General features: G+C 69.3%; 112 protein-coding genes, 1 tRNA gene and 2 pseudogenes (2 of these 115 only partly in view). 78 read left to right on the forward strand and 37 right to left on the reverse strand.

The window, feature by feature from the left end; all coding sequences use genetic code 11:
• The 7 genes from dapB to ACL03I_RS03865 form a co-directional block, all read left to right on the forward strand.
• Window positions 1–213, forward strand: partial view of a 4-hydroxy-tetrahydrodipicolinate reductase gene (dapB, locus tag ACL03I_RS03835; RefSeq protein ID WP_397275686.1) — the 3' end only. It extends 534 nt beyond the left edge of the window; only the last 213 of its 747 coding nucleotides appear in the window; its start codon lies off the left edge, out of view; its stop codon occupies window positions 211–213.
• 37 nt (window positions 214–250) lie between these two features.
• Entirely contained in the window at window positions 251–751 is a 501-nt protein-coding gene (locus tag ACL03I_RS03840; protein ID WP_364426890.1) for a hypothetical protein, read from the forward strand.
• Between the two features lie 28 nt (window positions 752–779).
• Window positions 780–1,232, forward strand: a complete 453-nt coding sequence (locus ACL03I_RS03845) for a flavodoxin family protein (RefSeq protein WP_355070171.1) — start codon at window positions 780–782, stop codon at window positions 1,230–1,232.
• Window positions 1,233–1,305: 73 nt separating this feature from the next.
• A complete protein-coding gene (locus ACL03I_RS03850; RefSeq protein WP_355071007.1) occupies window positions 1,306–2,025 on the forward strand; it encodes a response regulator transcription factor in 720 nt (239 codons plus the stop codon).
• Entirely contained in the window at window positions 1,989–3,311 is a 1,323-nt protein-coding gene (locus ACL03I_RS03855; RefSeq protein WP_355070173.1) for a sensor histidine kinase, read from the forward strand. Before ACL03I_RS03850 ends, ACL03I_RS03855 begins: the two co-directional genes overlap by 37 nt.
• Complete coding sequence (locus ACL03I_RS03860) at window positions 3,304–4,323, forward strand: hypothetical protein (RefSeq protein WP_355070174.1); 1,020 nt, start codon at window positions 3,304–3,306, stop codon at window positions 4,321–4,323. Before ACL03I_RS03855 ends, ACL03I_RS03860 begins: the two co-directional genes overlap by 8 nt.
• A gap of 32 nt (window positions 4,324–4,355) precedes the next feature.
• Window positions 4,356–5,555, forward strand: coding sequence for a winged helix-turn-helix domain-containing protein (locus ACL03I_RS03865; protein WP_379251309.1), 1,200 nt, complete (start codon window positions 4,356–4,358; stop codon window positions 5,553–5,555).
• 10 nt (window positions 5,556–5,565) lie between these two features.
• On the opposite strand, the gene ACL03I_RS03870 is transcribed toward ACL03I_RS03865, so the two are convergent.
• The gene (locus ACL03I_RS03870) at window positions 5,566–6,009 is read right to left on the reverse strand and encodes a hypothetical protein (protein WP_356961457.1); all 444 of its coding nucleotides are present in this window, start codon (window positions 6,007–6,009) and stop codon (window positions 5,566–5,568) included.
• A gap of 148 nt (window positions 6,010–6,157) precedes the next feature.
• On the opposite strand from ACL03I_RS03870, the gene dapA reads away from it, so the two are divergent.
• Entirely contained in the window at window positions 6,158–7,066 is a 909-nt protein-coding gene (gene dapA / locus ACL03I_RS03875; protein WP_364426881.1) for a 4-hydroxy-tetrahydrodipicolinate synthase, read from the forward strand.
• Entirely contained in the window at window positions 7,063–9,030 is a 1,968-nt protein-coding gene (locus ACL03I_RS03880) for a ribonuclease J (RefSeq protein WP_412805150.1), read from the forward strand. The genes dapA and ACL03I_RS03880 overlap by 4 nt, the downstream gene beginning before the upstream one ends.
• Window positions 9,031–9,093: 63 nt before the next feature.
• Here the strand turns inward: ACL03I_RS03880 and ACL03I_RS03885 are convergent, their stop codons facing one another.
• Both ACL03I_RS03885 and ACL03I_RS03890 read right to left on the reverse strand, forming a co-directional pair.
• Window positions 9,094–9,651: a WKL family lipoprotein gene (locus ACL03I_RS03885; RefSeq protein ID WP_355070182.1), complete on the reverse strand. Its 558-nt coding sequence runs from the start codon at window positions 9,649–9,651 to the stop codon at window positions 9,094–9,096.
• A gap of 26 nt (window positions 9,652–9,677) precedes the next feature.
• Window positions 9,678–10,058 carry a DUF4189 domain-containing protein gene (locus tag ACL03I_RS03890; RefSeq protein WP_356961462.1) on the reverse strand — a complete coding sequence of 127 codons (381 nt, stop codon included), beginning with the start codon at window positions 10,056–10,058 and terminating at the stop codon, window positions 9,678–9,680.
• Between the two features lie 411 nt (window positions 10,059–10,469).
• Here ACL03I_RS03890 and ACL03I_RS03895 point away from each other — a divergent pair, with 411 nt between their 5' ends.
• Both ACL03I_RS03895 and ACL03I_RS03900 read left to right on the forward strand, forming a co-directional pair.
• Window positions 10,470–11,093 (forward strand): TIGR03085 family metal-binding protein, encoded by a 624-nt coding sequence (locus tag ACL03I_RS03895; protein ID WP_412805151.1) that lies wholly within the window; start codon window positions 10,470–10,472, stop codon window positions 11,091–11,093.
• Window positions 11,094–11,210: 117 nt separating this feature from the next.
• Complete coding sequence (locus ACL03I_RS03900; protein ID WP_364426870.1) at window positions 11,211–13,817, forward strand: DNA translocase FtsK; 2,607 nt, start codon at window positions 11,211–11,213, stop codon at window positions 13,815–13,817.
• Window positions 13,818–13,823: 6 nt separating this feature from the next.
• Here ACL03I_RS03900 and ACL03I_RS03905 read toward each other — a convergent pair.
• Window positions 13,824–13,900, reverse strand: a tRNA-Leu gene (locus ACL03I_RS03905).
• A gap of 728 nt (window positions 13,901–14,628) precedes the next feature.
• Between ACL03I_RS03905 and ACL03I_RS03910 the strand changes: the two genes are divergently transcribed.
• The gene (locus tag ACL03I_RS03910) at window positions 14,629–15,609 is read left to right on the forward strand and encodes a TerC family protein (protein WP_355070191.1); all 981 of its coding nucleotides are present in this window, start codon (window positions 14,629–14,631) and stop codon (window positions 15,607–15,609) included.
• 4 nt (window positions 15,610–15,613) lie between these two features.
• On the opposite strand, the gene ACL03I_RS03915 is transcribed toward ACL03I_RS03910, so the two are convergent.
• Entirely contained in the window at window positions 15,614–15,898 is a 285-nt protein-coding gene (locus ACL03I_RS03915; RefSeq protein ID WP_355070193.1) for a YciI family protein, read from the reverse strand.
• Window positions 15,899–15,923: 25 nt separating this feature from the next.
• A complete protein-coding gene (locus tag ACL03I_RS03920; protein WP_355070195.1) occupies window positions 15,924–16,490 on the reverse strand; it encodes an amino-acid N-acetyltransferase in 567 nt (188 codons plus the stop codon).
• Window positions 16,491–16,632: 142 nt separating this feature from the next.
• Here ACL03I_RS03920 and pgsA point away from each other — a divergent pair, with 142 nt between their 5' ends.
• From pgsA to pspM, 5 genes are all read left to right on the forward strand, one after another.
• The gene (pgsA, locus tag ACL03I_RS03925) at window positions 16,633–17,292 is read left to right on the forward strand and encodes a CDP-diacylglycerol--glycerol-3-phosphate 3-phosphatidyltransferase (RefSeq protein WP_355070196.1); all 660 of its coding nucleotides are present in this window, start codon (window positions 16,633–16,635) and stop codon (window positions 17,290–17,292) included.
• Window positions 17,289–17,816, forward strand: coding sequence for a CinA family protein (locus ACL03I_RS03930; RefSeq protein WP_356961469.1), 528 nt, complete (start codon window positions 17,289–17,291; stop codon window positions 17,814–17,816). The genes pgsA and ACL03I_RS03930 overlap by 4 nt, the downstream gene beginning before the upstream one ends.
• Window positions 17,817–17,928: 112 nt before the next feature.
• Window positions 17,929–18,378 (forward strand): helix-turn-helix domain-containing protein, encoded by a 450-nt coding sequence (locus ACL03I_RS03935; protein WP_355070200.1) that lies wholly within the window; start codon window positions 17,929–17,931, stop codon window positions 18,376–18,378.
• 199 nt (window positions 18,379–18,577) lie between these two features.
• The gene (locus ACL03I_RS03940; protein ID WP_355070202.1) at window positions 18,578–19,399 is read left to right on the forward strand and encodes a PspA/IM30 family protein; all 822 of its coding nucleotides are present in this window, start codon (window positions 18,578–18,580) and stop codon (window positions 19,397–19,399) included.
• 138 nt (window positions 19,400–19,537) lie between these two features.
• The gene (gene pspM / locus ACL03I_RS03945; RefSeq protein ID WP_412805152.1) at window positions 19,538–20,428 is read left to right on the forward strand and encodes a phage shock envelope stress response protein PspM; all 891 of its coding nucleotides are present in this window, start codon (window positions 19,538–19,540) and stop codon (window positions 20,426–20,428) included.
• 10 nt (window positions 20,429–20,438) lie between these two features.
• Here the strand turns inward: pspM and ACL03I_RS03950 are convergent, their stop codons facing one another.
• The gene (locus ACL03I_RS03950) at window positions 20,439–20,639 is read right to left on the reverse strand and encodes a hypothetical protein (protein WP_067809022.1); all 201 of its coding nucleotides are present in this window, start codon (window positions 20,637–20,639) and stop codon (window positions 20,439–20,441) included.
• 244 nt (window positions 20,640–20,883) lie between these two features.
• On the opposite strand from ACL03I_RS03950, the gene ACL03I_RS03955 reads away from it, so the two are divergent.
• The 7 genes from ACL03I_RS03955 to ACL03I_RS03985 all read left to right on the forward strand — a co-directional run bounded on the left by ACL03I_RS03955 (window position 20,884) and on the right by ACL03I_RS03985 (window position 26,554).
• Complete coding sequence (locus ACL03I_RS03955) at window positions 20,884–22,401, forward strand: bifunctional phosphatase PAP2/diacylglycerol kinase family protein (protein WP_397275702.1); 1,518 nt, start codon at window positions 20,884–20,886, stop codon at window positions 22,399–22,401.
• Window positions 22,402–22,567: 166 nt separating this feature from the next.
• Window positions 22,568–22,735 (forward strand): hypothetical protein, encoded by a 168-nt coding sequence (locus ACL03I_RS03960; RefSeq protein ID WP_355070207.1) that lies wholly within the window; start codon window positions 22,568–22,570, stop codon window positions 22,733–22,735.
• Window positions 22,736–22,814: 79 nt separating this feature from the next.
• On the forward strand, window positions 22,815–23,438 hold the full coding sequence (locus ACL03I_RS03965) for a PRC-barrel domain-containing protein (RefSeq protein ID WP_355070209.1): 624 nt from the start codon (window positions 22,815–22,817) through the stop codon (window positions 23,436–23,438).
• Between the two features lie 231 nt (window positions 23,439–23,669).
• Window positions 23,670–23,843 carry a hypothetical protein gene (locus tag ACL03I_RS03970; RefSeq protein WP_355070211.1) on the forward strand — a complete coding sequence of 58 codons (174 nt, stop codon included), beginning with the start codon at window positions 23,670–23,672 and terminating at the stop codon, window positions 23,841–23,843.
• Between the two features lie 59 nt (window positions 23,844–23,902).
• Window positions 23,903–25,060 carry a glycosyltransferase gene (locus tag ACL03I_RS03975; RefSeq protein ID WP_355070213.1) on the forward strand — a complete coding sequence of 386 codons (1,158 nt, stop codon included), beginning with the start codon at window positions 23,903–23,905 and terminating at the stop codon, window positions 25,058–25,060.
• Window positions 25,061–25,124: 64 nt separating this feature from the next.
• Window positions 25,125–25,319: a DUF3046 domain-containing protein gene (locus ACL03I_RS03980; protein ID WP_355070215.1), complete on the forward strand. Its 195-nt coding sequence runs from the start codon at window positions 25,125–25,127 to the stop codon at window positions 25,317–25,319.
• The gene (locus tag ACL03I_RS03985; protein ID WP_355070216.1) at window positions 25,316–26,554 is read left to right on the forward strand and encodes an aminoglycoside 3'-phosphotransferase; all 1,239 of its coding nucleotides are present in this window, start codon (window positions 25,316–25,318) and stop codon (window positions 26,552–26,554) included. The genes ACL03I_RS03980 and ACL03I_RS03985 overlap by 4 nt, the downstream gene beginning before the upstream one ends.
• 3 nt (window positions 26,555–26,557) lie before the next feature.
• Here ACL03I_RS03985 and ACL03I_RS03990 read toward each other — a convergent pair whose 3' ends face one another.
• Complete coding sequence (locus ACL03I_RS03990) at window positions 26,558–27,073, reverse strand: CGNR zinc finger domain-containing protein (protein WP_412805204.1); 516 nt, start codon at window positions 27,071–27,073, stop codon at window positions 26,558–26,560.
• 154 nt (window positions 27,074–27,227) lie between these two features.
• Between ACL03I_RS03990 and ACL03I_RS03995 the strand changes: the two are divergent.
• The 3 genes and pseudogenes from ACL03I_RS03995 (at window position 27,228) to ACL03I_RS04005 (ending at window position 28,410) form a co-directional block, all read left to right on the forward strand.
• Window positions 27,228–27,688: pseudogene (locus ACL03I_RS03995) on the forward strand (VOC family protein).
• 92 nt (window positions 27,689–27,780) lie between these two features.
• A pseudogene (locus ACL03I_RS04000) lies at window positions 27,781–27,936 on the forward strand (pyridoxamine 5'-phosphate oxidase family protein); the annotation flags it as partial.
• 24 nt (window positions 27,937–27,960) lie between these two features.
• Window positions 27,961–28,410 carry a nuclear transport factor 2 family protein gene (locus ACL03I_RS04005; RefSeq protein WP_355070223.1) on the forward strand — a complete coding sequence of 150 codons (450 nt, stop codon included), beginning with the start codon at window positions 27,961–27,963 and terminating at the stop codon, window positions 28,408–28,410.
• 68 nt (window positions 28,411–28,478) lie between these two features.
• On the opposite strand, the gene ACL03I_RS04010 is transcribed toward ACL03I_RS04005, so the two are convergent.
• Entirely contained in the window at window positions 28,479–29,888 is a 1,410-nt protein-coding gene (locus ACL03I_RS04010; protein WP_364426840.1) for an MFS transporter, read from the reverse strand.
• Window positions 29,889–29,986: 98 nt separating this feature from the next.
• Here ACL03I_RS04010 and ACL03I_RS04015 point away from each other — a divergent pair, with 98 nt between their 5' ends.
• From ACL03I_RS04015 to recX, 3 genes are all read left to right on the forward strand, one after another.
• Window positions 29,987–31,009 (forward strand): Lrp/AsnC family transcriptional regulator, encoded by a 1,023-nt coding sequence (locus ACL03I_RS04015; protein WP_412805153.1) that lies wholly within the window; start codon window positions 29,987–29,989, stop codon window positions 31,007–31,009.
• 170 nt (window positions 31,010–31,179) lie between these two features.
• Window positions 31,180–32,223 carry a recombinase RecA gene (recA, locus tag ACL03I_RS04020; protein WP_039799269.1) on the forward strand — a complete coding sequence of 348 codons (1,044 nt, stop codon included), beginning with the start codon at window positions 31,180–31,182 and terminating at the stop codon, window positions 32,221–32,223.
• A gap of 196 nt (window positions 32,224–32,419) precedes the next feature.
• Entirely contained in the window at window positions 32,420–33,076 is a 657-nt protein-coding gene (gene recX, locus ACL03I_RS04025) for a recombination regulator RecX (protein WP_412805154.1), read from the forward strand.
• Between the two features lie 478 nt (window positions 33,077–33,554).
• Here recX and ACL03I_RS04030 read toward each other — a convergent pair whose 3' ends face one another.
• The 7 genes from ACL03I_RS04030 to ACL03I_RS04060 all read right to left on the reverse strand — a co-directional run bounded on the left by ACL03I_RS04030 (window position 33,555) and on the right by ACL03I_RS04060 (window position 39,916).
• Complete coding sequence (locus ACL03I_RS04030; protein WP_355070229.1) at window positions 33,555–34,007, reverse strand: GlcG/HbpS family heme-binding protein; 453 nt, start codon at window positions 34,005–34,007, stop codon at window positions 33,555–33,557.
• On the reverse strand, window positions 33,955–34,902 hold the full coding sequence (locus ACL03I_RS04035; protein ID WP_412805155.1) for a DMT family transporter: 948 nt from the start codon (window positions 34,900–34,902) through the stop codon (window positions 33,955–33,957). The genes ACL03I_RS04030 and ACL03I_RS04035 overlap by 53 nt, the downstream gene beginning before the upstream one ends.
• Window positions 34,892–36,412 carry a flavin monoamine oxidase family protein gene (locus ACL03I_RS04040; RefSeq protein WP_412805156.1) on the reverse strand — a complete coding sequence of 507 codons (1,521 nt, stop codon included), beginning with the start codon at window positions 36,410–36,412 and terminating at the stop codon, window positions 34,892–34,894. The genes ACL03I_RS04035 and ACL03I_RS04040 overlap by 11 nt, the downstream gene beginning before the upstream one ends.
• Window positions 36,413–36,612: 200 nt before the next feature.
• Entirely contained in the window at window positions 36,613–37,515 is a 903-nt protein-coding gene (locus tag ACL03I_RS04045) for an amino acid ABC transporter permease (protein ID WP_356961487.1), read from the reverse strand.
• The gene (locus ACL03I_RS04050) at window positions 37,512–38,192 is read right to left on the reverse strand and encodes an amino acid ABC transporter permease (protein WP_355070237.1); all 681 of its coding nucleotides are present in this window, start codon (window positions 38,190–38,192) and stop codon (window positions 37,512–37,514) included. Before ACL03I_RS04050 ends, ACL03I_RS04045 begins: the two co-directional genes overlap by 4 nt.
• 107 nt (window positions 38,193–38,299) lie before the next feature.
• Window positions 38,300–39,136, reverse strand: a complete 837-nt coding sequence (locus ACL03I_RS04055) for a glutamate ABC transporter substrate-binding protein (RefSeq protein ID WP_355070239.1) — start codon at window positions 39,134–39,136, stop codon at window positions 38,300–38,302.
• A gap of 51 nt (window positions 39,137–39,187) precedes the next feature.
• Window positions 39,188–39,916, reverse strand: coding sequence for an amino acid ABC transporter ATP-binding protein (locus ACL03I_RS04060; protein ID WP_355071010.1), 729 nt, complete (start codon window positions 39,914–39,916; stop codon window positions 39,188–39,190).
• Window positions 39,917–40,175: 259 nt separating this feature from the next.
• On the opposite strand from ACL03I_RS04060, the gene miaB reads away from it, so the two are divergent.
• Both miaB and ACL03I_RS04070 read left to right on the forward strand, forming a co-directional pair.
• Window positions 40,176–41,729 carry a tRNA (N6-isopentenyl adenosine(37)-C2)-methylthiotransferase MiaB gene (miaB, locus tag ACL03I_RS04065; RefSeq protein ID WP_356961491.1) on the forward strand — a complete coding sequence of 518 codons (1,554 nt, stop codon included), beginning with the start codon at window positions 40,176–40,178 and terminating at the stop codon, window positions 41,727–41,729.
• Window positions 41,726–42,457 (forward strand): Rv2732c family membrane protein, encoded by a 732-nt coding sequence (locus ACL03I_RS04070; protein ID WP_412805157.1) that lies wholly within the window; start codon window positions 41,726–41,728, stop codon window positions 42,455–42,457. Before miaB ends, ACL03I_RS04070 begins: the two co-directional genes overlap by 4 nt.
• A 73-nt stretch (window positions 42,458–42,530) precedes the next feature.
• Here ACL03I_RS04070 and ACL03I_RS04075 read toward each other — a convergent pair whose 3' ends face one another.
• The gene (locus ACL03I_RS04075; protein WP_356961492.1) at window positions 42,531–43,907 is read right to left on the reverse strand and encodes a DUF349 domain-containing protein; all 1,377 of its coding nucleotides are present in this window, start codon (window positions 43,905–43,907) and stop codon (window positions 42,531–42,533) included.
• 240 nt (window positions 43,908–44,147) lie between these two features.
• Between ACL03I_RS04075 and ACL03I_RS04080 the strand changes: the two genes are divergently transcribed.
• From ACL03I_RS04080 to ACL03I_RS04115, 8 genes are all read left to right on the forward strand, one after another.
• Window positions 44,148–44,912, forward strand: coding sequence for a class III extradiol ring-cleavage dioxygenase family protein (locus tag ACL03I_RS04080; protein ID WP_412805158.1), 765 nt, complete (start codon window positions 44,148–44,150; stop codon window positions 44,910–44,912).
• Window positions 44,909–45,841, forward strand: coding sequence for a tRNA (adenosine(37)-N6)-dimethylallyltransferase MiaA (miaA, locus tag ACL03I_RS04085; protein WP_412805159.1), 933 nt, complete (start codon window positions 44,909–44,911; stop codon window positions 45,839–45,841). The genes ACL03I_RS04080 and miaA overlap by 4 nt, the downstream gene beginning before the upstream one ends.
• Window positions 45,838–46,674, forward strand: a complete 837-nt coding sequence (locus ACL03I_RS04090; protein WP_364426073.1) for a TrmH family RNA methyltransferase — start codon at window positions 45,838–45,840, stop codon at window positions 46,672–46,674. Before miaA ends, ACL03I_RS04090 begins: the two co-directional genes overlap by 4 nt.
• Window positions 46,675–46,707: 33 nt before the next feature.
• Window positions 46,708–47,589: a diaminopimelate epimerase gene (dapF, locus tag ACL03I_RS04095; protein WP_355071014.1), complete on the forward strand. Its 882-nt coding sequence runs from the start codon at window positions 46,708–46,710 to the stop codon at window positions 47,587–47,589.
• Window positions 47,590–47,778: 189 nt separating this feature from the next.
• Window positions 47,779–49,206 carry a GTPase HflX gene (gene hflX / locus ACL03I_RS04100; RefSeq protein WP_412805205.1) on the forward strand — a complete coding sequence of 476 codons (1,428 nt, stop codon included), beginning with the start codon at window positions 47,779–47,781 and terminating at the stop codon, window positions 49,204–49,206.
• Between the two features lie 230 nt (window positions 49,207–49,436).
• Window positions 49,437–50,333: a lysophospholipid acyltransferase family protein gene (locus tag ACL03I_RS04105; RefSeq protein ID WP_379251259.1), complete on the forward strand. Its 897-nt coding sequence runs from the start codon at window positions 49,437–49,439 to the stop codon at window positions 50,331–50,333.
• A 795-nt stretch (window positions 50,334–51,128) separates the two neighbouring features.
• Window positions 51,129–52,274 (forward strand): acyl-CoA dehydrogenase family protein, encoded by a 1,146-nt coding sequence (locus ACL03I_RS04110; RefSeq protein WP_379251257.1) that lies wholly within the window; start codon window positions 51,129–51,131, stop codon window positions 52,272–52,274.
• Window positions 52,275–52,388: 114 nt separating this feature from the next.
• Window positions 52,389–53,291 carry an alpha/beta hydrolase gene (locus ACL03I_RS04115; protein WP_364426068.1) on the forward strand — a complete coding sequence of 301 codons (903 nt, stop codon included), beginning with the start codon at window positions 52,389–52,391 and terminating at the stop codon, window positions 53,289–53,291.
• Window positions 53,292–53,315: 24 nt separating this feature from the next.
• Here ACL03I_RS04115 and ACL03I_RS04120 read toward each other — a convergent pair whose 3' ends face one another.
• Genes ACL03I_RS04120 through ACL03I_RS04130 form a run of 3 tightly spaced genes read right to left on the reverse strand, consistent with a single transcriptional unit; the run spans window position 53,316 to window position 55,783 of the window.
• Entirely contained in the window at window positions 53,316–53,624 is a 309-nt protein-coding gene (locus tag ACL03I_RS04120) for a hypothetical protein (protein WP_355070253.1), read from the reverse strand.
• Window positions 53,625–53,646: 22 nt separating this feature from the next.
• Window positions 53,647–55,113 carry a sensor histidine kinase gene (locus tag ACL03I_RS04125; protein WP_412805160.1) on the reverse strand — a complete coding sequence of 489 codons (1,467 nt, stop codon included), beginning with the start codon at window positions 55,111–55,113 and terminating at the stop codon, window positions 53,647–53,649.
• A complete protein-coding gene (locus ACL03I_RS04130; protein WP_355070257.1) occupies window positions 55,106–55,783 on the reverse strand; it encodes a response regulator transcription factor in 678 nt (225 codons plus the stop codon). The genes ACL03I_RS04125 and ACL03I_RS04130 overlap by 8 nt, the downstream gene beginning before the upstream one ends.
• A 115-nt stretch (window positions 55,784–55,898) precedes the next feature.
• On the opposite strand from ACL03I_RS04130, the gene ACL03I_RS04135 reads away from it, so the two are divergent.
• From ACL03I_RS04135 to ACL03I_RS04225, 19 genes are all read left to right on the forward strand, one after another.
• Complete coding sequence (locus tag ACL03I_RS04135) at window positions 55,899–56,273, forward strand: PepSY domain-containing protein (protein ID WP_412805161.1); 375 nt, start codon at window positions 55,899–55,901, stop codon at window positions 56,271–56,273.
• 237 nt (window positions 56,274–56,510) lie between these two features.
• Window positions 56,511–56,885, forward strand: coding sequence for a hydrogenase maturation nickel metallochaperone HypA/HybF (locus tag ACL03I_RS04140; RefSeq protein WP_355071017.1), 375 nt, complete (start codon window positions 56,511–56,513; stop codon window positions 56,883–56,885).
• Window positions 56,843–57,700, forward strand: a complete 858-nt coding sequence (gene hypB / locus ACL03I_RS04145; RefSeq protein ID WP_412805162.1) for a hydrogenase nickel incorporation protein HypB — start codon at window positions 56,843–56,845, stop codon at window positions 57,698–57,700. The genes ACL03I_RS04140 and hypB overlap by 43 nt, the downstream gene beginning before the upstream one ends.
• A 92-nt stretch (window positions 57,701–57,792) precedes the next feature.
• Entirely contained in the window at window positions 57,793–58,848 is a 1,056-nt protein-coding gene (locus tag ACL03I_RS04150) for an NADH-quinone oxidoreductase subunit B family protein (RefSeq protein WP_355070263.1), read from the forward strand.
• Between the two features lie 11 nt (window positions 58,849–58,859).
• Window positions 58,860–60,656 carry a nickel-dependent hydrogenase large subunit gene (locus ACL03I_RS04155; protein WP_355070264.1) on the forward strand — a complete coding sequence of 599 codons (1,797 nt, stop codon included), beginning with the start codon at window positions 58,860–58,862 and terminating at the stop codon, window positions 60,654–60,656.
• Window positions 60,657–60,689: 33 nt separating this feature from the next.
• Window positions 60,690–61,604, forward strand: a complete 915-nt coding sequence (locus ACL03I_RS04160; RefSeq protein ID WP_355071019.1) for a NifU family protein — start codon at window positions 60,690–60,692, stop codon at window positions 61,602–61,604.
• Window positions 61,601–62,236, forward strand: a complete 636-nt coding sequence (locus tag ACL03I_RS04165; RefSeq protein WP_356961512.1) for a DUF5947 family protein — start codon at window positions 61,601–61,603, stop codon at window positions 62,234–62,236. The genes ACL03I_RS04160 and ACL03I_RS04165 overlap by 4 nt, the downstream gene beginning before the upstream one ends.
• Window positions 62,233–62,880 (forward strand): DUF6084 family protein, encoded by a 648-nt coding sequence (locus ACL03I_RS04170; protein ID WP_355070268.1) that lies wholly within the window; start codon window positions 62,233–62,235, stop codon window positions 62,878–62,880. The genes ACL03I_RS04165 and ACL03I_RS04170 overlap by 4 nt, the downstream gene beginning before the upstream one ends.
• On the forward strand, window positions 62,877–64,205 hold the full coding sequence (locus ACL03I_RS04175; protein WP_355070270.1) for a hypothetical protein: 1,329 nt from the start codon (window positions 62,877–62,879) through the stop codon (window positions 64,203–64,205). The genes ACL03I_RS04170 and ACL03I_RS04175 overlap by 4 nt, the downstream gene beginning before the upstream one ends.
• 13 nt (window positions 64,206–64,218) lie before the next feature.
• Window positions 64,219–64,338, forward strand: coding sequence for a DUF6893 family small protein (locus ACL03I_RS04180; protein ID WP_379251242.1), 120 nt, complete (start codon window positions 64,219–64,221; stop codon window positions 64,336–64,338).
• 22 nt (window positions 64,339–64,360) lie between these two features.
• Window positions 64,361–64,678, forward strand: coding sequence for a hypothetical protein (locus ACL03I_RS04185; RefSeq protein WP_355070272.1), 318 nt, complete (start codon window positions 64,361–64,363; stop codon window positions 64,676–64,678).
• 13 nt (window positions 64,679–64,691) lie between these two features.
• Window positions 64,692–65,192: a hydrogenase maturation protease gene (locus ACL03I_RS04190; protein WP_412805163.1), complete on the forward strand. Its 501-nt coding sequence runs from the start codon at window positions 64,692–64,694 to the stop codon at window positions 65,190–65,192.
• Between the two features lie 3 nt (window positions 65,193–65,195).
• Window positions 65,196–65,438: a HypC/HybG/HupF family hydrogenase formation chaperone gene (locus tag ACL03I_RS04195; RefSeq protein ID WP_355070275.1), complete on the forward strand. Its 243-nt coding sequence runs from the start codon at window positions 65,196–65,198 to the stop codon at window positions 65,436–65,438.
• The gene (gene hypF, locus ACL03I_RS04200) at window positions 65,435–67,735 is read left to right on the forward strand and encodes a carbamoyltransferase HypF (protein WP_412805164.1); all 2,301 of its coding nucleotides are present in this window, start codon (window positions 65,435–65,437) and stop codon (window positions 67,733–67,735) included. Before ACL03I_RS04195 ends, hypF begins: the two co-directional genes overlap by 4 nt.
• 16 nt (window positions 67,736–67,751) lie before the next feature.
• On the forward strand, window positions 67,752–68,078 hold the full coding sequence (locus ACL03I_RS04205; protein WP_355070277.1) for a HypC/HybG/HupF family hydrogenase formation chaperone: 327 nt from the start codon (window positions 67,752–67,754) through the stop codon (window positions 68,076–68,078).
• Window positions 68,075–69,187 carry a hydrogenase formation protein HypD gene (gene hypD / locus ACL03I_RS04210; protein ID WP_355070278.1) on the forward strand — a complete coding sequence of 371 codons (1,113 nt, stop codon included), beginning with the start codon at window positions 68,075–68,077 and terminating at the stop codon, window positions 69,185–69,187. The genes ACL03I_RS04205 and hypD overlap by 4 nt, the downstream gene beginning before the upstream one ends.
• A complete protein-coding gene (gene hypE / locus ACL03I_RS04215; RefSeq protein ID WP_355070280.1) occupies window positions 69,180–70,253 on the forward strand; it encodes a hydrogenase expression/formation protein HypE in 1,074 nt (357 codons plus the stop codon). The genes hypD and hypE overlap by 8 nt, the downstream gene beginning before the upstream one ends.
• 87 nt (window positions 70,254–70,340) lie before the next feature.
• Window positions 70,341–71,408 carry a Nickel transporter NicT gene (gene nicT / locus ACL03I_RS04220; RefSeq protein WP_355071020.1) on the forward strand — a complete coding sequence of 356 codons (1,068 nt, stop codon included), beginning with the start codon at window positions 70,341–70,343 and terminating at the stop codon, window positions 71,406–71,408.
• Window positions 71,408–72,154, forward strand: coding sequence for a DUF6390 family protein (locus tag ACL03I_RS04225; RefSeq protein WP_355070282.1), 747 nt, complete (start codon window positions 71,408–71,410; stop codon window positions 72,152–72,154). The genes nicT and ACL03I_RS04225 overlap by 1 nt, the downstream gene beginning before the upstream one ends.
• A gap of 370 nt (window positions 72,155–72,524) precedes the next feature.
• Here ACL03I_RS04225 and ACL03I_RS04230 read toward each other — a convergent pair whose 3' ends face one another.
• Window positions 72,525–72,698 carry a hypothetical protein gene (locus ACL03I_RS04230; RefSeq protein ID WP_355070284.1) on the reverse strand — a complete coding sequence of 58 codons (174 nt, stop codon included), beginning with the start codon at window positions 72,696–72,698 and terminating at the stop codon, window positions 72,525–72,527.
• Between the two features lie 111 nt (window positions 72,699–72,809).
• On the opposite strand from ACL03I_RS04230, the gene ACL03I_RS04235 reads away from it, so the two are divergent.
• Both ACL03I_RS04235 and ACL03I_RS04240 read left to right on the forward strand, forming a co-directional pair.
• Window positions 72,810–73,319, forward strand: a complete 510-nt coding sequence (locus tag ACL03I_RS04235; RefSeq protein WP_355070286.1) for a DUF2231 domain-containing protein — start codon at window positions 72,810–72,812, stop codon at window positions 73,317–73,319.
• 28 nt (window positions 73,320–73,347) lie between these two features.
• Window positions 73,348–73,788: a hypothetical protein gene (locus tag ACL03I_RS04240; protein WP_355070288.1), complete on the forward strand. Its 441-nt coding sequence runs from the start codon at window positions 73,348–73,350 to the stop codon at window positions 73,786–73,788.
• Between the two features lie 56 nt (window positions 73,789–73,844).
• On the opposite strand, the gene ACL03I_RS04245 is transcribed toward ACL03I_RS04240, so the two are convergent.
• Entirely contained in the window at window positions 73,845–75,896 is a 2,052-nt protein-coding gene (locus ACL03I_RS04245; protein WP_412805165.1) for a glycosyltransferase family 39 protein, read from the reverse strand.
• A 125-nt stretch (window positions 75,897–76,021) separates the two neighbouring features.
• Window positions 76,022–76,750: a transcriptional repressor LexA gene (gene lexA, locus ACL03I_RS04250; protein ID WP_379251220.1), complete on the reverse strand. Its 729-nt coding sequence runs from the start codon at window positions 76,748–76,750 to the stop codon at window positions 76,022–76,024.
• Window positions 76,751–77,018: 268 nt separating this feature from the next.
• On the opposite strand from lexA, the gene ACL03I_RS04255 reads away from it, so the two are divergent.
• The 3 genes from ACL03I_RS04255 (at window position 77,019) to nrdR (ending at window position 79,541) form a co-directional block, all read left to right on the forward strand.
• Entirely contained in the window at window positions 77,019–77,486 is a 468-nt protein-coding gene (locus ACL03I_RS04255; RefSeq protein ID WP_412805166.1) for a hypothetical protein, read from the forward strand.
• A gap of 124 nt (window positions 77,487–77,610) precedes the next feature.
• Window positions 77,611–78,864, forward strand: coding sequence for a hypothetical protein (locus ACL03I_RS04260; RefSeq protein ID WP_412805167.1), 1,254 nt, complete (start codon window positions 77,611–77,613; stop codon window positions 78,862–78,864).
• A 206-nt stretch (window positions 78,865–79,070) separates the two neighbouring features.
• Window positions 79,071–79,541, forward strand: coding sequence for a transcriptional regulator NrdR (gene nrdR, locus ACL03I_RS04265; RefSeq protein ID WP_355070293.1), 471 nt, complete (start codon window positions 79,071–79,073; stop codon window positions 79,539–79,541).
• Between the two features lies 1 nt (window position 79,542).
• Here the strand turns inward: nrdR and hrpA are convergent, their stop codons facing one another.
• Complete coding sequence (hrpA, locus tag ACL03I_RS04270) at window positions 79,543–83,643, reverse strand: ATP-dependent RNA helicase HrpA (protein ID WP_412805168.1); 4,101 nt, start codon at window positions 83,641–83,643, stop codon at window positions 79,543–79,545.
• 217 nt (window positions 83,644–83,860) lie between these two features.
• On the opposite strand from hrpA, the gene ACL03I_RS04275 reads away from it, so the two are divergent.
• On the forward strand, window positions 83,861–85,090 hold the full coding sequence (locus tag ACL03I_RS04275) for an aminotransferase family protein (RefSeq protein ID WP_412805169.1): 1,230 nt from the start codon (window positions 83,861–83,863) through the stop codon (window positions 85,088–85,090).
• A gap of 2 nt (window positions 85,091–85,092) precedes the next feature.
• Here the strand turns inward: ACL03I_RS04275 and ACL03I_RS04280 are convergent, their stop codons facing one another.
• Window positions 85,093–85,596 carry a GNAT family N-acetyltransferase gene (locus ACL03I_RS04280; protein WP_356961540.1) on the reverse strand — a complete coding sequence of 168 codons (504 nt, stop codon included), beginning with the start codon at window positions 85,594–85,596 and terminating at the stop codon, window positions 85,093–85,095.
• 453 nt (window positions 85,597–86,049) lie between these two features.
• Here ACL03I_RS04280 and ACL03I_RS04285 point away from each other — a divergent pair, with 453 nt between their 5' ends.
• The 3 genes from ACL03I_RS04285 to ACL03I_RS04295 all read left to right on the forward strand — a co-directional run bounded on the left by ACL03I_RS04285 (window position 86,050) and on the right by ACL03I_RS04295 (window position 88,186).
• On the forward strand, window positions 86,050–86,724 hold the full coding sequence (locus ACL03I_RS04285; protein WP_412805170.1) for a DUF5134 domain-containing protein: 675 nt from the start codon (window positions 86,050–86,052) through the stop codon (window positions 86,722–86,724).
• A gap of 63 nt (window positions 86,725–86,787) precedes the next feature.
• A complete protein-coding gene (gene sigK, locus ACL03I_RS04290; protein ID WP_355070303.1) occupies window positions 86,788–87,474 on the forward strand; it encodes an ECF RNA polymerase sigma factor SigK in 687 nt (228 codons plus the stop codon).
• Window positions 87,467–88,186, forward strand: a complete 720-nt coding sequence (locus tag ACL03I_RS04295; protein ID WP_412805171.1) for an anti-sigma factor — start codon at window positions 87,467–87,469, stop codon at window positions 88,184–88,186. The genes sigK and ACL03I_RS04295 overlap by 8 nt, the downstream gene beginning before the upstream one ends.
• Before the next feature lie 6 nt (window positions 88,187–88,192).
• Here ACL03I_RS04295 and ACL03I_RS04300 read toward each other — a convergent pair whose 3' ends face one another.
• The 3 genes from ACL03I_RS04300 to ACL03I_RS04310 form a co-directional block, all read right to left on the reverse strand.
• Window positions 88,193–88,867, reverse strand: coding sequence for a PhzF family phenazine biosynthesis protein (locus ACL03I_RS04300; RefSeq protein ID WP_355070307.1), 675 nt, complete (start codon window positions 88,865–88,867; stop codon window positions 88,193–88,195).
• Window positions 88,868–88,973: 106 nt separating this feature from the next.
• Window positions 88,974–89,513 (reverse strand): carboxymuconolactone decarboxylase family protein, encoded by a 540-nt coding sequence (locus tag ACL03I_RS04305; RefSeq protein ID WP_355070309.1) that lies wholly within the window; start codon window positions 89,511–89,513, stop codon window positions 88,974–88,976.
• 101 nt (window positions 89,514–89,614) lie between these two features.
• The gene (locus ACL03I_RS04310; protein ID WP_412805172.1) at window positions 89,615–90,202 is read right to left on the reverse strand and encodes a peroxiredoxin; all 588 of its coding nucleotides are present in this window, start codon (window positions 90,200–90,202) and stop codon (window positions 89,615–89,617) included.
• A 177-nt stretch (window positions 90,203–90,379) separates the two neighbouring features.
• Between ACL03I_RS04310 and ACL03I_RS04315 the strand changes: the two genes are divergently transcribed.
• The 5 genes from ACL03I_RS04315 to ACL03I_RS04335 all read left to right on the forward strand — a co-directional run bounded on the left by ACL03I_RS04315 (window position 90,380) and on the right by ACL03I_RS04335 (window position 93,500).
• The gene (locus tag ACL03I_RS04315) at window positions 90,380–91,288 is read left to right on the forward strand and encodes a hydrogen peroxide-inducible genes activator (protein WP_355070313.1); all 909 of its coding nucleotides are present in this window, start codon (window positions 90,380–90,382) and stop codon (window positions 91,286–91,288) included.
• Between the two features lie 54 nt (window positions 91,289–91,342).
• Complete coding sequence (locus tag ACL03I_RS04320) at window positions 91,343–91,837, forward strand: gamma-glutamylcyclotransferase family protein (RefSeq protein ID WP_355070315.1); 495 nt, start codon at window positions 91,343–91,345, stop codon at window positions 91,835–91,837.
• A gap of 53 nt (window positions 91,838–91,890) precedes the next feature.
• Window positions 91,891–92,481, forward strand: a complete 591-nt coding sequence (locus ACL03I_RS04325; protein WP_412805173.1) for a TetR/AcrR family transcriptional regulator — start codon at window positions 91,891–91,893, stop codon at window positions 92,479–92,481.
• A gap of 76 nt (window positions 92,482–92,557) precedes the next feature.
• Entirely contained in the window at window positions 92,558–93,292 is a 735-nt protein-coding gene (locus ACL03I_RS04330; RefSeq protein WP_355070319.1) for an SDR family NAD(P)-dependent oxidoreductase, read from the forward strand.
• A 1-nt stretch (window position 93,293) separates the two neighbouring features.
• Window positions 93,294–93,500, forward strand: a complete 207-nt coding sequence (locus ACL03I_RS04335; RefSeq protein ID WP_355070321.1) for a tautomerase family protein — start codon at window positions 93,294–93,296, stop codon at window positions 93,498–93,500.
• Between the two features lie 106 nt (window positions 93,501–93,606).
• On the opposite strand, the gene speD is transcribed toward ACL03I_RS04335, so the two are convergent.
• The 4 genes from speD to ACL03I_RS04355 form a co-directional block, all read right to left on the reverse strand.
• Window positions 93,607–94,809: an adenosylmethionine decarboxylase gene (speD, locus tag ACL03I_RS04340; RefSeq protein ID WP_412805174.1), complete on the reverse strand. Its 1,203-nt coding sequence runs from the start codon at window positions 94,807–94,809 to the stop codon at window positions 93,607–93,609.
• 8 nt (window positions 94,810–94,817) lie between these two features.
• The gene (locus ACL03I_RS04345; protein WP_355070324.1) at window positions 94,818–95,933 is read right to left on the reverse strand and encodes a type III PLP-dependent enzyme; all 1,116 of its coding nucleotides are present in this window, start codon (window positions 95,931–95,933) and stop codon (window positions 94,818–94,820) included.
• Window positions 95,934–96,096: 163 nt separating this feature from the next.
• Window positions 96,097–98,595 carry a DEAD/DEAH box helicase gene (locus ACL03I_RS04350; RefSeq protein WP_355070326.1) on the reverse strand — a complete coding sequence of 833 codons (2,499 nt, stop codon included), beginning with the start codon at window positions 98,593–98,595 and terminating at the stop codon, window positions 96,097–96,099.
• Between the two features lie 69 nt (window positions 98,596–98,664).
• On the reverse strand, window positions 98,665–99,609 hold the full coding sequence (locus tag ACL03I_RS04355) for a proteasome assembly chaperone family protein (protein ID WP_355070327.1): 945 nt from the start codon (window positions 99,607–99,609) through the stop codon (window positions 98,665–98,667).
• 281 nt (window positions 99,610–99,890) lie between these two features.
• Here ACL03I_RS04355 and ACL03I_RS04360 point away from each other — a divergent pair, with 281 nt between their 5' ends.
• Window positions 99,891–100,589: a sensor domain-containing protein gene (locus tag ACL03I_RS04360; protein ID WP_355070329.1), complete on the forward strand. Its 699-nt coding sequence runs from the start codon at window positions 99,891–99,893 to the stop codon at window positions 100,587–100,589.
• Window positions 100,590–101,025: 436 nt separating this feature from the next.
• Window positions 101,026–102,105, forward strand: a complete 1,080-nt coding sequence (locus ACL03I_RS04365) for a DUF4192 domain-containing protein (RefSeq protein WP_412805175.1) — start codon at window positions 101,026–101,028, stop codon at window positions 102,103–102,105.
• Window positions 102,106–102,290: 185 nt separating this feature from the next.
• Here the strand turns inward: ACL03I_RS04365 and galE are convergent, their stop codons facing one another.
• The gene (gene galE, locus ACL03I_RS04370) at window positions 102,291–103,271 is read right to left on the reverse strand and encodes a UDP-glucose 4-epimerase GalE (protein ID WP_355070332.1); all 981 of its coding nucleotides are present in this window, start codon (window positions 103,269–103,271) and stop codon (window positions 102,291–102,293) included.
• Between the two features lie 3 nt (window positions 103,272–103,274).
• On the reverse strand, window positions 103,275–103,961 hold the full coding sequence (locus tag ACL03I_RS04375; protein ID WP_355070334.1) for a metal-dependent transcriptional regulator: 687 nt from the start codon (window positions 103,959–103,961) through the stop codon (window positions 103,275–103,277).
• A 209-nt stretch (window positions 103,962–104,170) separates the two neighbouring features.
• On the opposite strand from ACL03I_RS04375, the gene ACL03I_RS04380 reads away from it, so the two are divergent.
• The 3 genes from ACL03I_RS04380 (at window position 104,171) to ACL03I_RS04390 (ending at window position 108,580) form a co-directional block, all read left to right on the forward strand.
• Entirely contained in the window at window positions 104,171–105,442 is a 1,272-nt protein-coding gene (locus ACL03I_RS04380) for an acetoin utilization protein AcuC (protein WP_412805176.1), read from the forward strand.
• The gene (locus tag ACL03I_RS04385) at window positions 105,435–108,107 is read left to right on the forward strand and encodes a bifunctional acetate--CoA ligase family protein/GNAT family N-acetyltransferase (protein ID WP_412805177.1); all 2,673 of its coding nucleotides are present in this window, start codon (window positions 105,435–105,437) and stop codon (window positions 108,105–108,107) included. The genes ACL03I_RS04380 and ACL03I_RS04385 overlap by 8 nt, the downstream gene beginning before the upstream one ends.
• 170 nt (window positions 108,108–108,277) lie before the next feature.
• Entirely contained in the window at window positions 108,278–108,580 is a 303-nt protein-coding gene (locus ACL03I_RS04390; protein WP_356961560.1) for a DUF4333 domain-containing protein, read from the forward strand.
• Between the two features lie 164 nt (window positions 108,581–108,744).
• On the opposite strand, the gene ACL03I_RS04395 is transcribed toward ACL03I_RS04390, so the two are convergent.
• The 3 genes from ACL03I_RS04395 to ACL03I_RS04405 form a co-directional block, all read right to left on the reverse strand.
• Window positions 108,745–109,713: a sigma-70 family RNA polymerase sigma factor gene (locus tag ACL03I_RS04395; protein ID WP_355070340.1), complete on the reverse strand. Its 969-nt coding sequence runs from the start codon at window positions 109,711–109,713 to the stop codon at window positions 108,745–108,747.
• A gap of 194 nt (window positions 109,714–109,907) precedes the next feature.
• Window positions 109,908–111,425 (reverse strand): DUF7782 domain-containing protein, encoded by a 1,518-nt coding sequence (locus tag ACL03I_RS04400; RefSeq protein ID WP_412805178.1) that lies wholly within the window; start codon window positions 111,423–111,425, stop codon window positions 109,908–109,910.
• Window positions 111,426–111,520: 95 nt separating this feature from the next.
• A protein-coding gene (locus ACL03I_RS04405) for a VOC family protein (RefSeq protein ID WP_355070344.1) crosses the window boundary here: on the reverse strand, window positions 111,521–111,578 show its 3' end. The gene runs 686 nt beyond the window's last position; 58 of the gene's 744 nt are visible here — the last part of the coding sequence; the start codon falls outside the window, past its right edge; the stop codon is at window positions 111,521–111,523.

The following is a 111,578-nucleotide window of genomic DNA, read 5'->3' on the forward strand; positions in this document are numbered from 1 at the left end:
GCCGAGGTGGACGGGGTGCGGGTGCACTCGGTGCGGCTCGCCGGTCTGGTCGCCCACCAAGAGGTGCTGTTCGGCACGCAGGGTGAGACGCTCACGATCCGGCACGACTCGATCGACCGCTCGTCGTTCGCCCCCGGTGTGCTGCTCGGCGTGCGTGAGATCGCGAACCGCCCCGGCCTCACCGTCGGGCTCGACCCGTTCCTGGACCTGTGAGCCGGCGGCGAGCGCCGCGGCGGGCTGGAGCGCGACCGTGAGCGGCTCGGAGCCTGCCGAGCGCAAGGGCAGCGGGGAAATCGTCAAGGTGGTCGCGCCGATCGCGGCGCTCATCTTGGTGCTCGTGTTCTATTTCCTGCTGCTCGGCCGGATCGCGTTCAGCCTGATCGGTTCGGGCGAGGTGGCGGCGATCGTGATCGGCGTCGGCGTGCTGATCCTGCCGCTGCTGGGCGTCTGGATCGTCGTGGCCACGGTGCGTGCGGCCCTGGCGCATCAGCAACTGGCGCGGCGCATCCACGACGAGGGCCTGGAACTCGACACCTCCGCGTTGCCGCGCCTGCCGTCCGGCCGCATCGAACGTGCGGCCGCCGACGAGCTCTTCGCGACGGTCAAGGCGGAGTGGGAGGCCGACCCGGACAACTGGCGCGTCTCCTACCGCCTCGCGCGCGCCTACGACTACGCCGGTGACCGCACCAGGGCCCGCGAGACCATGCGCCGCGCGGTCGCCCTGGAACGGCACGAGCGCGGCACCGACTGACGAGCGCGCGGGCCGATACCATCGCAGGGTGGCCCGGTTGCTGATCATCCATCACACGCCGTCCCCGCACATGCAGGCGATGTTCGAGGCCGTCGTCTCCGGGGCCACGGACCCCGAGATCGAAAACGTGGAGGTGGTGCGCCGAGCCGCGCTGGCCGTCACCGCGTCCGACGTGCTGGCCGCCGACGGATATCTGCTGGGCAGTCCGGCGAACCTGGGATACATGAGTGGTGCGCTCAAGCACGCGTTCGACACGTTCTACTATCCGTGCCTGGACTCCACGCGCGGGCGTCCGTACGGCATGTATCTGCACGGCAACGAAGGCACCGAGGGCGCCGAGCGCGGGGTGGCGAGCATCACCACCGGACTGGGCTGGGAGCAGGCCTCCGCCGCGGTCGTGGTCTCCGGTCCGCCCGCCAAGGAGGATTTGCAGCGGTGCTGGGAGCTGGGCGCCACGCTCGCGGCCGGGCTGATGCCCTGATCCCCCGAATTCTGGTGTCTGACCATGGCGCACCATTGCCCGGCATACTGTCTGCGATGTTGTCGCGGTGGGGATGTGGACGAGTACCTCGGGATGGGAGAGCCAGGTGACCTGGGCCGAAGGGAGCGAGAACGCCCCGCGCCGAATCGGATTGGTCGAGGACCACGAATCGGTCGCGATCGGTCTCGCCGCGATGCTCGCGCGGGAAACGGATCTCGATCTGGTGCTGACCGCGGGCACCGTGCCGGAACTGCTGTCCGCCGCCGACGGCGCGCCGAAGCTGGATCTGGTGGTGCTGGACCTGCGGCTGGCCGACGGGTCCTCGCCCGAGGACAACGTGCGCGCCCTGCGTGACCGCGGCATCGAGGTGCTGGTCTTCACCGGCGCGGACAACGCCTTCCTGGTGCGGTCCGCCGCGCGCGCCGGGGTGCTCGGTGTGGTGCGCAAGTCCGAGGACGTGCCGACGGTCGTCGCCGCCGTGCGCCGTGCCGCCAGCGGCGAACAGGTGGTCACCACCGACTGGGCGGCCGCCATCGACGGCGATCCGCAGTTGTCCGACGTGGGCCTGAGCCCGCGCCAGGAGGAAGTGCTCACGCTGTACGCGTCCGGAGAGAAGGCATCACGGGTCGCGCGGTTGACCGGCCTGTCCGAGCAGACGGTCAACGACTATCTCGGCCGGATCCGGCAGAAGTACGCCGACGCCGGTCGTCCGGCGCCCACCAAGACCGACCTCTACAAGCGGGCGGTGGAGGACGGGTGGCTGCCGGTTCCCGAGCGGCAGCCGCGCGGATGACCGCGTCCAGCATGCTGGACACTCCGTCGCACCCCCGTTCCCGCCCGCTCGACCGGCCGCGTGCGAGCCGTTGGCGTCGCGGAGTCGTCGCGCTGTCCAGGGAGAAGGTCTCCGAGGGCGCCGCCGATCGCATCCTGCGCCGGTTCGGTTTCGCCATCGGCATCGCCGGCGTGATCGCCGCGATCGTGGAACTGCCCGAGATCGCCGATCAAGGCCGTTTCGTGCCCGTTCAGTGGACGATCGTCGAGGTGGTGCTGGCGTTCGGACTGTTCCCGGTGCTCGCGGTCGTTTCGGTCGGTATGGGCCCGCGCGTGATCCAGCGGGTGGCCGGTGCGGCGGCGGTGAGTTTCCTCGGGGCGATGGCGGTGGTTCCGGTGGCGTACGCGGCGCCGAATGCCGAAGCGGCTTCGGTGTGGCTGTATCGGGTGTTGGCACTCGGCGTGCTCGCGGCCGTGCTCGCCTGGCGCCCACCGCTGGCCGTGGCCTACCTGGTGGTGGGTGCGGCGTTCAGCGCGCTGGCCAATCTGGTCGTGCTGCGGGAGACCACCGCACTCGCGCTGCTGGGCGATTTCGCCAGGGCGGCGGGACTGAGCGCGCTGTTCCTGTGGTGCGTGATCTATGCCAGGGCGGCGGCGGCCCGAGTGGATCGTGAGTCGGCGATCGAGAGCAGCCGCGCGGCGGCGGTCGCGGGCACGGCGGCCCGGGAACGGGAACGAGCGCGATTCGCCGCGCTGATCCACGACGCCGTGCTGTCCACTCTGCTGGATGCCTCTCGCACCGGGACCGAATCTCCGGTGCTGCGCCGCCAAGCTGAACGGACCCTGGAACAACTCGACGAGTGCCGGGGCGCCGAGATCGAACCCGACCGGCTGGACGCGCAATCCGCGATCGGGTTCCTGCGCTCGGCCGTGCACGAGGTGAACCCCGGTATCCGGTTCACCACGCGGCGCTGGGCCGGATTCGACGATCTGCACCTGCCGGTGGACGCCGCGAGCACGATCGCGGCCGCGCTGGCCGAGGCCGTGCGCAACAGCCTGCGGCACGCCACCGTCGTCGGGCGAGAGGTGCGCCGGACCGTCACTGTGACGATCAGCGCCGGCGGGATTCGCGTGGTGTTCCGCGACGACGGAGCGGGCTTCGACCTGAGCGCGGTGCCCGTCGATCGGCTCGGCATCTCGGTGAGCATCCTGGGCCGCATGCGTCAGCTGTCCGGCGGCGCCGGGTTCGTGGAATCCGAGCCGGGCGAGGGAACGACCGTGACGCTGGTGTGGGGCGGAAATGGCTGAGACGGAAACCGAATTCGGGTTGCGCGATCTGCTCGGGCTCCGCGACCGCGCGGCCTGGTTGTTCCTGGTCGTGCTCGAAGCGACCATCGTGCTGTACATGGTCCGGAACTTCTCGGAATCGCCGGTGGCCGCGGCGGTCGCGGCACTGGTCGTGCTGGCGCTGGCCGGTGTCGTGGTGATGGCGGCGCCGACCGACCCGCTGCCTTGGCCCGCGACCGTGTTCGTCGCCGCCTCCGGACCGCTGGCCACCACCCTGACCTCGTTCGATGTCGAGCACGGTTGGTCGAAGCAGGTGTGGACGGCGTTCGCCGCGTCCTACGTGCTGGCCGTGCTGGTGCTGCGCGGACGATCGGCCGCGGCCTGGCTCGGTGTCGCCGGCATCGGCGTGGTGATCGCCGTGGTCGGTGTGGTGGCGGGCCTGCGGGAGGGCGTCGTCGTCGGTTCGATCGTGCCGGTCGCCACGGTCGCCGGGGTTTCCCTGTTCGCGGCGATCATGCGGCCCACCCAGCGATCGCTGCGGCTGCTGCGCGACGAAGCAGCCATGCGCGCCGCCGCCGAAGCCGCCATGGCCGCGGAGAACTCCGAACGCACCCGTCAGCTGGCTCGGTTGGACGCGGTGGCGCGCCCGATCCTGGAACGCATCGCCGACGGCGACGAACTCACCGCCGCCGAGCGGGAACAGTGCAGGCTCCTGGAAGCCGAACTCCGCGACGGGCTTCGGGCACCGCAGCTGGCCACCGACCAACTCAACAGCGCCGCCCGCGGAGCGCGCTCCCGCGGTGTCGAGGTGATCCTGCTCGACGACGGCGGTTTCACCGGCGTCCCGCATCGGGTGCGCCAGCAGGTGATCGACGCCGCCACCAAAGAACTGGACGCCGCCAATGACGGTTCGGTCACCGTCCGCATCCTCCCGACCGGCCGCCGCATCCTGGCTACCGTCCTGGCTACCGCGTCGGACCGCGACCGCCGCACGGAGATCGACGCCACGGGCGCGGTCACGGTATCCACCTGACCTGTCGGTGCCCCATGGCATCGTTGTCGGTTATGCGGAAGATGGGTGCGGCGGCGGCGCGGCGAACGGCGTTGGCGGCGCAGGGCTTCGGGGCGCGCAAGCCCGGTCGGATCACGCGGCGGACGGTGCTCGGCGTGCTGGACCGGACGCAACTGCTGCAGCTGGATTCGGTGTCGGCGGTGGTGCGGGCGCATTACGCGCCGGTGTTCAGCCGGATCGGGCCCTACGACCGCACGCTCCTGGATCAGGCCGCGTGGAGCAACGGCTCGCGGCGGCCACGGTCGCTCGTCGAGTATTGGGCGCACGAGGCCGCGCTCATCCCGGTCGAGGACTGGCCGCTGCTGCGCTGGCGGATGCGGCGCTACGAGCACGGGCGCTGGTCCGGCATGCGCAAGGTGGTCGAGCGCAATCCGACCTTGGGCAAGGACATCCTGGACGTGATCACCGCGGTGGGCCCGGCCACCGCGGGTGAGGTGGAGCGTCACCTGGAGCTGGACAAGCCGCGGCCGAAGGGCTCCTGGTGGAATCTCAGCGATACGAAGATGATCTGCGAGCAGCTCTTCGCGGCGGGCGCGCTGTCTGTGGCCACGCGTGTGGGGTTCACCAGGCACTACGACCTGACCGAGCGGGTGCTGCCCGCCGAGGTGCTGGCACGCGACGTCACCGAGCAGGACGCCGTTCGTGAGCTCGTGCTGCGTGCCGCCACCGCGCACGGCATCGGCACCGAAGCGGACCTGCGGGACTACTACCGCCTCCAACGCACTCAGACCGAACCCGCCATCGCCGATCTGGTGGACGCGGGCGAGCTGATCCCGGTGGAGGTGGCGGGCTGGGGGAAACCGGCTTATCTGCGGGCGGGCACTCCCACGCCGCGTCGCATCGAAGGCGCGGCGCTGCTGTGCCCGTTCGACCCGCTCATCTTCTTCCGCGCCCGCACGGAGCGGATCTTCGACTTCCACTACCGCATCGAGATCTACACCCCGGAACACAAACGGGTGCACGGGTATTACGTCTTCCCGTTCCTGCTCGACGGCGAACTCGTGGGCCGCGTCGATCTGCGGGCGGAACGCGCGAACGGCCGGTTGTGGGTGCCGGCCGCGTTCGCCGAGCCCGGCTACGACACTCCGGCCACCGCGCAGGCCCTCGGCGGCGCGCTGCGCGAGCTGGCGGACTGGCTCGAACTGGACGAGGTCGCGACAGGCGATCGCGGCAATCTCGCCGCATTGCTGTAGCGCGTTCGGGTCAGATGTCTCGTTTGGGCCCGTACCCGCGCATCTGATCGCGCAATGCTCCGTGGACGGCGCTCGACAGCCACGAGTTCAGGGACTGACCACTCTGTGCGGCAGCCTCTTCCGCACGCGCCTTCATCTGTTCCACCAGCCGCAGCGTGACCCTGCTGATGTCCCCGGTCATCTCCTCGAAGGAGGGGCTCTGCTCGCCCACCGTGCTCTTGCGCACATCGATGGAGGCGTCGGTGCCGTCGACCGAGACGTGCACCGTGCGGTCGCCGAGCGCGGCGCTGACCTCGGCGGCGAGGTCCGACAGCGCGGCGAGCAGCACCAAGCGGGCCGGGCCTTCCGTCGCCGCGGCCAGTGCGGCCGCCGTGGCCTGCGTCTTCTCGTCACCGAGCGCCGCGGCGGCGATCAGGCTCTCGCGCAGTTGGCCGGTGTACTTGTTCAAATCCATGATGTCAGTGTGACGTCATGAATGACATCAGGCAAGCGGCGAAATGACATCATCTCACCGTCGTCGATATGGATTCGCGTCCTTGTTGCGGCCTGATCGCCGACGACGGTGTCGAGGGCGTGTCCCCGACCGGGTAGCCTTTCTGACCATGAAGAACGGTGAATCGACGCCAACGGAGCTGCGTGCGTCCGGCACGGTAGGTGTCGCTATGGTGACCCCCTTCAGCGCCGACGGCAAGCTCGACGTCGATGCCGGGGTCGCGCTCGCGGCCCGCCTGGTCGACCGCGGCGTCGACCTGCTCGCGATCTCGGGAACCACCGGTGAATCGCCGACCACCACCGAATCGGAGAAGGCCGATCTGCTGCGCGCCGTCGTCGACGCCGTCGGCAAGCGGGCGACCGTGATCGCGGGGGCGGGCACCTACGACACCGCCCATTCGATCGAGCTCGCGCGCAACGCGCAGCGGGCGGGTGCGCACGGTTTGCTCGTGGTGACGCCGTACTACTCCCGGCCCTCGCAGGAGGGACTGATCGCTCATTTCACCGCCGTCGCGGATGCCACCGATCTGCCGGTCACGCTGTACGACATCCCCGGACGGTCGGTGGTGCCGATCGCCAGCGACACCATCCGCAAGCTCGCCGAGCATCCGCGCATCGTCGCGGTCAAGGACGCCAAGGGCGACCTGAACATGGGCGCCGAACTCATCGCGAGCACCGGTCTGGCGTTCTACTCCGGTGACGACGCGCTCAACCTGCCCTGGCTGTCGGTCGGCGCGGCCGGATTCATCAGCGTCATCGGACATCTCGCGCCCGAACGGCTGCGCGCGCTGCTGGAGGCGTACACGGCGGGCGAGGTCGTGCGCGCCCGCGAGATCAACACCACGCTGCTGCCGCTGCACGCCGCGATGGCCAGGCTGGGCGGCGTCGCGATGAGCAAGGGTGGTTTGCGGCTGCTCGGCGTGGAGGTCGGCGAACCGCGCCTGCCGCAGCTGATGCCGACCGGTGAGCAGCTGGAAGCGCTCGCCGCGGACCTGCGAGCGGTCGGAGTGCTTTCGTGAGCGAGTCCCTACCCCGTCGCCGCCGTCGCGGCGCGTCCCGTCCCGCCGGATCGCCCGCCCCCGCCGCACCGGCCGAGCACACGCCGCCGGAAACCGTCGCGCTGCCCGAACCGGCACTCGACGAGACGACGGTGCCCGCCGTTTCAGCCGAGCGGCCCGCGCCCGTGCAGGCGCGTCGAGAGACCAGGACGCAGGATGCGGGATCCCGGCGAGCGGGCCGTGGACGGGGACAGTCCGGTGCGCGGCGGGTCGAAGAGCCTCCGGCGCAGGCGGATCCGATCGCCGCGCACGACCGGCTCGGCGCTCCGCCCGCCCTCCCCGAGAACGGCCTGCGCGTGGTCGCCCTCGGCGGCATCGGCGAAATCGGCCGCAATATGACGGTTTTCGAGTACGGCGGCCAACTGCTGATCGTCGACTGCGGCGTGCTGTTCCCGGAGGACCAGCAGCCCGGTGTCGACCTGATCCTGCCGGACTTCCGCCCCATCGAGGACCGGATCGCCGACGTCGTGGCCGTCGTGCTCACGCACGGGCACGAGGACCACATCGGGGCGGTGCCGTTCCTGCTGCGGCTGCGGCCCGACATCCCGGTCGTCGGCTCGAAGTTCACCCTGGCGCTGGTCGCCGCGAAGTGCCGGGAACATCGCCTGCACCCGAAGCTCATCGAAGTGACCGAGGGGCAGCACACCGCGCACGGCCCGTTCGGCTGCGAGTACTTCGCCGTCAACCACTCCATTCCCGACGCGCTCGCCGTCGCCATCCGCACGCCGGCCGGCGTCGCCCTGCACACCGGTGACATCAAGCTCGACCAGCTTCCGCTGGACGGGCGGCTCACCGACCTGGCCGGATTCTCCCGGCTCGGTGACGAGGGCGTCGATTTGTTCCTGGTGGACTCCACCAACGCCGAGGTCCCCGGCTTCGTCACGCCGGAGCGGGAGATCGGCGGCGTGCTGGACTCGGTGATCGGCAAGGCACGCGGCCGGGTCATCGTCGCGTCCTTCGCCAGTCACGTGCACCGCATCCAGCAGGTCGTCGATGTGGCCCAGAAGTACGGGCGGCGGGTGTGCTTCGTCGGCCGCTCGATGGTCCGCAATATGCAGATCGCCCAGGATCTGGGCTATCTCACCGTGCCGGAGGGCGTGGTCGTCGACCTCGACGTCGCCGCCACCTTGCCCGGCCATCGCTTGGTGCTGATCTCGACGGGTTCGCAGGGCGAGCCGCTGTCGGCGCTGTCCCGGATGGCGCGCGGCGACCACCGGCAGATCAACATCCGCCCCGACGACCTGGTGGTGCTGGCCTCCTCGCTCATCCCGGGGAACGAGAACTCGGTGTTCGCGGTGGTCAACGGCCTGGCTCGGCTCGGAGCCACGGTGATCACCCAGCAGAACGCCAAGGTGCACGTCTCCGGGCACGCCTCGGCGGGCGAGCTGCTGTACCTGTACAACGCGGTGCGTCCGACCAACGCGATGCCGGTGCACGGCGAGTGGCGCCACCTGCGTGCGAACGCGGCGCTGGCGGTGGCGACCGGGGTGCCGCAGGAGCGGGTGGTGCTCGCCGAGGACGGCGTGGTGGTCGACCTGGTCGACGGCATAGCCTCGGTCGTCGGACGGGTGCCGGTGGGACACGTCTACGTCGACGGGCTTTCGGTAGGCGACGTCGGGGAATCGACGCTGTCGGACCGGCTGGTGCTCGGCGAGGGCGGTTTCATCGCCATCACCGTCGCCATCGACGAGACCACCGGCAAGGCGGTGAGCACGCCGGAGCTGAGCGGACGCGGCTTCTCCGACGATCCCACCGCACTGGTCGATGCGGCCGAACTGGTGGAAGCCGAACTGCTGCGGCTGGCGGGCGAGGGCGTCACCGACACCCACCGCATCGCGCAGGGCGTGCGCCGCGTAGTGGGCCGTTGGGTGGCCGATACCTACCGTCGTCGTCCGATGATCGTGCCGACCGTGATCGGCGTCTGACCTTCCGCACAGCGAAAAGCGCCGGGCAGCTCAGCTGCCCGGCGCTTTTCACGCGGTAGCGGCTTACTCCTGGCAGGCCGCGGACTCGATCTTCGCGCTCTTGACGATGTTGCAGGCGAAGGTGTGGTCGACCTTCCACTGGCCGCCCTCGGACACGAATTGGATGAACGCGCTGTCCACCGGGGTGCCGTCGATGGTGACCTTGGCGTCGGCCTTGAGCTTGCCGTCCTTCGGGTCGCCCACGTTGGTGACCTCGACGGTGACCTTCTGCTTCTTCGCGGCGTCGACGAGGTTGGCGACCAGATAGGGATCCTGCTCGGCGGCCTGGATCCAGCTGATCTTCTCGGTGTTCGGCACGTTCGGGTCGAACGCCTTCTGCAGCCGCTCGTTGAGCTGCTGCGTGGTGGGCTTCGGCAATACGGGCGAGGACGGCGTGGTCGGCGCGGAGCCTGCCTCCTTGTCGCCCTTGCCCGAGCCGCCCTCCAATTCACCTGCGGGGTGCCCGGGAGCGGCGCTGGTGCTCGGAGACGAGGAGTCGTCGTTGGAGGCGCAGGCGGTCAGCGAGCAGGCCAGTGCGGTGAGGACGACGGCCACGGTGGTCCGGAAAGTGCGGTGCTTCACGTTGTTTCCTTCTCGAATTCCGGGCGTCAGCCGTGGTTGGACGTGCAGTTCCAGTGCACGATGTAGGCATCGGAATCGTTGTGCGCCAAGGCTTGCCCCTGCGCGCTGCGCCGCGACGACGCGTACCCCCAGCTCCAGGTGCCGGTGCCGCTGGAGTACGCCACGGCGCCGCAGCCGTTGCGGAACCAGACCACCGACTGGCAATCCCCTGCGCCACAGGAGCTGATCGCGCGTTGCTCCGCGGCAGCCGAGTTCGGGTAGTCGTAGGAGTACCCGATCAGACCGGTGGAGGTGGACAGCGCGATCGCGCCGTAGTTGTTGGTGTAGGCATTCGCGGCGGGCGCGCTGACAGCCAGCGCGGCACCTACCGCCGCGAGCGCGGCCACACCGGTAGCAAACTTCTTCACGAGGATTTGCCCCTTCTTGTCATTGGCCCACGACCCGATGGACCGAGTGACAAGGTACAGAGCCGATTCTCATTACGCTAGCCGGAGATTTCCCGGCAGGGAGAGCCGCGAATGCCATGCTATGGATGCACGTCGATCGGCGTGGCGCCAAGTGTGGCCCACGGTCAGCTGCCTCGCAACCCGGAGGCGGAACTCACGCTGCCTTTTTGTGCGGTGAAAACCGCTGAACCGCAAGGTCGTAACGATCCGGTTCCGGATGAGGCCGAGGTGCGGCAGTGCTTCGGTTTCCGCGGTCGGCCGCGCGCTGCGGTCAGATCCCGGTGGGGGATCGGCTGGTGGCGCGGCGGTTGCGGTGATCGCGGTGCGTCGCGCCGCGCGGCGGCATGGCCGAGCGGTCGGTATGTTCAGAGTGTGACTATGGCACAGCGGGAACGCCGGGGAGTCGTCGAGGCGATGGAGGCCGCGGGACCGGACGCGCGGACGCTCTGCGGTGCGTGGACGGTGCGGGACTTGGCCGCGCACTTGGTGGTTCGCGAACGGCGGCCCGACGCCGCGCCGGGCATCCTGCTGAAGCCGCTTGCGGGGTATCTCGAGCGCGTGCAAGCGAAGGCGGCGGGCAAGCCGTTCCCCGAACTGCTGGAGCTGGTGCGTACCGGCCCACCGTGGTGGTCGCCGCTGCGACCGGTCGACGCCGTGGTCAATCTGTCGGAGATGTTCGTCCATCACGAGGACGTGCGCCGCGCCGAGCCCGGTTGGCGGCCACGTGAACTGCCCGCGGCCGACGAGGAACAGCTGTGGTCGGTGCTGCGCAAGATGGCCAGGATGGCCTACCGCAAGGCGCCGGTCACGGTGGAGCTGGCGACGCCGGACGGCAGGCGCACGGTGGTGCGGTCCGCCGCCGAGGACGTCGTCACGCTGACCGGCAAGCCGTCGGAACTGGTATTGCATGCCTTCGGCCGGGACGAAGTGCGGCTGGAGACCGCCGGATCTCCCGAGGCCGTTCGGGCGGTACTCGAGTCCGACCGGTCGTTCTGATTTCCGCGCCGCCATCCCGTCGCGCGGGACCGGGGGATCGGCGAAAAGCCGCCAGAGGCGCAACGGAACCAGTGTTGCGGATGGTCCGGATGGGGCGATTGCGGCTAGCCTGGGGCCATGGCAGGTAAGTCCCGCAGCACCACGACCAGTCGGGCGCGGGCGGGATCGGCGCGGGGGAGGACCACTGCGGCGCGGTCTCGCGCGGCCACGCCCCGCACGGCCACGCCCCGCACAGCCACGCCCAGGGCGACCGCCACGCCCCGCCGACGCGCCACCGCCGCCCGGCGCCCGGCGCGCCGTCCGTCCGACACGGCTCCGCTGACGGTGATCACCCGGGGTATCGGCAGCGGCTGGACCATGCTGGCCCGCGGGCTCGGCGCCACCACACGCGCCCTGAGCCGTGCGGGCGAGATCGAACACGGACATCGGCGCGACGGCGTAGCGCTGGCGCTGATCGCGGTGAGCGCCGTAATAGCGGCGGCGGTCTGGTTGTCGGCAGGCGGTCCCATCGGCCACCTGGTCGAGGACGTGATCCGTGCGATCTCCGGATCGGCCTCCGCATGCCTGCCGTTCGTCGCCTCCGGAATCGCCGTCGTCCTGATGCGCACCGAACCGCGCCCCGAGATCCGGCCGCGGCTGGTGCTCGGCGGCCTGCTGATCGGCCTGCCGGTCCTCGGGCTGTGGCACATCGCCGCGGGCGCCCCCACCGACGCGCACGGGCGTTCCCGCGCAGCCGGTTTCGTCGGCTTCGTGACCGGCGGGCCGCTGACCGACGGCCTCACCGCCTGGCTCTCGGTCCCGATCCTTTTGCTGGCCATCGTCTTCGGCGCGTTGCTGGTGACCGGGACGACGGTGCGCGAGGTCCCCGCCAAGCTGCGGCGCTACCTCGGCACCGAGACAGGTGGCGACGAATACGGCGAATTCGACGGTGAGCGCAGGGACTACGACCCGGCCGACTACGACGCCGACGGATTCCCGGTGCATCGCGCCACCGCCAAGCGGCGCGGTCGCACGCCCGCGGAGAACTACCCGCCCGACGAGTTCGGCGATCCCGACGCGGTCACCGAGTCGTTGGGCGAGCCCCCGCTGCGCGACGCCAAGCAGATCGGGGCCGAGGAACCCGCGCCGAAACCGAAGCCGAAGAAGCAGCGTCCCGCCGCGGTGGTGGAGGATCAGACGCCACCGCCGCCGAAGCAGCTGGAGTTCGTCACCGACCGTGAGGTCGAAGGCGACTACACGTTGCCGCCGTTGTCGCTGCTGACCGACGGGGATCCACCGAAGAAACGCAGCGCCGCCAACGAATCGATGATCGAGGCGATCACCGAGGTGCTGGTGCAGTTCAAGATCGACGCCGCGGTGACCGGGTTCGTGCGCGGCCCGACGGTGACACGCTACGAGGTCGAACTCGGGCCCGGCGTGAAGGTGGAGAAGATCACCGCGCTCGCGCGCAACATCGCCTACGCCGTCGCGACCGAGAACGTCCGGCTGCTCGCGCCGATCCCCGGCAAGTCCGCCGTCGGCATCGAGGTGCCCAACGCCGACCGCGAGCTGGTCCGGCTGGCCGACGTGCTCAAGGCGCCCTCCACGCGTACCGACCACCATCCACTGGTGATCGGTCTGGGCAAGAACATCGAGGGTGAGTTCGTCTCGGCGAATCTGGCCAAGATGCCGCACCTGCTGGTCGCCGGTTCCACCGGTTCGGGAAAGTCCAGCTTCGTGAACTCGATGCTGGTGTCGCTGCTGCAGCGGGCGACGCCGGACGAGGTACGGATGATCCTGATCGATCCGAAGATGGTGGAACTGACGCCGTACGAGGGCATTCCGCACCTGATCACGCCGATCATCACCCAGCCGAAGAAGGCCGCGGCCGCCCTGGCCTGGCTGGTGGAGGAAATGGAGCAGCGCTACCAGGACATGCAGGCCAACAAGGTGCGCCACATCGACGACTTCAACAAGAAGGTGAAGTCGGGGGCGATCACCGCGCCGCTGGGCAGCGAACGGGTGTACCGGCCCTACCCGTACATCCTCGCCATCGTCGACGAGCTGGCCGATCTCATGATGACCGCTCCGCGCGACGTGGAGGACGCCATCGTCCGCATCACGCAGAAGGCTCGTGCGGCCGGCATCCACCTCGTGCTGGCCACGCAGCGGCCATCGGTGGACGTGGTAACCGGTCTGATCAAGACCAACGTGCCCTCCCGGCTCGCCTTCGCGACCTCCTCGCTGACCGACTCGCGCGTCATCCTCGACCAGCCCGGCGCGGAGAAGCTGATCGGCATGGGCGACGGCTTGTTCCTGCCGATGGGGGCGGGCAAGCCGACCCGGTTGCAGGGTGCGTTCATCAGCGACGAGGAGATCCACGGCGTCGTCGACTTCACCAAGAACCAGGCGGAGCCGGAATACCAAGAAGGCGTCACCGCCGCGAAGGCGGGCGAGAAGAAGGACGTCGACCCCGATATCGGCGACGATCTCGACGTCTTCTTGCAGGCGGTGGAACTCGTGGTCACCTCGCAATTCGGGTCCACCTCCATGCTCCAGCGCAAGCTGCGCGTCGGCTTCGCCAAGGCGGGACGGCTGATGGACCTCATGGAGACCCGGGGCGTGGTCGGCCCGAGCGAGGGGTCCAAGGCGCGCGACGTGCTGGTGAAACCCGATGAACTGGAAGGGTTGCTGTGGTCGATCCGCGGCGGCGGGGACGGCGGCGACTCCGACGAGTCGGAGTGATCCGGCTGGTTCCCTCGGCGAGATTCGAACTCGCATCTACCGGAATCTAGGTCCGGCGCCTCTACCGATTGGGCTACGAGGGATCGGTCGGGGTTCCGACCTGAAGGAGACCGCTGCTCTACCGGCTGAGCTACGTCCGTTCGCACGAAAAAGGGGTCGCTCCTGGCGATTCGCCGCGGAGTGACCCCTTTCGATACGGTCTGCGAAAGACACGTTCAGGGGCGGCTCCGCGCGGCTCGCCAGGAGACGGACCAGGCTGATAGCGCGGCGCCGGTGCGCGAGACATCGCTCGGCGACACCTGTCGCTCCGCCGTCCCGGTCATCGTCTCGCCTTCCTGTGGTCTGATCTTCGCCGGCTCAGAAGGTAACACCGGATGTCGGTGTTGGGAACCGCTTTTCCCTAGCCGACGACCCTACCCGGTCAGTTCTTCCGTGCCTGAAGGGTATAGCTCAACGGTAGCCTTTCCGGGTGCCGGGTCAGCCGCCATTCACCGTCCCGGCCCGTTGTCATCAGGCCGGGCAGCGCGTTCCACGGAACACTGCGATGTTCGACCAGGCCGGTCAGCGTGAGGTCCGCCGCGGCAGCGCGGTCACGACCTCGCCGAGAGGTTCCGTTCGTGCGTGGTGGTCCGGCTGAACCAGGCGTCGGTCTCGAAGTAGGCGGTGCGGTAGTCGTCGGCCACGAACGTCGACGGTGGCACGAACGGCCGGGTGAACGCATGTGGAATTATGGTCGGCAATCACCTCGCTATCGCGCAGTAACGGACAAATCGGGCATTATGGACATCATGTTCTTCGATCGGCACGCCGCATGCACGTAACCGCACTCGAATGGGGGATCACCGTCGTGGTGATCCTCGGCCTGTTCGTCTTCGACTTCTACGCCCACGTGCGCACTCCGCACGAGCCGACGTTCCGGGAATCCGGCTTCTGGTCCGGGGTCTACATCGGGCTGGCGCTGCTGTTCGGCGGCGTGGTCGCCTGGCAGTGGGGTTCGACCTACGCCGGGGAGTACTACGCGGGTTTCGTCACCGAGAAAGCGCTCTCGGTCGACAATCTGTTCGTCTTCCTGATCATCATGTCCACCTTCGCGGTGCCGCGGATCTACCAGCAGAAGGTGCTGCTGATCGGCATCGTGCTCGCCCTGGCCATGCGCGGCGCGTTCATCGCCGTCGGCGCGGCCGCGATCGGCGCATTCAGCTGGGTGTTCTACCTGTTCGGCATGTTCCTCGTCTACACCGCGGTGAAGCTGCTGCGCGAGAGCGGCCACGAGGTCGAGGTCGAGGAGAAACGAGACAGCCGGATCGTCGCACTGGCCAAGCGGGTCCTGCCGACCACCGATGAATACGACGGCGACAAGCTGGTGACCAGGGTGGACGGACGCCGGGTGGTCACGCCGTTGTTGCTGGCGCTACTGGCCATCGGGTTCGCCGACCTGCTCTTCGCGCTGGACTCCATCCCGGCCATCTACGGACTGACCGAGCAGCCGTACCTGGTCTTCACCGCGAACGCGTTCGCGCTCATGGGCCTGCGGCAGCTGTACTTCCTGATCGGCGGATTGCTCGACCGGCTGGTGTACCTGTCCTACGGACTGGCGGCGATCCTGGCGTTCATCGGCATGAAGCTGGTGCTGCACGCCCTGCACGAGAACACGTTGCCGTTCGTCAACGGCGGCGAGCACGTCGCGGTCCCGGAGATCTCCACGTCGGTCTCGCTGGGTGTGATCCTGGTCATCCTGGTGGTCGCGACGGTCGCCAGCCTGCTCCGCACGCGGGTCCGAGCGGACCGGTAGCCGCTCAGGGCGCGAAGGCGCCGAAGACGGGAGCCCATTCCACGGCGCGGACCTCGTCGATGAGGTTCGCGCGGGCGAACGGGTCCTGGGCGAGCAGGTCCTTCAGCTGTCCCGCGTCCGGCGAGCGGAAGAGCAGCAGCGCTCCGGACCCGTCCGGGTACGGACCGCTGCTCAGCAGGGTGCCCGACTCGAGCAGCCCGGCCAGCCAGGCTCGGTGCTCGGGTCGGTGGACGTCGCGGTCTGCGGCGGTGGCCTCGGAATAGGCGTAGTGGACGGCGAAGATCGGCACGGGTATCGCTTCCTGTGGGTTGGGCTCAGAGCGTCAGCAGCATCCGAGTATTGCCGAGAGTGTTCGGCTTCACATAGCTCAAGTCGAGGAACTCGGCCACGCCGGTGTCGTAGGAGCGACACATCTCGGCGTACACCTCGGCGGTGACCGGCGTGCCGTCGATCTCGACGAAGCCGTGCCTGCCGAAGAACTCCACCTCGAAGGTCAGCACGAACAGCCGTTCCAGCTCGAGTTCGCGCGCCACCGCGACGAGACGTTGCACGATGAGCTTGCCCACACCGCTGCCCTTGACGTCGGGATGCACCGCGACCGTGCGCACCTCCCCGAGATCGGCCCACAGCACGTGCAGCGCGCCGCAGCCGACCACGCGGCCGTCGAGTTCGGCGACCCAGAATTCCTGCACCGCCTCGTAGAGGGTGACCAGGTTCTTCTCCAGCAGGATGCGGCCGGCGTAGACGTCGACGAGGCGTTTGATCTCGGGCACGTCGGAGGTTCGCGCGCGTCGGACGACCGGGAGGGAGCTCTGCGCGGCCGAAGCCGCGCCCGGATACGCGTCGCTGGTCGAACCACCTAGTGGTCCCCGAGAGGTCATGGGGTGCACAGTAGTCGGCTCGGCTACCGATAGTCTGAACGTGTGCCGCAGATCCACTCGTCCAACTCACCGCATCGCGCCGGGCGGCGCGGCGGTCCGACGAGGCGGCCGTGAGCGAGCCGATCGCCGGTGAGGCGATGGCATGAGCGTGCAACCCGACGAGACGGACCGCCCCTGGAGCGCGCCCGCCCCGGTCCGTCCCGGCTTCGCGCCCGCGCAGGCCGAGAGCGGCCCTCCGCTGCTGAACATCGCGAACGTGCTCACCATGTTGCGCATCGCGATCGTGCCGCTGTTCGTCGTCGCGCTGTTCGCCGGAGATGGTCACCAGACCGGTTGGCGGATCGCCGCCGCGGCGCTGTTCGGCATCGCCGCGATCACCGACCGGTTCGACGGGCAATTGGCTCGCAAATACGGGTTGGTGACCGATTTCGGCAAACTGGCCGATCCCATCGCGGACAAGGCGCTGATCGGGTCCGCGGTGATCGGCTTGTCCGTGCTCGGCGACCTGGCCTGGTGGATCACGTTGGTGATCTGCGGCCGGGAGATCGGCGTCACACTGCTGCGTCTGATCGTCGTGCGGCGCGGAGTCATTCCCGCAGGGCGCGGGGGAAAACTCAAAACACTGGTCCAGTCGGTGGCCATCGCCATGCTCCTGCTGCCGCTGTCGGGCTGGGTCGCCGGTATCGGCATGCTGCTGATGTATGTGGCGGTCGCGCTGACCGTGGCCACCGGCCTCGACTACGTCGGTCAGGCGGCCCGGGTGTGGTTCGCGGGCGGCCCGGGGCGGAACCGCGGCGCATGAGCGATCCGCTGGTCGCCGACGTGCCCGCCATCGATCTCGTTCGTGCGCTGGTGACTGTGCGGCAAACGGTAGCCACCGCGGAATCGCTGACCGCGGGTCTGCTCGCCGCGACCATCGCCGGGGTACCGGGCGCCAGTGCCGTGCTGCGCGGCGGGTTGGTGGTCTACGCCACTGACCTCAAGCACAGCCTCGCGGGCGTCGACGCGGAGGTCCTCGCGGCCGAAGGCCCGGTGGCGGCGAGCACCGCCGAACAGCTGGCCGTCGGCGCGCGCACGCGCTGCGGCGCGGACTGGGGTGTGGGGCTGACCGGCGTGGCGGGCCCCGATTCCCAGGACGGGCACCCGGTCGGCACGGTCTTCCTCGGACTGGCCGGTCCCGGGCACACCGAAGTGATGCGGTTGAAACTCCCCGGCGACCGGTGGACGATCAGAATCGGTGCGACGCGCACGGCGGTGGCGGAATTGCTGCGGTGTGTGCGGGAGGCGGGCACGGACCCGGCCGACCGCGTCGGGCGGAGCGGCTGAGGTGCTTCCGGCGGGAACCATCCACCCCGGTTCCGACGTTGTGCCAGAAAGAACGGCATGCGTGGGGTCGGCGATCGCGTCGGCCCCGCGACCGGGAGCGAAGGAGAACGAGATGACGCTGCTGCGAGAGGCGATCGGGGACAGTCTGCGGCGTGCGCGTCTCGCCCAGAGCCGGACCTTGCGCGAGGTGTCGACATCGGCGCGAGTGAGTCTCGGCTATCTCTCCGAAGTCGAGCGGGGTCGCAAGGAGGCCTCCAGCGAACTGCTTGCCGCCATCTGCGAAGCGCTGGACGTCCCGCTGTCGCGGGTGCTGTGGGATGTGAGCACGATCATGGCCGGTGTCGACGCGGCGACGGCAGGCGCGCCCGCGGACGAGGCCGCGGCCGCCGCGGCCGAGCCGGAGCGGACGGCGGCCGAGCCCGCCGCGCAGCCCGAGTCCGCGTCCGCGGCGGCAACCATGTCGGCCGACGCCGCGGCGCGGCCGCTGCCGCTGGCGGAGGACACCCGGATCGTCATCCCGGCGCCGCGATCGGACATGTTGGTCCTGGTGAAAGGTGCGTGACCGGCGACGAGTTGCGGCCACGGCGGCAACGCTGCGGGCCGGTGCGGAAAGCGGATAGATTCTCCGTAGGCGTCGGTTGGGCCGGGTTCGCCCGGCCCTGGTGCCACATGGTGGAGGATAGGCACATATCGGGTGCGTGACGGTCGCGCACTGGAGTCGCGCCGGAGCGCGGCATGTCAGATGGAGGCGGGATCAATCGATGGCTAATCCGTTCGTCAAGGCCTGGAAATACCTGATGGCCCTCTTCGACGCGAAGATCGAGGAGCACGCGGATCCGAAGGTCCAGATTCAGCAGGCTATCGAGGAAGCCCAGCGGCAGCATCAGGCCCTTTCGCAGCAGGCCGCCTCGGTCATCGGCAACCAGCGTCAGCTGGAGATGAAGCTGAACCGGCAGCTGGACGAGGTCGAGAAGCTCAACGCCAACGCACGTCAGGCCGTCCTGCTGGCCGATCAGGCCACCGCGGCGGGCGACACCGAGAAGGCGATCCAGTACACCAACGCCGCCGAGGCGTTCGCCGCGCAACTGGTCACCGCCGAGCAGTCCGTCGAGGACCTGAAGGTCCTGCACGACCAGTCGCTGCAGGCGGCCGCCCAGGCGAAGAAGGCCGTGGAGCAGAACGCGATGCTGTTGCAGCAGAAGGTCGCCGAGCGCACCAAGCTGCTCAGCCAGCTGGAGCAGGCCAAGATGCAGGAGCAGGTCTCCGCCTCGCTGCAGCAGATGGATTCGACGCTGTCGGCGCCCGGCAGCACGCCGAGCCTGGACGCGGTGCGCGAGAAGATCGAGCGCCGCTACGCCAACGCGCTGGGCGCAGCGGAACTCGCGCAGAATTCGGTGCAGGGCCGCATGCTCGAGGTGCAGCAGGCCAGCATCCAGATGGCCGGGCACAGCAAACTGGAGCAGATCCGCGCGTCCATGCGCGGGGACCAGTTGCCCGCCGGTGGCGCCCAGCCCGCCATCAATCCGGCACAGGCCGGTTCGGCACAGCCGCAGATGAACAAGGGACAGGCCGCGCAGCAGTAGCCGCCTCCGGGTGTTCGGCGAACACGTGTCGGTGGGGGCTGGTTCACTGGAGGACAAGGCGTGGGGACCCGACCGGCCGGCCGTCGGCCGAGTCGGGTCCCGGTCTGTCCGATGTGTGCAACCGGTGGGAGAGAAGGTATGAGCGGCAGTGCATTTCGCGAGCGTCGGCCCGAAACGCGGCGCCTGCGCGGGACGGCGATGATCCGGGCCCAAGCCGCGCTCGCGCCACAGCCGGGCAGCCTGCCGGACAGTCTTCGCGAAGTCGGTGAGAACGCGCTCGTCGCCGTGCGGCGCTGGGCCGATCCACGGGAGTGGGAGCTGCGCCGCCGCCGCAGGGCCCGCCGCCGCACCTTCCAGCTGGGCACGGTGTCCGGCCTCACCACAGTGGGAACCGTTGGCCTCGTCGCCCTTTCGGCGCCGGTGTGGGCCGTGGTCGTGGTCGGCGGCGGCGCGGTGGCACTGGTCACCGGCGCGGCGCTGAGCACTCGTCGCTATCTGCGACTGCGGGGAGCGCCGCTGCCGCATGCGGCGTTCCTCCCGCGTAAGCAGCCACCGGTATGGTCGAACGCCCGGCCGTCGATCGCGCGTCTGGTGCGCGCGGAGAAGGCCTTGCACGGCTTGGGCGTTCAGATCGCCCGCTCGCATCGGCTGCCCCCGGACGAACTGGCCGACATGCTCGAGACCGCCGCCTCGGGCGCGGCGGCGCTCCATGCGCTGGCTGCCGACATCACGGCGATGGAACAGGGGCTCGGGGCCATCGGAAGCGCGAATTCGCCCGCGGCGGTGGCGCTCACCGAGAATCTGCGGCTGATCCTGGCCAGGCTCGACGCGGGCGTCACGGAGTACGAGCAGGTGGTGGCCGCGGCGGGCCGGATTCTCGCGGTGCCGGAGACCACCGTGGTGCGGCACAACTTCGACACCATCGTGGCGGATCTGCGCCACGCCTCCGACCGGCTGGACGGGTGGGCGCAGGCCCTCATCGAGGTGGCCGACAAATCGGTGCCCGCGTCGCCGCGGCCACCGATCTGATCCGGGCCGGTCAGCTCGGCCGGTCCCGGCGGCGAAGTTCCTCGGCCCTGGCCCGAAACGCCGCGCCGACGAGTTCGCGGCTCTCGGCCATGAGGTCGAGCACTTCCCACGACGCTTTGCGGGCGGCCGATCCGACGATTCCCGCGATCGCCGAACCGTGCCGCCGGGCCGCGGCCGCGAGTTCCTGTGCCAGCTCGTTCGTCTGTTCCATCGGGGTCCCGGCCGTCAGAGGAGATTCAGTGCATGACTGTGTGCTGATTGGGGTGTCTGCGTCATTGGATCGTCCCTTCCCTGTTGTCGCGCAGCGCCGTTTGGCGTTGAAGATCAGAGTACATCCGTGCACTGAAGTCGCATCGGTCTCGACCGCGCTGGGGATCCGGCGCACGCCTGAGCACTCGCGTCCGCATGGAGCGGTCGTGTGGGCGCGGCGCTCGAGCGGTCGGTAGGCTGCGGCGATGCGGTTTCTCTCGACTCGCGAACGCGACGGTGGGGTGATCGGAATGACGAGCAGCCTGGATCGCTGGCTGGTCGGCCGCAGTGCGCGCGTGCGTGCGACTCCTGCGGACCGGGCATTGAAGGCATTGAGCACCGCCGCCGACAAGAGTCGCTTGTGGATGGCGCTCGGAGCGGTCCTGTTCGTCGCCGGAGATCGCTCGGCCCGGCGCGGCGCGGTGCGCGGGTTGCTCGCGCTGAGCATCGCCAGCGGCGTGGCCAACGGTGTGGCCAAGCCGCTGTTCCCGCGCCGTCGTCCGCCGGACGAATCCGTTCCGTTCGTGCGCAGGCTGGTCGCGCCGCCGGTCTCGTCATCGTTCCCCTCCGGGCACGCGGCCTCCGCCGCGGCCTTCGTGACGGGCTTGGCGCTGGAATCGCCCGCGGCGGCCGTCGCGGTGGCCCCGGTCGCCGCCGCGGTGGGATATTCGCGTGTGCACATCGGCGTGCACTGGCCCTCCGATGTGGTCGCGGGCGCGCTGTTCGGTAGCGCGGTCGCACTGGTCACTCGGCGGTGGTGGGCGGTGCGCGACGACGAACCCGCCGCGCTCGGTCCGGTCGAACACATCGACCCGCTGCCGAAGGGCGCCGGATTGCTGCTGATCGGCAATCCGCACGCGGGATCGGGCGATGGCGACGACGCGCTCGCCGACCTGCGTGAGCGACTGCCGGCCGCCGAGGTGCTGGAACTGGGCGGCGACGATTTCGAGGAGCGGGTCGACGAACTAATGAGGCGCGACGATCTCCGCGCTCTCGGCGTCGTCGGCGGGGACGGAACGGTGTCGGCCGTCGCGGAGTACGCGGTCCGTCACCGGTTGCCGCTGGCGGTATTCGCGGGTGGCACGCTGAACCACTTCGCCAGGGACGCCGGAGTGGAGCGGACCGACGTGACCGTCGCCGGGCTGGAAGCGGGCGAAGCGGTGCGGGTCGACGTGGCGGGTGTCTGTTTGGACGGCGCCGAGCAGCGCACCTTCGTGAACACCGCCAGTCTCGGCGGCTATCCCGATTTCGTCCGTGTTCGCGAGCGCTGGGAACGGCGGATCGGCAAATGGCCTGCGGCGGGAATCGCGATGGTGCGCGTGCTGTTCCGCGCCCAGCCGCTGCACGTCACCGTCGATGGCGCCCACACCGCGCTCTGGATGCTGTTCGTGGGCAACGGCACCTACCATCCGGCCGACCAGATCCCCATGTCGCGTCCGGAGTTGCGCGGCGGCACCCTCGATGTCCGTTACTTGCGCGCCGATGTCCCGTTCTCGCGGCTGCGGCTGGTCTTCGCGACGTTCACCGGCACGCTGGAGTATTCGCCCACCTATCGGCACCGCAGGGTTTCCCGGGTGGATGTGCGGGTCGCCGAGGAGGCGGTGTCGCTGGCCACCGATGGCGAGGTCGACCATCGCGGCAAGGACTTCCGATTCACCAGCGGACCGTCGGCGCTGATGCTGATCAAGCGTGGGCGCGCGGGGAACTCGCAGCGAAATACATAACGAATAGCTATCAGATAGCTGTGTCGTCGCTTCTGGCGCGGCGTGTCGGCGAATTGGGTACTGAGCCTGGTTTGGTCGAGGAATGCACGGGTAGTTGCCATCATGTAGCTGATCATTTCCGGTCTCGTCTGGGGCCGGGCACATGCACTACTGGCAGGAGCACGTCATGCTCGATGTTTCCTACCGTCGATCGCTGCTCGACCAGGACACGCAGCGGCTGGACGTCAGCCGGTATCTGACGTGTGACAGCGCCGAGGACCCGGTGCGGCTGTCGCGCAGAACGCAGCGCGTCGTCGCGAGCCCCGACGTCACGGATCGACCCACCAGCGATTGAACTGCTTTTCCCAGCACGCGCGGTGGACAGCCGCGTTCTGTCGAGCTGCGCATCGCACGGACGAACTGCGGAGGAACCCATGACTGAAATGCTGGAAACGCTCATCGGCAGCTCGGTGTACGGCCCCGAAGGCGAGAAGATCGGCAAGGTCAAACGGGTCTACGTCGACAACAATTCCGGATCGCCCACCTGGATCGCGGTATCCACCGGTCTGTTCAGCGCCGACGCGTTGGTCCCGCTTGCGGGCGCCGAGCATCGCCCCGAGGCGGCCGTGTTGCAGGTGCGAGTCGGTAAGGACGCGGTCAAGGCCTCGCCGCAGCTGGACCACAACGGGCAGATCAGCCCACAGGCCGAGCAGGAACTGTTCGACCATTATCAGATCGATCCGGATCAGTCCGCCTGGGATGTCTACGGCAGGCAGCCGGTGCCGCAGCCGCCGCGCACCCGCCCCGCGATGACCCGCCCGCCGGAGCGGCGGACCGGGGAGCCGGGAGGCGTCGCCACCGCGCGAATGCGGAACAATACGGGTCCGGACGAGGAGACGTTGCGGATGCCGGCGTCCGGCGATCGGTCGCGCATGGGCCTGGATCCGATGGTCGACCCCTACGCGGTCGACACTGCCGATCTCGGTATGCGGGAACCGGATGGCATGCCGCACGACGATCCTCTGGCCGGCGAGTTGCCGGACGCCGAGCCCCGCTGATCGGCTCGTCCTCGACGATGGTGTGCGCGTCCTCCGACGCGCACACCATCGTGGCGTGTTCGGGACGGGAGATCTTCGGTCGGCGGCGAAACCCCGATCGCCGCGCGACAAGCGGGGCGCCGGCCTAAGGGGGAACCCTGATTTACACCCCGAAATGCCTCCCCACCTGGTGATTTCCGCTGATCCAAGTGCCATGCTCGAAGCGGAAACCGACTTCTTGGAGGCATCGAAATGTTGTGGAAGATCATCGGCATCGTCGCGGTCGTCTGGATCGCGCTGGCCGTCATCGGCGCGCTGATCAAAGGCCTGTTCCCCATCCTGGTGATCAGCGCCATCGTGTTCGGGCTGTACCTGCTGTACAAGGCGGTCTCGGGCTCGGACAAGTCGACGGTGAGCAAGCTGTAGCGAGCGGTGCCGCGATGCGGGTGTGATCGACCTCGAAGGGGTTGTGGCAGGCTAGGCGGATGCGAGTAGCCGTCGTCGCAGGGCCCGATCCCGGTCACGCGTTCCCCGCTATCGCGTTGTGCTCGAAATTCCTGGCGGCCGGTGACGAGCCGGTCCTGTTCACCGGTCCCCGGTGGTTCGACGCCGCCCTCGCCGCCGGAATCGGCGTGCGCAGACTGAAAGGCCTGGCGCCGCGACCGGTGGACGACGACGCCGACGCCGGGCAGCGCATCCACGAGCGGGCCGCGCACATCTCTACCGAGATCCTGCCCGAATTGAGCGCCATGCTGCCCGAACTGGTGATCTCCGACGTCCTGACCGCGGGCGGCGGCATGGCCGCGGAACGGCTCGGCGTCCCCTGGGTTGAGCTGTCCCCGCATCCGCTGTACCTGCCGTCGAAAGGGTTGCCGCCCATCGGAAGCGGGCTCGCGCCCGGTTCGGGTCTGCGCGGTCGGGTGCGCGACGGCGTACTGCGCGGCATGACCGCACGCGCGCTGCGGAACGGGCGTCGCCAGCGGGAGCGGGCGCGTGAGAGCGTCGGCCTCCCTGCGGTCGATCCCGGGCCCGCCGCGCGCCTGATCGCCACCCTGCCCGCGCTCGAGGTACCGCGCCCCGACTGGCCGGAATCCGCCCACGTGATCGGCCCGCTGCTGTGGGAGCCGACCGACACGATCCTGGACCTGCCGCCCGGGGACGCGCCGCTGGTCATGGTCGCGCCCTCGACCGCGCACACCGGTGTGGCGGGCATGGCCGAGACCGTCCTGCGGGCGTTGGAGGGAACCGGTGTCCGCGTGGCCATTTCGATGCTGGACACGCCGCCCGCCGATCTTCCGCCATGGGCCACGGCGGGGTTGGGGCGGCAGGACGAACTGCTGACCCACGCGTCCGTCGTCGTCGGCGGCGGCGGTCACGGCCTGCTCGCCAAAACGCTGTCCGCCGGCGTCCCGATCGTCACCGTTCCCGGCGGCGGCGACCAGTGGGAGCTGGCCAATCGCGCGGCGCGACAAGGTAGTTCGATCGTCGTCCGGCCGCTTTCACCCGAGGCCGTCCGTGCCGCGGTCGGTGCGATCCTCGCCGACCCGCGCTACACCCGAGCGGCGAGGGAGGCCGCCGCCACGCGCGATTTCCCGGACCCGGTCGCCCTGTGCCACCAGGTCTGTTACGCCGTCCAACCCTGACCGGAGCGGGTGCCGGGCGTGCCCCTGACCAGCGAACGCAGGGGACGGGAGTAAGTTCGGGACGGTGCGGTTGACCGAGTTTCAGGAACTGTTGCACACCGAGTTCGGTGTGGCCCGCGGCGACGCCCTGCTGACCGACCACGTGATCCCGGCGTTGGGCGGGCGCACCGGCGCCGCCGCCATCGAGGCCGGAACCGATCCCCGCGACGTCTGGCGCGCCCTGTGCGCCGAATTCGACGTGCCGAGGACGCGCTGGTGAGCGCCCCCGGGCAGGTGGAGCGCGACGAGCCGCTGTACCGGTTCGACGAGCGGCAGCGGATGATCCCGCACGACCCGGAACGTTTGGCGGTCCGGGTGGCGCAGGCACACCCCGACGACTTCGCGAGCTACCGGCAGACCGGCATCGAGTTGATGCTGCTCGGCCGCTACGACGAGGCGCTCGACCACCTCGATCGTGCGCTCGAACTGGTGGACACGGAGCGGCGCCGGATCACCGTGTGGATCAACTTGGGCGACGTCTACCGCTATCGCGGCGACGCGGGCACCGCGGAGACGTTGTACCGCCGCGCCGTGGAACACGCGCGGGTAGCCGCGCCGGAGGTGCTCTCGTTCGCCGTGCAGCACCTGGGCAAGGCGCTCGCCGAACGGAACCACCTGGCCGAGGCGCGCGAACTGCTGGCCGAGGCGATGCGGCTGCGCGTGGCCGAGGGCGATCCCGAGGAGATCGAAGCCACCCGCACCGCGCTGGACACGCTGGGCGAGCTGCCGATTCCGTTGCCGCCCACCGTCGCGGCGTTGTTCGGCGAGGTGCCGAGCTGGTCGGACGAGCACGAGGGCATGAGCGGTGGTGTGGTGCGCGTCGACGGCGCCTACTGGCTCAAACGCGGTCCGAAGGCCGTCGCCGAGTATCGGCGGCTCACCTGGCTGCGTGAGCGCGGGATCGCCGTGCCGGAGGTGACGGCGTTCGAGGACGACGTGCTGGTGCTCGCGGACGTGGGCGCGCCCAGCTTGTCGGCGGGCTCCGGCGGCGCTCACGCGGCCTCGATCGGCGCCGTGCTCGGCGCGCTGTTGCGCCGGCTGCACAGCATTCCGGTCGGCGAGTGCCCGTTCGACGGACGCCTGGACGTCGTGCTGGCGCGGGCGCGCCGCAACGTGGTCGAAGGTCTCGTCGACGCGGACGATTTCGACGACGACAACGCCGGGTCCACCCCCGCGGAGATCCTCGAGCGGCTGCTGGCACAGCGGCCGGAGCGTGAGGATCTGGTGGTGGCGCACGGTGATTTCACCCCGCCGAACGTGCTGGCGAACGGCGTCCTCCTCGATGTCGGCGGGCTCGGTGTTTCCGACCGTTACCGTGACCTGGCGCTCGCCGTCCGCGACCTGCGCGCGGATTTCGGCGAAGCGGAGGTGACGGCCTTCTTCGCGGCCTACGGACTGGCCGAGCCGGACGAGAGCCGCTTGACGTATTACCGGCTGCTCGACGAATTGTTCTGAGCCTCAGGGTTTTCGCGCGTAGTGCCGCGCCGCTTTGGTGCGGTTGCCGCAGGTGGCCATGGAGTGCCAGCGGCGGGTTCCGTTCTTCGAGGTGTCGTAGAAGAACAGCACGCACTCCGGATGCGCGCATTGGCGGATCCGATCGGATGCGGTGCGCAGCAGCTCCAGCAGGTTGTCGGCAGCCAGCCAGCCGGGCAACCAAGCTTGCTCCGGGACGTCCACCAGGTCGGCGGGCCCGGACGCGGTGAGCGCGCGGCGGACGCGGCCGTGTTCCAGCACGTCGTTGAGTCCGGCGGGGGAAGCGTGCACCACCACGTCGTAGATGGCGGTCCGGGCGGTCAGCACCGCGTTCAAGGTGGCTTCGTCGGCGGTCGCGCGATCGGTGAGGCCCGCGGACGCCAGCCAGGTGTGCAGGCCGGTGACATCGGTGAGCAGGTCCTGTGGTCCGTGCTCGATCCATCTCGTGTTCAGCAGATCGAGCGCCAGGGGTTCACCGAGGTGGGGGCGTGGATCGGGCATGCCCGAGGGTACCGAGTGGGCGCCGTCGTCCACGGCCGTCACCTCCTTTCTAACCGTTGAAAATTATTTAGATGGTTGACACCATTGTTCTCGGGTCGGTACGTTCTAACCAGTGAAACCGCATAAGGCGGTTGAATCTTCCGAGGAGGAACTCATGACCACGGTTGCCGCGCCTCAGCTCAGCACCGGGCACATCGGCCTGAACGTCTCGGATCTGGATCGTTCGGTGGACTTCTACCGTCGGGCCCTTGGTTTCGAACAGCTCGCCGCGAGCGCCGACGAGCAGCGCCGTTGGGCCTTCCTGGTCGCGACGGCAAGCTGGTGGTCACGCTGTGGCAGCAGAGCGGCGGCGCGTTTTCCACCGAAACGCCTGGGCTGCATCATCTTTCGTTCCAGGTAGACAGCATCGACGAGGTACGCGCGGTGGAACGGGTGCTGCGTGAACTCTCGGTCACCTTCGCCCACGACGGCGTGGTGGCGCACGGCGAGGGCGTCGCCTCCGGTGGGATCTTCTTCACCGATCCCGACGGCATCCGGCTGGAGGTGTACGCGCCCAGTGGCGCGGAATCCGCTCCCGCGCCCAGCGGTGCGGCACCGACCTGCGGCTTCTTCTGATCCGGCCGCGTAGCGAAGGGAGTATCGCGATGGAGGCGTTCCACCGCGGGGAGGTCGCCGTGCAGCGCCGGATGGGGCAGGCGGACATCGCCTTGCAGCTCACCGGCACGGCCGAGTTGGTCTGGGCAGCCGAGACCTTCACGGCGGGCGCGCAGTGCTCCCTCGATTTCACCATCGAAGAGGTGGTCGAGCGATCCACGGGAGCGCTGCGATGGGGCCCTGCCGAACTTTCTCCCGTGAATCCCTGAGACTTCGAGAAAAGGAGTTGTCCCATGCGACCTCCGCTACCCCCGTTCGACGCGGAATCCGCCGAAGCCAAGGTGCGGGCTGCGGAAAACGCCTGGAACACGCGCGATCCCGAACGGGTCGCCGCCGCGTACACCGAAGATTCGGTGTGGCGCAATCGCGACGAGTTCTTCACCGGCCGTGACGCCATCGTCGAGTTCCTCACCAGGAAGTGGTCCATCGAGAACGGCTACGCGCTGCGCAAGGATCTATGGGCCTTCCACGGCAACCGCATCGCCGTGCGGTTCCAGTACGAATGGCACGACGAGTCCGGCCGGTGGTTCCGCAGCTACGGCAACGAGCAATGGGAGTTCGCACCGGACGGGCTGATGTCCCGGCGTGAGGCCAGCATCAACGATGTCCCGATCGGGGAATCCGAGCGGCGCATCTTCGGGCCACGCGAGCCTGGTGACGAGTCGGTGCTGCCGCAGCGTTAGGGCCGCCGGGGCACGGGAAACGGCGGCGCCCGTCCGGGACGCCGCCGTCTCTTCGTGCCGGATCGCGATCAGGCGGCGACGGCCTGCCGCTCGGCTTCGGGCGATCCGGCGTCCGCGCGCTTCCGGTGGAACAGTCCGAACGCGACCAGTCCGAATCCCATGCCCACCGCCGCCGCGATGCCGAACGCCGCGTCGAGCCCGGCGACGAAGTGCGGCGACGTCATCGGCTGCGCGGCGTCGGCCACCCCGCGGAAGACGGTGCCGAGCACCGCGACGCCGAGCGCTAGGCCCAGTTGCCGGGCAGTGTTCACCGCACCCGCGGCGGTGCCCGCTTGCTCCGGGGCGACCGCCGCCATGCCGACCGAGACCAGCGCGGGCGCGTTGACGCCGATCCCGATGCCGATCACCACGAATCCCGGGATCAGCGCGACCCAGGAGGACTCGGCGCCGACGATCATCAGCAGCCAACTGCCCAGGCCGACCACCACCAACCCCGCGCCGATGGTCCATTTCGGCGCGACATCGTGCAGCAGCCGACCGAAGGCGCCCGCCACCACGAACGCGGTCGCGGCCATCGGGAGCATCGCCAGACCCGCGTGCAGGGGCGACATGCGCAGTTGCTGTTGCAGCCACAGCGAGACCAGGGGAGTGCTCGCGAACGCGGCGAACGTCTGTCCGGACGCGCCGAACAGGGTCGCGCCGAAATCGCGGTTGCGCAGCAGTGCCAAGGGGAACATCGGTGCGGCGCCGCGCGCTTCGACCCAGCCGAAGATCGCGGTCGCGGCGGCGCCCAGCGCGAACGCCGTCACCGCGGCCGCGTCCGTCCAGCCGTGCTCGCCGCCGCGGATGACACCGTAGGTGACCGCCGTCGCCGCGGTCGCGAAGGCCAGCATGCCCGGCAGGTCCACCGCTCGGCCCACGCGCCGCTGGACGGGCGGGAACACGGTGGCGGTCAGCCCGATCGCCAGCACGGCGATGGGCAGGTTGACGAAGAAGATCCAGCGCCACGACAACGCCTCGGTGAGCACGCCGCCGAGCACCACTCCGATGCCCGCCGCCGCACCGGACACCGCGCCCCAGACGCCGAAGGCGACGCCGCGGTCACGACCGGTGTAGGTGGCGTGCAGCAGCGACAGCGTGGTGGCGAACATGGCCGCGCCGCCGACGCCTTGCAGCGCCCGCGCCGCGACGAGGGCCGCCGCGTTCTCGGCGACGCCGCACCCGAGCGACGCGATCGCGAAGACGACCAGTCCGGCCAGGTAGGCGTGCTTCGCGCCGACCCGGTCGGCGAGCGAGCCGAGCACCAGCAGCAGCGCCGCCAGCGCCAAGGCGTAGCCGTCCACCACCCACTGCAAGCCGGACAATCCGGTGTCCAGATCGGCGGCGATATCCGGCAGGGCGACGTTCACGATGGTGACGTCGATGAGCAGCATCAGCGTGCCGAGGCACGCGGCGAACAGGGGGAGCCATTTCCTCACGGGAGCCTCCACGGCGGATTCGAATGATTTCGACGCCAAGCGTGCGGCAATCGGACGGATCCCCCTAGCCACAGCGGCAATTGCGTTAGATTCCTCCTGTGCGCGACGATGACCCGAGGGAATCTTCCGATCTGGATGTCCTGGACAAACAGATCGTGCACGCGCTGGTTCACGACGCCCGGATGCCGTTCGCCCGGCTGGGCGGCGCTCTCGGCGTCTCCGAGCAGACGGTGGCGCGGCGTTATCGCGCGTTGCGGCAATGCGGCATCCTGCACGTGGCCGGACAGGTGAACGCGGCGCCGCTCGGTCACGCGCGCTGGGTGCTGCGCTTGAAATCGACACCGGACAAAGCGCTGCGGCTGGCCGAATCCCTGTCCCGGTTCCCGGATCTGAGCTGGGTGACCCTGCTGTCCACCGGCTCAGAGGTGACCTGCGTGGGCAGGCCGCGCTCGATCGAGCGGCGCGACGCGCTGCTGTTGCAGATCCTGCCGCGCGCCCCGCAAGTGCTGGCGCTGACCGCGTACGAGGTCATCCATCGTTTTCCGCTCGACGAGGAGTGGCCGCGCTATCGGCACCTGCTCACCGCCGCCCAGCTCGACGCACTCGGCCCCGCCCGGCCCCGGACCGCGGACGCGGGACCGGACGCACCGGTGCACCTTTCGGCGGCCGACGAGGCGATGCTCACGCTGCTCGGCCGGGACGGGCGCGCTCCGTACGCCCAGCTCGCGGCCGAAACCGGGTGGACAGCGCCGCGAGTCGCGCGGCGCATGGCCGAGCTGACCGCGGCGGGCGTGCTGTACTTCGACGTCGATTTCGCGATCGAACGGATGGGCTACGGCGTGCGCGGCGCGCTCTGGCTGCGCGTGCGGCCCGCCGATCTGGACGCGGTGGGGCGCGCGCTGGCGACGCACCAGGAGATCGTGTTCGTCGCCGCCACCACCGGGCCGTCCAATGTGTTCGCTTCGATCATCTGCCGCGACACCGCGGATCTCTACCGGTACGTGACCGAGCGCCTCGGCGCGCTGGACGGGATCACCGACGTGGAAGTGACGCCTTCCCTGCGCGTGCTCAAACAGGCGCAGACGCTGCTGGACACCGACCGGATCGCCCTGGTGCGCTGATCGCGCGGCGTTCGCCGGAGAGGGCGCGAGCGGTGTGCTGCGCGCCGGGCGCGTCGCTTGACTCGAACACCTGTTCGTCTAGGCTGGTCGCCAGAACTTGTCGGTGCCGCGCTCTACTGTAGGCGCCAACCACAGAACGAGACTTACCCGTCGAAAAGGGGAGCAGGACCATGGCACCACAGGCGTACGACCGGGACAAGGCGCTCGAACTCGCGCTGGCCCAGGTGGAGAAGAGCTTCGGCAAGGGCGCCGTCATGCGCCTCGGCGAGGAGGCGCGCCAGCCCATCTCGGTGATCCCCACCGGCTCGATCGCGCTCGACGTGGCGCTGGGCATCGGCGGCCTGCCGCGCGGCCGCATCGTCGAGATCTACGGCCCGGAATCCTCGGGTAAGACCACCGTGGCGCTGCACGCGGTGGCCAACGCGCAGGCCGCGGGCGGCGTGGCGGCGTTCATCGACGCCGAGCACGCGCTCGATCCGGACTACGCCCGCAAGCTGGGCGTCGACACCGACGCGCTGCTGGTCTCCCAGCCCGACACGGGTGAGCAGGCGCTGGAGATCGCCGACATGCTGGTGCGCTCCGGCGCCATCGACATCATCGTCATCGACTCGGTGGCCGCGCTGGTGCCGCGCGCCGAGATCGAGGGCGAGATGGGCGACAGCCACGTCGGTCTGCAGGCCCGCCTGATGAGTCAGGCGCTGCGCAAGATGACCAGCGCGCTGAACAATTCCGGCACCACCGCGATCTTCATCAACCAGCTGCGCGAGAAGATCGGCGTGATGTTCGGCTCGCCGGAGACCACCACCGGCGGCAAGGCGCTGAAGTTCTACGCGTCGGTGCGCCTGGACGTGCGCCGCATCGAAACGCTCAAGGACGGCAGCGACGCGGTGGGCAACCGCACCCGCGTGAAGGTCGTGAAGAACAAGGTCTCCCCGCCGTTCAAGCAGGCCGAGTTCGACATCCTCTACGGGCACGGCATCTCCAAGGAGGGCTCGCTCATCGACATGGGTGTCGAGCAGGGCTTCATCCGCAAGTCCGGCTCCTGGTACACCTACGAGGGCGATCAGCTCGGCCAGGGCAAGGAGAACGCCCGCAAGTTCCTGCTGGAGAACGTCGACGTCCGCGACGAGATCGAGAAGAAGATCAAGGAGAAGCTCGGCATCGGCGCCGACGTGACGGCCGATGCGGCCGCGGAGGTGCCCGCCGATTTCTGAGCCGACGCACAGCCGTCGCTCGCCCGGAACGGCTCCGGCCGATTCCGGGCGGCCACGGGCCGACGCGGTGCAGGAGATGCGGCGTCGGCTGGAAGAACTCTTGTCCGCTTCCGGTCCGCCAGACGGCGCCCGGTCCCGCGGACAGGACGCCGAGCTCGTCCGGAGGGCCGAAGGTGGTTCGGTTGCGCCGGACACCATGGGAACTCGGCCGGGCGCGTCCGATCCGCAGCGGGCGCGCCCGGCTGGGTCCCGTCGTGGTCCCCGGGGTGCGCGGGCGCGTATCGGCTCGCCCTCGGCCGACTCCGGTCTCACCGAAGGACCAACGGCCGATCCGGGAGCGGCCGAATCCGAAGCCGGAACGGTCGAACAGGCGAAGGAGGCGTGTCTCCGATTGCTCGCCGTTCGCGCCCGCAGCCGTGCCGAGCTGGCTCAGCGTCTGGCCGCCAAGGGGTACTCGGCCGAAGTGAGCGAACGGGCGCTCGATCGCCTCGGCGAAGTGGGTCTCGTCGACGACGCCGCCTTCGCCGAGCAATGGGTGCACTCCCGGCACACCTTCTCCGGTAAAGGCAAGCAGGCGCTCGCGCAAGAACTTCGGCGCAAGGGCGTCGCACAATCGGATGCCGTGGCCGCCCTCGACGCCATCACCACCGACGACGAGGAAACCCGCGCCGCCGAGCTGGTCCGCCGCAAATTGCGCTCTCTGCCGCGAGATCTGGACCGGGACAAGATGATTCGCCGCCTCGTCGGCATGCTCGCCCGCCGTGGCTACGGTCAGTCCACGGCGTATCGGGTGGTCAAGACCGAACTGGCCGATCAGGGGTTCGAGGGCGATCTCGACGAGACCATCGACTGAACTCGCCCATGCGGCTCCCGGCGATCGGGAGCCGTGCTCCACCAGTTCGAGGCGTTGTCGTATACCGGCGGCAGTCGAACCGCGCGAGTTGGTGGGAGTTCGTCGGCGGTACCGATCTCACCGGAATTGGCACACCGCTGCCGAAGCGATGTGCGGTCGTGCGGGGGAGCGCGCACGGTTGGCGCCGACCGGATCCGGCCCGGTGGGGGAAGCCCTATCCCGCTCACAACTGCGCTCCACGCCGGTCGGCTGTGCGGGATACGGATGGTCGGTGTGCGGCTACTGCTCGGGGTACGGCCCGGCGCAGCCGCCGTGCTAGCGAAAACGCGGGCGACTACGGCGTTTTCGATCGGTTTGCTGATTGTCGCTGCTCGGACAGCCGATCGGGGCCCGGCCCGCGGCGGTCGAGGTCTGTACCCTTCGTACCGCCGCGGCGGAGGTGCAACGCTGCGCGGGTTTCGGGTGCGGCATCGTCGGTCTACACCTCTCCTGTATCGGCGGATAGACCGGCGGCCTCGATACCCGCCACGGCGGCGCGTTCGTCCTCCAAGGAAGTCGCGGCCCCAGTCGAACCGACCGCGCCGAGAATCCCGCCCGCCGAGTCCCGGATGAAGACACCGCCGGGGACATCGAGGATGCGCCCTTCGGCGAGCGCGGCCACCGACGTGAAGAAGGTCGGCGCGGCCGCCGCGCGGCGGGCGATCTCGCGGTTGGAGACGCCGAGGCCGAGCACGCCCCAGGCCTTGGCGATCGCGATCTGTGGTCGCAGGATGCCGGAGCCGTCCTGGCGTTGTAACGCGACGAGATGGCCGCCGGGATCCAGAACCGCCACCGTGAGCGGGTCGAACCCGTGCGCGGCGCCGTAGGCCAGCGCCTCGCTAACGATGAGCGTCGCGCGTTCCAGCGTGATCGAGGTCGTGGTAACCGTCATTTCCTACTCCTGTGTCGAGTACTTTCGGATTGCGTCGGCTACAGGTCAATGCCGCGAGCACGAGCCCCGCACCGGCGACCTGCGGCCAGGTGACGCGTTCTGTGCCGGCCGCGACGGCGAACACCGCCGCCGCCACCGGCACCGCGAACATGAAGACCATCGTTTGCGCCGACCCCACCCGCCGCACGCCCCAGTGCCACGCCACGAGGCCGTAAATGGTCACGGCGAGCACGGAAAAGGCCAGCGAGACCAGGGTCGTTCCAGAAATCTCCTGCACATCGCGCGGCGGTCCCAGTGCGGACGCCGTGGGCAGCAGTATCGCGGCGCCGATCACCGAAGCCCACGCCGTCACCCGCAGGGGGCTGTGGTCGACCAGCAAGGGACGGGTGACGACCGGGTAGGCGCCCCACAGCGCGGACGCGACCAAAGCGGCCAGATCCCCGAGCGCGCGGTTCGGCGCCGCGTGGCCCGCCTCGCGGCCGAGGACGACCAGGACCACGCCTGCCATCGCCACGCACGCGCCGATCAGCACGGCGGCGCGGACGGGCTCACCGCTCAGCCGCGCGAGCAGCGCGGTCCAGAACGGCGACAAAGCGATCAGGATGGCGGACTCGGTGACCGTGGTGAGCGCCACCGCGGCGCTGAAGGCCAGCTGATACGCCACGATGCCGATCGCGGCCGACAGCGCCAGCCGCGGCCACCACCGGCGCGCGATGGCGGGCCTGCCCTCCACGGCGCACGCGAGGACCAGCAGCAGTGGCGCGGCCGCGGCGAAGCGGATCGCGTTGAAGGTCACCACGTCCAGTTCGCGCAGACCCCAGCCGGTGACCGTGTAGCTGGCGCCCCACACGGTGCTCACCGAGGCGAGCACCCAGGTCGCGCGATCAAGCCGCACGCGGCACGCTCACCTGATCCAGCACGTGGCGCACCGACTCCAGCGCCGATTGCAGCGCGCCTTGGATCCAGGCGTGCGCGACCGAGAGATGCTCGCCTGCGAAGAACACCCGCGGCGCCGGATGCGGATGCGGTGCGCCGATTTCCGCGAGGTAGCGCGCGTGCTGTCCCGGCGCCAGGTAGGCGAACGCCCCGCCGCCGATGCCGACCTGCTCGTCCCAGGCCCAGTGCACGACGTCGTCGACGACGGCGGTCAGGCCGGGATGCAGCTGTTCGAGCGAGGCGAGCACGATTCTGGTGCGGTCGCTCTCGGGCAGCGCCGCGAACCGCCGGGCGTTGTTCTCCCACAGGTAGGCCGCGGTGAGCACGGCCGGTGCGTGCGAGCGCTCGGGATCCGCCGCACTCCAGCGGGCCGACTCGGGGGCGAGCCGGGCGTTGTCGGACGGGTACCACACCTGCTGGATCGGCAGATCGGTGAAGCTGCCGCCGCCGAAGATCCCGTCGACGTGCTCCCAGTGCCGCGCACGGACGTGGACGAGGGTCTTCGTGCTGCTGGCGTAACTGATGCCGCGGATCGCCTGCCGCTGGGGCGCGGGCAGCGCGGGGGAGATGTCGATCTGATCCAGGCCGGGCGCGGGTACCGCGCAGATCACGAAGTCGACTTCGTCGGTGAACGCCGCGCCGTGCCGCTCGCCGCGCAACCGCACGCCGTCGCCGGTGACGTGCAGTTCGGTGATGCGGGTGGCCAGCCGCAGGCTGCCCGGGCGCAGCGCGTCGGTGAAACCGCGGATGAGCGCATCGGTGCCGTCCACCAGCTCCAGTTGGTCGACATTGAACAACCCGAAGTAATCCACGAGCACTTCCAGCAGCGAGGCGTGCTCGTAGTGCAGCAGCCCGCTGGCATGCCCGATCAGATCCCAGGCGTCCGGCGAGAGGCGTTGCCGGGTGAACTGCCACAGCGAGGTCGCCGCGAGCCGGTCCAGCTCCGGGTCGGCCACGTCACCGGCCAGCAGGGCCTTGCGCCGATGATCGCCGAGACCCTGCCAGGCGGCGCGCAGCAGCCGCTCGAGCACCAGTAGCGGGTCGGTGCGCTCGGCCTCGTCCAGCTGGTAGGCGGGCAGCACCTGTTCCACCTGAGACCTGCGCACCCGACGGCCCCGCAGCAGGTAGTACGCATCCGGATTCGCGTTGACGAAAGGCCTGGTGGCCAAGCCGAACTCGTCGACGTAGTGCAGCGTGCAGTGATGGTTGCCCGGGATCCGCATCGCACCGAGTTCACCGTGGGTGCCGTCCCAGAACCGCCAGGTGCGGACCCGCCCACCGGGACGTGCCGTGCGCTCATAGACGGTCACGTCCAGACCGTGGCGTTGCAGCTCGTAGGCGGCGGCCAGACCGCTCGCGCCCGCGCCGATCACCGCGACCCGTGCGGGGCCCGCGTTCCCGGGGTGGCGCAGTTCGCCGGGGAAGGAGAAGGACTCGTCGAAGAGAAGGTCGGAGGTACGGCTGGTCATCGATCAACTCCCGCAGGTATGACGCGCTGATGACCGTCCCACCGGTCGAATACCGGGGATCGGCGTATGCCTACGAGATTGACGGGACGCCGCCGAGGGCACGAGTGTTGCGCTCAGCTCGAGCACAACACTCCGGCACCCGTGCGGAATTGCCGCACGCTAACCAGTTCGCTTGCGCGGCAAGGTTTCCGCAGCCCGGCTCAGGGCTTCTGGCCGAGGTCGACGCCGGGCGCGGCATCGGTGATGACCGAGTCCGCGGCCAGGACCGCGCCGCCGCCCTTTCCGCGCTTGCGCGCCCGCAGCCGCCGTTCCAGCCTGGTCGCCACCAGCGTCAGCGCGCTGTTGAGCGCGATCATGACGATCGCGATGACGATCAGCGCCGGAATCGTGTTCTGTTCGGCCGCGCCGAGTTGCTGGCCGGAGCGCACGATTTCGACGTAGGTGATCTGGTAGCCCAGCGCCGAGTCCTTGAGCGCGACCACCATCTGTGAGACCAGCGCGGGCAGCATGGCCGTGATCGCCTGCGGCAGCAGGATCAACCGCATCAGCTGGTTCTTGCGCATGCCCAGCGCGACGGCCGCCTCGGTCTGCCCCTTCGGCAGCGAGCGGATGCCCGCGCGCACGATCTCCGCGATGACCGAGCCGTTGTAGACGGTCAGCGCCGTGACCACCGCGGCGAGCGCGAGATCCTCGGACTGGAACACGTCGTACTGGGAGTACACCGCGAACAGGAAGATCATCAGGATCAGCACGGGGATGGCGCGCGCCACCTCGACGACGGTGCCCGCGACCCAGCGCACCACGCGATGGTCCGACAGCCGCAAGACGCCGAAGATCATGCCGATGATCAGCGCGAACACGATGGACAGCAGCGCGGCGACGACGGTGCCGCGCAGACCGGGCAGCAGGTAGGTCGACCAGACCTCCGCCTCCAGGAACGGCTTCCACTTCTCCGCGGTGAACTGCCCCTTGTCGGCGAAACCGCGATAGAGCACCCAGCCCGTCGCGGCCACGGCGACCACGACCAGCAGCGAGTAGACGTTGTTGCGCAGCCTCGCCTTCGGGCCCGGCGCGTCGAACAGGACCGAAGCGCCTGCGCTCATCGGGACACCTCGTATTTCTTGGCCAGCCAGCCGAAGAACAGGCCGGTCGGCAGGGTCAGGATCACGAAGCCGAGCGCGAAGATCGCGCCGATCGCCAGCACCGCGGCCTCGGTTTCGGTCATCTCCGCCATCAGGGTCGCCGCTTCGGCGACGCCGATCGCCGAGGCGATGGTGGAGTTCTTGGTCAGCGCGATCAGCACGCTGCCCAGCGGGGCGATCACCGAGCGGAAGGCTTGCGGCAGCACGACCAGCCGCAGGTTCTGCAGGAAGCCGAATCCGAGCGAGCGGCCCGCCTCGGACTGGCCCATCGGCACGGTGTTGATGCCCGCGCGCAGCGACTCGCAGACGAAGGAGGCGGTGTAGATGCTCAGGCCGACGACCGCGAAGCGGAAGTTGTTCTGGGCCAGCGAGTTCGGGCCCTCGCCGGCGAGGCGCCAGCCCATTGTCGTGTAGAGGCCCAGCGACATGAACACGATGATCAGCGTGAGCGGAGTATTGCGGAAGATGGTGACGTAGGCGGTGCCGACCCAGCGGGCGACCGGCACGGGTGACACGCGCAGCGCCGCGACGACGGTGCCGAGGATCAGCGCGCCGACCGCGGACAGCACGGTCAGCTGGATGGTCACCCAGAAGGCTTCGAGGATTTGGCTGTCGTACCTCGAGATCAGGTCGAACACGGCGGACGCGTGCCTCCGATCGGGTCGCGATGGTCAGGGGAGGTGCGGCGGGTGGCCCGGCCCGGTCGGGGACGGGCCACCCGTGCTGAGGCGAACGGTGCGGACGCTCAGTACCGGTTCACCGTCGGCGGCTGCGGGGCCTGGTAGCCCGAGGCGCCGACGGTCGAGTCGAACGCCTTCTTCCAGGAACCGTCGGCGATCATCGCCTCGATCGCGTCGTTGATCTTGTCGCGCAGTTCCTTGTCGCCCTTCTTCGACCCGATGCCGTAGTTCTCGGTGGTGAACGGCTTGCCGACCACCTTGAACGCGCCGCTGCTCTGCGCCGCGTAACCGGCCAGGATGATGTCGTCGGTGGTCACCGCGTCCCAGGATCCGGCGCGCAGGCCCTCGAGGCAGAGCGAGTAGGTGTCGTTGGTCTGCAACTGCGTGTCGGGGAAGTTCTTCTCGATGTTCTGGGCTGGGGTGGAGCCCTTCACCGAGCAGACCTTCTTGCCCTTCAGGTTGTCCGGGCCGTTGATGTCGGTGTTGTCGGCGCGCACCAGCAGCGACTGTCCCGCGACGTAGTACGGACCGGCGAAGTCGACCTTCTCCTTGCGCTTGTCGTTGATCGAGTAGGTGGCGACGATGTAGTCGACCTGTCCGTTCTCGATCAGGGTCTCACGCTGCGGCGACGGCGCTTCCTTGAACGTGATGTCGTTCGGCTGCACACCCAGTTTCCCGGCGACGTACTTGGCCACTTCGACGTCGAAGCCGCTGTAGGACCCGTCCTTGTTCCGCAGGCCCAGACCCGGCTGGTCGAACTTGATGCCGATGGTGAGCTTGCCGTCCTTGGCGTGATCCAGGGCGGACTTGTCGCCGCCGCCGCCACACGCGGTGGCGGTCGCGGCGGCGAGTGTCAGGGCGATCGCCCCGACACCGATGCGCAGAGCGCGATTGATCCTCATCGAGTTCCTTCTCCCTATCCAGTGGGTGTGCTGGCCGCTGTGTCCGGCAGGTCAGTGGCTCAAGATCTTGCCCAGGAAATCCTTCGCTCGCTCGGACTTCGGGGCGGTGAAGAAGGTGTCCGGCGTCGCGTCCTCCACCACCTGGCCGTCGGCCATGAACAGCACCCGATTCCCCGCGCGGCGCGCGAAGCCCATCTCGTGGGTGACGACCAGCATCGTCATCCCGTCCTTGGCCAGCGACACCATGACCTCGAGCACCTCGTTGACCATCTCCGGGTCCAGCGCGGAGGTCGGCTCGTCGAACAGCATCACCTTCGGGTTCATCGCCAGCGCCCTGGCGATGGCGACGCGCTGCTGCTGGCCGCCGGACAGCTGCGCCGGGTACTTGTCGGCCTGATCGGCGATGCCGACCCGGTCGAGCAGCTCCATGGCGCGGGTCCGGGCGGCGTCCTTCTTGATCTTGCGGACCTTGACCGGCGCGAGCACGACGTTCTCGAGGATCGTCTTGTGCGCGAAAAGATTGAAGGACTGGAAGACCATGCCGACGTCGGCGCGGAGCGCGGCCAGCGCGCGGCCCTCGGCGGGCAGCGGGACACCGTCGATGGCGATGTCGCCGGAATCGATCGGCTCCAGCCGGTTGATGGTGCGACACAGCGTCGACTTGCCGGATCCCGAGGGGCCCAGCACGATGACGACCTGCCCTTTGGGGACCTCGAGGTTGATGTCCTTGAGTACGTGCAGGTCGCCGAAGTGTTTGTCCACTTTGCGCATCAAGATCATCGGTGGGCCGCTGGTGGCGGCGTTGACGGCCCCGGCAGAGGCGTCCCCGGTCGTGGCGGGCGCGGCGTCGTCGTCGGTCATGGTCATGACCTTAGGCAAAAATCGGAAATTTGCCCGACTTTCGGCGACACACCCTCTCGCCACGCCGATTCGACATGTGCGCGTAACTTCGCGGTTCCTCCGTCGTCGGCGGTGGACCGCCCCGAGCCTGCGTCGATGCCCGCGAAAGCCACCGGAGGCCGCCCCGTACCCTGGACGGGTGGATTCGATCGGACAGGCAGTGTTGTCTCCCGCGCCCGCCGAGGGCACAGCACGCAGTTACGAGGTCCGCACCTTCGGTTGCCAGATGAACGTGCACGATTCCGAACGCTTGTCGGGTTTGCTGGAGGACGCGGGCTACGTGAAGGCCGCGCCCGGCGCGACGGCCGACCTCGTCGTCTTCAACACCTGCGCGGTGCGCGAGAACGCCGACAACAAGCTCTACGGCACGCTCGGGCATCTCGCGCCGATCAAGGCGGGCCATCCGGGCATGCAGATCGCCGTGGGCGGCTGCCTGGCGCAGAAGGACCGCGACGTCGTGGTGCGCAAGGCGCCGTGGGTGGACGTGGTCTTCGGCACCCACAACATCGGTTCGCTGCCGGTGCTGCTGGAGCGGGCGCGGCACAACAGGGAAGCCCAGGTGGAGATCCTGGAGTCGCTGGAGGCGTTCCCGTCCACCCTGCCCGCCAAGCGCGAATCCGCCTACGCGGGCTGGGTTTCCATCTCGGTCGGCTGCAACAACACCTGCACCTTCTGCATCGTGCCGTCGCTGCGCGGCAAGGAGGTCGACCGCCGCCCCGGTGACGTGCTCGCCGAGGTGCGGGCGCTGGTGGATCAGGGCGTGCTCGAGGTGACGCTGCTCGGCCAGAACGTGAACTCCTACGGCGCCTCGTTCGCCGACCCGGACGAACCCCGCGACCGCGGCGCGTTCGCCAAGCTGCTGCGCGCGTGCGGACACATCGACGGCTTGGAGCGGGTCCGGTTCACCTCGCCGCACCCGGCGGAGTTCACCGACGACGTGATCGAGGCCATGGCCGAGACCCCGAACATCTGCCCGCAGCTGCACATGCCGCTGCAGTCGGGTTCGGACCGGGTGCTCAAGGCGATGCGCCGCTCCTACCGTAAGGCGCGCTACCTCGGCATCATCGACAAGGTGCGCGCCGCGATGCCGCACGCCGCGATCACCACCGACATCATCGTCGGCTTCCCCGGCGAGACCGAGGAGGATTTCCAGGAGACCCTGGACGTGGTCCGGCAGGCGCGTTTCACCAGCGCGTTCACCTTCCAGTACTCCAAGCGGCCCGGTACGCCCGCCGCCGACATGCCCGATCAGCTGCCCAAGGCCGTGGTCCAGGAGCGCTACGACCGGCTCATCGCGTTGCAGGAGGAGATCTCCTTGGCGGCCAATCGAGAGCTGGTCGGTACCGAGGTGGAATTGCTGGTAGCCGAGGGCGCGGGCAAGAAGAACGCCGCGACCGCGCGCATGAGCGGCCGCGCCCGCGACGGCAGGCTGGTGCACTTCCGCCCGGGCGGCACGGCCGAGCCGATCCGCCCCGGCGATCTGATCACGGTGGACATCACCGCCGCGGCGCCGCACCACTTGGTCGCCGATGCCGCGATCAAGACCCACCGCCGTACCCGCGCCGGTGACGCGCACGAGCGCGGCGTCACCCCGAAGACCGCGCCGATCGGCGTCGGGCTCGGACTGCCTCGCATCGGCGCACCCGCCCCGGAACCCGCGGCCGCGAGCTGCTCGACCGGCTGCGACGCATGACCGCGAGCCCGCAGGACAACGACGACGCCACCCGTGGCGCCGATGGATCTGTCCCCGCGTCCGGCGACGACCAGCGCGGCGCGTCCGCGGCCGACCGGGGGCGCGAGCCGGCGAGCCCCGACGCAGACGAACGAAACGAGGATTCCGTGAGCTCGGTCGAGAGCACCGCCGATTTCGAACAGTTCCGCGACGATCTCGACGCCGTCGAGCGCAAGATCGCCGGTGAGATCGATCCCGGCGTCCGCGCGATGGTCGTGGCGGGCTCGGTGTTCCTGCTGCTGGCCTCGCTGGTGCTGTCGCACGCCGGCGCGGCGCGCGGCTTCGACGTGCTGCTGAACACCGACGTCGCGCGGGCCGAGCACATCGGGCTGCCCTCGCGGATCTTCGTGTGGTTCGTCGTGGTGTTCGGCATCGGCTTCTCGATGCTGGCGCTGATGACCCGCCGCTGGGTGCTGGCTTGGGTCGCGGTCGCGGGCAGTGCCGTGGCGGCCGTGTTCGGCGTGCTGTCCATCTGGCACCGCCAGACGCCCGGGCTCGGCAACTATGTCGGCGCGGGCCCCGGCATCGGCCTGATCCTCGGCGCGATCGTGACCGTCGTGCTCACCTTCCACTGGATCCGGGTGGTGTGGAGCCGCACCGCACTGCACTTGGCCGCAGAGGAGCAGCGCCGCAACGCCGCCGCGGCGGCGGAGGAACGCGACCGTCGTCGGCTGATGGGCGATTCCTGACCGGCTCTTTCCACACGACAGCGGCCCATCCCAGCCGGGAGGGGCCGCTGTTCGTTTCGATCGTGCCGATATCTCAGCGGTTGCTGACGGCTCCCTCGGCGGCCTCGGCCCACTCTCGCCACTGCTTGGCCTGTTCCAGCGCCTTCTCCGCGTCGCGAGCCTTGCCTGCGGCCTGCGCCTTCGCGGCCTGCTCCTCGAACTGCGCCACGCGCTCGCGGAACTGGGCGGCGCGGGCCATCGCCTCGGGGTCGGTGCGCCGCCACTGCGCGTCGACGGCGTCGCGCACACGCTTCTCGATAGCCCGCAGCTTGCCTTCCAGTTCTTGCATGCGCTCGCGCGGAACCTTGCCGATGGCGTCCCACTTGTCCTGGAGCTCGCGCAGCGCGCCGCGGGCCGCTTCCAGGTCGGCGGACGGATCGATGTAGGCGTAGTGGTTCAGCAGTTCCTCTTTGGCGGCCGCGTTGTGCTCGAACTCGGCGTCGCGCTCGGAGACCGCGGCGTTGCGCGCGGCGAAGAAGACGTCCTGGGCGCTCTTGAAGCGCCGCCACAGCGCCTCGTCGGCCTCGCGCGGCGCGCGACCGGCGGCTTTCCACTCGGTGAGCAGATCGCGGAAGATGCCCGCGGTGGCCACCCACTCTGTGGAGCCGGACAGTTCCTCGGCCTGCACGCACAGTTCTTCCTTGCGCGCCTTCGCGGCGGCGCGTTCGCGATCCAGCTCGGCGAAGTGCGCGCCGCGGCGGCGGTTGAACGCCTCACGCGCCTTGGAGTAGCGCTTCCACAGCGCGTCGTCGACCTTGCGGTCCACGCCCCGGATGGACTTCCACTCGTCGAGGATCTCGCGCAACCGATCGCCCGCGGCCTTCCACTGGGTGGACTCGGCGGCGATCTTCTCCGCCTCGGCGGCCAGCGCCTCCTTGCGTTCGGTGTGCTCGTGCCTAGCGCGTTCCTTCTCTTCCTTGGCGTGCGCGGCGGCCTCTTCGGAGTGCTCGGCGATGGCCTGCAGGCGCCGGGCCAAGCCCTCGATGTCGCCGATGACGGCGGCGGTCGGCAGCGACTCGGCCAGCGTGACGGCGGCGGCCTTGGTCTTGCGTGCGTCCGCGCCCGCGGCCAACCTGGCCTCCAGCAGGGCGACCTCGGTGGCCAGATCGTCGAACCGGCGGCCGAAGTGGGCCAAGCCCTCCGCGGCGTCACCGGCCTGCCACGAGCCGATCTGGCGTTCACCCTCGGCGGTCTTCACCCACGCGGTGCCGTCTTCGTCGACCCGGCCCCACCGGCTCGGATCGGAGACGGTGGGCACGACGACGGGATGGGGATGCTGCTGGGCCGGGCCCGGGGCGGGTTTGACCGCGTGCGGTTTGGGCGGTTGAATCGAGCGGCCCGGTTTCGGAGCACCGGAAGAACGGGGCATCTTGCCGGGTCCGGCTTTCGCGGTTCCGTTGCTGTCGGTCATTTTTCCTCGTCCCTGCCGCGCGTCACGGCTGCCTGGTTACGCCCTAGCTCATCCCATTCAACCCGGTCCGAGCCCTTGTGACCATCGATCCATGCCTTCCCACGGAGGAATCCCGCGGATTCCAACCCCTGATGACCTGGGTTGTAGCTCCTCGAACACTATCAATCTCGGCGGTATTTACGGCAGAGACACTCGAAGCCGGCCGGTACCGGCAGTACCCGCAACGACTACGGTTACGACGTGTTCTCCGTCGCCGCCCTCGTTCCGTCGCCGCCCGTGCTGGTCCCCGAGTTGTGCGGTGGTACGGCGGACACGGCGGGAGCAGGGGATTCGGATCCGCGCGCGGTGCTGCGGTCGGCCGTGCTCGACACCGTGCGCGCCTTCGCGTCCGTGACAGGCCACTGGACGGTGATCGGCGCCGATCCCGGTGACCGCACGTTCGGTCCGGAGACCGTCGGCACGTTCCGCGGCTTCGGCGTCGACGTGCGGGTCGGCCTCTCGAGTGCCGCCGTCGCCGGAGCGCGGCAGGCCGATGCCGGGTTGCCGCTGGCCGTACTGATCGGCGGGTGGCTACGCGGGCAGGTCGCCCCTGAGGCGGTCGCCGAGGCGAGTGTCGTCGCCGCGGACGCGCCCGCGGAGCATTGCCGGGAGACCGGGACGAAGCTGCGTGCCGAGCTGGACAGCGACGGCGAGCCGCGCGGTGTGCTGGTCGTCGCCGACGGGGCGGCGACGCTGTCGGTCAAGGCGCCCGGCTACCTCGACGAACGGGCCCGCCCGGTGCAGGACCGGCTGGACGCCGCGCTGAGCACAGGTGATCGCGCCGCGTTGCGGGCACTCGACTCCGGACTGTGTGCCGAACTGGGCGTGACGGGCCGCCCGGCCTATCAGGTGCTGGCCGGGCTGTTCCGCGCCGATCCGCTGGTCGAGACGCGCTACCGGGACGCCCCGTTCGGAGTCGGCTACCACGTGAGCCTCTGGCGGACCGCGGGAGACGACGCGCCGTGACGGATTCCGGCATCACTCCGATCGCGGTCGTCGGCCCCACCGCCACCGGCAAATCCGATCTGGCTCTCGACCTGGCCGAACAACTCGGCGGCGAGATCGTGAACATCGACGCCATGCAGCTGTACCGCGGCATGGACATCGGCACCGCGAAGCTGCCCGTCGCGCAGCGCCGGGGCATCCCGCACCACCAGCTCGACGTGCTCGACGTGACCGACATCGCGTCCGTGGCCGCGTATCAGGCGGCGGCGAGCGCGGACGTCGTCGCGATCATGGGGCGCGGCCGGGTGCCCGTCATCGTGGGCGGCTCGATGATGTACGTCCAGGCGCTGTTGGACCAATGGGAGTTCCCGGCCACCGATCCGGCCGTGCGGGCGCGCTGGGAGGCGGTGCTCGCCGAGCGGGGCGTCGCGGCCGTACACGCGGCGCTGCGCGCGGCCGATCCGGTGGCCGCTGCCACCATCCTGCCCACCGACGGGCGCCGTATGGTGCGTGCGCTCGAGGTCGTGGAACTCACCGGACAGCCGTTCGCCGCGTCGGCGCCGACCATCGGGCAGCCGCGCTGGGGCACGATCGTCATCGGCGTCGACCGGGAGACCGCGGCCTTGGACGCGCGCATCGAGCGGCGCACCGCCGCGATGTTCGAAGGCGGGCTGGTCGAGGAGGTACGCGGCCTGATCGAGTGCGGCCTGCGCGAGGGCGTCACGGCCCGGCGGGCCATCGGCTACGCACAAGTCCTGGCCTATTTGGACAACGAATACGACCTGAACCATGCTCAGGAACGCACCCTGATCGGCACGCGGCGCTACGTGCGCAGGCAACGCTCCTGGTTCCGGCGCGATCCCCGGGTGCGGTGGGTGGACGGCGCCGCCCCTGATCCGGCCGCGACGGCGCTGGCCCTGCTCGATGAGAAAGAACGGACTCCGCAGTGACCCGACGTGTGAGCACGCGCAACGCCTCCGTCCAGGTGTGGCAGGCCTACCTCAACAACCGCACCAAGCGTCATCGCGACGGCCGTTTCCTGGTGCAGGGCGTGCGTCCGATCACGCAGGCCATGGCCAACGACTGGCCGCTGGAGACGCTGCTGTACCGGCTCGGCGGCCCCGAGCTGTCCAGCTGGGCGCGCGAAGTGCTGGACACCAGCGGAGTGCCACAGGTCGGCCTGGTGCCCGAGCTGATGGCCGAACTCGGCGAAAAGGCCGCCGGGATACCGGAACTGGTGGCGGTCGCGGAGTCGCGGCAGCCCGAACTGGAGGCCTTCGAGCCGGGTGAGCCGGGGGAGGACGCGCCGGTGGTCGTGGTGTTCGACCGGCCCAACTCGCCGGGCAACCTGGGCACGCTGATCCGCTCGGCCGACGCGTTCGGCGCCAGCGGCGTCATCGTCACCGGACACGGCGCCGACCAGTACGACCCGCAGGCGGTGCGCGCCTCGACCGGTTCGCTGTTCGCCGTGCCGGTGATCCGCGCCGCCGGGCCCGCTCAGGTGCTGGAGTTCCGCAACCGGCAGATCCGCCGCGGCATCCCGACCCGCATCGTTGGCACCGACGAGCACGGCAGCCACGCCGCCTACGACTACGACTTCACCGACGCGACCATCCTCGTCATCGGCAACGAGACCAGCGGTATGAGCGCCGCGTGGGAGGCGGCCTGCGACGACATGGTGCACATCCCGATGGGTGGGACGGCCAGCTCGCTGGGGGCGCCCTCGGCGGCCGCGGTGGCGCTCTACGAAATTTCCCGGCAGCGCCGGACGTTTGCCAAATGACGACGAGACAGGGAGACATCGCACGTGCCGGATATCGAGTTCACCAAGGGTCACGGCACCCAGAACGATTTCGTGGTGCTGCCCGACCCGCAGGCCGGCCTCGCGCTGACGGCCGAGCAGGTCGGCGCGCTGTGTGATCGCAGGCGCGGGCTCGGCGCGGATGGCGTGTTGCGGGTCGCGCGGGCCGGTGCGTTGCAGGCCGCCGGTGTGCTGGCGGAGCTTCCGGAGGACGTGGGCGCCGACGACTGGTTCATGGATTACCGCAACGCCGACGGCTCGATCGCGGAGATGTGCGGCAACGGCGTGCGCGTATTCGCGCATTACCTGCACGCGGCGGGATTGGAAACCCGCGACAGCTTCGTGGTCGGCAGCCGCGCCGGGGCGCGCCCGGTCACCGTGCATGCCGGGAACTCGGTCACCGGGGACGTCACCGTCGGCATGGGCCGGGTGCGCGAACTCGGCCCGTCCACCGCGACCATCGCGGGCTGGGCGCTGCCCGGGATCGGCATCGATGTCGGCAATCCGCATTTGGCCTGCGTCGATCCGGGCATGTCCGTGGACGCGCTCGGCAAGCTCGACCTGACCGTGCCGCCCGGCTTCGATCCGGACCTGTTCCCACACGGGGTGAACGTCGAGATCGTCACGGCGCTGGACGCCGAGAGGTCGGTCGACATGCGGGTCTACGAGCGCGGTGTGGGCGAAACCCGTTCCTGCGGAACGGGAACCGTCGCCGCGGCCGCCGCGGCGCTGGCCGCCGACGGCTTCCGGATCGGCGCCGACTCCGGTCGGGTGACGGTCCGGGTGCCCGGCGGCGAACTGACCGTCGGGCTCGAGCGCGGGTCGGCATGGCTGCGCGGGCCGTCGGTTTTGCTGGCCTCGGGTCGCCTCGCCGGGGCCTGGTGGGACGGTCGGTAGCGGCATCGCCCCGATAACCGGGTGCGTGCTGCGGTGATGTCGTGGCAGCATGGATGGTGTATGAGGAAGTCAGAGACGTATGAATTCACTCCGGCGGACGCGAACGATCGCGCCGCCGATGCGGCCGACGACGCGGTGTCCGGCGAAGACGCGGTGACCGGCGACGTCGTCGCCGAGCACCGGGCACGGATGCGGCGATCGGGTTGGTCGGCCGATCCGACCACCGGTGAACTGCAGTTGGAGGACCGCAGTTCGCTGCGCCGTGTGGCGGGCCTGTCCACCGAGCTCACCGACATCACCGAGGTCGAGTACCGGCAGCTGCGCCTGGAGCGCGTCGTGCTGGTCGGGGTCTGGACCACGGGGACCGCCACGCAGGCCGAGGCCAGCATGGCAGAACTCGCCGCGCTCGCCGAGACTGCGGGCTCCGAGGTGCTGGAAGCGTTGATCCAGCGCCGCGACCGGCCGGATCCGGCCACCTACATCGGCTCCGGCAAGGCCGACGAGCTGCGCTCCGTGGTGCTGGAGACCGGCGCGGACACCGTCATCTGTGACGGCGAGCTGACCCCCGCTCAGCTCACTGCCCTGGAGAAGGTGGTCAAGGTCAAGGTGGTCGACCGGACCGCGTTGATTTTGGACATCTTCGCTCAGCACGCCACTTCCCGGGAGGGCAAGGCGCAGGTCTCGCTGGCCCAGATGGAGTACATGCTGCCCCGGCTGCGCGGCTGGGGTGAGTCGATGTCCCGGCAGGCCGGTGGCCGCGCCGGTAGCAACGGCGGCGTGGGTCTGCGCGGCCCCGGTGAGACCAAGATCGAGACCGATCGTCGTCGCATCCGTGAGCGGATGGCCAAACTGCGCCGGGAGATCCGCGAGATGAAGACCGCGCGCGACACCATGCGGTCGCGCCGCACGTCCAGTGGCGTCCCGTCCGTCGCGATCGTCGGCTACACCAACGCGGGCAAGTCGAGCCTGATGAACAAGCTCACCGGCTCCGGCGTGCTGGTCCAGGACGCCCTGTTCGCCACCCTCGATCCGACCACCCGCCGGGCCGAACTGGACGACGGGCGCGAGGTCGTCTTCACCGACACCGTCGGCTTCGTGCGGCACCTGCCGACCCAGCTGGTCGAGGCCTTCCGCTCCACCTTGGAGGAGGTGACCGGCGCCGACCTGCTGGTGCACGTGGTGGACGGCTCCGACGCGCTGCCCGCCGAGCAGATCAAGGCGGTCCGCGAGGTGATCACGGACGTGATCAAGGAATCCGGTACACCCGCCCCGCCCGAACTGCTGGTGGTGAACAAGACCGACGCGATGGGGCCGACCGAGCTCACCAACCTGCGTGCGCTGCTGCCCGACGCGTCGTTCGTGTCGGCGCGCAGCGGCCGCGGGATCGATGGGCTGCGCGAGCGGCTCGCCGAGCTGCTCGGGGACTTGGACGTGGAGATCAGCGTGCTGCTGCCGTACACGCGCGGTGACCTGCTCGCCCGCATCCACGCCGATGGCCGCATCCTCGGTTCGGATCACGAAGAGGGCGGAACCCGCGTCCACGCGCGCGTCCCGCATGCTCTCGCCGCCGCCTTGTCGGAGTACGCGCACGCGGGCACGGCCGGTACGCAGGATTAGGTCGAGCATCTCACTTCCTGAGATGTGACGCTGTCTTTCCGCGCGCTGGTTCGCGGCGTATCCGTGCTCGTGGACCGCCGCTGAAGTGCGAGTTCGCGGCAGGCTTGCCGGGACGGCGAACGAGCTGGTCGATCGACCGGATCGGGCGTGTCGCGATGCGACGCGCACATCCGGTGCGACGCAGTCGATTTCGTTGCGCTATCGTCATCGAATCGACACCAGGAGGGTTCATGTCGGACGCCCGCTCCGATTCCCGCACCCGGCGCTCCGGCGCCGCGAACAGCGCCGATCCGGCGCTCAGCGACGGTGCGCCGCTGTCGGTTTCGCTGACCGACACCGATCTGCGGGTGATCGACACCCTGCTCGCGCCGCTGCGCGCGTGGACCAGCCCGCGCTTCTACGGCTTGGAGAACATCCCGGCCGACGGCCCGGTGCTGCTGGTCGGTAACCACAACCTGCTGGGCGGCATCGACGCCCCCATGCTGCTGCCCGAGGTGCTGCGCCGCCGCGGCCGCTTGATCCGCGGTCTCGCCGAGAACGTGCTGATCAACGTTCCCGGTGTCCGGCACCTGCTGCACCACTACGGCGCGGTGCGCGGCACTCGGTCCAACTGCCTGGCCCTGCTCCGGCGCGGCGAGGCCGTGATGGTGTTCCCTGGCGGTGGCCGGGAGGCGGTCCGCCGCAAGAACGAGAAGTACCTGCTGAAGTGGGAGGGGCGCAGCGGTTTCGCCCGCATGGCGATCGAGGCGGGCGCGCCCATCGTCCCGGTCGCGATGATCGGCGTCGACGACGCCTACGACATCCTGGTCGACGGCGACCATCCGATCCTGCGCCCCCTGCGCTGGACCGTGGAAGCGCTCGGGCTCAGCCGCGACCTCACCCCGCCGCTCATCCGCGGCGTCGGTCCCACCGTCATCCCGCGTCCGGAGCGCTTCTACTTCTCCGCCGGTGCGCCCATCGACCCGGCGCCGTGGCGCAACGCGGGCGACATGCACGCCGCCGCCACGGAATTCCGTGACGTAGTGCGCAAAGCGCTGGAGGAGGAGATGAACTTCCTCTTCGCCGAACGGGCGCGCGACGAAGGGCGCACCTTGGTGGGCCGCTTGCGCGGTTGGCTGACGCGCTGAGGGCTGCGGCGATCCGCGCGACGGTCGACTGTTCATCGTCCGGCTGTTCGGCGTCGGCGTCGGTGCTGCGAGCGCGGCACGTCACGTAGGGCGATTCGTCGCAGAGCTCACGGCTCGACCGTTCCCACGCCCGATCGGCACTTCAGCCGCGGAGCTTCCCGGCCGGACGCACCACCATCGCGACCTGGAGCTTGCGCGGCGGCGGCGGTCGGCGGGCCGAGTCGTCGGAACAGGTCGAGTGACGGCCGGTTCTCGAGCGCGCCGCGAGCTGGGTTGGACCGGCGGAGGGTCCGGCCGACTGTCATGTCCGAGGCCGGACACCTCGCGCACCACTGGGATGGCTGGGGCTCGCCTGGCCGAACGGCTCGCAGTCACTCCGGTCATCCGCGCCGACACCACCGGGCCGTCGACGGATCCGACCTCGCGCGCCGGGTGGCGACCGCGGCGGTCGTTGTCATCGGCGAGCGGTGTCTGCGCCTGTCGGCATTTCGCCTGAGTCTGCTCAGTCGGTGTCCGTGGTCGCGCAGTCCGTCGTCTTGATCGACAACTGAAGCGCGTGCCGGTCAGTGGCAGGCCGGCCTCGTTCTGCGGCGTCCCGCCCCAGGGTGGCGATCAATCGTCCCAAGCCTTCGATCGTTTGCCGGGAATCTCGTCCGCTTATCTCGACCCGATCCGCCGCTCCTGGTGAGACCATGGTTCCGGCCCCAGAAGTGAACAGGGATTCTCGCCCCGGGTACGGTATGGGGCAACGACTGGTCGGTGTGGACCGGCCGGTGTGGTCACTAGGAGGTTGGCGTGGAACGCACACTGTTCGAACCCGAGCACGAACTGTTCCGGGAGTCGTTCCGCAAGTTTCTCGATCAGCACGTCGCGCCGAATCACGCGAAGTGGGAGGAGCAGGGCATCGTCGACCGGGCGGTCTGGCTCGAGGCGGGCAAGCAGGGCTTCCTCGGCATGGCCATGCCGGAGCAGTACGGCGGCGGCGGGGTGAAGGACTTCCGCTACAACGCCATCGTCTCGGAGGAGTCGGTGCGCGGCCAGTACTCCGGCCTCGGCTTCTCGCTGCACAACGATGTGATCGCGCCTTATCTGCTCGAGCTGGCCAACGAGGAGCAGAAGCAGCGCTGGTTGCCCGGCTTCTGCGCGGGCGAGATCATCACCGCGATCGCGATGACCGAACCGGGCACCGGTTCGGACCTGCAGGGCATCAAGACCCGCGCCGTGCGCGACGGGGACGACTGGATCCTCAACGGCGCCAAGACCTTCATCACCAACGGCATCAACTCCGACATCGTGATCGTGGTGGCGCAGACCGACCCCGAGAAGGGGGCCATGGGCTTCAGCCTGTTCGTGGTCGAGCGCGGCATGCCCGGCTTCGAGCGCGGCCGCAACCTGGACAAGCTCGGCCTCAAGGCCCAGGACACCGCCGAGCTGAGCTTCACCGACGTGCGCGTGCCCGGCAAGAACCTGCTCGGCACCGAGGGGATGGGCTTCATCCACCTCATGCACAACCTGCCGCAGGAACGTCTGTCGATCGCCGTCATGGCGGCGGCCGCGATGGAGTCCTGCCTGGACATGACCGTGCAATACGTCCGCGACCGCAAGGCGTTCGGCAAGCCGATCGGCGCGCTGCAGAACACCCGCTTCGTGCTCGCCGAACTGGCCACCAAGACCACCGCGGTGCGCCTGATGGTCGACAAGTTCATCGAACTGCTCAACGAGGGCAAGCTGACCGCGGAGGACGCGGCGATGGCCAAGTGGTGGAGCACCGAGGAGCAGCTCGACCTGATCAACCGCTGCCTGCAACTGCACGGCGGATACGGGTACATGAAGGAATACCCGATCGCCAAGGCCTACATGGACGCCCGCATCCAGACCATCTACGGCGGCACCACCGAGATCATGAAAGAGATCATCGGACGCAGCCTGAAGCTGTCCTGACGGCGCGAATTCCGGCTCGGGCCGACGGCTGCCGCCGGCCCGGGTGCGGCACAATCGCCTTCCGAGGTGATGGCGAACTCGCCGTTCGCCGGTCGCCGGAGTGGAGGAGATGCGATGCCGAGTCTGGCCAACCAGGTGGTGCGCGGGTACCTGAAGGCGACGCGGGCCAATCGCGTGTTCATCGATGCCGAGTCCGCGCGCAAGCGGGTTCTCGATCGGAGCGTGCGGCCGCGCAACTACGGTCCGCCGCGCCGGCTGCGCGCGGATGTGACGATCACGGTGGAGCGTCGCGGCGGCTGGCCGGTTTACACCCTCACTCCGCGCGGGCGCACGCCACGAGGGAACGTTGTGTACGCACACGGCGGCGGCTGGGTGCACGAGATCGCGCCGCAGCACTGGGCGCTGTGCGCGGCGGTCACCGCGGAAGCCGGTGCGGCGGTGACGGTCCCGATCTACCCGCTGATTCCGTTCGGGACGGCAGGTCAGGTCGTCGCGGGCTTCGTGGAGCTGGCGCTCGCCAACCGGGAGACCTACGGAAATGTATGCGTGGCAGGGGATTCCGCCGGAGGGCAGATCGCACTGTCGGCCGCGGTGGCCCTGCGGGACGAGCACGACGTGCGGCTGCCCGGCACCGTGCTCATCGCCCCCGCGCTCGATCTGTCGCTGACCAATCCGGAAATCGAGGTCGTGCAGCCACGGGACCCGTGGCTGGGCGTCGCGGGATCGCGGGTGTTCATCGAACACTGGCGCGGCGATCTCGAGCTCGCCGACCCGCGCGTCAGCCCACTGGCCGCCGACCCGCGCGGACTCGGCCCGCTGACGGTCTTCTGCGGCACCGATGACATCCTGTGGCCGGACACCCTCCTGCTGGTCGAGGCGGCGCGCGGCGCCGGGGTCGTGGTGGACTACCACGAGGCTCCCGGCCTGCCCCATGTCTATCCGCTGACCCCGACCCCGGAAGGGCGTGCCGCGCGTCGGGTCGTCATCGAGAGTCTGCGTAGCGCGCTCGCCAGTTGAACGACGGTGTGGTGCCGAATCGCGTTATCGCCGCCCGGTTCGCGTGCGAGCGCGGATGACGCGGGACAAGGGCAGGGCCTCGCCGCCGACGGGGCTGTCCAGGGCTGCGAGCGGCGGATTCGTCGTGGGCACCGTGGCGGTGTCGTAGGTCCATGACCTGCCCACGTCGAACCACGGGATCGCACCGGAGAAGACGGACACGGCGGCCGAGTAGCGGCGCGCAACGATCGATGGGCGTGGGTCCCCTGCCGGGAGTCGAACGGAATCGACCGCGACGTGCTCGATCGGACGTGTGGTGCGGACCTCGATTCCGATCATCACCAGTCGTGGCACGGCGTCGAACCCTAGCGCCCGGCTACGTACCGGCTGCGGGCAGCGTGACCACGAAACGGGCACCGGGCGCGCCGTCGGTGACGTGAATGGTGCCGCCGTGGCGTTCCACGACGTCGCGGACGATGGCCAGGCCGAGGCCCGCGCCGCCCTCGTCGCGGCTGCGCGCGTCGTCCAGGCGGACGAATCGCTGGAAGATCCGGTCGCGGTCGGCGGGCGGCACACCCGGTCCGTCGTCGGTGACCGACAGCACCACTCGCTCGTCGGCGGCGTGGTCCACGGCGACGTCAACGGTGTTCGCGGCATGCCGCTGCGCGTTGTCGACCAGGTTGCCCAGGACGCGGGCGAGCTGGGTACGGCTTCCGGTGACCGCGACGAACTCCTTCGGTGTCGCGATCCGCACGGCCACCCGGTCCCGGACGCGGTGCTCCAACTCCTCCCGGACCAGCACGGTCAGGTCCACCCGATCCGAGCGCGGTTGCTCACCCGCGTCGAGCCGGGCCAGGAGCAAGAGGTCGGCCGCGAGATGTTCCAGCCGGATGGTGTCGCCGATCAGTCCGTCCACTTCCAGCAGTTCGGGGTGTGCCTGGGCCACCTCGAGCTGGGTGCGCAGGCTCGCGATGGGGCTGCGCAACTCGTGTGCGGCGTCGGCGATGAACCGGCGCTGGCGCTCCGTGGACTCCTCCAGCGCGGCGAGCGTGGCGTTGGTGGTGCTCGCCAGCCTGCCGATCTCGTCGCGAGATCCCGGCTCCGGCACGCGGCGGGAGAGATCGCCGTCCATGATCTCGGCGAGCTGCCTGCGAATCGCCTCCACCGGGCGCAGGGCGCGCCGGGTGACCAGCCAGGTCACCAGGGCGACCACGGCGAGCAGCGGGGGCAGGCCGATCAGCATCGCTTGCCGTGCGTCCGCCACCGCGCTGTCGGCGGTCGCCAGCGAGGAGCCCGCGTAGACGGTGGCGGGCTGTCCGCCCCGGATGGTCACCGCGAGGGCGGCGACCCGGAACGGATGCGGCCCGTCCTCGTCGTCCACCGTCAGCCGCACGTCGCCGAATTCGGCATCGGCCGCCGTGGGGTCCGTGGGTTGCGAAAGGCTTTCGCGGTCCGGCTTCTCGTCCTCGTCCTCTTCGTCGTCCTCATCGTCATCGTCATCGGAAGTCTTGGCGTACGGGCCGAACTCGGCCATGGGCGGTTTGCCCGCGAGGTCGTCGTCGGCCGCGAGCACGCGGCGGTCGAGCGAAACGACCTGCACCGGTTCGCTTTCGGCATCGGGAAGCCGCAGCCGGGCGAGATCCGTGCCCGTCGCGAGCTGCGTCTCCACGTCCTGCGCGGTGGACTCCGCCCGCATTTCGGCGCTGTGCACCAGGTTGTGCCGCAGCACGGTTAGCACCACGAGCCCGGCCGCGGTCAGCGCCACCGCGACCACGACCGTCGCCGCGACCGTGGTGCGCACGCGGACCGAGCGCCACCAGACCCGCGCGGCTCGCTCAGGCACGATCGGCCGTCAGCCGGTAGCCCGCGCCGCGAACGGTGGTGATCGATCGGCGCCCGAACGGCGCGTCGATCTTGCGGCGCAACGTGCTGATGTAGACCTCGACGATGTTCGGGTCGCCGTCATAGGCGAAATCCCAGACATGGTCCAGGATATCGGCTTTCGAAACCACCTCCCCGGCGCGGACGGCCAGGTGCTCGAGCACGGCGAACTCCTTGGCGGTCAGCGTCACGTCCTGCGTGCCGCGACGGCAGGTCCGGGTGCCCGGGTCCACGGTCAGATCACCGACGCGCAGCACACGGGCGCCGCCGCGGGTCCGGCGGCGCAACAGCGCACGGATGCGGGCCAGCAGCACCAGGTAGGAGAACGGCTTGCTGAGGTAGTCGTCCGCGCCGGTGTCCAGGCCCTCGGCCTCGTCGTATTCGCCGTCTTTCGCGGTGAGCATGAGCACGGGCGTCTCGTGGCCACCGGCGCGCAGCGCGGCGCAGACGCGGTAGCCGTTCATGCCGGGCAGCATGATGTCGAGGATGATCAAGTCGTAGTCGGTTGTCGTCGCCAGATGCAGGCCCTCGGCGCCGTCGTGCACCACATCCACGGCGAATCCCTCGGCAGACAACCCTTTTGCCAGCGTGCGAGCCAGACGTTTCTCGTCTTCGACGATCAGCAGACGCATCCCCCAAGAGTGGCAGACGGATCCTGAAACCGTCTTCAGGTGACTTCAGCTCGCCTTCAGCTCGGTTCGCCACAGTGAACGCATTCGAGATCATCACTCGCGCAGGAGGTTTCCCATGACAACCGTATTCCGCCGTGCTTACGCCGGCCTTCGCTGGCTGCTCGTCGGCACGGCCGTCGCGGCCGCCGTCGTCGGTCTGAGCGCGGTCCTGTCCGCGGTGGCCACCGGCGGTCCGGACGATCACACCGTCGCGTTCCGCTCGGTCGCGGCGGACCGGTCGCTGGCGGCCGATACCGGTATCAGCAGGCAGCAGGCCATCGACAAGGCCCTGGCGGCCGTGCCGGGCGGACAGGTCACGTCCATTCAGCTCGACACGGACCAGGGGGTCGCGGTGTGGGAGGTGGAGCTCACCACTCCCGCGGGCGTGGAGCACGACGTGACGATAGATGCCGACAGCGGCCAGGTCCGCGCCGTGGTCGACCCCGACTGACCGCGTCGGCGGACGCAGGTGTGACGGGTCGGTGCGGGGGTAAGCACGAGGTGTTTGCTGCCGGGCGGCAGGGATCCGGAGGGGGATTCCGGCCGTGGCTTCGCCGGTATCCGTGGTCCGTGGCCGACGTAACGCGTGACGCCCCGGAGACGCGTTCGCCGAGCATCGAAGATTTGCCCCGCGGGAGGTTTGCCCGGGAGTAGCCTCAAGTTGTCCACTCGAGGAATCGAGGTCCGGATGCACGAGATGGCCATCACGCGCGGCGTCATCGACGCCGTCTGTGAGCACGCGGCGGGCCGGCGGGTCCATTCCGTCACCGTCGAGGTCGGCGCGCTGTGCGCTGTGGTGCCCGATGCCATGCGGTTCTGTTTCGAAGTCGCGGCCGAGGCGACGGTCGCCGAGGGCGCGGACCTGGTCCTGGTGGAGATCCCGGGGGTGGCGGCATGCCGTACCTGTGGCGCCGAGTTCCGGCTGCCGGACCCGATCCTGCTGTGTCCCTGCGGCAGCGCCGATGTCGAGATCCGCTCCGGGCGCGAGCTGCGTATCCGATCCATGGAGGTGAGTGAGGCATGTGCGCAACCTGCGGGTGCGGCGACGACGCCGCCGCGCTGATTCGCGTCCCGCACGATCACCAGCACGCCGACGGGCACGATCACGCCCATGCGGACCATGAGCACACGCACGAGGACCACCATCCACACGAGCACGGCCCCGGCGCCGACCACGTCCACGTGCCCGCCACCGAGACGGTCACCTTGGAGCTGAAGGTCCTCGCCAAGAACGACGAACTCGCGCAGCGCAACCGGGACTGGCTGGCCGAGCGCGGCATCCTCGCGCTCAATATGACGAGTTCGCCGGGCGCGGGTAAGACCACGCTGCTGGAGCGCACCATCCGTGAGTCCGGCCAGGCCCCGATCGCGGTGATCGAAGGGGATCAGGCGACATTGCTCGATGCCGACCGGATCAAGGCGACGGGGTGCCGTGTGGTGCAGGTCAACACCGGCGCGGGATGCCACCTCGACGCGGAGATGATGTATCGCGCGCTGGAGACGCTCGACCCGGCGCCGGGCACGCTGCTGTTCGTCGAGAACGTCGGCAACCTGGTCTGCCCGGCGCTGTTCGATCTGGGGGAGCGGGAGAAGGTGGTCGTCATCTCGGTGACCGAGGGGACCGACAAACCGCTGAAGTATCCGCACATGTTCCAGGCGGCGGGGCTGGTTCTGGTGAACAAGACCGACCTGCTGCCGTATGTCGATTTCGATTTGGACCGATGCCGGGAATATATCCATTCGATACACCCCGGCGTCGAGGTCCTGCCGCTGTCCGTGAGCAGCGGAACAGGCCTGTCTACCTGGTACGACTGGCTGGCCGAGCAGCGTCGCGCGGCCGGTCCGGCGGCTCTTGAGGAAGCCGCCGGGCGCGCTTAAAGTGAAGTGATCAGGATCACATCTGCGGGTGACCCCTTCTTCGAGAAAGGCGAGATTCGGCCCCCGTGGTCCGCTGCGGAAGGTGGCGAGAAATGCCCACTCAGGAAGCAGTACGAGCCGAAGAGACGCTGATCCACGTTCTGTGGATCAACGCGGGACTCAGTTGTGACGGTGATTCGGTCGCCCTGACGGCGGCCACGCAGCCGAGCGTCGAAGAGATAGCACTCGGCGCGCTTCCCGGTCTGCCGAAGATCGCCGTGCATTGGCCGCTGATCGACTACGAGTGCGGCCCCAACGGCGGTGCGGACGACTTCCTGGAGTGGTTCTTCAAAGCCGACCGCGGGGAACTCGAACCGTTCGTGCTGGTGGTCGAGGGCTCGATTCCGAACGAGCAGATCAAAGAGGAGGGCTACTGGTGCGGGTTCGGCAACAATCCCGCCACCGGCCAGCCCATGACGACCAGTGAATGGCTCGACCGTCTCGCGCCGAAGGCCACGGCCATCGTGGCGGCGGGCACCTGCGCGACCTACGGTGGCATCCACGCCATGGCGGGCAACCCCACCGGCGCGATGGGCGTGCCGGACTATCTCGGCTGGGACTGGAAGAGCAAAGCGGGTATTCCGATCGTCTGTGTGCCGGGCTGCCCGATCCAGCCGGACAACTTGTCGGAGACGCTGACCTATCTGCTCTACATGGCGACCGGCCAGGCGCCCATGATTCCGCTCGACGACGCGTTGCGGCCCAAGTGGCTGTTCGGGGCGACGGTGCACGAGGGTTGCGACCGTGCGGGTTACTACGAGCAGGGTGAGTTCGCCACCGAGTACGGCTCGCCGAAATGCATTGTGAAGCTCGGCTGCTGGGGGCCCGTGGTCAAGTGCAACGTGCCCAAGCGTGGCTGGATGAACGGCTTGGGCGGCTGCCCGAACGTCGGCGGCATCTGCATCGGCTGCACCATGCCGGGATTCCCGGACAAGTTCATGCCGTTCATGGACGAACCACCGGGCGGAAAGCTCTCGTCCAGCGCATCGGGGCTCTACGGATCGGTGATCCGCAGCCTCCGTCACATCACCGGACGCACGGTCGACAAGGAGCCGCACTGGCGGCACCGCGGCCGGAAGCTGGAAACCGGCGCGACCCGCACCTGGTAGGAGGTTCTCTGATGACCCAGATCATTCCGGAGCCGTCGCACAAAACGATCGAGCCGGACCGCCTCGTCGAGATGGCGTGGGACCCGATCACTCGCATCGTCGGCAGCCTCGGCATCTACACCAAAATCGACTTCGAGAATCGGGAAGTGGTCGAGTGTCACAGCACCTCGTCCATCTTCCGCGGCTACTCGATCTTCATGAAGGGCAAGGACCCGCGCGACGCGCACTTCATCACCAGCCGCATCTGCGGCATCTGCGGCGACAACCACGCCACCTGTTCGTGCTACTGCCAGAACATGGCCTACGGCGTGCGCCCGCCGCACCTCGGCGAATGGATCGTCAACCTGGGCGAGGCCGCCGAGTACATGTTCGACCACAACATCTTCCAGGAGAACCTGGTCGGCGTCGACTACTGCGAGAAGATGGTCTCCGAGACCAACCCGGGCGTGCTGGCCAGGGCCGAGAACACCGAGGCGCCGCACGCGGGCGACCACGGGTATCGCACCATCGCCGACATCATGCGCGCGCTCAACCCGTTCACCGGTGAGTTCTACCGGGAGGCGTTGCAGGTCAGCCGGATCACGCGCGAGATGTTCTGCCTGATGGAAGGCAGGCACGTCCATCCGTCCACGCTGTATCCCGGTGGACCCGGCACGGTCGCGACGATCCAGTTGATGACCGACTACATGTCCCGGCTGATGCGCTACGTGGAGTTCATGAAGAAGGTCGTGCCGATGCACGACGATCTGTTCGACTTCTTCTACGAGGCGCTGCCGGGCTACGAGAAGGTCGGCCTGCGGCGCACGCTGTTGGGTTGCTGGGGCTCGTTCCAGGACCCGGAGTTCTGCAATTTCGAGTACAAGGACATGGCGGACTGGGGCCGCAAGATGTACGTGACCCCCGGCGTCGTGGTCGACGGCAAACTGCTGACCACCTCCCTGGTCGACATCAACTTGGGACTGCGGATCCTGCTGGGCAGTTCGTACTACGAGGACTGGACCGATCAGGAGATGTTCGTCAAGACCGATCCGCTGGGCAACCCGGTGGACCGCCGCCATCCCTGGAACCAGCACACCAACCCCCGGCCGCAGAAACGCGACCTGGACGAGAAGTACAGCTGGGTCATGTCGCCGCGGTGGTTCGACGGCACCGATCACCTCCCCCTGGACACCGGCGGCGGCCCGCTGGCCCGGCTGTGGTCGACGGCGCTGGCCAACCTCATCGACATCGGCTACGTGAAGGCCACCGGGCACAGCGTGCAGATCAATCTGCCCAAGACCGCGCTCAAGGGGCCGGTCACGCTGGAGTGGAAGGTGCCGGTGCACGGCAGCAACACCCTCGAGCGCAACCGCGCGCGCACCTATTTCCAGGCGTACGCGGCGGCCTGCGCGCTGCACTTCGCGGAGAAGGCGATGGCGGAGATCCGGGCCGGCCACACCAAGACCTGGGAGAAGTTCGAGGTGCCGGAAGAAAGCATCGGCTGCGGCTTCACCGAGGCGGTGCGCGGCGTGCTGTCGCATCACATGGTGATCCGGGACGGCAAGATCGCGAACTACCACCCGTACCCGCCGACGCCGTGGAACGCCAGCCCGCGCGACAGCTTCGGCACGCCGGGTCCCTACGAGGACGCGGTGCAGGGCCAGCCGATCTTCGAGGAGAACGACCGCGAGCACTTCAAGGGCATCGACGTCATGCGCACCGTGCGCAGCTTCGATCCGTGCCTGCCGTGTGGCGTGCACATGTATCTAGGCAAGGGCAAGACGCTGGAGAAGCTGCATTCACCGACGCAGACGCTCACTCCCGAGTGAGTCCGCGTCGGGCGAAACGACCCGGAGGTGACGGTGGAGGATCGCCCGGACGACCGGGACGACGCGACGCTCGACGACTCCCGGTGGCGCGAAGCCGGTGATCGCATCGAGACCTTGCTGGAAGCGAGTTCGGCGGGCGGTGCGCTCGCCCGCGAACGCGCGGAGCAACTCGTGCGCGAACTGGTCGAACTCTACGGCGCGGCGCTGACCCGCGTGGTCGAGCTGCTCGACGACGCGGCGGTCGAGCGGTTGACCCGCGACGATCTGGTCGCGAGCCTGCTGCTCGTGCACGGGTTGCATCCGCACGATGTGACCACCCGCGTAGGGAACGCGCTGGACAGCGTGCGTCCGTATCTCGGTTCCCACGGCGGCGACGTCCACCTGGTCGACATCGTCGACGGCGTGGTGCGCTTGGAACTGGCGGGTAGTTGCAAGAGCTGTCCGTCCTCGTCGGTGACGCTCGAACTGGCCGTCGAGGACGCGGTGCGGGCGGCCGCGCCGGAGATCGAGTCCATCGAAGTGGTCGCCGCGCAGACCGAGTCGGCGGGGGTGATCTCCGCCGACTCGCTGTTCTCGCGCGTGCGCGCGGACGGCGCGCGGTCCGGCAACTGGGTCGCGGTCCCCGAACTGGCCGATCTCGACGCGGGCGAGGTGGGCGGCTTCGACGTCGCCGGGCTGACGGTGCTCGCCTGCCGGGTGGGAACGGAGCTGTACGCCTATCGCGACCACTGCCCCGGATGCGACCGATCGCTCGCGGGTGCGGCGCTCGAGCGGCGCGTGGGGTTCCCGGCCGGTGACGCGGTGCTGCGGTGCCCGACCTGCCGGGCGCACTACGACGTGGTGCACGCGGGCGCCCGGGTCGACGGTGACGGTCACCTCGAACCGCTCCCCGTGCTCGTGCGCTCCGGCGAACTGTCGGTGGCGGTGCCGGTGGAGGTCCACGGGTGAGCACACCGTTTCGCGCGCTTCAGCGGATCGCCGCCGATCGCGGGCCCGCCCCCCGGCCCGGCGAGCGGTGCGAGATGTGCGCGGAGCCGATCGCCGACCGGCACCAGCACGTGGTGAACGTCGAAGGCAGGCAGCTGATGTGCGTATGCCGCGGCTGCTACTTGCTGTTCGTCGACCAGAACGCGGAGCTGCGGTATCGCGCGGTGCCGGACCGGTATCTCACGTTCCCGGATTTCACGATCAGCCGGGCCGAATGGGACGCACTGGACATCCCCGTGAATCTGGCGTTCTTCTTCCGCAATTCCGCACTGGACCGGACGGTGGCGTTCTATCCAGGGCCCGCCGGCGCTACGGAGTCGGAATTACCTCTGGAGCAATGGAATTCGATCATTCACCGGCATCCCGAGCTGGACGTGCTCGCCCCGGACGTGGAAGCGCTGCTCATCCGGGTGCCCGACCGCCGCACCGAGCGGGCGGCTTGCCTGCTGCTACCGATCGACGCCTGCTACGAGTTCGTCGGCCGGATGCGGCTGCTGTGGCACGGATTCGACGGCGGCCAGGACGTGCACCGATACCTGGAGGAGTTCTTCGCCGAGGCGTCGGCGCGCGCGAAAACCGGCGGTGCGGCATGAGCCCGGTGTACTCGACGACGTTCGCCGTGCTCGAGATCAAACCCGAGCCGTACGCCGTCGCGCCGATCCTCTCCGCGCGCGTCGGCATCGCCGCGCTCGCGGAGGAGCCCGTGCACGCCATCGCCCTGCGCGCGCAGGTGCGCATCGAGCCGTTCCGCCGCGGCTACTCCGACGAGGAGGCCGCAGGGCTGGTCGATCTGTTCGGCCCGCGCGAACGGTGGCACGAGACCCAGCGCTCGTTTCTCTGGATGCACTGCGCCACCATGGTTCCGAGTTTCACCGGCGGCGCCCAAGTGGACCTGCCGATGCCGTGCACCTACGACTTCGAGGTGACCGGATCGAAGTACCTGCACGCGTTGCGCGAGGGTGTGGTTCCGCTGCTGTTCCTGTTCAGCGGGACGGTCTTCATCCGAGGCACGACCGGATTCGCCATCCAGCAGATTCCATGGGACCGCGAGGACAAGTTCGAGATGCCCGTGTCGGTGTGGCAGGGCCTGATGGACGCGTACTTCCCGAATACCGGGTGGGTGCGGCTGCACAACGACACGCTCCGGGCGCTGGCCACCTACAAATCCAGCCACGGCCTGCACGGCTTCGACGACGCGGTGACCCACCTGCTGACCAGCACCGAGGAGACGCCGTGACGACCGCCGAAGCTCGTGCCCGCGCCCGCGCCGTGGCCGACGCGGTGCTCTACGAGGGCTACCTGCTGTACCCCTACCGGGCCGACGCGCGCAAGAACCAGTCGCGCTGGCAGTTCGGCGTGCTGGGGCCGCACGGGGCCGCCGCGGCGGGACTCGGCGAGGAGTCGACGCTGTCGGCGCAGTGCCTGATCGACCCGGGCGAGAATCCCGAACTCACCCTCACCGTGCGGTTCCTCCAGCTCCAGCGCCGCCAAGTGGTGGACGGGGACGGTACGCCTGTCGCCGAGGTGACCGACGGCGCGCGGTCGTGGCTGTCCTGGGACGAGGCGGTCGAGCAGGAGATCACCGTCGGCCCGGTCCCGCCCGCCCGCGCGATCCTGCCGCTGGACATCCCGGGCGGCTCCGACGCCGAGCAGATCGCCACCGCGGCCGTCTCCGCGCCGGGCACGTTCGTGCGGACCCGGCTGCCGCTGACGGGTGAGCTGGAACTCGCCGCCGACCGGGACGACGGCTTCCTACGGCTCACGGTCGTCCTGCGCAACGTGGGCGCACCCGCGACCGACAAGCGCGACGCCATCGCCCGCTCGCTGATCGGCGCGCACATCATCGCGGAGATCACCGGCGGACAGTTCGTCTCCCTGCTGGAACCGCCGCCCGACGCCACCGCCGTGGCCGCCCGCTGCGATCGGTACCGGTGTTTCCCGGTGCTCGCGGGGCCGCCCGGCGACTACAGCGTGCTGCTCATCTCGCCGATCATCCTCTACGACCACCCGGAGATCGCGGAGCAGAGCGAAGGAGCGCTGTTCGACTCCACCGAGATCGACGAGATCCTCACGCTGCGCATACTCACCATGACCGATGCGGAGAAGGCGAGCGCCCGAGCCACCGACCCGCGCGCGGCGGAGATCATCGACCGCTGCGAGGCCATGTCGCCCGACGCGATGCGGCAGTTGCACGGGGTACTGCGCGACCCGCACGCCGAGGGGCCCGGGTTGATCCCGGAGATTCCCGAGGGCGTCGATTGGTGGGACCCGCTGGCCGACAGCGCCGTTCGCCCGGACTTGGACGCTGTGCCGGTCGCGGGGGCGCTGGTGCGCAAGGGCAGCCGCGTCCGGCTGCATCCGGCGCGCCGGGCCGACGCCCAGGATCTGTTCTTCGACGGGCAGTGCGCCCGGGTCGTCTCGGTTCACGAGGACGTGGACGGACAGGCGCACGTCGGGGTGGTGCTGGACGCCGATCCGGCGGCCGAGCTGCACGAATGGTACGGGCGCTACCTGTATTTCGCGCCCGACGAACTGGAGCCGCTCGACGGCACCGAGGAATGAAAGGAAGTCCGCTATGGAAACCGTGGGAGTGGTCTCGACGACCGTCGTCGCCGTGCTGGTGGCGGCGGGAGTGTATCTCGGCGTGCGGTCGCTCCCGGATCTGCGGCGATATCTGAAGATCCGGCACATGTAGCGGGGCACCGGAAAGGAGCATCATGGGTGAGCATCGCGAAGAGCCGCAATCGGCACGTGGCGCGCCGGGTTCGCGCGACGCGGGCACGGGCGTCGCGGCCGGAGGCCCGGCGGACCGGGAACCGGGCCACATCGGTCACGAGGAGATGACCTCCGCGCATCCGGAAGACGCCAAGAAGGGCACCGAGTTCACCTCGGAAGCCCCGACCGGCACCGAAGCGGCGGCACCTCCGTACGACGAGCGCAAGGACACCGCCAACGCCCCCGCGGAGACGGCGACCGGAAAGGTCGACGACGCGCGAGTGGGCGGCGCGACGACACCCACCGAGAAAGAGGGGTGACTCGACGGCCGCGGTGCTGATCGCCGGGATCGGCAACATCTTCCTCGGCGACGACGGATTCGGACCCGAGGTGGTGCGCAGACTGCCGCACCACCCCGACCCCGGTGTGCGCGCGGTGGACTACGGCATCCGCGGCATGCACCTCGCCTACGACCTGCTCGACCCCTGGGCGGCGCTGCTGCTGATCGACGCGCTGCCCGACCGCGGCGCGCCCGGCCGGGTCGAGGTGTTCGGCGCCGAGCCGGAGGACACCGGCGCCCAGCTCGACGCCCACGCGATGAGCCCGCACGCCGTCTTCGCCGGGGTACGCGCGCTGGGCGGCGTGTTGCCGCCCACGGTGGTGATCGGCTGCCAGGTCGCCTGCGTGGAGGAGGGCATCGGCCTGTCCGCGCCGGTCGCGGCGGCGGTGCCGGAGGCGGTCGCCGCCGTCGGCGAGGTGCTCGCCGCGTTCCTACCCGCCGGGACATCCGATGGCTCCCCGCTTCCGCGGGCCACAGCGCGACAGGAGGACTGACCGATGTGTCTGGGCATCCCGGGACAGGTGCTGGCGATCCCTGACGGCTACCACGATCAGATCGCCTTGGTCGACGTCTCCGGCGAGCAGCGGAAGGTGAACATCGGGCTGCTCGACGACGATCCGGCCCGGCCGGGTGACTGGGTGATCATCCACATGGGCTTCGCGGTGGAGAAGACCGACGCGGCGGGAGCCGAGGCGGCGCTGCAAGGGCTGCGTCTGCTGCAACGCGGGGACCAGTCATGAACACTGTGCGGCTGCGGCGGCGTCTGCTGGTGCGCGGTGTGGTCCAAGGCGTCGGATTCCGGCCGTTCGTCTACACCACCGCCGCCGAACTGGCTCTGTCCGGCAGCGTGAGCAACAACAGCAACGGCGTGATCGTCGAGATCGAGGGAGCGGCCAGAGATCTGGACGAGTTCGCCCGGCGGCTGCGCCTGCGACCGCCGCCGCTGGCGGTGATCGAGTCGGTCGAGCAGGCCGACATCCCGGCGCGCGGCGGCACCGGATTCCACATCGCGGGCACCACGCGCGAGGGCGGCGGTCGCACGCTCGCCTCACCCGATGTCGCGATCTGCGCCGATTGCGAACGCGAGTTGCGCGATCCGCGCGATCGCCGTTATCGCCATCCGTTCGTCAATTGCACCAACTGCGGTCCGCGTTTCACCATCATCGCGAGCCTGCCCTACGACCGCGAGCGCACATCGATGGCCGACTTCGCCATGTGCGAGCGGTGCGCACGGGAATACGCCGATCCCGCCGATCGGCGCTTCCACGCGCAGCCGATCGCCTGCCCCGACTGCGGCCCCACGCTCGCCTATACGGGACCGGGAGCCGGTACGCCGCTGGCGGCCGCGCGGCAACTGCTGCGCGCGGGCGGAATCCTGGCGGTCAAAGGCATCGGCGGATACCACCTCGCCTGTGACGCCACGAACGAGGCCGCCGTCGCGGAACTGCGGCGTCGCAAACGCCGTGGTGACAAACCTTTCGCCGTCATGGTCCCGGATCTGGCCACGGCACGAGCCATCGTCGCCGTCGACGACGCCGCCGAGACGCTGCTGACCAGCCCGGCTCGCCCCATCGTGTTGCTCGCTCGCAGATCCTCGCCCGAGGAGCCCCCTTCGAATGACGGCCCGGCGGTCTCGCCATCGGTGGCGCCCGGCAATCCAGACCTGGGCGTGATGCTCGCCTACACCCCGCTGCACCTGCTGCTGTTCGGTCTGCCCGGCGATCCGCCCGGCCCGCAGGTGCTCGTGATGACCTCGGGCAATCTCGGCGGCGAGCCGATCTGCTACCAGGACGACGACGCACGCACCCGCCTGGCCGGGCTCGCCGACGGCTGGCTGTCGCACAACCGGCGCATCCTGGTGCCCTGCGACGACTCGGTGGTGCGCTCGCTCGACGGCCGCGAACTGCCGGTCCGGCGCTCGCGCGGCTACGCGCCGCTGCCGCTGTTGCTGCCGGTGCCGCTGCCGCCGACGCTGGCCGTCGGCGCGGACCTCAAGAACACCTGCGCGATGGCCGACGGCCGCTACGCCTGGTTGAGCCAGCACATCGGCGACATGGACGACCTGGCGACGCTGCGCTCCTTCGACGCCGCGCAGCGCCACCTCGGAGAACTCACCGGCGTCCGTCCCGCGCAGCTGGTCGCCGACGCGCACCCCGGCTACCGCTCCACCGCCTGGGCGCGCAGGCACGCGGGCGAGCGAGCCGTCTACACCGTCCAGCACCATCACGCGCACATCGCCGCCGTCATGGGCGAGCACGGGCTCGGCGCGACCGAGCAGGTGGTCGGCATCGCCTTCGACGGCACCGGGTACGGACCGGACGCGGCGGTGTGGGGCGGTGAGGTGCTGCTGGCGGGCTACAAGGGCTACCGGCGTCTGGCGCACCTGAAGTACGTGCCGCTCGCGGGCGGCGATCTCGCCGTGCGCAGGCCCTACCGCATGGCGCTGGCTCATCTGCGCGCGGCCGGGATCGACTGGTCCGAGGACATCCCCGCGGTCGCGGCGTGTCCGCCCGCCGAGCGTTCGGTGCTGGCCCACCAGTTCCGGACCGGACTGGGCTGCGCGCCCACGTCCAGCATGGGCCGGTTGTTCGACGCGGTGTCCTCGCTGTGCGGCGTGCGGCACGTCGTCGACTACGAAGCCCAAGCGGCGATCGAATTGGAAGGACTCTCGCGCGCGGGGGCGGAAGGCGACGCCGCCTACCGATTCCCGCTCGCGGACGGCGATCCCGCCGGGATCGATGCCGCGCCGGTGATCGCGGACGTGGTCGCCGACGTTCGCGCGGGCGCGCCCCCGCGGGTGGTGGGCGCGCGCTTCCACGCCGCCGTCGCTCGGTTGGTGCTCGACCTCGCGGCGCGTTACGCCGCCCCGGGGACGGTCGTCGCCCTGTCCGGCGGCGTGTTCCAGAACGCCCTGCTGCTCGCGCGATCGTGTGCGCTGCTGCGCGACAACGGGTTCACCGTGATCACCCACCACAGACTGCCGCCCAACGACGGCGGCCTCGCGTTCGGGCAACTCCTCGCGTGCAGCGAGGGATGAGCGAAGGAGAGCAACGATGTGTCTTGCGGTACCAGGCAAAGTGCTCAGCCTGCACGAGCGGGACGGCACGCTGATGTCGGTCGTCGACTTCGGCGGCGTGCACAAGGACGTGTGCCTGCAATACATCCCGGACGCGGCGGTCGGCGATTACGTCGTGGTCCACGTCGGTTTCGCGATCCAGCGTCTGGACGAGGAGTCCGCGCTGCGGACCCTGGCCGAGTTCGAGCACCTCGGCGTACTGAACGAGGAATTCGGCGACGGTTTCGCCATCGCCGCGAAGCAGGCGGGCCTGGACAATCCCGCCGCCGAGCCGTCCCGCGAGGAACCGGAGGCGAAGTCATGAAATATCTCGACGAGTTCAGCAACCCCGAGCTGGCCCGGCACCTGCTCGATGGGATCCGCGCCGCGACCAGCCGCCGCTGGGCGATCATGGAAGTTTGTGGCGGACAGACACATTCGATCATCCGTCACGGCATAGACCAACTGCTGCCCGACCAGATCGAGATGATCCACGGCCCCGGCTGCCCGGTCTGCGTCACCCCGTTGGAGGTGATCGACAAGGCGCTGGAGATCGCCGCGCGACCGGGCGTGATCTTCTGTTCGTTCGGTGACATGCTGCGCGTGCCGGGCAGTTCCAAGGACCTGTTCCGGGTGAAGAGCGAGGGCGGTGACGTCCGTGTGGTGTACTCGCCGCTGGACGCGCTGAACCTGGCCAAGGAGAATCCCGACCGCGAGGTGGTGTTCTTCGGCATCGGATTCGAGACCACGGCTCCGGCCAACGCCATGACGGTCTACCAGGCGAAGCGGCTGGGGATCAGGAACTTCTCGCTGCTGGTGTCGCACGTGCTGGTCCCGCCCGCCATCGCCGCCATCATGGAGTCGCCGACCTGTCGGGTGCAGGGGTTCCTCGCCGCCGGGCACGTCTGCACCGTGATGGGCACCGACGAGTACCCGCCGCTGGCCGAGCAGTACCGAGTGCCGATGGTGGTCACCGGATTCGAACCGCTGGACATCCTGGAGGGTATCCGCCGCACCGTGCTGCAACTGGAGTCCGGCAGGCACGAACTGGAGAACGCCTACCCGCGCGCGGTGTCCGCTGCGGGCAATCCCGCGGCGAAAGCCATGCTGCAGGACGTCTTCGAGGTCACCGACCGGGGCTGGCGCGGCATCGGCGTCATCCCGCGCAGCGGCTGGCGGCTGTCGGAGCGCTATCGCGAGTTCGACGCCGAGCACCGCTTCGCCGTGGGCGACCTGCACACCGAAGAATCGACCATCTGCCGCTCCGGCGAGGTGCTGCAAGGGCTGATCAAGCCGAACGAGTGCGCCGCTTTCGGCAAGCAGTGCACGCCGCGGAATCCTCTGGGCGCCACCATGGTGTCCTCCGAAGGCGCGTGCGCCGCCTACTACCTGTACCGGCGCTTGGATCTGCCCGCGGAGGTGGCCCATGCGTGAAAAAGGCGCCGCGCCCGTGACGATCGATGAGGGCTGGGTCTGCCCGATGCCGCTGCGGGATTCGCCGAACATCGTCATGGGCCACGGCGGCGGCGGCGCGATGTCCGGCGAGCTGATCGAGCATCTGTTCCTGCCCGCGTTCGGCTCCGCCGCGAACGCGGACCTGACCGATTCCGCGGTCGTCACGCTCGACGGCGCGCGGCTGGCCTTCTCCACCGATTCGTTCGTGGTGAAGCCGCTCGTCTTCCCGGGCGGCACCATCGGTGAGCTCGCGGTCAACGGCACGGTGAACGATCTGGCCATGTCCGGTGCGCGTCCGATGGTGCTGTCCACCGCGTTCATCCTGGAGGAGGGCACCGCGCTGGCCGACATCGCACGCATCGCGCAGGCGGTCGGGACCGCCGCGCTGGCAGCCGAAGTCCAGCTGGTCACCGGGGACACCAAGGTGGTCGACGCCGGGCACGGTGACGGGATCTACATCAACACCGCGGGCATCGGCGTGGTGCCCGCCGAGGTGGACATCCGGCCGCAACGCGCGACCCCGGGCGACGTCGTGCTGGTCAGCGGCGAGATCGGGGTGCACGGTGTCGCGGTGCTCAGTTGCCGCGAGGGTCTGGAGTTCGGTACCACCGTGCTCAGCGACACCGCGCCGCTGCACGGTCTGGTCGCGGCGATGCTGGCCACCGGCGCCGACGTGCACGTGCTGCGCGACCCCACCCGCGGCGGCGTCGCGGCCTCGCTCAACGAGATCGCCCGTGCCGCGAAAGTCGGCGTGGCCCTGGACGAGCGGCAGCTTCCCGTGCCGGACGGCGTGCGCGACGCGTGCGGGCTGCTCGGCCTGGACCCGATGTACGTGGCCAACGAGGGCAAGCTGCTGGCGTTCGTCGCGCCCGAGGACGCCGAACGCGTGCTGGCGGCGATGCGGGAGCACCCACTGGGCGCGCAGGCCGCCGTGATCGGCCGATGCGTCGCCGAGCATCCCGGCATGGTGGTCGCCCGCACGGCACTCGGGGGTACGCGGGTGGTGGATCTGCCCGCGGGCGAGCAGCTGCCGCGGATCTGCTGACAGGGGACCGGTATCGGCCCTGAGCCAGAAGGCGAGGTGTGGATCATCGTTCGGATCGCCGAGACGCCTGCGGCGTCGCGTGCCCCGCTGGACGGACGGCAGCGGCGCGGCGTCGCGGGGATGGCGTCGGTCGTGGTCGTCCTGCACGTTCTCGGGTGGTCGGCGCTGCTGCTGCTCGTTGTCCCCGGTGGATACGTGGTGGACGGTGCGGTGTTCGGCGTCGGCCTCGGCGTCACCGCCTACACGCTCGGCATGCGGCACGCGTTCGACGCCGATCACATCGCCGCGATCGACAACACCACCCGCAAACTGGTCGCGGACGGGCGCAAGCCGCTGTCGGTCGGATTCTGGTTCTCCCTCGGGCACTCCACCATCGTGTTCGTCCTCGTCGCGCTGCTGGCATTCGGCGTCAAGGCGCTGGCGGGCAACCTGCGCGACGAGAACTCCGGGTTGCAACGCTGGACCGGCCTCTTCGGCACCGGCATCTCCGGCACTTTCCTGCTCGCCATCGGGGCGTTGAACCTGGTCTCGCTGATCGGCATCTGGCGGGTGTTCCGTTCGATGCGCCGTGGGAGCTACGACGAGGCCGCCTTGCGGCAGCGGCTGCACGACCGCGGCGCGTTGCAGCGGGTGACCGGGCCGCTGACCCGGGCGGTGCGCGCGCCGTGGCAGATGTACCTCGTCGGGCTGCTGTTCGGCCTCGGCTTCGACACCGTCACCGAGGTGAGCTTGCTGGTGATCGCGGGCGGCGCGGCGGCGACCGACCTGCCGTGGTACGCGATCCTCGTGCTGCCCGTGCTCTTCTCGGCGGGCATGACGCTGTTCGACGCGCTGGACGGCGCGTTCATGAACTACGCATACGGATGGGCGTTCGCCGGACCGCTGCGCACCGTCTACTACAACATCGTCGTCACCGGTCTGTCGGTGGCCGTGGCGCTGCTGATCGGCGCGCAGGAGATGATCTCCTTGCTGGCCGACGAATTCGGCATCGCCGACGGACCGCTGGCGTGGGTCGGCGGGCTGGATCTGGGCGCCATGGGCTTCGTGATCGCCGGACTGTTCCTGCTCACCTGGGCGGTCGCCGTCGGAGTGTGGCGATTCGGCCGGATCGAGCAGCGGTGGTCCCCGGGCCGGGCGGGCGGAGGGCCGTGCTGATGGCGGGCAGCGGAGCGGAGATGTTCGCCCGGTACGCCTACGCGCCCAATCGGCTGGGCTACTGCGGGCCGCCCGACGCGGCCGCCCTGCGCGACGGCTCGGACGAGCAGGTGCGGGCGGTGGCGCGCCGGTTCACCGGAGCGTGGCCGTACCTGCGCGTGATGGCGCGCATGACCGGTATAGCGGACCCGCTGGACCGCAGGCTCGTCGAGGCGTACTGGCTGGGCGGCGGCGTCGGCGCGGAACTGGATGCCCGCGAGTTCACCGCCGAACTGCTGGATCTGCTCGGCCCGGTCGCGGGCGGGTACTGGACGTACCTGACGCCACGGCTGGCCGAGGAGGCGGCCGCCAACCACTGCTTCCACGTCTTCGGTGTGTACCCCTGGTCGCGGCTGCTCGGACACGGCAACGAACAGCCCCTGCACGTGCTCGACAACTGCCGGATCGGCTGGGGAACGGTGCTCGACCGCGCCGGCGGCGAGGTCGTGTTGGGCTGCCGTGCGCTGAGCTGGGACGGCGAACGTCTCGCGTTGTCGGCGGAGACGGCGCGGTCGGTGCCGATCCGGGTGGACGGGTACGCGGCGCTGCCGGATGTCGCGGTAGGGGAGCGGGTCGCGGTGCACTGGGGGCGGCTGTGCGGGCGCTTGGACGACGCCCAGGTGAGTGCTCTGGAGGTGGGCACGGTGCGTCAATTGGAGCTCACCAACCGACGACTCGCCGCACAAGGGAATTCCGCGATCAGCTGACGAGCACGTGAGTTGCCGGTCGTCCACACCCGACACCGAGGCGGGCTGCTTGCTTACAGCGCCGATATGTCGCGGCGGTTGCCGATGAGAAAGTTTCGATTCCCCGTCAATCGTGGCGAACTCGACGGTTCGCGAATTCGGCAGATCCGCGAGGCGTGTTTGGCTCACCTAGGTGCGCGTATCCTGTATATAGCTGTCGAGCCCGACCTCGGGGAGCGACACGTGTATTTCACCGATAGTCGTCCGGCGAAACTCCGAACCGTTCCCGGATGATTCATCCGGTGTGTCGGCGCGTCCTCCCGCCATCGTGCCCGACGGGCTGATCCGCATTTCGGATCTCACCCGAAGGGAGGTGAACTACAGTGTTGGATCAGATGATGGGGATGATTCGCGACATGTGGAACAACATGTTCCCGGGCATGCCGATGCCGATGCTTCCGATGATGTAGTAGCCGTCCCACAAGCCGGAAAACCGCAGTTGTGCAAGCGTCCGACAATTCTGCGTCGAGGCGATGGGTGCGGCTTTTCCGAACGAGGTGTGCAATTTCCGTACGGTGGTACATCCACTTTGTGGCCTACCGTATCCGATGCGATATTCCCGTCCCCGTGGCCGGTCGGCGCATGCGAAGGCGATCGACCTCGATGGAGGTGCGCCATGACCGAGGATCCGCAGCAGGCGAAGCGGCCGGTGAGCGCCGCGCTGGCCGGCCCGTACGGGCACCCATTCCATCCGATCCTGGTCACCGTCCCGATCGGCGCATGGGTCGCCAGTCTGGTGTTCGACCTCGCGTCCCGAGTGGTGGACGATCCGGAGTTCCTGGTCAAGGGGTCGTCGTGGCTGATCGCGATCGGCGTGCTCGGCGCCTTGGCCGCCGCGTCGATCGGGTTCCTCGACCTGCTCGCCATCCCGACGGGTACGCCCGCCTTCCGCACCGGCCTGCTGCACATGACCCTCAATCTGCTGGTCACCGTCGCCTACGCGGTCGGTTTCGTCTGGCGGCGGGGCGCCGACACCACACGCGCGGTTCCGGCAGGGCCGCTGGCGCTGTCGGTGGCGGCCCTGGTGGCATTGGCGATGTCGGGGTATCTCGGGGGCAAGCTCGCCTACCGGTACGGCGTACGTGTCGCCGACGAGGCAACCCAGGCGAGCGGCTTCAAGCGCTGAATCCCTTCCCAACGTCAGGAGGCACACCATGGGCATCGCCGCATTGATCTTCTGGCTGCTCACCGCGGGCGGCGGTTTCTTCCTGCTCGGCACCTGGATCGCCAAGGGCGGCACGCGTCAGCCGAATTCGACCCAGCTGCCCGCGCCGGTATTGTTCGGGCACTTCCTGCTCGCCGTGGCCGGACTGATCGTGTGGATCGTGTACCTCGTCGTCGACAACACGGCGTGGGCCTGGATCGCCTTCGTGCTGCTGATTCCGGTCGCCCTACTCGGATTCACGATGTTGGTGCGCTGGATTCCCACCTATCGAGAGCGATCGGCCGCGGGAACGGTCGAACGCCGCTCCGCCGCGGGAACGGCCGAACCGCCCGAAAAGCACTTTCCCGTTGCCGTCGTCGCGGCGCACGGCGTTTTCGCCGTGACGACCGTCGTGCTGGTGTTCCTGACCGCGCTCGGCGTCGGCAGCTGACCTCTCGTCCCAGACGAGAGCCACCGGTGGGTGGCCGCGACGGCGGGAGTCCCCAGTCATTTCGCGCAGGCCGCGGGCGGCGAGGGTTGTGTACTGTCGCAGGCCGGGGCGGTGAGGTCGTAGACCGCGACGTTGCCGATGTGTACCGCGCTGTAGTGCGCCGACACCCACTCGGCGATGTCTTTGTGCCCGGCCGGCCGCCACCATCCGTTGTCCGGGGCGTCGCTCCGGCCGGCCCCTGCGGGCTGGTCGCGCACCCGCCACGAATCGGGCAGCCGCACCTCCTGCGCGAGGTAGTACGTCACCTGATGGGTGCGCACCATGGTCTGGAACTCGTCGAGGGTGGGCACCGGATCGTCGGAAGTGAAGCCGCCGATCGCGACTACCGAGGTGTGAGTGGCGAGTTCCAGCGACGCGGCGACCGAGGACCGGTCCACTGCGGCCGACCAGGGGGTGGAGGTGTCGCGCAACAGCGTGGCGAGTTGGGGTTCGACCTCACCGTCGAGGAACGCGGTCACCTCGCGGCGCATGTCGCTCGACGGATCCGCCGTCGTGGGCCGTGCCGGGCCCACAGTAGGACTGCCGCCCGTGTGCGCCTGCGGCAGAGTGGCCGCGGCGTATGCCGTCGATCCGCCGATCCCGGCGAGCACGCCCACGGCGACGAGCACCGATACGGCTCTGGCTCGCACCCGTCGCGCCCCGGCCGGGAAGGCGGCGGCGACCAGTCCCAGCGCCACCGCCAGCGAGATCGCCACGAGCGTCCAGCGCAGCGGCGGCAGCCACCCGGGATTGCGATTCAGCAGGACGAAAGCCCACAGTCCCGACGTCAGCACCAGTGCGGCGGCGCCGACACGACCGAACGCCTCCGACCGGCGCCGCCACACCTCGGCCACCCCGATGGCGAACATCCCGGCCACGGCCGGACCGATCGCCAACGTGTAGTAGGCGTGCATACCGCCGCGCATCACGGTGAACGCGACGCCGTCGACGACCAGCCACAGCCCGAACGCCAGCGCGGCCGCACGAACCGGGTCCGTTCGTGGCATACCCCGACGGGAGACGAGCACCAGTGCGAAGGCGAGCAGGGCGGCCGGAAGCAGCCAGGAGATCTCGAAACCGATCTCACCGGTGAACAGGCGAGCCGGGCCTGGTCCGCTGAAACCGCCGAACCCGCCGCCGGTGTGCCCGGCGGAGGTAGGCATCTCGTACCCCGGAGGCAGCGCGAATCTGTTGCCGCCGTGGTGGTTCTGTCCCAGGAAGCGAGCGAACCCGTTGTAGCCCAGCACCAGATCCATGAACGTGTTGTCCGTCGAGCCTGCCAGGTACGGCCGCGCCGTGGCGGGCCACAGCACCGTCAGCAGCACATACCAGCCGGACGAGACGACCAGTGCCGCCGCGGCGGCCGACAAGTGCAGCAACCGGTTCCGCACCGAGGTCGGCGCGACGATCAGATAGGTGAGCGCCAAGGCGGGCAACACCATGAGACCTTCGAGCATCTTCGCCAGGAACGCGAACCCGAGCGCGACGCCCGCCAGCATCAGCCAGCGCGCGCTCGCCTGCCGCGCCGACCGAAGCGTGCAGTACGCGCCCGTGGTCATCAGCAGCACCATCACGGCATCCGGATTGTTGAACCGGAACATCAACGCCACCACCGGCGTTGCCGCCAGCGCGGCTCCGGCGAGCAGACCGGCGGCCCGGCTGGTCGTCGCCCCGGCGACCATCGCGTACATCAATGCCACCGCGGCGACAGCCATCAGCGCCTGTGGCACCAGCATGCTCGCGCTGCCGAATCCGAACAGCTGCCCCGAAACACCCATCACCCATTGCGACACCGGCGGCTTGTCCACCGTGATGAAGTTGCCCGGGTCGAGAGAACCGAACAGCACCGCTTTCCAGTCCCGCGCACCCGACCAGGCCGCCGCGGCGTAGAAGCCGTTGCCCATGCCGTTGACCGTGATGTGCCACAAGTACGCGGCCGCGGTCCCGAGCAGCAATGCCGCCAGCCCTGCGCGCTCCCATAGCCGCGCGGGCGGTAATCCCCCCGGCTCGGGACGGGTGGCAATCGGATTCGCATCGGGCAGGGCGGCCTCGGCGGGGATCGCTGTCACCGCAGGAGTCTCGCAAGCGTCCTGGTGAATCTCCTGCGCGCATCCTGGCAATCAGCTGTGAGTACCGGACGTCCACCGGCCGACGAGCATTCGGCCCGCCGACGGTGGATCGTTGCGCCGGGCCGTCAGATCTTGCGGATGACCGTGACGACCTTGCCCAGAATTTGGGCGTCGTTGCCGGGGATCGGCTCGAAGACCGGGTTGTGCGGCATCAGCCAGACGTCCTTGCCGGTGCGCTTGAAGGTCTTCACCGTGGCCTCACCGTCGATCATCGCGGCGACGATGTCGCCGTTCTCGGCGACGTTCTGCTGCCGCACGACCACCCAGTCGCCGTCGCAGATCGCCGCGTCGATCATGGATTGACCGACGACCTTCAGCAGGAACAGCGAACCGTCGCCGACCAGCTCGCGCGGCAGCGGGAAGACGTCCTCCACGGCCTGCTCGGCCAGGATCGGGCCACCGGCGGCGATGCGGCCGAGCACTGGAACGAAGGTGGGGACGGGACGGTCGACGTCGACGGTGATCTCACCGTCGTCGACCGCGGCGACCGGCAAGCTGGTCACCGACCGGACCACTTCGTCCAGGCCCCTGACGTCCACGGCACGCGGGCGATTCGGGTCCCGGCGCAGGTAGCCCTTGCGTTCCAGGGCGCGCAGCTGATGGGCGACCGACGAGGTGGACGTGAGGCCGACGGCGTCACCGATCTCCCGGATGCTCGGCGGGTAGCCGCGCTCGCTCACCGAGGTGCGGATCACCTCGAGCACTTTGCGCTGACGCACGGTGAGATCCGCCCCGCTACCCGCCGCGTCGGCGCCGCTCTCGGTCTCGTCACCCGTGTCGTCCGTCTGCCTCACCGCAACCGCCCTTTCCTGCTGTGCCAGACCGGTCCGCGCCCGGCATGTGTCTTCTCGGCCTGTCGTGTCTTCGGTCCTTCGAATCTAGTCCGGTAGCGCCGCTGGATCAAACATCTGTTCGACGCATGTCGGGTGTTCTTGCTGACTTTGTCGTCGCGGCGTGGTAGAAATCGAACACCAGTTCTTCGAACATGTGAGCGAATGAGCGCGGAACGTGTGTTCGAACGGCTCGACCGGCAACGGAGCACCCACTACGGAGGTTTGTCCGATGAGCACTGCGATCAGCCATGTCACCCCTTCAATCGCTGCGGCGGAGGCCGAAGCCGAGCGCCGCGTCGCCGATCCGGCCCCGGCGCAGGATGATCTCGGGTACGAGAGTGCTCGGCGGCTGCTGTGCGGCGGCGCGCGCCCGCGCACGCTGACGCCCGCGCATCGATCCGCGGTCGATCGGCGTCCACCCGGCGCGCGTCCCGGTGCGGGCATGCTCGTTTATGACCGGGGCGTAAGCACTTTCGCGCGGCGTCGTCCTCGTGGCGAACATCCCATGCGCCGGGTCGAGCAGGCGCAGATCGGGTTCGCCGCCCTCGCCGTCGCCGCCCTGCTCACCGCTTCGACGGTGGTGGGCTTGATCGCTTTGTCGCATGTCCGCGCGGGTGAGTGGGGCGGTGGGTCCGGCCGGTCGGTGCCGGCCGTGGTGGATGGCCCGAGCGTGCCGATGGGCGGCAATTCGCGCTGAGCACAAGGGAAATCGGCCACCCTGGGCGGCCGGAATTGTTGATCGAAAACTAGAACGTGTTGCTACCGTGCTGAAAACGTGATCCGGGCGACGCCGCCCGAACGATGTCGGGACTTCTCAGCACATGACACTCCTTACCGCAGGGCGCTCGGTTCGCGTCTTCACCCGCGTTGCCGCCTTGTCCCTTTGTCTGGTCTTCGGGCTCGGCGCGGCAGCCATCGCCAGGGCGGAGCCCGCCTACGCGGCGTATCTCGATCTCCCGTCCGTCAATGGCGACGGTGCGGGGCCGGGTGGACTCGATCCGCTTCTCCCGCTGAGCGAATTCGACCTAGCGGAGGCGTTGCGGCAGGCACGGGCCGACGGAGTGCCGCCGCGCAGATACGCGACGCTGCTGCACCAGTACTGGCTGGTGGTCGCCACCCGCAACGCCGACATCGACCTGGCGGCCTGGGATCCCGGTCGGGGCCCGCGCGCGAACGAACGCACGTTCAATCAGGTGTACGTCAACTACCTGCGGCTGGCCACCCAGCACCCGGAGTTCTACTGGGCGGGACTCGCCGGAATCGCGGGCGGATCGTTCGCCTCCGGATTCTTCGACATGAGCGACGCGGGTTTCGTCCTGGACCTGCCCGGCATCCATCGGATCGGCGACACGGTCGCCGATCTCCTGCGCGCCACTCCACCGGAACTGGCGGCTGCGCTGCCGGAGGACATCCGGCTGCTCGCTACCGAGGGTTCTCGGCTGACCGCGGCGGACGTCGCCTGGTACCAGACCCGCCTGATGATCATGCAGAAGCACATTTTCACGGATCTGGTGCCGATGCACGAGGCCTACGTCGCGCTCGGCATGCGCGGAATCGATGAGATGCACGCGGCCGGTGTGCTCGACGACGACATCCACGCCGCTTGGCGGTCGATCGCCTCGGGCGCCCGGGACGGCTACATCGACGCGCTGGTCCGGATGACCGATCGGGAGCAGAACCACGTCGTGGCCGACCAGTGGGACGAGACATCGGCGGGTCGCGCGCCGATCGGCCGCGTGCTCACCTATGTCAGCACCATCGCGGGTAAACCCGCTGTCCCGGGCGTTCGCGCGCCAGGCGTGTTCGCCCCGACGGTAGTGAGCGCCGAAGTCGGAGGCCGCGGCCTCGCGCTGCGCGTCCCGTTGCCCGGCTTCAACTGGGCCGACCGCGACACCCGATGGAACTACATCACCGGTGACCTGGTGCCCCGCCACATCGATATGGAGACCGATCCCGTGTCGGCCGGCGCCGTCCACGGCGAGGCGTTCTGGAACAAGCTGGCGCGCGGTCGCCTGGCCGCCCGCTTACCGGAGCTGCTCGCGGACCTGACCGCGCACTGGCAGATCTCCGGATGACCGAGCAGCGTCCGACAGCCGGGGTGAGTGCGACAAATCGGAAACTCGGACGGGTATCCTCGAAGTGTTATGCAGGTATTCCGCGTGTCGCACGAGGAATACCTGGTGCCGGGGTATAGACCTCTGTACACGGGCTCGCCGGACCGATCGCCGCGATCGGTGCCCGGTCCGGACGCGAGCACGCGCATCGACGAAGGATTTCTCGGATGCATTGCCCGTACTGCCGACACCCCGACTCTCGGGTGGTGGATTCGCGCGAGGCCGACGAAGGCGCGGCCATCCGTCGCCGTCGCGCCTGCCCGCAATGTGGGCGCCGGTTCACCACGGTGGAGACGGCCATTCTGTCGGTGGTCAAGCGTAGCGGCGTCACCGAGCCGTTCAGCCGTGAGAAGGTCATCCGGGGTGTGCGCCGGGCCTGCCAAGGCCGTGAGGTCGACGACGACGCGCTGAACCTGCTCGCCCAGCAGGTGGAAGACGCGGTGCGGGCGAAGGGTTCTCCCGAGGTGCCGAGTCACGAGGTGGGCTTGGCCATCCTCGGCCCGCTGCGGGATCTGGACGAGGTGGCCTACCTGCGCTTCGCCTCGGTCTACCGCTCGTTCACCTCGGCCGACGACTTCGAACGCGAGATCAGGGAGATGCGCCGGGCGCGTGCGGAAGCGTTGTCGGCCGCCGACTGACTCAGCGCCGCACAGCGGCGATCGCCTTCTCGATTCGCTTGGCCGACACCGGAAACGGGGTGCCGAGCTTCTGCGCGAACAGGCTGACCCGGAATTCCTCGATCATCCACCAGATTTCGGTGACCGCGGGTGCATGCTTGCGGTTCTCCGGTAGCGACGCGACCAGGCGGTCGTAGGCGGCAAGCGCCCGATCGAGTTCGGTCATGCCCTGCCGATCGCGAACGGCGGAGCCGGGCAGCGCCTCCAGTCGCGCCACCGCGGCTTGGAGATAACGCGGCAGCTCACGCAGTCTCGTCGCGCCCGTCTCGGAGACGAAGCCGCGGAACACCAGGTTGTCGAGCTGATGACGGACGTCATCGGCGATGTCGCGCTCGCTCGTTCGCTCCAGCGCCGCGGAGACCTGGTGTGCGCCGGCGAGGATCGGCACGACCAGGCGCACGAAACGAGCGATGGTAGCGGTGAAATCCGGCCGAATCCGGGCGACGAGCGCGTCGAACTTCGCCGGGTCGTGCACCGGCCCGCCCGCGGCCGCGAGCAGTTCGTCGGCGGCGGCCGCGCGGCAGTCCTCGAGCAGCGCCTCCAGCGAGCCGTACGGATTCTGACTCAGGGCGAGGCGGTCCGCGGGCGACAGGCCCGCGGTGGCGGAGCGGACCGACGTCGGCAGTGCGTGCAGCAGCAACTTTCTGGTGCCGAGGCGCATGGCGGCGGCCTGCTCCGCGGGGGAGCTGAGAACCCGGAGCGCCACGCCGTCCCCTTCGGCGACGAGCGCGGGATATCCGGTGACGGTCTGGCCGGCCACCTCGCGCCGCACCGTCGGCGCGATGGTGCCGAGCGATTCGGAGGTCCACACCGTGGCCGGAGGGCGTTCCGCGCCCGCGGTGGCCCGGGCGACCGAGGCGGAGACCTGTTCGGCCAGCTGCGTTTTCAGCGCGGCGAGGCTCTTGCCGCGCGCGAGCGTAGCCCCGTCGCCGCCGACGGCCGCGAAGGTCATGCGCAGGTGGTCGGGCAGCGCGGCGGTGTCGAAGTCGGTGGGGGCGATCGGCACCGAACCCAGCCGGGACAGCTCGCGTGCCAGCCCCGCGCGCAGCGGCTCCGCACGCGGGGTGAGCGCCGCCAAGGCGGCGGCCGCGAAATCGGGGGCGGGAACAACGCTGCGCCGCAAGGCCTTCGGCAACGTCTTGATCAGAGCGGCGGCCAGTTCTTCGCGCATGCCCGGCACCAGCCAGTCGAAACCGACGGCGCGAACGTGGGCGAGCTGTTCCACCGGGATCCGCACGGTGACGCCGTCGTCCTCGTTGCCCGGTTCGAACTGGTAGGAGAGCGGCAAACTGAGTTCGCCCTGCCGCCAGGAGTCGGGGAACGCCGCCGGGTCCAGCGCGGCCGCGCCCTCGTTGACCACGGTGGAGGTGGAGAAGTCCAGCTGCGCCGGGTCCTCCCGGCGTGCGGCGCGCCACCAGCTGTCGAAGTGCCGCACCGAGACGACGTCGGCGGGCAGGCGCTTGTCGTAGAACTCGAACAGCACCTCGTCGTCGACCAGGATGTCGCGGCGGCGGGCGCGGTGCTCCAGGTCGGCGACATCGTCCAGCAGCGCGCGATTGCGGTGGAAGAACTCGTGCCGGGTCTGCCACTCGCCCTGCACCAGGGCATGGCGGATGAACAACTCGCGTGACAGCTCCGGGTCGATGCGGCCGTAATCCACGGGCCTGCCGGTGACCAGGGGGATGCCGTACAGCGTCACCCGTTCGTAGGCGCGCGCCGCGCCTCGCTTGGCCGACCAGTGTGGTTCGGAGTAGGTGCGCTTGACGAGGTCGCCCGCCAGCCGCTCGGCCCATTCGGGCTCGATCTTCGCGGCCATCCGCCCCCACAGCCGTGAGGTCTCGACCAGTTCGGCTGCCATCACCCAGCGGGGCGGCTTCTTGGCCAGCGACGAACCGGGGAAGATCATGAACTTGGCGTTGCGGGCGCCGAGGAACTCCCGGGTTTCCGCCTCTCGGACGCCGATGTGCGACAGCATGCCCGCCAGCAGCGCCTGATGGATGGCGGTGGCATCCCAGGGGAGTCCGTCGTCCACGACGGCCGCGGTGGCGGACCTGCCAGGCTCGGAGCCTGCGCGTCCGTCGCCACCGCGACCCCTGCGTGACCTGTTGCCGGACTTGCGATCCGGTGCCGCCGCTTCGGCTCGGTCCGGTTTCGCGCCGTCCTCCGCGTTCTCCGCGCGCGTCGACCAGCCGAGGCCCCTGGTGATCGTGCGCAGCTGCCCGTGGAGATCCTGCCACTCCCGGATCCGCAGGTAGTGCAGGAACTCCTCCCGGCACAGACGGCGGAACTGATTGGACGACAACGACTTGCGCTGTCCGCCGAGGTATTCCCACAGGCGCAGGTAAGCCAGGAAATCGGAGCCGTCGACGGTGAACCGCGCGTGCTTGGTGTCGGCGGCCTGCTGCTGATCGGCGGGCCGCTCGCGGACGTCCTGGATCGACAGCGCCGCGACGATGACCAGCACGTCGGCCAGGCACCCGGTGCGCTGCGCCTCCACCAGCATCCGCGCCATCCGGGGATCGACGGGGAGCTGGGCCATCTCGCGGCCGATCGGCGTCAGCGACAGTGCGGCGTCGTCGCCACTCGCCCTGGCCCCGCCGTCCCGCCGCGCGAGTGCGCCGAGCTCCTCGAGCAGGGCGACGCCGTCGCGGATGGCGCGGCGGTCCGGCGCCTCCACGAACGGAAAGTTCTCGATGTCACCGAGTCCGAGCGCGGTCATCTGCAGGATCACCGCGGCGAGGTTGGTGCGCAGAATCTCCGGATCGGTGAAGGTGGGCCGGGATTCGAAGTCGTCCTCCGAATACAGGCGGATGCAGATGCCGTCGGCGACGCGACCGCAACGCCCGGATCGCTGCCGCGCCGATGCCTGGGACACCGGTTCGATCGGCAGCCGTTGCACTTTGGTCCGCATGGAATAGCGCGAGATCCGCGCGGTGCCCGGGTCGACGACGTACCGGATCCCTGGCACCGTGAGCGAGGTCTCCGCGACGTTCGTCGCGAGCACCACCCGGCGCCCGGTGTGCGGGGCGAACACGCGGTGCTGCTCGGCGGTGGACAGCCGGGCGTACAGCGGAAGGATCTCGGTGCGCGGCAGCTTCAGATCGCGCAGCGCGTCCGCGGTGTCGCGGATCTCGCGTTCGCCGGACAGGAATACCAGCACGTCGCCGTCGCCCGCGGCGAACAGTTCGGTCACCGCGTCACCGATGGCGTCCACCGGGTCTCGGTCGACGATGCGGGTATCTTCGTCGTCTTCGTCCTCGGCGGCGCTCGGCAGCTCCAGCGCGAGCGGCCGGTAGCGGATCTCCACCGGGTACGAGCGCCCGGAGACCTCGACGATCGGTGCCGGCGTGCCATGTTCGTCCGCGAAATGCCGGGCGAACAGCTCGGGATCGATGGTCGCCGAGGTGATGATCACCTTGAGGTCGGGCCTGCGGGGCAGCAGCTGTTTGAGGTAGCCGAGCAGGAAGTCGATGTTGAGACTGCGTTCGTGCGCCTCATCGATGATGATCGTGTCGTAGCGGCGCAGCAGCCGGTCGCGCTGGATCTCCGCGAGCAGGATGCCGTCGGTCATCAACTTGACCAGCGTGTGTTCGGAGGCGTGGTCGGTGAACCGCACCGTGTAGCCGACCACGTCGCCGAGTTCGGTACCCAGCTCCTCGGCGATGCGCTCGGCCACGGTGCGCGCGGCGAGCCTGCGGGGCTGGGTGTGCCCGATGGTGCCGCGGATGCCGCGGCCGAGTTCGAGGCAGATCTTCGGGATCTGGGTGGTCTTGCCGGAGCCGGTCTCGCCCGCGACGATGACCACTTGGTGCTCGGCGATGGCAGCGGCGATGTCCTCGCGGCGGGCGGTGACCGGTAGCTGCTCCGGGTAGCGGATCTCCGGCACCGCGGCGCGCCGCGCTGCGACGCGCAGTTCGGCCGCTGTGATCTCGGTCTCCACCTCGCCCAGGTCGCCGCCGCGCGCTTTGTCGAGCCTGCGCCGCAACCGGTGTTCGTCGCGAAGGGAAAGATTCGCCAGGCGGGTGCGAAGGTCGCGGAGATCGGTGGCGGCTGTCCTGGTCATTGCATCGACCAGCCTAGCGAAATCCGCCAGCGGATTTTTCCACCAGGCGGTGCGTCCGGTAGCCGAGAGTAAGCCGGAGGTGCGCGACCGGCGCGGTGTCACGCCCGAATATGCGCTGTTCAGCGCCGGTGCGCGCGGTGTATGCGTCCGGTTCGCGGAGCGGTCGCGGTATTCGAAGGTATGGACCGCGGCCGGGGAACCGGTAAAGGTGGAAGACATGAACGCGCTATGGCATGGCTTCGCCGACATGGGCGCCGTCGAGCGGGACGGAGCGTTTGTGGTCGCCCGCGGGGAGGGCGCCTACGTCTTCGACCGGGCGGGCAACCGCTACCTGGACGCCACCGCGGGCCTGTGGTTCGCCAACGTGGGCCACGGGCGCGGCGAGATCGCCGACGCGGTGGCCGCGCAGCTGCGCACGATCGCGCACTACTCCAATTTCGGCGACATCACCGAGCCCGCCACCCAGGAACTCGCCGAGCGGCTCGCCGGGCTCGCGCCGGTTCCCGGCAGCAAGATCTTCTTCACCTCGGGCGGCTCCGACTCCGTCGACACCGCGACCAAGCTCGCCCGCCGCTACTGGCACGAACTAGGGCAGCCGGGCAAGACGATCATGGTCGGGCGGCGGATGGCCTATCACGGCATGCACGTGGGTGGCACCGCGCTCGGTGGCCTCCCGGGAAACCGCGAAGGCTATGGCGAGCTGATGCCCGCGGCGCGCACCGTGGAATGGGACGACGCGAAGGCACTGCTCGCCCTCATCGAGGAAGTCGGCGCCGAGCGGATCGCCGCGTTCTTCTGCGAACCCGTCATCGGCGCGGGCGGTGTGTATCCGCCACCGGCGGGTTACCTCGCCGAGGTGCGCCGGATCTGCCGGGACCACGACATCCTGTTCGTCGCCGACGAGGTGGTCACCGGTTTCGGCCGCATCGGCGGAGCGTGGTTCGCCTCGTCCCGGCTCGCCCTCGAACCCGATCTGATGACCACCGCGAAGGGACTGACCTCCGGCTATCTCCCGATGGGCGCGGTATTCGCCGCCCCGCGCGTGGCGGAGCCGTTCTTCGCGGGCGGCGTCTGGTGGCGGCACGGCTACACCTACGGCGGCCACGCGGGCGCGGCGGCCGCCGCGTTGGCGAATCTCGACATCGTCGAGCGGGAAGACCTGCTCGCGGCCGCTTTGCACCTGGAATCCAGCCTGCACGATCAGCTGTCGGTGCTCGCCGAACACCCCAGGGTCGCCGAGGTGCGCAGCGGATTCGGCGCCGTCGCGGCCATCCAGCTCGCCGATCCCGCCGAAGGGCCGCGACTGGTCAAGACGTTGCGTGCGCATGGCATCTCCGGTCGCGCCGCGGGCCAAGGGGCCATGCAGGTCTCCCCGGCCTTCGTCATGACCGACGACCAGGTCGCCGAGCTCGTCGAGGGATTCACCCGCGCGTTGAACGATGCTTGACGTCAGAGGTCACGGCTCATGAAGACGCTGTGTGGATCAGGGCGGTAGTCACCGAACGGCGGGCAGTGGGCGAAGCCGTGGGCGGCGTAGAGCCGTCGTGCGGGCCGGAAGAAATCATGCGCACCCGTCTCGAGGCTGAGGCGGCGGTAGCCGCGCGCGGTGGCCTCGGCGAGCAGATGACGCAGCAGGGTGGTCGCGATACCGCGGCGTTGGTGCGTCGCGGCGGTGCGCATGGATTTGATCTCGGCGTGGTCGTCGTCGAGGCGCTTCACCGCGGCGCATCCGGCGAGGGCCGCACCGTCCCATGCGGTCCAGAACGTGACGTCCGGATGACGCAGCGCCGCCAGGTCCAGCGCGTGCATACTCTCCGCGGGCGAGTGCGCGGCCATCTCGGCAAGGTGCTCGGTGAGCAGTGCCGCGACCTCCGGGCCGGTGAGGTCGTCGACGACGATGCGCAGACCGTCGCGCTCGATCTCGGTGACGTGTTTGCCGGCCTGGTGGGACATGACTCCATCATGGCGGGTCGCTCGGTTCCATCCGCATCCCGCCACTGACTCGGCATCTCGCCGAGGCCGCACCCGAGCGTTCCCCGGGCGGCCTCGAATCGAAGAGCGCCGCGCGGAGCCGACTTCCGCGACACGGCGGAGCACGCTGCGAAGTCGTCGCCGGGACGGCAGGCCGTGCTCAGAACTGTCCGACAGCAGCCTTCAACAGCATCGAAGTAGCACGCTGTCAGCGCTGTCTTCAGGGTAGATCGAAACCACTGTCGTTCAACCGAATCCGCGATGCGGCGCGCACCCCGGAACTCGGCCATGAGGGCAGGCGATCGAACTGCTGAGGTAGGGCTTCCCTCTTCGTCCTACATGGTGTGCGCGATTTGAAAATGACACCTCGAACGCTCCGGGATGCGAGCATGGAAGGGCGACGACCGTGGTCGCCGTGCTGAGAGGTGGTGGGGTGTGGCGCAGTTCGTGCAGGAGTATGCCGTATTGCGGTGGATGATGGTGGCGGCGTTCGTGATCGCCGCGGGGATCGTGCTGTCGCGGGTGGCGGCGGCCGCGACGTCGTCGACCGGGTCCGTCGCGCAGACGCGGCCACCGTCGGACACCTCGGCCGGGCACTCCGAATCCGATGCGGCCCACCTGGTGATGTGCCTGGTGATGCTCGGCATGCTGGTGTTTCCCTGGGGCGCGAGCCCGCATGCGGTGCGCGGCGTACTGACGGCGATGGCCGTGGTGTTCGCCGGGTTGCTGACGATCCGTGCCGTGGAGCACGCCACCCAGGGGCGGCCATTGCCGATCGACCGGCTGGTACCGCTCGGCTACCACATCGTCGCCGCCGCGGCGATGCTCTACGCGATGTCCGGCCATACGGGTTCCGGCCATGCGGGCGGTCCGTCCACCGGACCGGCGCTCGTTCTCGCCGTCCTGTTCCTGCTCGACGCGCTTCTGGTGACCTTCACCGCCTGTACCGGCCGGACCCGGGCGCACGTGCCGGGGCCGCTGGGGCTGCTGGTGCGTTCCAGCGGCTGCGTCGCCGCCCTCACCGGTCCCGCGAAACCGTGGGCGGCGGTGCCGCATGTGGTGATGGACGCGGGCACCGCATACATGCTCGTGGCCGTGATCATTCGGTGACCGTGACCAATCCGGTTTCCCGCGCATACCGAACCCCTGTGCATGCAGGCACGGGATTCGGCCATGAGCAACGAACACGGTTCTGCTTCACCCCATCGCTCCGGCGGTCCGGCACGTGCGCGCGAGGAAACCGATGCCCCGGCGCTCGCGTGCCCGCTGCCCACCGGCTACGACCGAGCAGGGGCGACCAGCGCGAGCCGTGAGCTCGCGGCGCTACTCGCCGCCGCAGGCGCGGGCGATCGCGGCGCGTTCACCGAGTTCTATCAGCTGACCAGTCCGCGGGTGTTCGGGCTCGCGGTGCGAGTGCTGCGCAGTCATGCCGCCGCGGAGGAGGTGACCCAGGAGGTCTACCTCCAGGTCTGGTCGATGGCCCATCGCTACGATGCCACGCTGGCCAGTCCGGTCGGCTGGCTCATGATGCTCGCCCATCGCAGGGCGGTGGACCGGGTTCGCGCGGAGAGTTCGGCCACCAGCCGGGACCTCGTCTACGCGCACGAGCAGCTCGGGCGCGCCCACGATGTCGTCGCTGAATCGGTCACCCAGCGCATCGAGGAGCAACAGGTGGCAGGCTGCCTGGAGAGGTTGACCCCCACGCAGCGCGAAGCGATCGTGCTGGCCTACTACGGCGGGTGGACCTACCGGGAGGTCGCCGATCGTCTCTCGGTGCCGCTGCCAACGATCAAGACCCGCATCCGCGACGGGCTGAAACGATTGGAGCAATGTTTGTCCGGGGAAGGCAGCGATGGTTGACACCTCGCCGCGCTCGGAGGCGGACCTCATCGACCTCGCCTACCCCTGCGCGCTGGACGCGGTCGCCGATATCGAACGCAGGCACATCGATGCCCGTCTGGCGGCCGCGGACCCGGAGGTGCGCCAAGCGTTCTCCGACACCGTGTGGCAGGTGCGTGACGTCATGGGGCGGCTGGCCGTGCTCGGTGAGCTCGCGCCGCCGCCGGAGCTGGAACGCCGCATCCTGGCCGCGCTGCCCGACGAGCGCGCCGAGCGGTCGAGCACGCGGATCGCGTCGTGGCGGCGCTCGCTGCGCTGGGTGGCCCCGATCGCGGCCGTCTTGTGCCTGGTGATCGGTGGCAGCGTGGTGACCGCGCAGCTCCTCGGCTCCCACTCGGACCCGGCCGCCGCCGATCAGGTGCACATGCGGACGGTGAACGGATCGTTCGCCGGGGGTGGGCTGCTCGTCGTCGACGCCTCACCCGAACTCGGACGCGCGGTCGTCGTCTTCGATCGGGTCGCTCCGCCGCCGCTGGGCCGGGTGTATCAGGTGTGGCTGGTCGGTTCCGACGGGCAACCACGCTCGGCGGGATTGCTGAGCGACGTGCCGTCGACCGAGCGGCCGTTCGTCACCGGTTTCCGGTCCGGCGAAGTGCTGGCGGTGAGCGTCGAACCGGACGGCGGTTCGGACGCACCGAGCGGCGATCCGATCGTGGGCGTGACCCTGCCCTGAGCGGCGTCAGATCTCCACCGGCTGGTCCGCGGCGACTCGGCCGCCCAGATGCACCCAGCCGTCGGAGTCCCACCGGGTGAACAATTGCGAGCCTTTGCCCTGGGTGATGACCAGTCCCTTGCGCAGCAGCGCCGTCAACGCCACGGCCGCGGCTCCGGTCGCCTCGTCCTCGGTGATGCCCATGGTCGGCGCGAACATGCGCGATCGCAGGGCGGCGCGATGCTCGTCGGTCCACGCCCACAGGTAGTGCGGACCGCCGGGAAACTCCTCCGGCCGCAAGGTGGCCAGCTCCTCGGCGTCGTCCAGTTGATGGAAGGTGAACGCGGGCGCCCACTCGCCGCGAGCGGTGATCCAAGTCAATCCCTCGGTGAGTTCCACGGCCACTGGGCCCGCGGGGACGTCCAGTGTCCGCACCGCAAGGCCCTGCGACGCGAACCACCACGCCGTCCCCACCGAGGGGTGCCCGGCGAACGGAAGTTCCATCGTGGGGGTGTAGATCCGCACCGCGGCGGTGCCGTCCACCGGCTCCTCGACGACCACGGTCTCGCTGTATCCGGCCTTGGCGGCCAGCGCCTGCCGATCGGCCGCGGCCACGTCGGCCGCCCGTGCGATACCCAACTCGTTGCCGAAGCGTCCGGCGGCGTCGGTGAACACTCGCACCACATCGACCTGTGTGCTCATGCTCGCCGAGCCTACTCGGATGCCGCGGGCGCGAGCTGTCACGCAGACCACAATGGAACGCGAAAGAGGCCCCCGTCGCAGGACAGGGGCCGCTTTCCCAGCGAAATCAGATCGCGGCCGCGGTGAGGGCCTCGGTCGACTGCACCGCCTGGCCGACTCCGGCCACGATCGCGGCGGCGCGCAGCGATTCGAAGATCACTTCGCGGGATACGCCCGCTTCGCGCAACGTGTGCTCGTGCGCCTCGAGGCAGTGCGCGCAACCGTTGATCGAGGAGACCGCGAACGACCACAGCTCGAAGTCGGCCTTGTCGACGCCCGGCGTGCCGATGATCTGCATGCGCAGCCCGGCCCGCAAGTCGTCGTAGCGACCGCCGAGGAACGCCTTGCCCCGGTAGAACACGTTGTTCATGCCCATGATCGAGGCGGCGCCGAGCGCGGCGTTGTACGCCTCCGCCGACAGCGCGTCGGCGGCTTCCTCGGCGATCTCGCGCAGCGTGGTCGTCGACCGGGTTGCGGCCGCCGACGCGAGCAGGGTGCCCCACAACTGCTGTTCGTTCAGCACCGTGGTGCGCGCGATGGATGACAGATTGAGCTTGAGGTCCTTGGCGTACTCGGGAAGGGAGTTCTTCAGGTTCTCAATGCTCATGCGGCGATTCCTCTACTCGAAGCGATCCCGTGCGGGACCAGGTCGGTTCTCGATGGTGTGGGGTTGGGACGTACCAGGAAGTCCGGATGCGACTGCGGTTTTCAGACGCTGGCGGACAGGAGTTCGCCCGCGTTGATGGTGGGGTCGCCCTTCTTCCAGTTGCAGGCGCACAGCTCGTCGGACTGCAGGGCGTCGAGCACGCGCAGCACCTCGTCGACGTTGCGGCCGACCGAACCCGCGGTCACGGAGACGAACTGGACCTCGTTGTTCGGGTCGACGATGAAGGTGGCGCGGTCGGCGACGCCGTCGGCGTTGAGCACACCGGTGGCGGCGGCCAGTTCCCGCTTGAGGTCCGAGAGCATGGGGAAGGGGAGGGTCTTGAGGTCCTCGTGCTGAGCGCGCCACTGGAAGTGCACGAACTCGTTGTCCACCGACGCGCCGAGCACCACGGCGTCCCGGTCCTCGAATTCGTCGTTGAGCTTGCCGAACGCGGCGATCTCCGTCGGGCACACGAAGGTGAAGTCCTTCGGCCAGAAGAAGACGATCCGCCACTTGCCCGCGTGGTCGTCGCTGGTGATCCGGGTGAAGTAGTCGTCGGGCCGCTGAGCGTCGACCTTCGACAGGTCACCGCCGATGACCGCGGTGAGGTTGTATGCCGGGAATTGGTCGCCGATGGTCAGCAGGGCCATGCTCGTCTCCTCGTCATTTGATTGCCAACTGTGTTCTGCGGTATTGCCGAACCGTTGCCGTGAAAGTCGGCCACCGACTCGAATTCAGCACTCACACCGCGGGTGAAAAGCTCATGGGCGATCTTGCCCAAGGGGCGGTAAAAGGTAAAGGTGATCAGTCGCACTACACTGATAGGGGTGACTGATCAGACTTATCAGCCCACCCTGTCACAGCTGCGTGCGTTCGTGGCGATCGCGGAATACCGCCATTTCGGCACCGCGGCTGCCCGTCTCGGTGTGAGTCAGCCCACGCTATCGCAGGCGCTCGCCGCCCTGGAACACGGGCTCGGGCTCCAGCTGATCGAACGCAGCACCCGGCGCGTGCTGGTGACCGCCGCCGGGATGCGGTTGCTGCCAAAGGCGATGGCGACGCTGGAGGCCGCGGACCGTTTCGTCGCGTCGGCCACCGGTGACGGGCTCGGCGGCACGCTGCGGATGGGCATCATCCCGACGGTCGCCCCCTATGTGCTGCCCGGGTTGCTGCCGGAATTGCGCAAGCGGCTGCCCGAACTGCGCCCGCAGATCATCGAGGACCAGACCACCCGGCTGCTGGACGGGCTGCGCACCGGCGTGCTGGACGTCGCGCTGCTCGCGGTCCCCACCGAGATGCCGGGCCTGGTCGAGATTCCGCTGTACTCCGAGGAATTCGTGCTGGTCACGCCGCGCGGCCACGAACTGGCCGGGCGTGGCGACCTGGCGGCGTCGGTGCTGGACGCCCAGCCGCTGCTGCTGCTGGACGAGGGGCACTGCCTGCGCGATCAGACCTTGGAGGCGTGCCGCTCGGCCGATGTGCATCCCGCCGCCGTCGGCGACACCAGGGCCGCGTCCCTGTCCACCGTGGTCCAGTGCGTGGCGGGCGGGCTCGGTGTCACGCTGATCCCGCAGATGGCGGTCGCGGCGGAGACCGCGCGCGGCACGTTGGACGTGGCGCACTTCTCCGCTCCCGCACCCGGCCGCACCATCGGCCTGGTTTTTCGCACGTCCAGCGCCCGCGCCGACGATTACGAATACCTGGCCGCCATCATCCGTGCTCAGCGGCCGATGTAGCTGCGTCGAACGCGCCGGCCGGGCACAGTGGAGGCCGGTGAGAGGAGAGGCGAGTTGGCATCGGCGGCGCTGGGAGAGGGGCGGCTGGGCCGCCTGTCCGGATCGGACCATGCGTTGTTCGTCTACGGCACCCTGCAGTTCCCCGAGGTGTTGACGACGCTGCTCGGGCGAGTGCCATCGCTCGAACCGGCCGAGCTGGCCGGGTGGCGCGCCGCCGCGCTGCCGCGGCGGTTGTATCCGGGACTGGTCGCCGCGGCGCACGGGCGCGCCCGCGGCGCCGTGCTGACCGGTCTCAGCGCGACGGAGTGGAAGATTCTCGACGCGTTCGAGGACGACGAGTACGACCTGCGCCAAGTGCGCCTCGAGGGCCGGAACGCTCCGGTGTGGACCTACGTCTGGACGGTGGCGGCGGACTCGGCGGACTGGGAACGGGACCGGTTCGCCGCCGAGCATCTCGCGCGTTTCGCCGTCCGGTCCGCGCGGTGGCGGCAGGACCCCGCGAGCTTCTCGGACTCGGCCGGACCCGGCTGGTCGGATCCCTCGGCGTGAGGCCATATGTGCGGCTGTTGCAATTCCAAGACGACCGGTCGTATATTCAGCGCATGGCACGACCGCGACGCAGCCAGGACACCCGGCGTCTTCTCGTCGAAGAGGGCGCCGCGGAGTTTCTGACCAACGGCTACCACGGCACGGGTATCAAACAGATCCTGGACAAGGTCGGTGTGCCGAAGGGCTCGTTCTACAACTACTTCGACAGCAAGGAGAGCTTCGGTCGCGCGATCATCGAGCACCATTCGGTCTGCGTACAGCGCAATCTGACCGAGGCGTTCGGCGCGGAGCCGGACCCGGTGAGCGGCTTGCGCGCGTTCTTCGGACGGCTGATGGACGATTTCGTCGCGGCGGATTTCACCGGCGGGTGCCTCATCGCGAATCTCGGGGGCGAGCTGGAAGGCAGTGAGCTGTTGCGGGAATCGCTGTCGGTGGCTTGGCGCGCATGGCGCGATCGCGTCGCCGAGCAACTCGTGCAGGCGCAGCGCCTCGGCATGATCCGCGCCGACATCGAGGCGGTCGAACTGGCCGATCTCCTGCTCGAATCCTGGGAAGGGGCGGTCATCAGGATGAAGATGGAGCGCACCCTCGCGCCGCTGCACAAGTGCCTCGATCGCCTGCTGGGCGATTACTTCCTGCCCTGATTCCAGGGGCAGCACCTGTCCGGCGTCTTCGGCTACCCGTTCCAAGACGACCGGTCGTATATAAGAAAGGATCACCATGGTGAAGACCGTCATCGTGACCGGTTCCTCGAGCGGAATCGGTCGCGATATCGCACGGGCGTTCGTGGAACGCGGCGACAACGTCGTGCTCAACGGCCGAGACGAGGAAAAGCTGACCCGGGTGGCTGCTGAACTCGGTGCGCCGGAGCGTGTGGCTACGGTGCCGGGCGATATCGGCGCCGCCACGACCGCGGCGACCCTGGTGCGCGTCGCGGTGGAGCGATTCGGTGGCGTGGACGTGCTGGTCAACAACGCGGGCATCTTCGGAGCCAAGCCGTTTGTCGAGGTGACCGAGCAAGACCTGGACGTCTATCTGAACGGCAACCTCAAAGGCACCTACTTCACGACGCAGGCCGTGGTGCGGCAGTTCCTGACGCAAGCCAGGGGCGGCAGCATCGTGAACATCGGCACCGTGCTGATCGATCACGCCCTCGCCGGGTTGCCCGCCACCGCGGCTTTGGTCAGCAAGGGCGGCATACACGCGTTGACCACCAGCCTCGCCGCCGAACTCGCCGCCGAGGGCATCCGGGTCAACGCTGTCGCCCCCGGCATCATTCGCACACCGCTGTTCGGCGACGGCGACGAGCCTGCTTCGGGCAGACTCGCGCTGTTGAACCGCATCGGCGAAGTCGCCGAAACGACGGCCGCGGTCTTGTATCTCGCCGACGCGGCCTTCACCACCGGACACATCCTCCCCGTCGACGGCGGGTTCATCTCTGGAAGGGCGGCCTGAAATGCCTTATGTGAACATCAAAGTCACCGACGAAGGCGTGACCCGCGAGCAGAAGGCGCGGCTGATCAAGGGTGTCACCGATCTGCTGCAGGACGTGCTCGGCAAATCGCCCGCGAGCACGTACGTCGTGATCGACGAGGTCGCGCTGTCGAACTGGGGCGTCGGCGGAGTCGACGTCGAGCAGTGGCGCGCGCAGCAGCGCTCCTGAACCAACCGGGACCAGCCGCCCGTCGACCCGGCGCGGCTCTGATCGGACACGAAACACTGAATGCGCCGGTTCCGGATCCGGAACCGGCGCATTCGGGCGCCGTTGCCTAGACCCGCAGGGCGTGCGGTTCGATCGCGCCGCGCTCCAGCGCCCTGGCGTCGATGGTCTCGGGCTGGTAGGGCAGCTGCGCCAGGCGATCGGTCATCCCGCCGACCGGGTCGTCGATCTCCTCGACCAGGCCGAACAGGAACGACCACTCGTGTTCGTCGCTGCCGTAGTGCACCACGGTGCCGAACTGCTCGTGGAAACGCTGCCAGGACCGCTTCAGGGTCTCGTTGCGCCACATCGTCGCGCAGCCCGCCTGGGCGCACAGCACACCGCCGGGCGCGAGCAGCGCACGACATCGGGACAGGAACTCCGCCTCGTAGAGGCGGTTGTGCTGCGCGTCCTCGACGCGCTCGTCCGGCAGGTCGATCACGATGACGTCGTACCGGGTGCCCGCCCGCTCGGCCTCGGCCAGGAAATCCCAGCCGTCGGCGTAATGGACCTTGATCGGCCCCTCACCCTTGACCGCGGCGGCCAGTTCATCCCTGGTGTAGCCGTAGGGCAGGTGCTCGGCGCACAGCTCGACCTCGAGCTGGTCGATGTCGACGTGGTCGACCAGAGTGGCGCCCGCGGCGACCGACATCTGGCTGGCGACGCCTTCCCCGGAGCCGATGATCAACACCTTGTCCAGCTTCTCGGTCAGCACGAAGGCGGGGACCATCATCGCCTCGTGGTAGGTGACCTGGGAGAACTCGGTGGACTGGCGGTCGTCGTCGGAGAACAGGCTGATGCCCTGCTCGGTCCGCGCGATGATCATGTGCTGGAACGGGGTGTGGGTGTCGACGATCACGTCGTGCAGGTCCCAGATGCGGGTCAGGCCCGCGCCCACCTGCTCCTCGATCCGCTGACTGCCGTGTCCCCTGCGGATGACCTGCATCCGAACGTCCTTGGGCGCCAACGCGTCCCGCAGTAGCTCGACCGCCTTCGACGCGCCAGCGCCGATGCTGCCGCAAGTGAAGACGTCGACGAAGATGTCGCCGGACTCCGGATAGGTGTGAATCGAGGCGTGGGACTCCGACAACAGCGCGAGGACGGTCACCCCCTGCGGTTCGAACTTCTTGTGTACGACATCGCAGATGGTGACGCCCGCCGCGATCAGAGACTCACGCAACGCCGATTCGAGTCGTTCGAGATCGTCGCAGAGGGCTGCGTCGACACCACCGAACTCGGCCAGCACATGCCAACCGGTGAATTCCGCCGTCATGGGCAAACTCACTCTCGCTCAGCGCCCGAGACATGAACGGTCAAGGGCGGAAAACCATTGAAGGACACCGACGAATAGCTCGCGGTATAGGCACCGGTGTCGAGGATTCGAACGCGATCACCGGCTCGCAACGTGGTCGGTAGGAGGACTCGCGTGCGTTGATACAGTACATCGTCGCCGTCGCAGGTCGGACCGGCCACCACCGCCTCGTCGACGGGGTCGCCGTCGCGATCGGTGACGAACCGGTAGGCGATGTACTCGTTCTCTGTCTCGGCCATGCCGTTGTAGCGGCCGATGTCGAGATACACCCAGCGCCGACCGTCCGGTGCGGTGCGGACGCCGACGACCTCGGCGTGAATCGTGCCCGCCGAACCGACCAGTGCCCGGCCCGGTTCGACGACCAATCCGGTATTCCCGGAAAGGAATTCGGCCGCCGCGTGGTTCACCACCGCGGCGATCTCGCCCAGCGCGGGCGCCGCGTCGGCGTAGGAGATCGGCAGCCCGCCGCCGATGTTCACCGAGCCGACCGCGATATCCTTGTCGGCCAATGCCTCGGCGATCCGGCCCGCCTGCTCGATGCCGATCCGCCACGCGGTGGGATCCAGTTGCTGAGAGCCGACGTGGAAGTAGGGTCCGGCGACGACCAGCCCGAGATCCCTGGCCCGGACCAGCAGCCGGAACGCCTCGCCGGGGCTGCAGCCGAACTTCGTGCCGAACGGGGTGCGCGACTCCGGCGCCGAGGCGAGGAAGCGGCACTCCACCTCGGAGCCGGGCGCGTGCTCGGCGATGCGCAGCAGATCGTCCTCGGTGTCGAAGGCGAAGCGGCGCACCCCGAGGGCGTAGGCGCGGGCGATGTGCGCGGCCTTCTTGATCGGGTTGCCGTAGCACAGCCGCTCCGGCGCCACACCGAGTCCGAGGCAGAGGTCGATCTCGCCGATGCTGGCTACGTCGAATTCCGCGCCTTCCTCGTCCAGCAGGCGCACGATCTCCGGCACCGGGCTCGCCTTCACGGCGAAACGGATCCTCGTCGCGGCGCCCGTGCCCGCGGACAGGGCGGCGTCGAGCGCGCGGTAATTCTGGCGGACACGCTCAGGATGGATGACAAGGTACGGCGATTCGGGCATAGTTGATCTTTCGCTTCGGCAGCGGGGGAGAGAGTATCAGCGGCCCCTACCCAGTAACGAATCCGTCCAAACCTGGATTCGCCCCATGGTGGCGCAACCCTGTCATTAGGCCGCGACGGAGCTGCTGACCTGCGGGAACAGGTGGCCGGTAGGCGATGCGGGCTCAGCCGGCGGACACGGTGACGTCGTCGAAGACGACCTCGCCCGCGGCGTCGGACTCGGCCAGATCGACCACCGCGTCGATCGACCAGCCGTGGTCGCCCGCCGGGTCCTCCAGCACCTGCCGCACATGCCAGAATCCGGGTCTTCGTTCCACTTGGAACAGTTGCGGTCCCCTGGCGTCGGGTCCGGTGCCGATGCGCTCGTATTCCGCGTAGTAGTCCGCGAGTGCCTCGGCCCAGTCCGGGCCGGGACCGAGTGCCGCCAGCTCGTCCCAGCGTCGCAGCGCGGCCAGTTCGACCCGGCGGAACATCGCGTTGCGGACCATCACCCGGAACGCGCGTTCGTTGGCGGAGATCGGGCGCACGGTTTCGGCGCCGAACGCGATCTGGTCGGCGTCGGTCTCCGCGCCCGGGTTGGTCAGTTGCTCCCATTCGTCGAGCAGGCTCGAATCGACTTGCCGCACAAGCTCTCCGAGCCACTCGGTGATGTCGTCGAGTTCTTCGGTGCGCGCCGACTCCGGCACGGTGCGCCGCAGCGCGCGATAGGCGTCGGCGAGGTAGCGCAGCACCACGCCCTCGGATCGGGCCAGCTCGTAGAAGGAGATAAGTTCGGCGAAGGTCATGGCGCGCTCGATCATGTCGCGCACCACCGACTTCGGCGCCGGCGCGAACTCCGACACCCACGGGTGTCCGGCTCGGTAGGTCTCGAAGGCCGGTTCGATCAGTTCGGCCAGCGGCTTGGGCCAGGTCACCTCTTCGAGCAGTTCCATCCGCTCGTCGTAGTCGATGCCGTCGGCCTTCATCTCCGCGATGGCCTCGCCGCGCGCCTTGTGCTGCTGGGCCATGAGCAGCTGGCGCGGATCCTCCAACGTGGATTCGATGAGCGACACCACGTCGAGGGTATAACTCGGGGACTGTTTGTCCAGCAACTCCAGCGCGGCCAGCGCGAACGGCGACAGCGGCTGGTCGAGGGCGAAGTCACGCTGCAGGTCGACGGTCAGGCGGGCGCGGCGGCCCTGCGCGTCGGGTTCGGGCAGTTGCTGCACCACCCCGGCGTCGCGCAGCGCCCGATACAGCCGGATGGCGCGCAGAATGTGCCTGCGCTGGGCGGGTCGCGGCTCGTGGTTGTCTTCGAGCAGATGGCGCATGGCGGTGAAGCAGTTGCCCGGCCTGGCGATCACATTCAGCAGCATGGCGTTGGTGACCGTGAAACGCGACACCATCGGCTCCGGCTGCGCGGCGACCAAGCGGTCGAAGGTCTCCTCACTCCAGGAGACGAAGCCTTCCGGCGGTTTGCGCCGCTGCACCTTGCGCTGCTTCTTGGGATCGTCGCCCGCCTTGGCCAGCAGCCGAGTGTTCTCCACCTCGTGCTCCGGAGCCTGCACGACGACGGTGCCCATGGTGTCGTAACCCGCCCGGCCCGCGCGGCCCGCGATCTGGTGGAACTCCCGCGCCTTGAGCCTGCGTGTGCGCACGCCGTCGAATTTGGTCAGCCCGGTGAGCAGCACCGTGCGGATGGGCACGTTGATGCCGACGCCGAGGGTGTCGGTGCCGCAGACCACCTTCAACAGGCCGTCCTGGGCCAGGCGCTCCACCAGTCGCCGGTACTTCGGCAGCATGCCCGCGTGATGTACGCCGATGCCGTGCCGGATCAGCCGCGACAGCGTCTTGCCGAACCCGGCGGCGAACCGGAATTCGCCCAGCGCGTCGGCGATCGCGTCCTTCTCGGCGCGCGTCGCGAAATTCACACTCGTCAGCGCCTGCGCGCGTTCGAGCGCGGCGGCCTGCGTGAAGTGCACGACGTACACCGGAGCCTGGTGGGTGGTGACCAGCTCTTCGAGCGTCTCGGTGATCGGGGTGCGGGCATAGGAGAAGCTCAGCGGCACGGGGCGCTCGGTGCCCGCGACGATCGCGGTGGAGCGGCCGGTCCGGCGCTCCAGGTCACGGGCGAAAAAATCGACCTCCCCGAGGGTGGCCGACATGAGCAGGAACTGGGCGCGGGGAAGTTCCAGCAGCGGGACCTGCCAGGCCCACCCCCGATCGGGGTCGGCATAGAAATGGAATTCGTCCATCACCACTTGGCCGACGGCGGCGTCCGCGCCTTCGCGCAGCGCCAGATTGGCCAGGATCTCCGCGGTCGCGCAGATGATCGGCGCGTCCGGATTCACCGCGGCGTCGCCGGTGACCATGCCGACGCGTTCGGCGCCGAATACCTCGCACAGGGCGAAGAATTTCTCGCTCACCAGCGCCTTGATCGGAGCGGTGTAATACGTGCGCAGGCCCTGGGTGAGGGCGAACAGATGCGCACCGACCGCGACGAGTGACTTTCCGGAACCGGTTGGGGTGGCGAGGATGACGTTGGATCCGGATGCCAGTTCGAGCAGCGCCTCGTCCTGCGCGGGGTAGAGCGGGGTGCCCTGCTCGGCGGCCCAGATGCCGAACGACTCGTAGAGCGCGTCGGCGTCGGTCCCCGGGATGTCGAGCAGTTCGGTCAGATCCACTCCGACAACCCTACGGCCTCGCCCGTGAGCACGTTTGCAGGGGCGATCGGGACCAGGCGGCCGGGCGGATCAGTCCTGTTCGCCCTCGTCGTCGCCGGTGTAACGGCCTTGCTCGGCGAGGAATCGCTCGAATTCGGCGCCCAACTCGTCGCCGCTGGGCAACTCGCCGTCACCGACCAGCAGGCTCGACTGGCGTTCCTGCGCGGTGACGAAGCTGTCGTACTGCCGCTCCAGCGCGTGCACGACGGTCTCCACCTCGGCATTGCCCGCGATGTGCTCGTTGACCTGTTCGCGTACCCGGGCGGCGGCCTCGCCGAGCGCGGCCAGCGGGAACTCCAGGCCCGCGTTGTCGGCGACGTTCTCCAGCAGCGTCTGCGCGGCCTCCGGGTAGGCGGTCTGTGCCAGGTAGTGCGGCACGTGCACCGAGAAGCCGACCGACTCGTGACCGTGCTGCGCCATGCGGAATTCCAGCAGCGACGACGCGCTGCCAGGAACCTGCAGCTCGCCCGGCCACCGCTGGTGCTCGGAGATCAGGTCGCGGTTGGAGGAGTGCGCGGTCACGCCCAGCGGGCGAGTGTGCGGAATCGCCATCGGGATGGCGCTCAGGCCGATGCTGCGCCGCACGCCCAGCTGGTCGGCGAGCAGCCGCACCGCGGTGGTGAACTTCTCCCAGCGTAGGTCCGGCTCCAGACCCGCGAGCAACAGGAACGGGGTCCCCGCGGTGTCGCGCAATGCCCAGAGGTTGAGTTCCGGCTCGGCGTAATCGGAGAAATGATCGGTCTTGAACGTCATGAGCGGGCGCCGCGACCGGTAGTCCAGCAGCTCGTCCACGTCGAACGAGGCGACCAGTTCGCTTTCGAGGCTTTCGCGCAGGTGCGTGGTCGCCAACCGCACCGCGTGCCCGGCGTCGGTGAAGCCTTCCAGTCCGTGCACCAGGACCGGGCCCGCGCCGTCGGCGGACGAAAGCTGCGGAGCGGGGAACTCCAGTTCGTACATTCGCGACTCGTAGTCCATCGCGTACTCCTTCCTGCGCGGCTCCTGCGGCCCGGACGCGTGCCTCACGCGCCAGTGTGGTTGCCTGCCCGATCGTTCGCCACTCCTGGTGGTGCGGAGACGAGCAGTCGTCCGAACCGGGGACCACTGTCCATTGTCCCCCATGCCGTGGCGGTCGCCGCGCACGGCCGGACACCGACCCGTACTCCGAGCCAACAGCATCGGTGGGCCGCGCATTCCCGGCCCGGCGGCGTGGCATCGCCGACCGGACACGAGGAGTTTGGCACAGTGGGGATGTGACCGTGGCGGATTCGAGGCGCATGCGGCTGGGCCGGGTGGCACCCGTCGTCTGCGCGGTGCTGCTCGCAGGATGCGGGTCGACGGTACCGGGGCGCCCGGTCTCGTCGGCGCCGACCGCGGTGACCCGGCACGTCAGCGCGGAACTGCCGACATTGCTACCGGATCCGAGCCAGTTTCCACCGCCGTACGCGGCGGTGGTGCTGCCCCAGGACGCCGTGGCTCAGGCGGCGGGCGACCTGGACGGCATGGGCCGCGGTGCGAACGTCCAGCCCAGCCGATGCGTGCCGCCGAATCAGGACTTCGGGCCCGATCGCACCGCGATGGCGGTCGGCACGGACGACGCGACCCGCGCGACGCTGACCGTCGAATTGACCCGCAGCGGCGAGCCGCTGGCCGCCCTGCGCGCCCGGCTGGAGCAGTGCGGATCGGTGCGGGTCAACCGAGCGGGCGCCGCTACCACCGTGACGTCCGAGTTGGACTCGCCGCCGCCCATCGACGCCGACGACACCCTCTCGCTGCGCAGGACGGTTCGGCCGGAGTCGGGAGGCGCCCGGCTGACCCAAACGATGCGCACGCACGTCGCGCAAGTGGGGGACGTGCGAATCTCGGTGACCTACATGTCGTTCGCCGAGGGCGAACCGGATACCCCCGCGCTGGATGCGCTGTTCGCCACGGCGGTGCGCAAAGTGCGCGAGAGGTAGCGCGGGCGGCACGGTAGCAGGCGCCTCCGACACGAATCGCGATACCGCCGTCGTGTCGGTCGAGTCGTGCACAGCGCGAAGCGGATTCCCCAGGGCGGCGGAATCGCCAGGTCGGCGTCGAAGACCGGAGTCCACCGAGCCGCATGGTCGAAGCATGACCACTTCCGCGAACCCGTTCCGAGCCCCCGAACCGGTCGATGCCGGACATGCAGGCATGGACGACGAATCGCGGCCGGATTCCGGCCGCAACCATCCATCGAGGTGCGGCGCTCGCTCCGACACCGACCCACGCGCCGTTCCCGCAGCGATCGCCGCGCCGCACTCGCATTCGCGCGCGACGGAGGACGGAACAGACGCGAGGACTCCCGGTGGTCGATCTCGGCACGCTCGATGCGGCGAAGATCCTCCGCAGTTCCATGGTGCTCCGGAACATGTTGTGTGCGTAGATGATCCGGCGGAGTTGATTGCCGCGGTGCCCGCGATGCTCGGATTCACCCCGGAACGGTCGGTGGTCGTGCTCGTCCTGCGGCACGGGACGCCCGGCGGTGCGACGGTCGACGCGGTGGTGCGCTTCAATCTGGATTCGCCCGGTGGCCGCCGCGTGCGGGGTGCGACGCTGGCGGCCGCGGTCGCGCGGATCTGCGCGCACGACCAGGCGGCCGAGGTCATGGCCGTCGTCGTCGACGAACGCGCCGTGGAGCCGAGCGCCGACCGGTCGAGATGCGCGGCCGGACGATTCGACGCGCTGGTCGGCTCGCTCGGCAGGCGGCTGGCAGCGTGTGACATCTCGCTGGCCGGGGTCTGGGCGGTGCCTGCGATCGCCGCCGGGCAGCAGTGGTGGACCTTGACGGGACCACGGCGGCGCGGAGTGCTCCGTGATCCTGCGGCCTCTCTGGTGACGCTGACCCACGTGCTGGAAGGCAGGCCGATCCGCGGTTCGCGTTCCGAACTCACCGGTCTGGTCGCGCCCGATCCGCTCGCATGTGCCGAGATGGCGGCGCACCTGCCGGACGCGCTCGCGCGTGCGGGCGAACGCTACGCCCGGGCCGCGCGTCGCGGCGATCCGATCGGATACAGCAGGCAAGCGCTGGACTATGTGCTGTGGCAGATCGCCAACACCGCCTCGGGCGCGGCGCTGATGGCGCCCGAACTCGCGAAGATCACCGCGGCCCTGCGCGATCGGGCGGTGCGGGACACGATGTTCGCACTGGCCGTTGGCGACCACGCCGCCGCGGCGGAGGCGGTGTGGATCGCGCTGACCCGCGCGCTGACCGGCGCGGATCGTGCCGAGGCCGCCGCGCTGCTCGGCTACAGCGCCTACGTCCGTGGTGACGGACCACTGGCGGGCATCGCGCTGGAAGCCGCGCTGGAGGCGGATCCGGGGCATCCGATGGCGATGCTGCTCGACACCTCGCTGCGCCTGGGCATGCGCCCGGAACAGTTGCGTCGCCTCGCGCGCAGCGGCTACCGGACCGCCGCTGGTCTCGGTGTCGACCTGGGGGAACCGGCGCCGTGAAGCCGGATATGCGGATCGGTGACAACGAGTTCGCGATGCTGCCCGCGCCGGATCACCGTGACGATTCGGCGGAACACCGTGCTTCGTCCGGGCAGGTGTCGTCGCGGCGAAATCGGCTCCGGGGCCGTTGCGTCGGCGCCGCGGCCCGAGTCGGTGCGGGGTCGACTCGGACCGCAGGTTGCGGATTATCGCGCGCTGTGCGCGCGGGAGCCGAGCGATCGGAGGAAAGCCCAAGCGTCAGTGACGATTTCGTCGAGATCGTTGTGCTCGGGACGCCAGCCCAGCTCGGTGATGGCGCGTTCGCTGGACGCGATGAGCGTCGCCGGGTCGCCGGGACGACGGGGCGCGTCTTGCGCGGCGATCGGCAGGCCGGTGACGCGCTCGCAGGCCGAGATCACCTCGCGAACGGAGAATCCGGTGCCACTGCCGAGGTTGTAGATCCGGTGGGTGCCCGGCTCGGCGGTCGTCAAGGCCAGCAGATGGGCCTGAGCGAGGTCGCGGATGTGGATGTAGTCGCGGACCGCGGTCCCGTCGGGGGTGGGCCAATCGGTGCCGAAGACCGAGATCGCCTTGCGGTGCCCGGCCGCGACTTGCAGGACCAGCGGGATGAGATGCGTTTCCACCACTCGGTTCTCGCCCAGTCCGCCATAGGCGCCTGCGACGTTGAAGTACCGCAGGCTGGTCGCCGCCAGCCCGTGCGCGATCGCGTAGGAGGTGATGGCATGGTCGATGGCCAGCTTCGACGAGCCGTACGGATTGGTCGGGCGGGTCGGGGCATCCTCGGTGATCGGCACCTGCTCCGGTTCCCCGTAGACCGCGGCGGTGGAGGAGAAGACCAGCCGCGGCGTTTCCGTGCGCCGCATCGCCTCCAGCAGCTCGAACGTCTTCACGACGTTGCCGTGCCAGTACTTCTCCGGCTGCTGCACCGACTCGCCGACCAGCGACTGGGCCGCGAAATGCAGAACAGCGTCGAAGGGTTCGGCGGCCAGCAGCTCCGGCGCGGCGACCGCCACGTCACCCTGGACGAACCGGGCGGCGGAGGGCACGCCCTCGGCATTGCCGGTGGACAGATCATCGACCACGATCACCTCGTGGCCGGCTTCCAACAGAACTTGGGCGCAGACGCCGCCGACGTAGCCCGCGCCACCCGTGACGAGAAGTCTCACGTGTCAGGCCAGCTTCACCTGGACGGCGTGCGCCATCTCGTCGGGCAGTTCGAAGCCGTCGTGGCCGGGCACGGTGATGATCACCGAACCCTGCCTCGTCTCCACCGTGACGCGGGCGTCGGGCACCACGCCCGCCTCCCGCAGCCGGCCGATGACTTCGGGGTCGGTCTGGATGTGCTCGGCGAGCCTGCGCACGACGACGGCGTGCTGCTGGCCGTTCGGCAGATCCGACAGGCGAAGCAGCGTCTCGTCGGCGGCGGCGGGCGGAATGATGCCCAGTTCGTCCAGGCCGGGAATGGGGTTGCCGTACGGGGAGGTGGTGGGGTGGTTGAGCACCTCGACCAAACGGCGCTCGACGTCCTCGCTCATCACGTGCTCCCAGCGACAGGCCTCCGCGTGCACGTTCTGCCAGTCCAGGCCGATGATGTCGACCAGCAGCCGTTCGGCCAGCCGGTGCTTGCGCATGACCGCGACGGCCATGCTGCGCCCCTTCTCGGTCAGTTCCAGATGACGGTCGCCGGCGACCAGCAGCAAACCGTCACGTTCCATGCGCGCGACAGTCTGGCTCACGGTGGGACCACTCTGTTCGAGGCGCTCGGCGATCCGGGCGCGCAGGGGCACCACGCCCTCCTCCTCGAGGTCGTAGATGGTACGGAGATACATCTCCGTGGTGTCGACCAGATCCTTCACCTGTTACCCCTTCGTCGGCACGAATTCTACCCACGCACGACGGCACCCCCGTGTGCCGGATCGTGTCGCTCCACGCTGCGCACGACATCTCCGGCGGCATTGCGGGAACGTGATCGGCGCACGGCAGGCGGCCGTGAGCATACTTTCTTGTATTTGTACTGCATAGGAACGTTTCGCGGGGTTCCTTGCTTCCCGCTAGCGTTGCGATCATGGCCACTGCACCGCGCGGCGAACCTCGGGCGCCGATTTCGCCCGGAACGAGCCGCCCCGCAACCGTCGTCTGGACCGAGCGGTTCCTGGATTACCGCTGGACTCCGGAGCACCCGATGCAGCCCGCGCGCCTGAAGTTCACCATGGCGCTGGCGGAGAGTCTCGGCTTGCTCGATGGCGTCGAAGTGCTCGAGCCCGCTGCCGCTGAACGCCCCGATCTGCTGCGCGTCCACACGCCCGACTACCTGGACGCGGTCGAACGCGCCGTGCCGCCGGTGGGTTCGCCTGCCGCTCCACCCTTCGGTCTCGGTTCCCCGGACAATCCGGTATTTCCGCGAATGCACCAGGCGGCGTCCACGATCGTCGGCGGCACGCTGGCCGCGGCCAGGGAGATCGCGGAGGGCCGCACCAACCGGGCGGTGAGCATCGGCGGCGGCATGCACCACGCGATGGCCGATTCGGCGGCGGGGTTCTGCGTGTACAACGACGCGGCGGTGGCCATTTCCTGGCTGCTGGACCACGGTTTCGACCGGATCGCCTACATCGACGTGGATGTGCACCACGGCGACGGCGTGCAACGGGCCTTCTACGCCGACCCCCGGGTACTGACCATCTCGCTGCACCAGCATCCGGCCACCCTGTGGCCCAACACCGGTTGGCCGGAGGAGATCGGCGTTGGCGCGGCGGAGGGCACGTCGATCAACCTGCCGTTGCTGCCGGGCACCCGGGACGCTCAGTGGCTGCGAGGGTTTCATGCCGTGGTCCCGGGCGCGGTGGAGGCATTCCGTCCGCAGATCGTGGTCAGCCAGTGCGGGGTGGACAGCCATCGGGAAGATCCGCTGGCCGACCTGGAACTCACCGTCGACGGACAGCGCGCGGCCTTCCGCGCCATGCGCGAACTCGCCGACCGCTATGCCGAAGGACGCTGGCTGGCCGTTGGTGGTGGCGGATACGGGTTGGTCCGGGTGGTGCCGCGGGCCTGGACCCACTTGCTGGCCACCGCGTTGGATCGCACCATCGATCCCGCGACAGCGATCCCGCAGGACTGGATCGACCTGGTCGGCGCGGCGGTGCCGCGGGCGGACCCGCCGCGCACCATGGGCGACGGCGGTGACATCGCCTACCGTCCATGGGACGGCCCCGGCGGCACCGGTGAGACCGGTGACGTACGGGTCGATCGCGCCCAACGTGCCGTCGACATGGCCGTGCTGGCCACCCGCCGAGCGACTTTCGGGTTGCTGGGTCTGGACCCGGAGGATCCTCGTGACTGACTTTCCCGACACCGCGGACACTCCCGCCACCCCGCCCCCGCCGCCGCAGCACTGGTTCGCCGACGTGCTCGCCTCCGACGGTGGCGTCGTACGACTGCGCCCGATCACTCCCGCCGACGCCGAGCGGCTGCAGGAGTTCCACGGCGCGCTGTCGGACCGCACCAGGTATCTGCGATATTTCGGCCCGTACCCCAGGATCTCGCCGAAGGATTTGTATCGCACCACGCATGTCGACTATCACGACCGGGTCGGCCTGGTGCTGGAACTCGGCGAGGCGATCGTCGCGGTGGGCCGCTACGAGTTGCTGGAGCGGGACGGGCCGCGGGCGGCGGAGGTCGCGTTCGTGGTCGCCGACGGCCATCAAGGGCGCGGGCTCGGCTCGATCCTGCTGGAGCATCTGGCCGGCGCCGCCGCCGAGAACAAGATCGAGACCTTCGTCGCCGAGGTGCTCGCGGAGAACACCGCCATGGTGACGGTCTTTCGCGACGCGGGCTACCAGGTCGAGCGCAGCCGGGACGGGTCGGTCCTGCATCTCGAGTTCGCCATCGACCCCACCGAAGCATTGCTGTCGGTGCGTGATTCGCGCGAACGCGCATCCGAAGCGCGCAGCGTGGGCAATTTGCTCACGCCGCGATCGGTGGCGGTGATCGGCGCTACCCCCGCGACCGGGCGGGTGGGCGGGGCGGTGCTGGCGAATCTGCTGTCGGGTCTGTTCCAGGGGCCGGTGTTCCCGGTGAACCCGAACCGCAAGTCGGTGCGCGGGGTACGGGCGTACGCGACGGTCAGGGAGATTCCCGACGAGGTCGATCTCGCCGTGGTCGCGGTGCCGCCCGCGGCGATCGGGTCGGTGCTCGACGACTGCATGGCCAAGGGGGTCAAAGGCCTCGTCGTGCTGACCGCTGGTTTCGGTGAGACCGGCGCCGGGGGGTCGGCGGCCGAACGCGAACTGGTGGCGGCCGCTCGTGGGCACGGCATGCGCGTGGTCGGGCCCAGCGCGCTCGGCATCGCGAATACCGATCCGGCGGTCGCCATGAACGCGACCCTCGCCCCGGTGTTGCCCGGTCGCGGGCGTATCGGCTTCTTCTGCCAGTCCGGGCCCTTGGGCGCGGCCATCCTCGGGGAGGCGGCAGCCCGCAATCTCGGTTTGTCGACGTTCGTGTCGGCCGGTAACCGTGCCGACGTCTCCGGCAACGACCTGCTGCAGTACTGGGACAGCGACTCGGACACCGATGTGGTGCTGCTGTACCTGGAAAGCTTCGGTAATCCGCGCAAGTTCTCCCGGATCGCGCGCCGGGTGGCCCGGACCAAGCCGATCGTCGCGGTGAGCAGCGGCCGCTCGGTCGCTCAGCCCGCGGGGGACATGGACCGGTCGATCGTGCGGGATCTGTTCGCCCAGGCCGGAATCGTCCAGGTCGACTCGATCTCCGAACTGTTCGACTGCGCCGCTCTGCTGGGCTATCAGCCGTTGCCGCGCGGCTCGCGGCTGGCGGTCGTCGGCAACAGCGCGGCGCTCAACTGGCTGGCCGTCGACGCGGCGCAGGGGGAGGGCCTCGAGGTCGGCGAGCCGGTCAACCTCGGTCCGCAGGCGACGCCGGGCGCGTATCTGGACGCTCTGGTCGCAGCGTTGCGCTCGGACGAGACGGACGCCTTGATCGTCGTTTTCGCACCTCCGGTGCCGCTGCCGACCGCCGGTTTCGCCGACGCGATCCGAGCGGCGGCGGCCGCGGCGCCCGAGGCGAAGAAGCCGATTCTCACCACGTTCGTCGCCGAGCAAGGGATTCCGAACCTGCTCGCGGTGCGTGGTCCCGGCGCCACGGCGGCGCACGGCTCGATCCCGTCGTATCCGGATCCGGAACGTGCGGCTCGAGCGCTGGCCAGGGTGCGGCGATACGCCGCGTGGCGAACCAGGCCGGTCTCGCCGGTGGTGCGGCCGGAGGGCATCGACACCGACCGCGCGCGTCGATTGGTGGCCGATTGGATGGCCGGTTCGGGCGGTCGGCGGCTCACCGATGTGGAAACGGTGGAACTGCTTGCTTGCTATGGCATCTCGGTCGTCGAGTTCCGCGAGGTGCGCAACGCCGAGGAGGCCGTCGCCGCCGCGGAAGAACTCGGCTACCCGGTAGCGGCCAAGGCGACCGGCGAATTGTGGCGGCGTAGACCGGATCTCACCGGCGTCCGGCTCGATCTGTGGCGTCCCGAAGCGGTGCGACAGGGATACGCGGACTTGGCGGAGTTGTGCGGTGATCCGGTACTGCACATCCAGAAGATGGCCACCAAGGGTGTCGGCTGCATCCTGCGTGTCCAGGACGACCCGTCGTTCGGCTCGGTGATCGAATTCGGCCTGTCCGGTCTGATCATCGAGTTGCTCGGCGACCGCGCCTATCGGGCACTGCCGTTGACCGCCGACGAGGCGACAGCCCTGATCGACGCGCCGCGAGCCGCACCGTTGCTGTCGGGTACGCCGGCGAGTCCCCGCGTGGACAAAGCGGCCCTCGCCGAACTGGCCCAGCGCATTTCGGCGCTGTTCGACGACCTGCCGGAGATGCGGGAACTGTCCTTCGATCCGGTGCTGGCCTCGCCGACATCGGCGGAGATCCTGTACGCACGCGCCCGGATCGGCCCGCAGCCCAGCCGTTTCGATACCGGTCCGCGCCGGTTGGGTTGAGCCTCGGCGGATCCGCCGGGCGAATTCGCTGCGCAGCACGCCCCGCCTATCGCGTGGCACGGCTGAGACATCGGCTCGCACACGTCACACGCGAAATGTCCGATAACGGACGATCGCTTCTGCCGCGATCTGGGGATGTCACGTTCGTCCGTCAGAAAGGCCTGCTCGCCATGAAGATTCGCAGTGTTGCCGTCTTGTCGCTGCTCGCGGCGGCGCTCACCGCGTGTTCCGTCACAATCGGCACCCCGAAGGTGAAGGAGGCCGACTTGGAGAAGTCGGTCAAGGACTCGCTCACCGAGAAGGTCGGGCAGGAACCCGACGCGATCGATTGCCCCGGTGATCTCACTGGCAAAGAAGGGACCACCATGCGTTGCACGCTCACCGCGGCCGGGGACACGCTCGGTGTGACGCTGACGGTGACCTCGGTGGAAGGCGACACCGTGAAATACGACATCGCGGTGGACCAGAGCTGAGCTGACGCGGCGCGGAGAAGGGGATACGACACCGCCGACCGGCCCGCGCGACGCCCGGAGGGGACGGGCACGCGCGCATACCGGTCGGCGCGGGAAGGTGACCCCGGCGGAAGGGCCACCGAGCCGAACGCCGGCGCTGTCTCGGGGCGGCCGGCGCCGGACGATCAGCTGGCGTAGGCGCGGAGCCGGTCGGCCCGCTCACCCTTGCGCAGCTTCGCCATGACTTCACGCTCGATCTGACGCACCCGCTCGCGGGAGAGACCGAAGAGCTTGCCGATCTGGTCCAGCGTGCGCGGCTGGCCGTCGTCCAAGCCGAACCGCAGCCGGATGACCTGCTGTTCGCGCTCGTCCAGGGTGGCGAGCACGCTGCGCACATCGTGGTGCAGCAGACCGGCGATGACCGCGGACTCGGCCGAGGTGGCCTCGGAGTCCTCGATGAAATCGCCCAGCGGGGCCTCTTCGTCGTTGCCGACCGGCATGTCCAGGCTCACCGGGTCGCGGCTGTGGTCGAGCAGATCGGAGATCTTGTCGACCGGGATGCCGGATTCGTTGGCCAGTTCCTCGTCGGTGGCCTCGCGGCCCAGCTGCTGATGCAGTTCGCGCTTGATCCTGGCCAGCTTGTTCACCTGCTCGACGAGGTGGACGGGCAGGCGGATGGTGCGGCTTTGGTCGGCCATGCCGCGAGTGATGGCCTGCCGGATCCACCAGGTGGCGTAGGTGGAGAACTTGAAGCCCTTGGCGTAGTCGAACTTCTCCATGGCGCGGATCAACCCGAGGTTGCCCTCTTGGATCAGGTCGAGCAGCGGCATGCCGCGGCCGGTGTACCGCTTGGCGAGCGAGACAACAAGGCGCAGGTTGGCTTCGAGCAGGTGCGACCGGGCGGCCTGACCGTCGCGCACGATCATCGCCAGATCACGCTTGCGGGACGCCGACAGTCGCTTGCCGGTTTCCAGCAGGTACTGCGCGTAGAGGCCCGCCTCGATGCGCTTGGCCAGCTCGACCTCGTCGGCAGCGGTGAGCAGCGCGGTGCGGCCGATTCCGTTCAGGTACACACGTACCAAGTCGGCGGCAGGGCTCTGAGCGTCGAGGTCCGAATCGCTGGTGCGCACACGAGTGGTGGCGGGGCTTGTCATGACTTGCCTCCTGTCGGTGGTGTCTCACTCCGATAAACGGACCCGACAGGGAGAAAGTTCCCCGTTACGGCTGGCATAAACCGCTCTGAGCAGCGGTTTTCGCCCTTCTCGTCTGAGAAGTTCCTGAGAAGCGCCGCAGCGCGGGGACGATCCCCGGCCAGGACCTGCACCGGCCGGCGCGCGGCTGCCGTTTCTCACACGGGCTTGATCAATCCGTGCCGTACCAGGCCGGTGACCACGGACAACGCGTCGGCGGCGAACTCGGTGCCCACCGCATCGGATCCATGGGCGAGCGCCAGCAGTTCGATCAGGTCGTACAACGGCAGGCCGTCGGCGTGCATTCCCGCCAGCAGTGAGATCGTCGCCTCATCCACTTCGTGCTGCCAGCGCGGGCCGTCGCCGCGATGCAGTCGCGCGACCTCCGGCGCCCATCCCTCGGCGTCGTGCAGATACACCCGCTCCAGCGCCGTCGCCTCGTCCACGACGAAACGTGAAGACCAGGCGAGATTTTCGTCGCCGGCGACGGCCCGCAACCAGGCCGAGCGCTCGAAATACCGGAAGGCCTCCTCGCCGAGCGGATCATCGAAGCCGTGGGTGAGGTCCTCGGCGAGCAATTCGGTCGGCCCATCGATGGCGCGCAGGTAGACGAACCCGAACCCGATGCCCGCCACGTCGGCTGCCTCGAAGGCGTCCAGCCAGCGCTCCGCGCGGGCCTGCGTGGCGGGATCGCGCGGGTCCGCGCCCGCGTCGCGCAACCAGGTGCCCACGTACAGGGCTGGGTCGGCCACGTCACGTTGCACCACCCAGGCGTCCACCCCGTGCGCGGGCAACCAGGAGGAGACGCGCCCGCGCCAGTCCTCGTCGTCGACATGGACCCACGCGGCGAGCATCGCGGCGGTACCGCCGGGCGCCAGCAAGTCGGCGGCCTGCGAGATGACCAACTCGCTCGCGCCGTCCAGTGCGAGGCCGGAATCGCGATAGGTGTGCTCGACACGCCCCGGGCCCACCACGAACGGGGGATTGGCCACGACCTGGTCGAACCGCCTGCCCCGCACCGGGTCGAACCAGGAGCCTTCCACCAGTTCGATGTCCAGCTCGTTGAGCGCGGCGGTGGCCTCGGCCAGCCACAATGCGCGGGGATTGACATCGGTTGCGGTCACGCGCCGCGCGTAGGAGGCGGCGTGCACCGCCTGCACGCCGCACCCGGTGCCGAGGTCGAGCACCGTGCCGACCGGCCGGGTGGGTGTGGCGCGCAGCAGCGAGAGGGAGGCGTGGCCGACGCCGAGGACGTGATCCTCGGTCAGTGTGCGCCTGCGCATCGAGTCGTCGAGGTCGGAAAGCACCCACCGAGTGCCCGCGCCCGTGTCGAGCGGCCGCAGGTCGAGCGCCGCACGCACCTCGTCGCCCTCGCGCTCCAGCAGGCCCGCCGCGACCGCGCGATCCATCTCGACCGGCGCCAGCGCCGCGGCCACCTCCCGCTCGGGCAGCGCGTCGCCCAGCAGCAACAGACGGATGAGGGTGCCCAGCTCGCCTGCCGCGCGGGCCGCGCGGCGCACCGGTACCGGCTCCGACCGGCCCAGCGCAGCGTGCGCGTCGCCGAGCACCTCGAGCAGGGTGTCGGCGTCGTAGCCCACCCGGGTGAGCGCGGTCCGCAGATCCGGGCACAGCGCGGCGAGCAGCGATCCGGTGGTCGTCGATCGGTTCGTAGGCACACCGGTACTCTGCCACCGCGACCACCGGGCGCGGATCAGGTGCCCGCTGTGTTCCGCGGCACCGCGCTGCCACCTCGGGCCGCCGCCGGAGTCGGTCAGACCCCGCTGGGGTCGCGTCCGGTGACGCAGTACAACGCGTCGCCGGGATCGCTC

This window comes from Nocardia sichangensis (assembly GCF_047200615.1).
In the GTDB taxonomy this organism is placed as follows: domain Bacteria; phylum Actinomycetota; class Actinomycetes; order Mycobacteriales; family Mycobacteriaceae; genus Nocardia; species Nocardia sichangensis.

What these genes read in the sequence shown, in the direction of transcription:
- ACL03I_RS03850 (WP_355071007.1), top strand. Translation starts at nt 1,306, where the DNA reads ATGTGGACGAGTACCTCGGGATGGGAGAGCCAGGTGACCTGGGCCGAA.
- ACL03I_RS03860 (WP_355070174.1), top strand. Translation starts at nt 3,304, where the DNA reads ATGGCTGAGACGGAAACCGAATTCGGGTTGCGCGATCTGCTCGGGCTC.
- ACL03I_RS03865 (WP_379251309.1), top strand. Translation starts at nt 4,356, where the DNA reads ATGCGGAAGATGGGTGCGGCGGCGGCGCGGCGAACGGCGTTGGCGGCG.
- ACL03I_RS03870 (WP_356961457.1), bottom strand. Translation starts at nt 6,009, where the DNA reads ATGGATTTGAACAAGTACACCGGCCAACTGCGCGAGAGCCTGATCGCC.
- dapA (WP_364426881.1), top strand. Translation starts at nt 6,158, where the DNA reads ATGAAGAACGGTGAATCGACGCCAACGGAGCTGCGTGCGTCCGGCACG.
- ACL03I_RS03900 (WP_364426870.1), top strand. Translation starts at nt 11,211, where the DNA reads ATGGCAGGTAAGTCCCGCAGCACCACGACCAGTCGGGCGCGGGCGGGA.
- ACL03I_RS03910 (WP_355070191.1), top strand. Translation starts at nt 14,629, where the DNA reads ATGCACGTAACCGCACTCGAATGGGGGATCACCGTCGTGGTGATCCTC.
- ACL03I_RS03920 (WP_355070195.1), bottom strand. Translation starts at nt 16,490, where the DNA reads ATGACCTCTCGGGGACCACTAGGTGGTTCGACCAGCGACGCGTATCCG.
- pgsA (WP_355070196.1), top strand. Translation starts at nt 16,633, where the DNA reads ATGAGCGTGCAACCCGACGAGACGGACCGCCCCTGGAGCGCGCCCGCC.
- ACL03I_RS03930 (WP_356961469.1), top strand. Translation starts at nt 17,289, where the DNA reads ATGAGCGATCCGCTGGTCGCCGACGTGCCCGCCATCGATCTCGTTCGT.
- ACL03I_RS03935 (WP_355070200.1), top strand. Translation starts at nt 17,929, where the DNA reads ATGACGCTGCTGCGAGAGGCGATCGGGGACAGTCTGCGGCGTGCGCGT.
- ACL03I_RS03940 (WP_355070202.1), top strand. Translation starts at nt 18,578, where the DNA reads ATGGCTAATCCGTTCGTCAAGGCCTGGAAATACCTGATGGCCCTCTTC.
- pspM (WP_412805152.1), top strand. Translation starts at nt 19,538, where the DNA reads ATGAGCGGCAGTGCATTTCGCGAGCGTCGGCCCGAAACGCGGCGCCTG.
- ACL03I_RS03950 (WP_067809022.1), bottom strand. Translation starts at nt 20,639, where the DNA reads ATGGAACAGACGAACGAGCTGGCACAGGAACTCGCGGCCGCGGCCCGG.
- ACL03I_RS03955 (WP_397275702.1), top strand. Translation starts at nt 20,884, where the DNA reads ATGCGGTTTCTCTCGACTCGCGAACGCGACGGTGGGGTGATCGGAATG.
- ACL03I_RS03960 (WP_355070207.1), top strand. Translation starts at nt 22,568, where the DNA reads ATGCTCGATGTTTCCTACCGTCGATCGCTGCTCGACCAGGACACGCAG.
- ACL03I_RS03965 (WP_355070209.1), top strand. Translation starts at nt 22,815, where the DNA reads ATGACTGAAATGCTGGAAACGCTCATCGGCAGCTCGGTGTACGGCCCC.
- ACL03I_RS03970 (WP_355070211.1), top strand. Translation starts at nt 23,670, where the DNA reads ATGTTGTGGAAGATCATCGGCATCGTCGCGGTCGTCTGGATCGCGCTG.
- ACL03I_RS03975 (WP_355070213.1), top strand. Translation starts at nt 23,903, where the DNA reads ATGCGAGTAGCCGTCGTCGCAGGGCCCGATCCCGGTCACGCGTTCCCC.
- ACL03I_RS03990 (WP_412805204.1), bottom strand. Translation starts at nt 27,073, where the DNA reads ATGCCCGATCCACGCCCCCACCTCGGTGAACCCCTGGCGCTCGATCTG.
- ACL03I_RS04005 (WP_355070223.1), top strand. Translation starts at nt 27,961, where the DNA reads ATGCGACCTCCGCTACCCCCGTTCGACGCGGAATCCGCCGAAGCCAAG.
- recA (WP_039799269.1), top strand. Translation starts at nt 31,180, where the DNA reads ATGGCACCACAGGCGTACGACCGGGACAAGGCGCTCGAACTCGCGCTG.
- recX (WP_412805154.1), top strand. Translation starts at nt 32,420, where the DNA reads ATGGGAACTCGGCCGGGCGCGTCCGATCCGCAGCGGGCGCGCCCGGCT.
- ACL03I_RS04030 (WP_355070229.1), bottom strand. Translation starts at nt 34,007, where the DNA reads ATGACGGTTACCACGACCTCGATCACGCTGGAACGCGCGACGCTCATC.
- ACL03I_RS04040 (WP_412805156.1), bottom strand. Translation starts at nt 36,412, where the DNA reads ATGACCAGCCGTACCTCCGACCTTCTCTTCGACGAGTCCTTCTCCTTC.
- ACL03I_RS04045 (WP_356961487.1), bottom strand. Translation starts at nt 37,515, where the DNA reads ATGAGCGCAGGCGCTTCGGTCCTGTTCGACGCGCCGGGCCCGAAGGCG.
- ACL03I_RS04055 (WP_355070239.1), bottom strand. Translation starts at nt 39,136, where the DNA reads ATGAGGATCAATCGCGCTCTGCGCATCGGTGTCGGGGCGATCGCCCTG.
- ACL03I_RS04060 (WP_355071010.1), bottom strand. Translation starts at nt 39,916, where the DNA reads ATGATCTTGATGCGCAAAGTGGACAAACACTTCGGCGACCTGCACGTA.
- ACL03I_RS04070 (WP_412805157.1), top strand. Translation starts at nt 41,726, where the DNA reads ATGACCGCGAGCCCGCAGGACAACGACGACGCCACCCGTGGCGCCGAT.
- ACL03I_RS04075 (WP_356961492.1), bottom strand. Translation starts at nt 43,907, where the DNA reads ATGACCGACAGCAACGGAACCGCGAAAGCCGGACCCGGCAAGATGCCC.
- hflX (WP_412805205.1), top strand. Translation starts at nt 47,779, where the DNA reads ATGCGGCGATCGGGTTGGTCGGCCGATCCGACCACCGGTGAACTGCAG.
- ACL03I_RS04105 (WP_379251259.1), top strand. Translation starts at nt 49,437, where the DNA reads ATGTCGGACGCCCGCTCCGATTCCCGCACCCGGCGCTCCGGCGCCGCG.
- ACL03I_RS04115 (WP_364426068.1), top strand. Translation starts at nt 52,389, where the DNA reads ATGCCGAGTCTGGCCAACCAGGTGGTGCGCGGGTACCTGAAGGCGACG.
- ACL03I_RS04130 (WP_355070257.1), bottom strand. Translation starts at nt 55,783, where the DNA reads ATGCGTCTGCTGATCGTCGAAGACGAGAAACGTCTGGCTCGCACGCTG.
- ACL03I_RS04135 (WP_412805161.1), top strand. Translation starts at nt 55,899, where the DNA reads ATGACAACCGTATTCCGCCGTGCTTACGCCGGCCTTCGCTGGCTGCTC.
- ACL03I_RS04140 (WP_355071017.1), top strand. Translation starts at nt 56,511, where the DNA reads ATGCACGAGATGGCCATCACGCGCGGCGTCATCGACGCCGTCTGTGAG.
- hypB (WP_412805162.1), top strand. Translation starts at nt 56,843, where the DNA reads ATGTGCGCAACCTGCGGGTGCGGCGACGACGCCGCCGCGCTGATTCGC.
- ACL03I_RS04150 (WP_355070263.1), top strand. Translation starts at nt 57,793, where the DNA reads ATGCCCACTCAGGAAGCAGTACGAGCCGAAGAGACGCTGATCCACGTT.
- ACL03I_RS04155 (WP_355070264.1), top strand. Translation starts at nt 58,860, where the DNA reads ATGACCCAGATCATTCCGGAGCCGTCGCACAAAACGATCGAGCCGGAC.
- ACL03I_RS04170 (WP_355070268.1), top strand. Translation starts at nt 62,233, where the DNA reads ATGAGCCCGGTGTACTCGACGACGTTCGCCGTGCTCGAGATCAAACCC.
- ACL03I_RS04180 (WP_379251242.1), top strand. Translation starts at nt 64,219, where the DNA reads ATGGAAACCGTGGGAGTGGTCTCGACGACCGTCGTCGCCGTGCTGGTG.
- ACL03I_RS04185 (WP_355070272.1), top strand. Translation starts at nt 64,361, where the DNA reads ATGGGTGAGCATCGCGAAGAGCCGCAATCGGCACGTGGCGCGCCGGGT.
- ACL03I_RS04195 (WP_355070275.1), top strand. Translation starts at nt 65,196, where the DNA reads ATGTGTCTGGGCATCCCGGGACAGGTGCTGGCGATCCCTGACGGCTAC.
- hypF (WP_412805164.1), top strand. Translation starts at nt 65,435, where the DNA reads ATGAACACTGTGCGGCTGCGGCGGCGTCTGCTGGTGCGCGGTGTGGTC.
- ACL03I_RS04205 (WP_355070277.1), top strand. Translation starts at nt 67,752, where the DNA reads ATGTGTCTTGCGGTACCAGGCAAAGTGCTCAGCCTGCACGAGCGGGAC.
- hypD (WP_355070278.1), top strand. Translation starts at nt 68,075, where the DNA reads ATGAAATATCTCGACGAGTTCAGCAACCCCGAGCTGGCCCGGCACCTG.
- hypE (WP_355070280.1), top strand. Translation starts at nt 69,180, where the DNA reads ATGCGTGAAAAAGGCGCCGCGCCCGTGACGATCGATGAGGGCTGGGTC.
- ACL03I_RS04225 (WP_355070282.1), top strand. Translation starts at nt 71,408, where the DNA reads ATGGCGGGCAGCGGAGCGGAGATGTTCGCCCGGTACGCCTACGCGCCC.
- ACL03I_RS04235 (WP_355070286.1), top strand. Translation starts at nt 72,810, where the DNA reads ATGACCGAGGATCCGCAGCAGGCGAAGCGGCCGGTGAGCGCCGCGCTG.
- ACL03I_RS04240 (WP_355070288.1), top strand. Translation starts at nt 73,348, where the DNA reads ATGGGCATCGCCGCATTGATCTTCTGGCTGCTCACCGCGGGCGGCGGT.
- ACL03I_RS04255 (WP_412805166.1), top strand. Translation starts at nt 77,019, where the DNA reads ATGAGCACTGCGATCAGCCATGTCACCCCTTCAATCGCTGCGGCGGAG.
- ACL03I_RS04260 (WP_412805167.1), top strand. Translation starts at nt 77,611, where the DNA reads ATGACACTCCTTACCGCAGGGCGCTCGGTTCGCGTCTTCACCCGCGTT.
- nrdR (WP_355070293.1), top strand. Translation starts at nt 79,071, where the DNA reads ATGCATTGCCCGTACTGCCGACACCCCGACTCTCGGGTGGTGGATTCG.
- hrpA (WP_412805168.1), bottom strand. Translation starts at nt 83,643, where the DNA reads ATGACCAGGACAGCCGCCACCGATCTCCGCGACCTTCGCACCCGCCTG.
- ACL03I_RS04275 (WP_412805169.1), top strand. Translation starts at nt 83,861, where the DNA reads ATGAACGCGCTATGGCATGGCTTCGCCGACATGGGCGCCGTCGAGCGG.
- ACL03I_RS04280 (WP_356961540.1), bottom strand. Translation starts at nt 85,596, where the DNA reads ATGTCCCACCAGGCCGGCAAACACGTCACCGAGATCGAGCGCGACGGT.
- sigK (WP_355070303.1), top strand. Translation starts at nt 86,788, where the DNA reads ATGAGCAACGAACACGGTTCTGCTTCACCCCATCGCTCCGGCGGTCCG.
- ACL03I_RS04295 (WP_412805171.1), top strand. Translation starts at nt 87,467, where the DNA reads ATGGTTGACACCTCGCCGCGCTCGGAGGCGGACCTCATCGACCTCGCC.
- ACL03I_RS04300 (WP_355070307.1), bottom strand. Translation starts at nt 88,867, where the DNA reads ATGAGCACACAGGTCGATGTGGTGCGAGTGTTCACCGACGCCGCCGGA.
- ACL03I_RS04305 (WP_355070309.1), bottom strand. Translation starts at nt 89,513, where the DNA reads ATGAGCATTGAGAACCTGAAGAACTCCCTTCCCGAGTACGCCAAGGAC.
- ACL03I_RS04310 (WP_412805172.1), bottom strand. Translation starts at nt 90,202, where the DNA reads ATGGCCCTGCTGACCATCGGCGACCAATTCCCGGCATACAACCTCACC.
- ACL03I_RS04325 (WP_412805173.1), top strand. Translation starts at nt 91,891, where the DNA reads ATGGCACGACCGCGACGCAGCCAGGACACCCGGCGTCTTCTCGTCGAA.
- ACL03I_RS04330 (WP_355070319.1), top strand. Translation starts at nt 92,558, where the DNA reads ATGGTGAAGACCGTCATCGTGACCGGTTCCTCGAGCGGAATCGGTCGC.
- ACL03I_RS04335 (WP_355070321.1), top strand. Translation starts at nt 93,294, where the DNA reads ATGCCTTATGTGAACATCAAAGTCACCGACGAAGGCGTGACCCGCGAG.
- speD (WP_412805174.1), bottom strand. Translation starts at nt 94,809, where the DNA reads ATGACGGCGGAATTCACCGGTTGGCATGTGCTGGCCGAGTTCGGTGGT.
- ACL03I_RS04345 (WP_355070324.1), bottom strand. Translation starts at nt 95,933, where the DNA reads ATGCCCGAATCGCCGTACCTTGTCATCCATCCTGAGCGTGTCCGCCAG.
- ACL03I_RS04355 (WP_355070327.1), bottom strand. Translation starts at nt 99,609, where the DNA reads ATGGACTACGAGTCGCGAATGTACGAACTGGAGTTCCCCGCTCCGCAG.
- ACL03I_RS04380 (WP_412805176.1), top strand. Translation starts at nt 104,171, where the DNA reads ATGGCCACTGCACCGCGCGGCGAACCTCGGGCGCCGATTTCGCCCGGA.
- ACL03I_RS04390 (WP_356961560.1), top strand. Translation starts at nt 108,278, where the DNA reads ATGAAGATTCGCAGTGTTGCCGTCTTGTCGCTGCTCGCGGCGGCGCTC.
- ACL03I_RS04395 (WP_355070340.1), bottom strand. Translation starts at nt 109,713, where the DNA reads ATGACAAGCCCCGCCACCACTCGTGTGCGCACCAGCGATTCGGACCTC.